The 114,922-nt window shown below is 69.1% G+C and carries 92 protein-coding genes and 3 tRNA genes (1 of these 95 only partly in view); 51 read left to right on the top strand and 44 right to left on the bottom strand.

Going from position 1 to position 114,922, the window contains the following annotated elements:
- Both mdoH and DFR50_RS05290 read right to left on the bottom strand, forming a co-directional pair.
- Positions 1–2,168: the 5' portion of a glucans biosynthesis glucosyltransferase MdoH gene (mdoH, locus tag DFR50_RS05295; protein WP_425376063.1), read on the bottom strand. 34 nt of this gene lie to the left of the window's left edge; 2,168 of the gene's 2,202 nt are visible here — the first part of the coding sequence; it begins with the start codon at positions 2,166–2,168; its stop codon lies beyond the left edge, outside the window.
- A complete protein-coding gene (locus DFR50_RS05290; RefSeq protein WP_113888176.1) occupies positions 2,144–3,670 on the bottom strand; it encodes an OpgD/OpgG family glucan biosynthesis protein in 1,527 nt (508 codons plus the stop codon). Before DFR50_RS05290 ends, mdoH begins: the two co-directional genes overlap by 25 nt.
- A gap of 259 nt (positions 3,671–3,929) precedes the next feature.
- On the opposite strand from DFR50_RS05290, the gene glmU reads away from it, so the two are divergent.
- Complete coding sequence (gene glmU / locus DFR50_RS05285; protein WP_113888149.1) at positions 3,930–5,276, top strand: bifunctional UDP-N-acetylglucosamine diphosphorylase/glucosamine-1-phosphate N-acetyltransferase GlmU; 1,347 nt, start codon at positions 3,930–3,932, stop codon at positions 5,274–5,276.
- Between the two features lie 53 nt (positions 5,277–5,329).
- Positions 5,330–5,620 (top strand): hypothetical protein, encoded by a 291-nt coding sequence (locus DFR50_RS05280; RefSeq protein ID WP_113888148.1) that lies wholly within the window; start codon positions 5,330–5,332, stop codon positions 5,618–5,620.
- Positions 5,621–5,683: 63 nt separating this feature from the next.
- Here DFR50_RS05280 and DFR50_RS05275 read toward each other — a convergent pair whose 3' ends face one another.
- A complete protein-coding gene (locus tag DFR50_RS05275) occupies positions 5,684–6,733 on the bottom strand; it encodes a COX15/CtaA family protein (RefSeq protein ID WP_113888147.1) in 1,050 nt (349 codons plus the stop codon).
- Between the two features lie 98 nt (positions 6,734–6,831).
- Positions 6,832–7,638, bottom strand: a complete 807-nt coding sequence (locus tag DFR50_RS05270; protein WP_113888146.1) for a DUF2189 domain-containing protein — start codon at positions 7,636–7,638, stop codon at positions 6,832–6,834.
- A gap of 214 nt (positions 7,639–7,852) precedes the next feature.
- On the opposite strand from DFR50_RS05270, the gene DFR50_RS05265 reads away from it, so the two are divergent.
- Both DFR50_RS05265 and DFR50_RS05260 read left to right on the top strand, forming a co-directional pair.
- Positions 7,853–8,269: a DUF6481 family protein gene (locus DFR50_RS05265; protein ID WP_113888145.1), complete on the top strand. Its 417-nt coding sequence runs from the start codon at positions 7,853–7,855 to the stop codon at positions 8,267–8,269.
- An 85-nt stretch (positions 8,270–8,354) separates the two neighbouring features.
- Positions 8,355–9,662, top strand: coding sequence for a homoserine dehydrogenase (locus DFR50_RS05260; RefSeq protein ID WP_113888144.1), 1,308 nt, complete (start codon positions 8,355–8,357; stop codon positions 9,660–9,662).
- A gap of 184 nt (positions 9,663–9,846) precedes the next feature.
- Here the strand turns inward: DFR50_RS05260 and DFR50_RS05255 are convergent, their stop codons facing one another.
- Genes DFR50_RS05255 through DFR50_RS05240 form a run of 4 tightly spaced genes read right to left on the bottom strand, consistent with a single transcriptional unit; the run spans position 9,847 to position 13,801 of the window.
- Positions 9,847–10,851, bottom strand: a complete 1,005-nt coding sequence (locus tag DFR50_RS05255; protein WP_113888143.1) for an NADP-dependent oxidoreductase — start codon at positions 10,849–10,851, stop codon at positions 9,847–9,849.
- Positions 10,852–10,888: 37 nt separating this feature from the next.
- Positions 10,889–11,941 carry a fumarylacetoacetate hydrolase family protein gene (locus DFR50_RS05250; RefSeq protein ID WP_113888142.1) on the bottom strand — a complete coding sequence of 351 codons (1,053 nt, stop codon included), beginning with the start codon at positions 11,939–11,941 and terminating at the stop codon, positions 10,889–10,891.
- A 43-nt stretch (positions 11,942–11,984) separates the two neighbouring features.
- The gene (locus DFR50_RS05245; RefSeq protein ID WP_113888141.1) at positions 11,985–12,767 is read right to left on the bottom strand and encodes an SDR family NAD(P)-dependent oxidoreductase; all 783 of its coding nucleotides are present in this window, start codon (positions 12,765–12,767) and stop codon (positions 11,985–11,987) included.
- Positions 12,764–13,801, bottom strand: coding sequence for an SMP-30/gluconolactonase/LRE family protein (locus tag DFR50_RS05240; RefSeq protein WP_113888140.1), 1,038 nt, complete (start codon positions 13,799–13,801; stop codon positions 12,764–12,766). Before DFR50_RS05240 ends, DFR50_RS05245 begins: the two co-directional genes overlap by 4 nt.
- Before the next feature lie 365 nt (positions 13,802–14,166).
- Here DFR50_RS05240 and DFR50_RS05235 point away from each other — a divergent pair, with 365 nt between their 5' ends.
- Positions 14,167–15,399: an alpha/beta hydrolase gene (locus DFR50_RS05235; RefSeq protein ID WP_147262658.1), complete on the top strand. Its 1,233-nt coding sequence runs from the start codon at positions 14,167–14,169 to the stop codon at positions 15,397–15,399.
- On the top strand, positions 15,383–16,240 hold the full coding sequence (locus DFR50_RS05230) for a TetR/AcrR family transcriptional regulator (RefSeq protein ID WP_170153060.1): 858 nt from the start codon (positions 15,383–15,385) through the stop codon (positions 16,238–16,240). Before DFR50_RS05235 ends, DFR50_RS05230 begins: the two co-directional genes overlap by 17 nt.
- A 256-nt stretch (positions 16,241–16,496) precedes the next feature.
- Here the strand turns inward: DFR50_RS05230 and DFR50_RS05225 are convergent, their stop codons facing one another.
- From DFR50_RS05225 to rlmN, 5 genes are all read right to left on the bottom strand, one after another.
- Positions 16,497–17,471, bottom strand: a complete 975-nt coding sequence (locus tag DFR50_RS05225; RefSeq protein ID WP_113888137.1) for a sugar-binding transcriptional regulator — start codon at positions 17,469–17,471, stop codon at positions 16,497–16,499.
- Between the two features lie 71 nt (positions 17,472–17,542).
- Positions 17,543–18,469: a YjbE family putative metal transport protein gene (locus tag DFR50_RS05220; RefSeq protein WP_113888136.1), complete on the bottom strand. Its 927-nt coding sequence runs from the start codon at positions 18,467–18,469 to the stop codon at positions 17,543–17,545.
- A gap of 171 nt (positions 18,470–18,640) precedes the next feature.
- Positions 18,641–19,531: a protease modulator HflC gene (hflC, locus tag DFR50_RS05215; protein WP_210208813.1), complete on the bottom strand. Its 891-nt coding sequence runs from the start codon at positions 19,529–19,531 to the stop codon at positions 18,641–18,643.
- Positions 19,528–20,604, bottom strand: coding sequence for an FtsH protease activity modulator HflK (gene hflK / locus DFR50_RS05210; RefSeq protein WP_245427325.1), 1,077 nt, complete (start codon positions 20,602–20,604; stop codon positions 19,528–19,530). The genes hflC and hflK overlap by 4 nt, the downstream gene beginning before the upstream one ends.
- On the bottom strand, positions 20,591–21,793 hold the full coding sequence (gene rlmN, locus DFR50_RS05205; RefSeq protein WP_113888135.1) for a dual-specificity RNA methyltransferase RlmN: 1,203 nt from the start codon (positions 21,791–21,793) through the stop codon (positions 20,591–20,593). Before rlmN ends, hflK begins: the two co-directional genes overlap by 14 nt.
- Positions 21,794–21,956: 163 nt before the next feature.
- On the opposite strand from rlmN, the gene DFR50_RS05200 reads away from it, so the two are divergent.
- Positions 21,957–22,781 carry a lytic murein transglycosylase gene (locus tag DFR50_RS05200; RefSeq protein ID WP_245427323.1) on the top strand — a complete coding sequence of 275 codons (825 nt, stop codon included), beginning with the start codon at positions 21,957–21,959 and terminating at the stop codon, positions 22,779–22,781.
- A gap of 101 nt (positions 22,782–22,882) precedes the next feature.
- Here DFR50_RS05200 and DFR50_RS05195 read toward each other — a convergent pair whose 3' ends face one another.
- Positions 22,883–24,277 carry a phosphatase PAP2 family protein gene (locus DFR50_RS05195; RefSeq protein ID WP_113888133.1) on the bottom strand — a complete coding sequence of 465 codons (1,395 nt, stop codon included), beginning with the start codon at positions 24,275–24,277 and terminating at the stop codon, positions 22,883–22,885.
- A gap of 306 nt (positions 24,278–24,583) precedes the next feature.
- Between DFR50_RS05195 and DFR50_RS05190 the strand changes: the two genes are divergently transcribed.
- Positions 24,584–25,330, top strand: a complete 747-nt coding sequence (locus DFR50_RS05190) for a hypothetical protein (protein ID WP_210208812.1) — start codon at positions 24,584–24,586, stop codon at positions 25,328–25,330.
- A gap of 37 nt (positions 25,331–25,367) precedes the next feature.
- Here DFR50_RS05190 and DFR50_RS05185 read toward each other — a convergent pair whose 3' ends face one another.
- Positions 25,368–26,372, bottom strand: coding sequence for an AraC family transcriptional regulator (locus DFR50_RS05185; RefSeq protein WP_113888131.1), 1,005 nt, complete (start codon positions 26,370–26,372; stop codon positions 25,368–25,370).
- Positions 26,373–26,663: 291 nt separating this feature from the next.
- Between DFR50_RS05185 and DFR50_RS05180 the strand changes: the two genes are divergently transcribed.
- From DFR50_RS05180 to DFR50_RS05155, 5 genes are all read left to right on the top strand, one after another.
- Entirely contained in the window at positions 26,664–28,328 is a 1,665-nt protein-coding gene (locus tag DFR50_RS05180) for an AMP-binding protein (protein ID WP_245427321.1), read from the top strand.
- A 120-nt stretch (positions 28,329–28,448) separates the two neighbouring features.
- Positions 28,449–29,636 (top strand): acetyl-CoA C-acyltransferase, encoded by a 1,188-nt coding sequence (locus DFR50_RS05175; protein ID WP_113888130.1) that lies wholly within the window; start codon positions 28,449–28,451, stop codon positions 29,634–29,636.
- Positions 29,633–30,772, top strand: coding sequence for an acyl-CoA dehydrogenase family protein (locus DFR50_RS05170; protein ID WP_113888129.1), 1,140 nt, complete (start codon positions 29,633–29,635; stop codon positions 30,770–30,772). Before DFR50_RS05175 ends, DFR50_RS05170 begins: the two co-directional genes overlap by 4 nt.
- Before the next feature lie 469 nt (positions 30,773–31,241).
- Positions 31,242–31,520 carry an addiction module antidote protein gene (locus DFR50_RS05160; protein ID WP_113888128.1) on the top strand — a complete coding sequence of 93 codons (279 nt, stop codon included), beginning with the start codon at positions 31,242–31,244 and terminating at the stop codon, positions 31,518–31,520.
- Positions 31,521–31,726: 206 nt separating this feature from the next.
- Positions 31,727–31,803 (top strand) — tRNA-Pro (locus tag DFR50_RS05155).
- A gap of 103 nt (positions 31,804–31,906) precedes the next feature.
- On the opposite strand, the gene DFR50_RS33285 is transcribed toward DFR50_RS05155, so the two are convergent.
- Positions 31,907–32,038: a hypothetical protein gene (locus DFR50_RS33285; protein ID WP_281015938.1), complete on the bottom strand. Its 132-nt coding sequence runs from the start codon at positions 32,036–32,038 to the stop codon at positions 31,907–31,909.
- A 297-nt stretch (positions 32,039–32,335) separates the two neighbouring features.
- On the opposite strand from DFR50_RS33285, the gene DFR50_RS05150 reads away from it, so the two are divergent.
- A complete protein-coding gene (locus DFR50_RS05150; RefSeq protein ID WP_170153059.1) occupies positions 32,336–40,228 on the top strand; it encodes an AIDA repeat-containing protein in 7,893 nt (2,630 codons plus the stop codon).
- Between the two features lie 60 nt (positions 40,229–40,288).
- On the opposite strand, the gene DFR50_RS05145 is transcribed toward DFR50_RS05150, so the two are convergent.
- From DFR50_RS05145 to DFR50_RS05115, 7 genes are all read right to left on the bottom strand, one after another.
- Positions 40,289–41,479 carry an MFS transporter gene (locus DFR50_RS05145; protein ID WP_113888126.1) on the bottom strand — a complete coding sequence of 397 codons (1,191 nt, stop codon included), beginning with the start codon at positions 41,477–41,479 and terminating at the stop codon, positions 40,289–40,291.
- A 106-nt stretch (positions 41,480–41,585) separates the two neighbouring features.
- Positions 41,586–43,217, bottom strand: a complete 1,632-nt coding sequence (locus DFR50_RS05140; RefSeq protein WP_245427319.1) for an acetolactate synthase large subunit — start codon at positions 43,215–43,217, stop codon at positions 41,586–41,588.
- Between the two features lie 33 nt (positions 43,218–43,250).
- Positions 43,251–44,405 (bottom strand): L-lactate dehydrogenase, encoded by a 1,155-nt coding sequence (locus tag DFR50_RS05135; RefSeq protein WP_113888124.1) that lies wholly within the window; start codon positions 44,403–44,405, stop codon positions 43,251–43,253.
- Between the two features lie 354 nt (positions 44,406–44,759).
- Complete coding sequence (locus DFR50_RS05130) at positions 44,760–46,226, bottom strand: carotenoid oxygenase family protein (protein WP_113888123.1); 1,467 nt, start codon at positions 46,224–46,226, stop codon at positions 44,760–44,762.
- Positions 46,227–50,060 (bottom strand): AAA family ATPase, encoded by a 3,834-nt coding sequence (locus DFR50_RS05125; protein ID WP_113888122.1) that lies wholly within the window; start codon positions 50,058–50,060, stop codon positions 46,227–46,229.
- Positions 50,061–50,066: 6 nt separating this feature from the next.
- Entirely contained in the window at positions 50,067–52,967 is a 2,901-nt protein-coding gene (locus DFR50_RS05120) for a hypothetical protein (protein ID WP_113888121.1), read from the bottom strand.
- A gap of 107 nt (positions 52,968–53,074) precedes the next feature.
- Complete coding sequence (locus DFR50_RS05115; protein WP_113888120.1) at positions 53,075–54,064, bottom strand: alpha/beta fold hydrolase; 990 nt, start codon at positions 54,062–54,064, stop codon at positions 53,075–53,077.
- A 251-nt stretch (positions 54,065–54,315) separates the two neighbouring features.
- Here DFR50_RS05115 and DFR50_RS05110 point away from each other — a divergent pair, with 251 nt between their 5' ends.
- From DFR50_RS05110 to DFR50_RS05100, 3 genes are all read left to right on the top strand, one after another.
- On the top strand, positions 54,316–54,618 hold the full coding sequence (locus DFR50_RS05110; RefSeq protein ID WP_113888119.1) for an ETC complex I subunit: 303 nt from the start codon (positions 54,316–54,318) through the stop codon (positions 54,616–54,618).
- A gap of 22 nt (positions 54,619–54,640) precedes the next feature.
- Positions 54,641–54,717 (top strand) — tRNA-Arg (locus DFR50_RS05105).
- Between the two features lie 335 nt (positions 54,718–55,052).
- Entirely contained in the window at positions 55,053–56,291 is a 1,239-nt protein-coding gene (locus DFR50_RS05100) for a carboxylate--amine ligase (protein WP_147262657.1), read from the top strand.
- Positions 56,292–57,037: 746 nt separating this feature from the next.
- On the opposite strand, the gene DFR50_RS31895 is transcribed toward DFR50_RS05100, so the two are convergent.
- Positions 57,038–57,190 (bottom strand): hypothetical protein, encoded by a 153-nt coding sequence (locus tag DFR50_RS31895; RefSeq protein WP_170153058.1) that lies wholly within the window; start codon positions 57,188–57,190, stop codon positions 57,038–57,040.
- Positions 57,191–58,015: 825 nt separating this feature from the next.
- Between DFR50_RS31895 and DFR50_RS05095 the strand changes: the two genes are divergently transcribed.
- The 3 genes from DFR50_RS05095 to DFR50_RS05085 all read left to right on the top strand — a co-directional run bounded on the left by DFR50_RS05095 (position 58,016) and on the right by DFR50_RS05085 (position 61,260).
- Positions 58,016–59,158, top strand: coding sequence for a septal ring lytic transglycosylase RlpA family protein (locus DFR50_RS05095; protein ID WP_342634530.1), 1,143 nt, complete (start codon positions 58,016–58,018; stop codon positions 59,156–59,158).
- 369 nt (positions 59,159–59,527) lie between these two features.
- A complete protein-coding gene (tmk, locus tag DFR50_RS05090) occupies positions 59,528–60,190 on the top strand; it encodes a dTMP kinase (RefSeq protein WP_113888116.1) in 663 nt (220 codons plus the stop codon).
- Positions 60,187–61,260: a DNA polymerase III subunit delta' gene (locus DFR50_RS05085; protein WP_113888115.1), complete on the top strand. Its 1,074-nt coding sequence runs from the start codon at positions 60,187–60,189 to the stop codon at positions 61,258–61,260. Before tmk ends, DFR50_RS05085 begins: the two co-directional genes overlap by 4 nt.
- A gap of 119 nt (positions 61,261–61,379) precedes the next feature.
- Here DFR50_RS05085 and DFR50_RS05080 read toward each other — a convergent pair whose 3' ends face one another.
- The 3 genes from DFR50_RS05080 to DFR50_RS05070 all read right to left on the bottom strand — a co-directional run bounded on the left by DFR50_RS05080 (position 61,380) and on the right by DFR50_RS05070 (position 63,476).
- The gene (locus DFR50_RS05080; RefSeq protein ID WP_113888114.1) at positions 61,380–62,054 is read right to left on the bottom strand and encodes an HAD family hydrolase; all 675 of its coding nucleotides are present in this window, start codon (positions 62,052–62,054) and stop codon (positions 61,380–61,382) included.
- Positions 62,055–62,139: 85 nt separating this feature from the next.
- Complete coding sequence (locus DFR50_RS05075; RefSeq protein WP_113888113.1) at positions 62,140–62,559, bottom strand: secondary thiamine-phosphate synthase enzyme YjbQ; 420 nt, start codon at positions 62,557–62,559, stop codon at positions 62,140–62,142.
- Between the two features lie 65 nt (positions 62,560–62,624).
- Positions 62,625–63,476: a fumarylacetoacetate hydrolase family protein gene (locus DFR50_RS05070; protein WP_113888112.1), complete on the bottom strand. Its 852-nt coding sequence runs from the start codon at positions 63,474–63,476 to the stop codon at positions 62,625–62,627.
- 357 nt (positions 63,477–63,833) lie between these two features.
- Between DFR50_RS05070 and DFR50_RS05065 the strand changes: the two genes are divergently transcribed.
- From DFR50_RS05065 to DFR50_RS05055, 3 genes are read left to right on the top strand one after another with little or no spacing between them, the layout of a single operon-like run.
- Positions 63,834–64,442: a LabA-like NYN domain-containing protein gene (locus tag DFR50_RS05065; RefSeq protein WP_113888111.1), complete on the top strand. Its 609-nt coding sequence runs from the start codon at positions 63,834–63,836 to the stop codon at positions 64,440–64,442.
- Between the two features lie 19 nt (positions 64,443–64,461).
- Positions 64,462–65,106, top strand: coding sequence for a uracil-DNA glycosylase (locus tag DFR50_RS05060; protein WP_113888110.1), 645 nt, complete (start codon positions 64,462–64,464; stop codon positions 65,104–65,106).
- 34 nt (positions 65,107–65,140) lie between these two features.
- Positions 65,141–66,148, top strand: coding sequence for an aldose epimerase family protein (locus tag DFR50_RS05055; protein WP_113888109.1), 1,008 nt, complete (start codon positions 65,141–65,143; stop codon positions 66,146–66,148).
- 219 nt (positions 66,149–66,367) lie between these two features.
- Here the strand turns inward: DFR50_RS05055 and DFR50_RS05050 are convergent, their stop codons facing one another.
- The gene (locus tag DFR50_RS05050; protein ID WP_113888108.1) at positions 66,368–66,550 is read right to left on the bottom strand and encodes a hypothetical protein; all 183 of its coding nucleotides are present in this window, start codon (positions 66,548–66,550) and stop codon (positions 66,368–66,370) included.
- A 260-nt stretch (positions 66,551–66,810) separates the two neighbouring features.
- Here DFR50_RS05050 and DFR50_RS05045 point away from each other — a divergent pair, with 260 nt between their 5' ends.
- Positions 66,811–67,674, top strand: coding sequence for an NAD-dependent epimerase/dehydratase family protein (locus DFR50_RS05045; protein WP_113888172.1), 864 nt, complete (start codon positions 66,811–66,813; stop codon positions 67,672–67,674).
- A 126-nt stretch (positions 67,675–67,800) separates the two neighbouring features.
- Positions 67,801–68,133 carry a hypothetical protein gene (locus DFR50_RS05040; RefSeq protein WP_113888107.1) on the top strand — a complete coding sequence of 111 codons (333 nt, stop codon included), beginning with the start codon at positions 67,801–67,803 and terminating at the stop codon, positions 68,131–68,133.
- A gap of 16 nt (positions 68,134–68,149) precedes the next feature.
- On the opposite strand, the gene DFR50_RS05035 is transcribed toward DFR50_RS05040, so the two are convergent.
- The gene (locus tag DFR50_RS05035) at positions 68,150–68,878 is read right to left on the bottom strand and encodes a CBS domain-containing protein (RefSeq protein ID WP_170153057.1); all 729 of its coding nucleotides are present in this window, start codon (positions 68,876–68,878) and stop codon (positions 68,150–68,152) included.
- A 113-nt stretch (positions 68,879–68,991) separates the two neighbouring features.
- Here DFR50_RS05035 and DFR50_RS05030 point away from each other — a divergent pair, with 113 nt between their 5' ends.
- A complete protein-coding gene (locus DFR50_RS05030; protein ID WP_113888105.1) occupies positions 68,992–70,014 on the top strand; it encodes an asparaginase in 1,023 nt (340 codons plus the stop codon).
- 158 nt (positions 70,015–70,172) lie between these two features.
- On the top strand, positions 70,173–73,526 hold the full coding sequence (locus DFR50_RS05025) for a beta strand repeat-containing protein (protein WP_113888104.1): 3,354 nt from the start codon (positions 70,173–70,175) through the stop codon (positions 73,524–73,526).
- Positions 73,527–73,610: 84 nt separating this feature from the next.
- Here DFR50_RS05025 and DFR50_RS05020 read toward each other — a convergent pair whose 3' ends face one another.
- A complete protein-coding gene (locus DFR50_RS05020) occupies positions 73,611–74,876 on the bottom strand; it encodes an Hsp70 family protein (protein WP_113888103.1) in 1,266 nt (421 codons plus the stop codon).
- A 567-nt stretch (positions 74,877–75,443) separates the two neighbouring features.
- Here DFR50_RS05020 and DFR50_RS31220 point away from each other — a divergent pair.
- From DFR50_RS31220 to DFR50_RS04965, 11 genes are all read left to right on the top strand, one after another.
- Entirely contained in the window at positions 75,444–75,632 is a 189-nt protein-coding gene (locus DFR50_RS31220) for a hypothetical protein (protein WP_147262655.1), read from the top strand.
- Entirely contained in the window at positions 75,619–75,915 is a 297-nt protein-coding gene (locus DFR50_RS05010; protein WP_113888101.1) for a nucleotidyltransferase family protein, read from the top strand. The genes DFR50_RS31220 and DFR50_RS05010 overlap by 14 nt, the downstream gene beginning before the upstream one ends.
- Entirely contained in the window at positions 75,905–76,174 is a 270-nt protein-coding gene (locus DFR50_RS05005; protein WP_245427317.1) for a HepT-like ribonuclease domain-containing protein, read from the top strand. The genes DFR50_RS05010 and DFR50_RS05005 overlap by 11 nt, the downstream gene beginning before the upstream one ends.
- Before the next feature lie 123 nt (positions 76,175–76,297).
- Complete coding sequence (metG, locus tag DFR50_RS05000; RefSeq protein WP_113888100.1) at positions 76,298–77,878, top strand: methionine--tRNA ligase; 1,581 nt, start codon at positions 76,298–76,300, stop codon at positions 77,876–77,878.
- Positions 77,875–78,663 carry a TatD family hydrolase gene (locus DFR50_RS04995; RefSeq protein WP_113888099.1) on the top strand — a complete coding sequence of 263 codons (789 nt, stop codon included), beginning with the start codon at positions 77,875–77,877 and terminating at the stop codon, positions 78,661–78,663. Before metG ends, DFR50_RS04995 begins: the two co-directional genes overlap by 4 nt.
- Positions 78,660–79,463, top strand: a complete 804-nt coding sequence (locus DFR50_RS04990) for an MBL fold metallo-hydrolase (RefSeq protein ID WP_113888098.1) — start codon at positions 78,660–78,662, stop codon at positions 79,461–79,463. Before DFR50_RS04995 ends, DFR50_RS04990 begins: the two co-directional genes overlap by 4 nt.
- 13 nt (positions 79,464–79,476) lie before the next feature.
- Positions 79,477–80,706: a M20/M25/M40 family metallo-hydrolase gene (locus tag DFR50_RS04985; RefSeq protein ID WP_245427315.1), complete on the top strand. Its 1,230-nt coding sequence runs from the start codon at positions 79,477–79,479 to the stop codon at positions 80,704–80,706.
- Positions 80,707–80,790: 84 nt separating this feature from the next.
- The gene (locus DFR50_RS04980) at positions 80,791–81,027 is read left to right on the top strand and encodes a type II toxin-antitoxin system VapB family antitoxin (RefSeq protein WP_113888096.1); all 237 of its coding nucleotides are present in this window, start codon (positions 80,791–80,793) and stop codon (positions 81,025–81,027) included.
- A complete protein-coding gene (locus DFR50_RS04975; protein ID WP_113888095.1) occupies positions 81,024–81,419 on the top strand; it encodes a type II toxin-antitoxin system VapC family toxin in 396 nt (131 codons plus the stop codon). The genes DFR50_RS04980 and DFR50_RS04975 overlap by 4 nt, the downstream gene beginning before the upstream one ends.
- Before the next feature lie 75 nt (positions 81,420–81,494).
- The gene (locus DFR50_RS33530; RefSeq protein WP_113888094.1) at positions 81,495–81,740 is read left to right on the top strand and encodes a glutathione S-transferase family protein; all 246 of its coding nucleotides are present in this window, start codon (positions 81,495–81,497) and stop codon (positions 81,738–81,740) included.
- On the top strand, positions 81,733–82,326 hold the full coding sequence (locus DFR50_RS04965) for a 2-hydroxychromene-2-carboxylate isomerase (protein WP_113888093.1): 594 nt from the start codon (positions 81,733–81,735) through the stop codon (positions 82,324–82,326). The genes DFR50_RS33530 and DFR50_RS04965 overlap by 8 nt, the downstream gene beginning before the upstream one ends.
- Before the next feature lie 239 nt (positions 82,327–82,565).
- Here DFR50_RS04965 and DFR50_RS04960 read toward each other — a convergent pair whose 3' ends face one another.
- Both DFR50_RS04960 and DFR50_RS04955 read right to left on the bottom strand, forming a co-directional pair.
- Positions 82,566–83,156, bottom strand: a complete 591-nt coding sequence (locus DFR50_RS04960) for an isochorismatase family protein (RefSeq protein WP_113888171.1) — start codon at positions 83,154–83,156, stop codon at positions 82,566–82,568.
- 94 nt (positions 83,157–83,250) lie between these two features.
- Complete coding sequence (locus DFR50_RS04955; RefSeq protein ID WP_113888092.1) at positions 83,251–83,862, bottom strand: NAD(P)-dependent oxidoreductase; 612 nt, start codon at positions 83,860–83,862, stop codon at positions 83,251–83,253.
- A 51-nt stretch (positions 83,863–83,913) separates the two neighbouring features.
- Between DFR50_RS04955 and DFR50_RS04950 the strand changes: the two genes are divergently transcribed.
- Positions 83,914–84,339, top strand: coding sequence for a winged helix-turn-helix transcriptional regulator (locus DFR50_RS04950; protein ID WP_210208811.1), 426 nt, complete (start codon positions 83,914–83,916; stop codon positions 84,337–84,339).
- Positions 84,340–84,445: 106 nt separating this feature from the next.
- Entirely contained in the window at positions 84,446–85,795 is a 1,350-nt protein-coding gene (locus tag DFR50_RS04945) for a TAXI family TRAP transporter solute-binding subunit (protein WP_113888090.1), read from the top strand.
- Positions 85,796–85,823: 28 nt separating this feature from the next.
- On the opposite strand, the gene DFR50_RS04940 is transcribed toward DFR50_RS04945, so the two are convergent.
- Entirely contained in the window at positions 85,824–86,216 is a 393-nt protein-coding gene (locus tag DFR50_RS04940; protein WP_113888089.1) for a DUF202 domain-containing protein, read from the bottom strand.
- Between the two features lie 408 nt (positions 86,217–86,624).
- Between DFR50_RS04940 and DFR50_RS04935 the strand changes: the two genes are divergently transcribed.
- Positions 86,625–87,803 (top strand): hydroxymethylglutaryl-CoA reductase, encoded by a 1,179-nt coding sequence (locus DFR50_RS04935; RefSeq protein ID WP_113888088.1) that lies wholly within the window; start codon positions 86,625–86,627, stop codon positions 87,801–87,803.
- Positions 87,804–88,286: 483 nt separating this feature from the next.
- Here DFR50_RS04935 and DFR50_RS04930 read toward each other — a convergent pair whose 3' ends face one another.
- The 3 genes from DFR50_RS04930 to DFR50_RS04920 form a co-directional block, all read right to left on the bottom strand.
- Positions 88,287–91,127: a hsp70 family protein gene (locus DFR50_RS04930; RefSeq protein ID WP_113888087.1), complete on the bottom strand. Its 2,841-nt coding sequence runs from the start codon at positions 91,125–91,127 to the stop codon at positions 88,287–88,289.
- 372 nt (positions 91,128–91,499) lie between these two features.
- Positions 91,500–93,335 carry an Hsp70 family protein gene (locus DFR50_RS04925; RefSeq protein ID WP_113888086.1) on the bottom strand — a complete coding sequence of 612 codons (1,836 nt, stop codon included), beginning with the start codon at positions 93,333–93,335 and terminating at the stop codon, positions 91,500–91,502.
- Between the two features lie 67 nt (positions 93,336–93,402).
- Positions 93,403–94,056 carry a DUF2760 domain-containing protein gene (locus DFR50_RS04920; RefSeq protein ID WP_210208810.1) on the bottom strand — a complete coding sequence of 218 codons (654 nt, stop codon included), beginning with the start codon at positions 94,054–94,056 and terminating at the stop codon, positions 93,403–93,405.
- Between the two features lie 245 nt (positions 94,057–94,301).
- On the opposite strand from DFR50_RS04920, the gene DFR50_RS04915 reads away from it, so the two are divergent.
- Positions 94,302–94,484, top strand: a complete 183-nt coding sequence (locus DFR50_RS04915; protein WP_113888085.1) for a hypothetical protein — start codon at positions 94,302–94,304, stop codon at positions 94,482–94,484.
- Between the two features lie 212 nt (positions 94,485–94,696).
- Here the strand turns inward: DFR50_RS04915 and DFR50_RS04910 are convergent.
- From DFR50_RS04910 to DFR50_RS04900, 3 genes are all read right to left on the bottom strand, one after another.
- A tRNA-Pro gene (locus DFR50_RS04910) sits at positions 94,697–94,774 on the bottom strand.
- A 45-nt stretch (positions 94,775–94,819) separates the two neighbouring features.
- Complete coding sequence (locus DFR50_RS04905) at positions 94,820–95,341, bottom strand: MerR family transcriptional regulator (RefSeq protein WP_113888084.1); 522 nt, start codon at positions 95,339–95,341, stop codon at positions 94,820–94,822.
- Positions 95,342–95,433: 92 nt separating this feature from the next.
- Complete coding sequence (locus DFR50_RS04900; protein WP_113888169.1) at positions 95,434–95,772, bottom strand: integration host factor subunit alpha; 339 nt, start codon at positions 95,770–95,772, stop codon at positions 95,434–95,436.
- 259 nt (positions 95,773–96,031) lie between these two features.
- Here DFR50_RS04900 and DFR50_RS04895 point away from each other — a divergent pair, with 259 nt between their 5' ends.
- Both DFR50_RS04895 and DFR50_RS04890 read left to right on the top strand, forming a co-directional pair.
- Positions 96,032–96,808, top strand: coding sequence for an SDR family NAD(P)-dependent oxidoreductase (locus DFR50_RS04895; protein ID WP_113888083.1), 777 nt, complete (start codon positions 96,032–96,034; stop codon positions 96,806–96,808).
- 207 nt (positions 96,809–97,015) lie between these two features.
- On the top strand, positions 97,016–98,743 hold the full coding sequence (locus DFR50_RS04890) for a hypothetical protein (protein ID WP_113888082.1): 1,728 nt from the start codon (positions 97,016–97,018) through the stop codon (positions 98,741–98,743).
- Between the two features lie 213 nt (positions 98,744–98,956).
- Here the strand turns inward: DFR50_RS04890 and DFR50_RS04885 are convergent, their stop codons facing one another.
- A complete protein-coding gene (locus tag DFR50_RS04885) occupies positions 98,957–99,553 on the bottom strand; it encodes a PEP-CTERM sorting domain-containing protein (RefSeq protein WP_113888081.1) in 597 nt (198 codons plus the stop codon).
- A 599-nt stretch (positions 99,554–100,152) separates the two neighbouring features.
- Positions 100,153–101,919: an autotransporter domain-containing protein gene (locus tag DFR50_RS31215; protein WP_147262654.1), complete on the bottom strand. Its 1,767-nt coding sequence runs from the start codon at positions 101,917–101,919 to the stop codon at positions 100,153–100,155.
- 402 nt (positions 101,920–102,321) lie between these two features.
- Between DFR50_RS31215 and DFR50_RS04865 the strand changes: the two genes are divergently transcribed.
- Positions 102,322–103,623 (top strand): phospholipid carrier-dependent glycosyltransferase, encoded by a 1,302-nt coding sequence (locus DFR50_RS04865; protein ID WP_113888077.1) that lies wholly within the window; start codon positions 102,322–102,324, stop codon positions 103,621–103,623.
- Between the two features lie 69 nt (positions 103,624–103,692).
- Here the strand turns inward: DFR50_RS04865 and DFR50_RS04860 are convergent, their stop codons facing one another.
- Entirely contained in the window at positions 103,693–104,196 is a 504-nt protein-coding gene (locus DFR50_RS04860; protein ID WP_113888076.1) for a YciE/YciF ferroxidase family protein, read from the bottom strand.
- 311 nt (positions 104,197–104,507) lie between these two features.
- Between DFR50_RS04860 and rpsF the strand changes: the two genes are divergently transcribed.
- The 5 genes from rpsF (at position 104,508) to DFR50_RS04835 (ending at position 108,337) form a co-directional block, all read left to right on the top strand.
- Entirely contained in the window at positions 104,508–104,966 is a 459-nt protein-coding gene (rpsF, locus tag DFR50_RS04855; RefSeq protein ID WP_113888075.1) for a 30S ribosomal protein S6, read from the top strand.
- Positions 104,966–105,202 (top strand): 30S ribosomal protein S18, encoded by a 237-nt coding sequence (rpsR, locus tag DFR50_RS04850; RefSeq protein WP_113888074.1) that lies wholly within the window; start codon positions 104,966–104,968, stop codon positions 105,200–105,202. Before rpsF ends, rpsR begins: the two co-directional genes overlap by 1 nt.
- 109 nt (positions 105,203–105,311) lie before the next feature.
- Positions 105,312–106,286 (top strand): DUF2232 domain-containing protein, encoded by a 975-nt coding sequence (locus tag DFR50_RS04845; protein ID WP_113888073.1) that lies wholly within the window; start codon positions 105,312–105,314, stop codon positions 106,284–106,286.
- A 9-nt stretch (positions 106,287–106,295) separates the two neighbouring features.
- On the top strand, positions 106,296–106,871 hold the full coding sequence (rplI, locus tag DFR50_RS04840; RefSeq protein ID WP_113888072.1) for a 50S ribosomal protein L9: 576 nt from the start codon (positions 106,296–106,298) through the stop codon (positions 106,869–106,871).
- 278 nt (positions 106,872–107,149) lie between these two features.
- Positions 107,150–108,337: a serine hydrolase domain-containing protein gene (locus tag DFR50_RS04835; RefSeq protein WP_113888071.1), complete on the top strand. Its 1,188-nt coding sequence runs from the start codon at positions 107,150–107,152 to the stop codon at positions 108,335–108,337.
- A gap of 67 nt (positions 108,338–108,404) precedes the next feature.
- Here DFR50_RS04835 and aspS read toward each other — a convergent pair whose 3' ends face one another.
- Positions 108,405–110,195, bottom strand: a complete 1,791-nt coding sequence (gene aspS / locus DFR50_RS04830; protein WP_113888070.1) for an aspartate--tRNA ligase — start codon at positions 110,193–110,195, stop codon at positions 108,405–108,407.
- Between the two features lie 172 nt (positions 110,196–110,367).
- On the opposite strand from aspS, the gene DFR50_RS04825 reads away from it, so the two are divergent.
- Positions 110,368–111,198: a L,D-transpeptidase gene (locus DFR50_RS04825; RefSeq protein WP_342634529.1), complete on the top strand. Its 831-nt coding sequence runs from the start codon at positions 110,368–110,370 to the stop codon at positions 111,196–111,198.
- On the opposite strand, the gene DFR50_RS31890 is transcribed toward DFR50_RS04825, so the two are convergent.
- Positions 111,195–114,767 (bottom strand): beta strand repeat-containing protein, encoded by a 3,573-nt coding sequence (locus DFR50_RS31890; RefSeq protein ID WP_210208809.1) that lies wholly within the window; start codon positions 114,765–114,767, stop codon positions 111,195–111,197. The two genes, DFR50_RS04825 and DFR50_RS31890, sit on opposite strands and share 4 nt — an antisense overlap.
- Positions 114,768–114,922: the final 155 nt, after the last annotated feature.

The raw sequence follows: 114,922 nt of genomic DNA, 5'->3' as shown, positions 1-114,922 counted from the left end.
AGCCGGGCGAGCAGGGCGATCAGGCCGCGGTCGGCGAGGACGGCGACCCGCTCCTTCGGCTTCAGCCAGGCGCAGGCGTCCTCGACCGTCTCGGCGTCGTTGAGCTTGAGCGAGGCGATGGCGAGGTCGACGTCGACGTCGCCGAGCCGGTGCCGCGGCTTCTCCGGCAGGAAGGCTTCGTGCACCGCCCGGAACGCCTGATCGGCGTGAATGGACAGGAGCGCGTCGTCGTGATCGCGGCCGACGTGGGCGAGCTCCTCGGCGAGCGCGTTCGCGCGCCGCACGACCGCGGGCGGCGTGGTCTCCTCGGGCGTGCGCAGGAGGCTGACGCGCTTGAGGCCGAGGCCGATCCACAACTGGCCGCTCGCCCAGGACAGCGGGATCGCCAGGACGAGGCCGGCGATGGTGGGAGACATCCACAGCACCAGGGACGGGGAGATCAGCGCCGCCGCGAACAGGGTGACGATGCCGAGCAGGGCGTGCGAGCGATGGCGGCGGGCGATGCTGGAAAACGGAATCGAGCCGTCGTCGCGCCGCTGCGGATTCCACCCGGTGTCGCGGCCGGACAGGATCTGCACCACCGAACCCGACTGGATCAGCATCATGATCGGGGCCATCGCCGCCGAGACCAGGATCTCGACGAACGTCGAGGCGATCAGCGCCAGGGCGCCCCCCGATCCGCGCCGGGTCGGGCCGTCGATCAGCGCGAAAATCAGGCCGAGGAATTTCGGCGCGAGCAGGATTCCGATCGTCAGCGCGAACAGCTGCAGCGCGCGTTCGTAGTCGAACCGCGGCCAGGCGGGAAACAGCGAGAAGTCGGTGGTGAAATATTCCGGACGGATGTAGTGCGACTGTAACACCAGCACGATGCCGACGATCAACTGCGCCATCCAGAGGGGCGAGGCGAGATAGCCCATGATGCCGGTGGCGAAGTGCTGGCGGGTCGGCCAGACGAAGCCGCGGGCGCCGATGACGCGCGAATGCTGGAGGTTGCCCTGGCACCATCGGCGGTCGCGCGCGGCGAGGTCGATCAGCGAGGGCGGGCTCTCCTCGTAGGAGCCGCCGAGCGTCGGCAGCATGTAAACGGAATAGCCGGCGCGCCGGATCAGCGCCGCCTCGACGAAATCGTGGCTGAGGATGTGGCCGCCGAACGGCGGCCGACCAGGCAGGTCCGGCATGCCGCAGTGATCGGCGAAGGCGCGCGTCCGGATGATGGCGTTGTGGCCCCAGTAGTTGCCGTCGCGGCCCATCCAGGCCGTGAGCCCGGCGGCGAACACCGGGCCGGTGATTCGGGCGGCGAACTGCTGCAGGCGAGCGAACAGCGTGTTGCGGTTGACGATCATCGGCAGGCTCTGGATGATCCCGCTGTCCGGATCGGCCTCCATCGCTGCGGCCAGCCGCACAACCGCGTCGCCGGACATGACGCTGTCCGCGTCGAGGACCAGCATGTGGGCGTAGCGGCCGCCCCAGCGGGTCACGAAATCGGCGATGTTGCCGGCCTTGCGGCTCGTGTTCTTGCGCCGCCGCCGGTAGTAGATCCGCTCTCCCGGCATCCGCTCGCGCATCGCCAGGAAGGCGCGCTCCTCGGCGACCCAGACGTCGCCGTCGGTCGTGTCGGACAGGAAGAAATAGTCGAACGCCTCGCCGAGCCCGGTGCTCTCCACGTCCTCGATGATCGCCTGCATGGCGCCGAAGACGCGGGCGGGCGCCTCGTTGTAGATCGGCATGACCACCGCCGTGCGCTCGGTCAGCGCAGAGGGCAGGGGCTCGCGCTTGTGGCGGTTCAGGATCAGCCAGACGAATCCGACCAGGCTCGCCGTGAACGACAGCGCGATCCAGGAAAACGTCAGCACGAACAGGACCACCATCACCCATTCGAGCAAGGTCGTCGTGCTGACGCCGACGACCTTGTACATCTGGTAGGCGCCGTAGGCGGTGATCGCGGCCGCCCCGCCGTAGACTGCGAGCCGGGCTGCGACGGGCGTCGCGGGCGGGTTGATCCAGGCCCGCCGCTCGCTCTTCGAGAACTTGCGAAACGACTGCGCCGGCATGGCGAGCGGCGCGTAGCCGGGCATCGATCCGCCGAGCGAGGCGCCGGGCTGCGGCGCCGTCTCCGCCGGGACGGGTCTGGCCGGACGCAGCGTCACGCTGTCCATCGATAGAGCCATGTTTCGCTCACCGCCTGGTTGTCCAGATTGAGGGTCAACCTCAGTTCAGAAAAGGATTCCGAGCCGGGATCGAGGTCGAACATGACGCGCACCGACCGCCGGTCCTTGAAGGGGAAGCACTGGACGAAGCTGATCTTGCCATTGCTGGCGTGCAGGTCCGCGACCGCCGCCGCGGCGCGCTGCGGATCGGCGAAAACGTCCCCGGCCATTTCCACGGTGAAGCGCGGCTTGCCGCCGATCTTGCCGGCGCGGCTGTGCGTGCACAGCGCGAGCGGCGGCTTCGTCGGCGGCGTCCAGCACCAGAACTGGCGATAGGCGAGCGACAGCGTCCCGCCCGCCGTCACGCCCGCCTTCGGCCGCCACTGCGCCAGGATATTCGCGTTGTTCTCGGTCGTGACCGGGATTTCGAGCAGGCGCATGTCTCCCTCGCTCCAGTCGCCGATCGGTTCAATCCACAAGGACGGCCGCAGTTCCCAGCGGCCGACGTCGTCGAAGAAATCGTCGAAGGTCCGCGACCGCTGCATCAGCCCAAAGCCGCGCGGGTTGGTGTCGGAGAAGGCGGAGATCTGGAGCGTCTCGCGGTTCACGACCGGGCGCCACAGCCACTCGCCGTTTCCCGCCTGCATCTGCAGGCCGGCGATCTCGTAGACCGCCTCGCGCCAGTCGCTCGGGCGGCGGTGGTCGAGGCCGCTGAACAGATAGCCCGCGGCCATCGCGCCGACACCGAGCTTGTCGGTCGCAGCCCGCCCGATCAGCGTCATTTCGGTGTCGATGATCGTGGTTTCGAGCGAGCGGATGGTGAAGCGGTAGGCGCCGGTGACGCTCTGCGAGTCGAGCAGCGCGTGAATGGTCAGCGTATTGGAGGCGGGCGAAGGCTTCTCGACCCAGAACTCGCGGAACAGGGGAAACTCCTCGCCCGGGTCGTCGCCGGTGCGCACCGCGAGCCCGCGCGCGGTGACGCCGAAGTTCTGTCCGCGGGCGCGCGAGCGATAGAAACTCGCGCCCTGGAACAGCGCCACGTCCTGAAAACCCTCGTCGGAGGCGGCGAGGATTCTGAGGCCCGAGAAGCCGAGGTCGCCGGAGCCGGTCGGCGGCTGCAGCTTGCCGAAGTCGTAGTCCGCGGGGTCGTAGATCAGCCGCTGCGCCATCCCGTTTTCGACGATGTTGATCACGATCGGCGTGGTGTAGACGAATCCGCGGTGCAGCGGCTCGAGCGAGAAGCCGACCTTGTCGCTGGCCCAGATCGCCGTGCCGGGCTTGCGGCCAATCGTCGCATATTGCTCGAAAGTCAGGCCGGAGAACTGCGACGGCAGCGGCGCGTCGGGCATCCGGTAGGCGGAGGCGGCGAGCGCGGTCGCCGCCTTCAGGACCGTGTCGGCGGCGAACGGGACGGGCTTGGCGAGCGGCTCCGCCCAGGCTTCGCCGAGCCCGGCCCGCGAGCCGGCCGCGGCCAGGGCTCCGCCCAGCGCCCATCCCAGGATTTCGCGACGTTGCGGCGCCATGCTGTGATTCTGTTCGTTTTGCCGCCCGTCCAACCCGCTGCTGGCAAGAGGACCGATAGGCGTTCCGTTTCGAGACACGATGAAAACCGAGCGCTCCGCGAAGGCTCGCCCGTCCCCGCAGCCGCGCGCATCCGCCAGCCCGATACTTGTATATGCTATTTTGCTGCGCCGCGAGATGCATTTTGTCTCATCGCGACGTTGGAATTTTGCTTGACGCCCGGGCCGGCGCTAAAACAGGCGACCGACCCGGAGTCCCGTCATGAGTTCAGACGCCCGCCGCTGCCTCGTCATCGTTCTCGCCGCCGGCGAGGGCGTCCGGATGCGCTCGAGTCGTCCCAAGGTTTTGCACGCCGTCGCCGGGCGGCCGATGATCGCGCATGCGCTCGCGGCGGCGCAAGAGGCCGGCGCGGCGACGATCGCGGTCGTGGTCGGACCGGACCGCGAGGACGTGGCCGAGGCGGCGCGAAAGGCCGCCCCCGGCGTCGAGGTGTTCGTCCAGCGCGAGCGGCGCGGCACCGCGCACGCCGTGCTCGCGGCGCGCGAGGCGATCGCGCGCGGGTTCGACGACATCGTCGTCACCTACGCCGACATTCCGCTGATTCGGTCCGGGACGCTCGCGGCGTTGCGCTCGGCGCTCGCCGATGGGGCCGACCTCGTCGCGCTCGGGTTCGCCCCGGCCGACCCGGCCGGCTACGGCCGCCTGATCGAGCGCGACGGGCGCCTGGCGGCGATCCGCGAGCACAAGGACGCGACCGAAGCCGAGCGCGGCGCGCGCCTGTGCAACGCCGGCCCGATGGCCTTCCGCGGGTCCGACGCGCTGGCGATGCTCGATGCGGTGACGCCGATGAACGCGCAGCAGGAATACTACCTCACCGATCTCGTCGAGATCGCCGCCGCCCGCGGCCTCGCGGCGCGGGCGCTGGAAGCGGAAGAGGCCGAGGTGATGGGCGTCAACGACCGCGTCCAGCTCGCCGCCGCCGAGGCCACAATGCAGGCGCGGCTGCGCCGGGCGGCGATGCTCGCCGGCGCGACGCTGATCGCGCCGGAGACGGTGTTCCTGTCGTGGGACACGAGTGTCGGCCGCGACGTCACGATCGAGCCGCATGTCGTGATCGCCCCGGGCGTGACGATCGAGGACGGCGCGACGATCCACGCCTTCTCGCATCTCGAGGGCGCGCGGGTCGGGAGCGGCGCGCAAATCGGCCCCTACGCGCGCCTCAGGCCGGGCGCCGACGTTGCAACGAAGGCTCGGGTCGGCAATTTCGTCGAGATCAAGAATGCGGCGATCGAGGCCGGCGCCAAGGTCAATCACCTGACCTACATCGGCGACGCCCGCATCGGGGCCGGCGCCAACATCGGCGCGGGCACGATCACCTGCAATTACGACGGCTTCAGCAAATACAAGACCATCGTCGGCGCGGGCGCCTTCATAGGCTCGAATTCGTCGCTCGTCGCCCCCGTCACGATCGGCGACGGCGCCTATGTCGGTTCCGGCTCGGTGATCACCAAGGACGTCGAACCCGACGCGCTCGTGGTCGCGCGCGGCCGGCAGGAGGCGCGCGCCGGCTGGGCGAAGGCGTTCCGGGAGAAGAAGAAAAAGGGGTGAGGCGGGGCCCCGACGGGCGGAGGCTTCAGGCCAATCGATCGCGAGCGGTTGCGATGAAGACCATTCCGCTCACACCGGCTACCGAAGCGCTCGCGCGCCGCCTCGTCTGGTTCGAGGAACCGGAAGAGGCCCTGTCCGATACGGTCCGCTTCGTCGCCTACGCGCTGGCGCGGGCGACGCACGAGGACATGAAGCTCGTGCGCGCCTTTCTGAACGACGACGATCTGCGCGAGGCGCTCGACCACGCGCCGCCCGGGATCATCGATCCACGCTCGTGGGCATACTGGAACATCCGCCTCGGCCGCGATCCCCCGCCGCCGCCGCCGAAACGTCGATTGGGCTGATCCGACGGAACCGTGTCGTCGCGACCGTCGATCGCGGCGTAGGGCGCGCTCAGCGAGCGCGTCCTACGCCCGGGGATCGGTGGCGCTCCAGTGGGCGCAGGCGAGGCCGAACAGGATGAGCGCCGTCGCCTGATGGGCGAGGGCGAGCGGGATCGGAACCGCCAACAGCAGCGTCGCCACGCCGAGCGCGACCTGCAGCGCGGCGACCGCGGCCAGCGCGACCGTGCGCCGCCGGAGACCGGGAAGCCCGCTGCGGCCCGCCGCGACCGCCTGGGCGAGGGCGAAGGCGAGCACGGCGTAGGCGACCAGCCGGTGGTCGAACTGCGCGGTGGCGGCGTCGTCGAGGGGAGCGCGCGCGCTTGCGAACGCTTCGCCCGGGACGAAGCGTTCCCCCATCAGCGGCCAGGTGTCGTAGATCCGTCCGGCGCGCAAGCCCGCGACCAGCGCGCCGAGCCCGAGCTGGACGAACACGACGAGCGCGAACGCCGCCGCGGCTACGGAAAAGCCGCGCGTCGCGGCTTCGCGCGGTCGCCCGGCCGCGCCCAGGCCGACCGCGGCGTAGATCGCCGTCCCGAACACGCCGGCCGCGATCAGCAGGTGCAGCGCCAACCGCTCCTGCGCCACCTCGACCCGGTCGGCGAGGCCGGACGAGACCATCCACCAACCGACGATCGGCTCGAGCGCGAGCAGCCCGGTCATCAGCGCCACCCGCCGCCCGAGCGCGCCGGCGAACGCGCCCCGCGCCCAGAACCATAGCGCCGGGACGATATAGACGAGGCCGACGATGCGGGCGAGCAGCCGGTGACTCCATTCCCACCAGAAGATGGTCTTGAAGCCGTCGAGCGTCATGTCGGCGTTTTGCGCCGCATATTGCGGGATCTGGCGGTAAGAGTCGAAAGCCGCCCGCCAGTCGGTCGCCGACAGCGGCGGCAGAACGCCGGTCACCGGCTTCCACTGGGTGATCGAGAGGCCGGATTCGGTCAGCCGGGTCGCGCCGCCGACCAGCACCATGACGAAAACCAGGCCCGCGACGGCGAGCAGCCAGAGGCAGACGCCGGCGCGGGAGGCGACGGCGGCGGCCGGTCTCGCGGGCAGGGCGTCGATCGAGGCCATCGGGTCCTTCGGGTTCGCGGGGGCGCGTCCTTGAAAACGAATGGGCGATTCGGGCCGTTTCGGGGCCGGGACCGCCGCTCGCGCGCCTCGCGTCCGCGTTAGACGATCAGCTTGCGATAGAGATGCCAGGTCGTGTGGCCGAGGATCGGAAACAGCACCAGCAGCGCCACATGGAACGTCACGAACGAAACAGCAAGGTCCATTCCGATCACCACCGCCCACGCCAGCATGGTGCGCGGGTTGGTCTTGACCACCCGCACGCTGGTGGCGAGCGCGGTGACGAAATCGACGTTGCGGTCGACGATCAGCGGCGGCGACACGACGGTGAAGGAAAAGACGCAGAACGCGATCAGCGCGCCGACGCCGTTGCCGACGATGAGGAAGATCATCCCGTTCACCGTGGTGAAGACGTTGGTGAAGATGTCCGCCACGGACGACAGGCCCGCGCCGTAGAAGATCAGGTAGACGAACATCGCGATGTCCATCCAGATCATGAAGGTGAACAGGCTGACGAGCCCGAGCCAGGCGAGGTCGCCCCCCTTCCGGCTCCAGACGGCGCCGAACACGACCGACCAGGAGAGCGGTTCGCCCGCCTCGAGCCGGCGCGAAATCTCGTAGGTTCCAGCGGCGCCGAACGGCGCCAGCAGCGCAAATCCCATCACCATCGGATAGGCGAGGTAGAAGTAGCCGGTTTCGAACACGAGCCAGAGCATGAACGACCCGCCGACGGCGTAGAACGCGCCGAAGAACATCCCGTAGCGCGACGAGCGGGTGAAGTCCTTGATGCCCTTCTCGATGCACTCGACCAGGTCGGCGATCGAGATCTGTCGTATCCTGAGCCCACGATCTTCGTCGAGCGTGCCGGCGACGGCCGGCTGCGGCCCTGCGCTGGTTACGATCGCCATGCGTTTTCTCCTGTGTCGTTCCTCGTTCCGCCTCTTTGGACGTTTGTTCGATTGGACCACGTTATGTCCGGTCAGGCAACGTCTTCCTCGACTTTAGTCCAAAGGGCTGATGCGGATCGTGCACGCACACGGGTGCGATGCGCCAAAAATGTTGCCGATTCGCGCTGTCTGTGGCATGAGCCCCGCGCCCCCCTTCATTCGCACCAGGAAAGCGATGTCATTCATCAACGGTAACAGCTTCGCCGATCGCCAGGCGGCCGCCGCCAAGGCGCGCAAGGCTTTGGCTGAAAAGTTTCTCACCACCGCCAAATACGATCCGGCCGACCCGGCCGTGGTCGAGCGCGAAGCGCGGCGCAAGGCGATTCTCGAGGCGCGCGTGATCCGCGACGCCGAGCGCGCCAAACGGCGCATCGAGCAGGCCGCGGCCGAGGCCGCGCGCAAGGCCCGCGAGGAAGCCGCCCGCGAGGAGCAGCTTCGCCTCGAGGCGCTGGCGCGCGAGGCCGAGGAGGCTCGCTCGCGCGAAGAAACGGAGCGTCTCGAATTCGAGAAGAAGCTCGAGCGCGACGCCCGCTACGCGGCGCGCAAGGAGCGCAAGAAGAAGAAGAAGACGGCGGCCGAACGCTGGGGTTGATCGGCGCCGGGTTTCGTTGATCCGGAACGGCTGAGTCGGGCAGAACGAGCCGGGTGATCCTTTCCGGAAAGCGGAGCCGTGCGTGATGACAGAGCCGTTGCGTTTGGGCGTCGCCGGTCTCGGCAATGTCGGGACCGGTTTGGCGCGGCTGTTGCTGCGGCAGGGAAACGCGCTCAGCGTCCGGGCCGGACGCGGAATGCGCCTCGCCGCCTACAGCGCGCGCAAGTCGCGCGACGGGATGGCGGAGGTCGCCGGCGCCCGCTTCCACGACGACGCGGCAGCGCTGGCGTCGGCAGGCGACATCGACGTGTTCGTCGAGCTGATCGGCGGCGCGGGGGGCGTCGCCTTCGAGGCGGTCAAGGCCGCGCTCCGGCGCGGGCTGCCGGTCGTCACCGCCAACAAGGCGATGTTGGCCGAGCACGGGCTGGAGCTCGCGGCGCTGTCGGAGGCGCACGACGCGCCGCTGTTCTACGAGGCCGCGGTCGGCGGCGGCATCCCGGTGATCAAGACGCTGCGCGAGAGTCTGGCCGGCAACGCCATTGAACGCGTGTCCGGCATCCTCAACGGCACCTGCAACTACATTCTGTCGAAGATGGAGCAGGAGCGCCTGCCGTTCGACGCCTGCCTCGCCGAGGCGCAGCGGCGCGGCTACGCCGAAGCCGACCCCACCTTCGACGTCGGCGGGTTCGACACCGCGCACAAGCTCGCGATTCTGGCGTCGCTCGCTTTCGGCTCGAAGATCGATTCGTCAGCGGTCGCGGTCGAAGGAATCGAATCGATCGCGCCCGCCGACATCGCCGCCGCCGACGAACTGGGCTTTCGCATCAAGCTGCTCGGCGTCGCGGAGCGCACGCCCCACGGCGTCGAGCAGCGCGTGGCGCCGACCATGGTGGAGAAGGGCGCGCCGCTCGCCCAGACGATGGGGGTGCTGAACGCGGTGTCGATCGTCGGCGACGCGATCGGCGAATTGACCCTGGTGGGGCCGGGGGCGGGCGGCGACGCCACCGCCTCGGCGGTCGCCGCCGACCTCGTCGACGTCGCCCGCGGCGCCCGCCTGCCGACCTTCGGACGTCCCGTCGCCACGCTGACCGAAGCCGACCGGGTGCCGCTGCAGCGGCACGAGGGCGGCTATTACGTGCGCCTGACCGTCGTCGACCGGCCGGGCGCGATGGCGGCGATCGCGACGCGCTTCGGCGATCGGATGATTTCGCTCGAGGCGATCATGCAGAAGCGCGCGACCCGGGAATGGGCGGAAGCGGGCGTCGTGCCGGTGGTGCTGATGACCCACGGCACCAGCGAGTCCTCGATCCGCGACGCGCTCGCGCGCACGGTCGAGGAAGGCGTGGTGCGCGAGCGGCCGCAGGTCATCCGCATCGAGCGCGAGGCGGTTTAGGGGCGGGCGCGGCGCGCGCCGGTCAGGAAGCCCTGCCGCCGAAGGACTCGCTCTCGCACGCGTGGCGCGAGCCCGACGGCCAGCACGCAGCCCATAGAGAACCGGTCGTCGCGCCTGCGCCGCGGCGACCGCTGTTGGACACCATCGATTTCGCCCTGCGGACAGCGAGAGGAAAGCGTTCGCGTCACACCAACCGAATCAGTCGCTTGCCGAGATTGAGACCGTTGTAGAGATCGGCGATCGCGCCGGGGCAACGCTCGATCCCATCGACGATCTCCTCGCGATACCTCAGCTTGCCTTCGCGCACCCATTGGGCGAGCCGGCCGCTGGCGGCGTTGAACTCGGCCATATGATCCAGGACGACGAAGCCGCCCATCGTCGCACGCCTGGTCATGATGATGCGCTCGACGCGCGGACCCGTGGGAATCGGGTCCCAGGACGCCACCGAAGCGGTGCCGCAGGCGACGATTCGGGCGTAGACCGCCAGCTGACGGTAGACCGCGTCGCTGATCGCGCCTGCGGTGTTGTCGAAATAGACGTTCGCGCCCCCGGGGCAGGCGGCGGCGAGCGCCTGTTCCAGTCCTGGCGTGCGATAGTCGATCGCGACATCGTAGCCGAATTCGTCGCGGCAGATTGCGACCTTCTCCGCGCCGCCGGCGATGCCGACCGTGCGGCAGCCGAGCAGCTTCGCGATCTGACCGACCGCCGAGCCGACCGAGCCGGCCGCCGTGGAGACGACAACCGTGTCGCCCGCCACCGGGCGGCCGACTTTCTCCAGACCGAGCAGAGCGGTGACGCCGTTGAGGCCCAGCACGCCGAGCGCCAGCGACGGGGACAGGTCGGTGTCGTCGACCTTGCGGATCACCGTATCCGGCGCGGCGGCGGCGAACTCCTGCCAACCGAACCAGCCCATCAGCCGGTCGCCCGAGGCGAAACCCGGCGCGCGACTCTCGATCACCTCGCCAACGGCCAGGGCGCGCATCACCGATCCGATCTCGATCGGCTGGGAATAGTTGCTCTTGTCGACCAGCCAGCCGCGCATGGCGGGCTCGACCGAAAGGAAGAGATTACGGACCAGAATCTGGCCTGCGCCGATCGCCGGCATATCGCTGTCGACGATCTCGAAATGTTCGGCCTGCGGGATGCCCGGCGGACGCCCTGCGACGCGGACCTGCTTATTGCCAGCCATGCAAATCCAATTCCTTCACTTTCCGGGGCGCGCTCGCTCACGCATTGACCGGTGGTTTGCCTTGGATGTTGTGCGGCACGACCGAAACCCGCCGGACGCCGTCGGGCGCTGTCGCGACAAAGCGTGTGCGCAGCACGCCGATCTTCTCCATTTCGAGTGCGATCACATCGCCGTCGGCGACGGTATGACCCGTTTCGATCGTGCATCCGCCGCCGACCGTGCCCGATCCAAAGACCTCGCCCGGCTCCAAGGTCTCGGATTGAGAGACGTAGGCGATGAGCTCCTCGAACCGCCAGTTCATCTCCGACGAGGAAGCTTCGACAAAAACTTCGCCGTTGAGTCGCGCGGTCATCTTGAGCGCGTAGGGATCGCCGATCTCATCGGCCGTGACGAGAAAGGGGCCCATCGGCTTGGAATTGTCGAAGTCCTTGCCCTTGCCGGGCCCCATCTGCCCCGGCATGGCGCGCGCTTGCTCGTCGCGCGCCGACAGGTCGTTGAAGATCATGTAGCCGAAGATGTGGCTGCGAGCTTCCGCAACCTGTATGTCCTTGCCGCCCTGGCCGATGACGCAGGCGAACTCGAACTCGAAGTCCATCGTATTGCTGTAGGCCGGCCACCGCACGTCGACGTCGGTCCCGCAGACGTTGGCAGGATTGACCCGATAGTAGAGCGGGTTTTCATACCAAGCGTCGGGCACGCGCAGGATACCCTTTCTCTCCATCATGTCCATATAGGCTACGGGATCTTTTGACAGGTTGGCGCGCAACCGGCGGATTCCGTCATAGGCCTGGACCATGTGCTTCTCGAAAGCGAGGAAGTCGCGGACCTGGACGGGCCGCGGGATCGGAGCGAGCAGCTTCGTCCCCGCCAGTTCGACCCGATGCGCGGCGCCGGCCCACGAAACGATATCGCGAATGTCGGCGAGCGCCGCATCGCCCGCCTCGACGATCGCCTGGACGCTCATGAGGGGCGGCGGCGTGGCGCCATGGCGCGCCGCCGCCCCAGCGATGATGTCGACCAGCGCCGAACCATCGGCGGTGACGACGCCGGGCCTAGCCTCCCCGTTCCGCTGAAAGGTCGCCAGTTTCACGACTTGTCTCCCGAAAATCGATGAATCTGTTGAGGTCGGCCGATCAGTGAGTCGCGACCGGTCCGGCGCCGCCATAGGCGACCCAGCCGCCGTCGACTGGCAGCGTCACCCCGGTGATGTAGCTGGACCAATCCGACAGGAGGAAAGCGCTCGCCCTGGCGACCTCGATGGGAAGTCCCATCCGGCCCATCGGCGTGCGATCGGCGAGGATCTTTTCGTCGATCTTGCCGTCCTCGACGAGGCGATCGGTCATCGGCGTACGGATGAAGCCGGGCGCGATGGCGTTGATCCGAACGCCGCTCAGCGACCATTCGCACGCGAGATTCTTCGTCATCATCGACACGGCCGCCTTGGCCGGCCCGTAGGCGTGCCGGCGCGGGCTTCCGATCAGTCCGCGTATCGATGACAAGGCCACGATGGATCCGCTCTTTTGTTCGAGCATGACCCGCGCGGCGGCGCGGCAGGCGAGGAAGGCGCCGCGGAGGGTCACATCGACGATCCGCTGCCACTCGTCGATGTCGATGTCGAAGGCCCTCGCGACGCGATCGCTGACGCCCGCGCAATGCACCAGCCCGTCGAGGCCGCCGATCGCGGTTCGCGCAACCGTGCCCATATGTTCGCAATCGGCTTCGCAGGTGACGTCGCCGCAGAAATGGGCCACGGCCCGAAGCTCGTCCGCAACGGCGTCGAGCGCCCGCTGGTCGCGATCCATGAGGACCATGACAGCGCCCTCGCTCGCCAGGAGGCGGGCGGTCTCGAGTCCAATGCCGCTGGCTGCGCCGGTCACGATGATGCGTTTGCCGGCCAGTCCCAGATCGCTGGTCATCGAAAACCTCCTGATCTTTCAGTTTTCCAATGAACCGGAGCCGCTCCCGAGATGGGCGAGCGAAAGAACGGGATGGTCGTTCCGCGCAGGCTTCCGATGTAGACGTTGCGCAGGTCCGGGCCGCCGAAGGTCACGCTCGCCATCCAGGGCGCCGCCGTCCCGCCGCAGGCGAGCATCAGCTCCGGTGTCAGGCGCTCCTCCGCGTAAGCCCGGAGAAGTTGCCGCCCTGCTTCGGAGCCGCGATCGTCGTCGAGAAGGATCCGCAGATCTCCCTTCGGCGTGATCGCGAAGATGCGATCGGTGAAGATATGTGTGCCCCAGAGGTTGCCAAAGCTGTCGAACGCGATGCCGTCGATCATCGCGCCATGGTTGTCGGGACCATAGGTCTCGCGCTCGGTCAGCGCGCCATCGGCCGCAACTCGGAAGCGCGTCACCCTCATCCCGCAGGTCTCGACGGCGTAGAGCCACTCCTCCTTTGCGTCGAACCGGATCTCGTTCGTGAAATGGAGCCCGTCCGCGACGATCCGCAGGCCCTTCCCGTCGGCCATCGCGATGTAGCCGTCGCGTACTGACGGGGTCATCGACTTGATCAGATCGGGAATGCGTGTCGACACGGTCAACCACAGCCGATCCCGGCGATCACGGAGTACGAAGTTCACCCGCCCGAGCGGTTTGCCGTCGACGTTGTCGTACAGGACTTCGCTCTCGCCGGTCCGTTTCATGACCTCGAGCCGATCGGTGCCGAAATTCGCGATCAGGATGTCGCCGTTGCGGGCGAAGGCCATGCCATTGGGCAGGGTTTCCTTGACGATCCGCTTGAACTGTTCGGTCGCGCTCGTCGGGACGGCGTCGCCCTGAGCAATCAGGGTCTGCGTGCCGTCGGCTGCGATCCTCACCACGCCGCCGCGCGCGTCGGCCGACCAGAGCGTGCCGTCGGCTTCGGCGAGGATGCATTCGGGACGGTGCAGATCGCGGCCGATCGATTTCAGACTTGCGAGATCGACCTCGAAATCGTCGATGGGGTTAGGCCGCATGGACAGTTCCTCTCCAAATTCGTCGCGCGCAGGCTTTGCGCAGACGCGTCTTGTCGACCTTGTTCGCCGTGAGGGGACGTCGGCGCTCAGGATCATCTTCGGCGCCCGTTCGGCGGTCGCCCCCACATCGCTCGCCGCCACTCGCCCTCGCTCGACCACCATTTGCACACTTCAATTGAACTGTACGTACGTTCAGATTTTTTGTAAAGAGGCCTTATCGTCTCGATTCCGGCGTGGGCCGTTTCATTGCGGCAAGCGGTGCCCAACCGTTCGATCGCAACGTTTCGATCGGGATTGACAGATCCCCATCCAGGCCATAGTTAGGAACGTACGTACGATTCTAATGACAAGATGGGAGGCTTATTGTGATCACGACAAGTCGGGGAGTCGCCCAGGGATGGGTGCTCGACAATCTTCTCGCCCTGGGAGGGATCGATGTCCTGCATCCGCAAATAGCCGGCTTTTTTCAGGAGCATGGCTACGCGCGAAGCGATGTGATCGAAGCTTTCAAGAACGTTCACAGCGCCGCGATGATCCCCAAGGGTTGGGGCGAACTGGGCGAAGCGCTCGAGCGCAAGGCGACGTCTTACCGCAGCCATGGCTATGATGATGCGAGCGCCAATCTCTTCATGCGGGCATCCATGGCGTTCGCCCGCGCGCAGTACAGCTATTTTGGGGACGATCCACGACGTGCGGGCTTTGCGGCGAGAGCACGCCGTTGCGTCGACGCGCTCTCTCAGATCAACCCCACGCCCATTGAGCGCGTCGAGGCGCCGTTTGAAGGCCGAAAGGTCATAACCCATCTGCACCTGGCCGCGGGCGCCGAACCTGCTCCTCTCGTTCTTCTGCTTCCCGGAATGGACATGGTGAAGGAGGAGTGGATTCACGTTGCGCAGCGCCACTTCGTCGCACAAGGCTTCCATGCGGTGGCGATCGAGGGGCCGGGACAGGGTGAGACACTGACCAATGGCCTGAAGGTCACAGTGGACAACTACGAACGAGCGGTGAGCGCGGTCATCGATACCCTCATTGAGCGGCGGGAAATCGACCCCGACCGTATTGTGCTCTGGGGCGTGAGCATGGGGGCCTATTGGGGCTTGCGCACCGCCGCCCACGAGCGGCGCCTCAAAGCGGCGGGCACGACTGTGGGCTTCTATGGCGACGTATCAACACTATTTAAACGCGCCCAGCCGAACTTCAAACGAAATTTCATGTATATGGCCGGTTATGACGACGAGGACCGTTTTGACCGGGAGTTCGTGCCAAAGATGGCGCTCGTCGATGTCGTTGGCGATATCACATGCCCTGTGCTCATGGGCTTTGGAGAGTTTGACGAACTCTCGGGCGTGAGCGACGCCCTGAAGGTTTTTGAGCGTATCAAAGCGCCTAAGGATCTTCTCCATTGGGAGGGCGAATTTCATCCGCTTGGCGGCGTCATGGCGGAGGCGATCGGGGCGGGACGCTCGTGGTTGAAGCAGGCGCTGGATGGCAAACTCGCGAAGGACCGCGATTTCCGCGCGTATATTCGCCGAGACGGCTCCATGGACGTCGGCACCGCTTTGCCCTCCTGGTGGCCGCGCATTGGCGGCGAAGGATAAAGTCGACAGGCATCCCCTGTTGATGGCGGCCTGGCAGACGATCCTTGTCTTCCGTCCAGGCCGCCTGCCTCCTCCTGCGGCTCTCGAGCGCGCAGCCGCATACAGGTTCGACTGGGTCTCGGCGCCTTGCGACCCGACCCGCTTGCGTTCCCGCTCGCGGATGAAGGATATGCGAGAGGACGCATCAACAGGTCGGGTTATGGCGAAAGTATCGGTGAAAAATCCTGGCGGAGCGCGGATCGCCATCCTCGACGCGGCTGAGGAACTGTTCGCCCAGTTTGGCTTCGACGGCGTTCCGGTCCGGGCGGTCGCCAAGCGAGCGAATGTCGCGCTCAGCTTGGTGACCTATCACTTTCCGTCGAAGGAGCAGCTCATCGAGGAGGTGATCACGAGACGAAGCGACTCCCTCAACTCGGCGCGCCGCGAGCATTTGCGCAAGTTTATACTCGAAGACAGCCGGGATCTCACCAAGTTCGCCGAGGCCTTCACCAAACCTTTCCTCTTGCTGATCGGATCGGGTGACGAGCACTGGCGGAACTATGGCGAGATCATTGCCCAGACTGCGCATTCGACAAAATATTCCACCACGCTGACAAAGCATTACGACCAAACTGCGCGGATGTTCGCAGATACGCTGAGAGACATGTATGGGCAGACGGACTCGGAGAAATCCATTCGCGCCATCGTGTTTTGCATCTCTGTCATGCTGAGCATTTTCGCATCGACTCGTCGCGTCGAGGCGATCTCCGAAGGCAAATACGACAGCGCCGACCCGAATGACGCCTATCCGCTGATGCTCAAGTTCATTGCGGGCGGAATAGACAAGGTGATGATGGGGTAACCGTCGGAATCGTCATCGACAGACGTCTCTCGAAAATTGCGAGTGAGATTGGCGACAGGCGCCGGCGATGGTGGAGCGGAGCCGCCCATGTCCCTGAGCGAGGCGGGCTTCGAATGGAAAGCCGGCACGGGCGGCACGACGATCGCGCCGATCCGGGACGCCGCCAGCATCGCTTTCAGACGCCCGGTGTGCAGCGGCGTTCCCGCGCCATCCGGACGTGGCGGCGTCTTTCCGGTCCTCCCGGCGCCGCCGCCCCTCACACCGGGATCTTGGTCAGGCGGCGCGCGGTCACTTCGTCGGTCACCAGCGCGGTCGGGCGCACGAGCTTGATCGCGCCTTCGATGGCGGCGAGCTTGTGCGAGCCGCCGGCGGCCAGCACCCGGATCGGCGCCGCGCGCACCGCCTCCATCGGCACCGACATCACCTGGTGGCTGAGCGGGTGGTCGACGATCCGGCCTTCCAGATCGTAGACGTTGCACAAGAGCTCGCCGACTCCGCCGAGCTCGCTCATCGCCTTGCGGTCGGCTTCGCCGATCAGCTCGAACCGGGCGATCGTCGCCTCCGGCCCGAGCGAGCCGACGCTGACCACGATCGCGTCGAGCGCGTTGGCGAAATCGTAGACGCCGCGCAGACCGCAGCGTTCGATCAGGGCGGTCTTGGTCGCCGGACTGTCGACGATCGCCGGCGAAGGAATGAGGTAGCAGTCGGCGTTGAACGCCCGGGCGAAGGCGGAGGGGAACTCGGCGGGATTGTCGTGGGCGAAGTGCGTCACCCCGCCGACCAGCGACACGACGTTGAGGCCGCGCAGCGAGCGCTCACGCAGGTGCTCGAGCGAGCGGTTCAGCGTGCGCCCCCAGCCCAGGCCGATCTTCATGTCGTTGCGCAGCATCGACGACACGAATTCGCCGAGCACCGCGCCGATCGGCGCGGTCGCGTCAGCGTCGCACGACGAGAGCGGGGCGACCAGCGCCTCCTCGAGGCCGAAGGTCGTGCACAGCGCCGCCTCGAGCCCGCCGAGTTCGGCGTGGCCGCGCGCCAGCGCGATCCGCACTTCGCCGAGCGCCTTGGCCTCCGCCAGCATGCGCACCACCGTGACGCGCCCGACTCCGAGCGCGTCGGCGATCGCGCTCTGGGTCATCTCCTCGACGAAATACATCCAGGCGGCGCGCTGCCTCAGCCGCTCGCTCCGCCTCGGCCCACGCGACTCGAAGGGATGATGGTCTGCTTTCATGATGCCTGTTCGGTCGCCGCCTTGAGCCGAAGAGTCAAGGTCTTTCGCTCGCAAGCGCGAGGCGCGGGGGGTCACGTCAGGCTGTCGAACAAGGAGGCGACGAAGATGATCAGGCCCGCTGCGAGCGCCAGCAGCACGAAGCCTGCGACGACGAGTCGCTCCTCGTTCCAGCCGCCGCCGGCCGCCGGCTCCTCCGCTGCGAAGCCGGGCGAGGCCTCGGCCGACGCCGCGGTCGCCGGCGCCTGGGCGGGCGCAGCGGCGGCCATGGGCGCCGGAACGGGGCGGGGAGGGGAGGGCGCCGACACGGGCGCCGGCGCCGTCCGCGCCGTCCGCTCGGTTCGCACGCCCGCTCCCGCCGCCAGCACGAAGAGCGCGCCGAGCGCCGGCGCGAACGCGCCGAGCGCCGGCGCGTTGGCGTCGATCCAGCCGGAGAGCAGCGGATCGGTCGCCGCCATGCCGCCGGCGATCCAGCCGAGGAACGCCGCGCCGATGGTGAAGATTTCCGGCGCGAGGCGGAGGAGGCCGGTCAGGATCAAGGCGCCCCAGACGAGGATCGGGATGCTGATGAGGACGCCGAGCGCCAGCAGCCAGAGGTTGCCGCCCGCGATCGCCGCCAGCGCCACCACGTTGTCGAGGCTCATCGCGGCGTCGGCGAGCATGATGATCGCGGCGGCCGACAGGAAATCCGAGCCGCCGCCGCGCGCCGGGGCGCCTTGGTCGGGATCGCTCTGCGCGCGCACGTTGAGGGCGATGACGATCAGCATCCAGGCGCCGGCGAGCTTCACCAGCGGCACGCCGAGCAGCGCGTTGGCGAACAGGATCATCGCCAGCCGCAGCCCGATCGCGCCAGCGGCGCCGAGGACGACGGCGCGGCGGGTGTCCTCGGGGCGCAGGCGGCCGCAGGCGAGCGCGATCACGATCGCGTTGTCCGCGCCGAGCAGCAGGTCGACGAAGAAGATCTGCACGAGCAGGACGAGCGAGGACGTCGCGTCGATCATGGCGCTGTCGCCGCCGGCGAGAGTTGCGCGGACCGCCCGGGAGGGCGCCCGTCCCTTGCGCCCGGGATGGCGGGACGCCGCCCCTCCCAGGTCGCGCCGAGTTGGTGAAGCGAGCCGCGGGCCACGGGAGTCAGAGCCCGGCTTCGCGCGGGCCGCGGGTCCGGCCGGGCGTCACGGTTTCGCCCCTTCGACGTCCGCGGCCGCCGGGCCGGACTTCAGCAGCCGCATGAAATCCGCGTCGGGGCTCACGATCAGCGTCGGCGCGGAACCGGCGAGCGCGCCCTTGTAGGTCTGAAGCGAGCGGACCAGAGCGTAGAAGCCCGGGTCCTGCGAAAATGCGTCCGACAGCGCCTTGTTCGCCTCCGCGTCGCCCTCGCCGCGCGCGACCGCGGCGGCGCGCTGGGCCCGCGACAGGACGACGGTGCGGTCGTGGTCGGCCTTCGCCTGGATCGCCTGCGCCCATTCGTAGCCTTGCGCGCGCAGTTCCTTCGCCTCGCGCTGGCGCTCGGATTTCATGCGGTCGTAGATCGCCTGGCTGGTCTCGAACGGCAGGTCGGCGCGGCGGAACCGCACCTCGTCGACCGAAACGCCGAGCGGGGCGGCCTTTTCGGCGACCTCCGTCTTGATGGCGTCGAGAATCCGGCCGCGCTCGTCGGTGAGCAGGGCGGTCAGCGGCGCCTGGCCGAGGGCGCGCCGCGCGGCCGAACTGACCATCAGCGCGAGCTGGACATTGGCCGCCTCGGGCGTGCGCAGCGCCTGATAGAAGCGCAGCGGATCGACGATCCGGTAGCGGGCGTAGGGCTGCACCTCGAGCCGCTTCTGATCGCCCATGATCGCCTGCTCGACCTGCGGCTCGAGCAGCAGCGAGCGCGTCGAGGTGACGTTGACCGTGTCGATGAACGGGACCTTGAACTGGAGGCCCGGCGTCTCGATCACGGCGACCGGCGCGCCGAGGCGGACGACGAGCGCCTGCTCGCCCTCGCCGACCATGTACACGGACGACGCCACGAGGTCGATCGCGATGGCGATCGCGGCCAGCGCTGCGAGCCGGGCGCTCCTCACTTGGCCGCTCCCTGCGCCGCCGCGGGCGGGGCCGGCGGCGGCTTGAACTCGGTGACCGGAAGATACGGCATGACGCTCGAGACGCCCTTGCCGGAGGTGTCGACGACGACTTTCGAGGCCCTCCTCAGGACTTCGTCGACGCTGTCCTGATAGAGGCGCCGCGCCGTGACGTCCCTCGCCTCCCGATAACTCTGCAGCATCGGCAGGAAGGCGTCGGCCTCGCCGTGCGCGAGGTTGACGACCTGGGAGCGGTAGGCTTCGGCGTCCTGGCGGATGTGCTCCGCCTCGCCCCGGGCGCGCGGCAGGATGTCGTTGGCGTAGGCCTCGGCCTCGTTGCGCGCCCGCTCCTGGTCGGCCCGCGCCCGCTGGACGTCGTTGAAGGCGTCGATCACCGCGAGCGGCGGCTCGACCCGCTGCAACTGCACCTGGGTGATCTCCACCCCTGCGTGCTCGCCGTCGAGCAGCGTCTGCAGCAGCGCGCGGGTCTGGTCGGCGATCTGCTGGCGCTTGGTCGACATTGCGTCCTGAATCGGCGTGCGGCTGATGATGTCGCGCAGCGCGCCCTCGGCCGCGGTGCGAACCGCGAGCTCGGGATTGTCGACCCGGAACAGGAACTCGCCGGGCTCGCGGATCTTCCAGAAGACGGTGGAATCGGCCTCGACGATGTTCTCGTCGCCAGTCAGCATCTGGCCGCCGCGGCCGGGCTGCTGACCCGTGGCGCCCGTCGACGGCCCGACGCCGATCTGGATCTGGTTGACCTGGGTCACCTTGGGAAGGAGCACCGTCTCGATCGGCCAGGGCAGGTGGGCGTGCAGGCCCGGCTCCGTCGTCGCGACCCACCGCCCGAACCGCAGCACGACGCCCTTTTCGTCCGGCTGGACGCGGTAGAGCGCGGTCGAAGCCCAGGCGAGGCACAGAACGCCGAGGCCCGCGAGGACGCCGCGCCGGCCGAGTCTGGGCATGCGGAAGACGCCGCCGAGGCCGGCTCTCACCGCGCCCCAGACGTCCGTCCCGCCGGCGGCCTCGCCGTCGCCTGCGGGCGGGGCGCTCGCGCCGGCGTCACTCCTGTCCAACGACCAGACTCTCCTCGAGCATCAGGCGCGCCCGCGCGCGCAATTTCTCGCTGTCGCTCTTGAGCTGCCCGCAGGCGGCGAGAATGTCGCGGCCGCGCGGCGTCCGCACCGGGCTCGCGTAGCCGGCGTTGAACACGATCTCGGAGAACCGCTCGATCGTCTCCCAGTCCGAGCATTCGTAGGGACTGCCCGGCCACGGGTTGAACGGAATGAGATTGATCTTGGCCGGAATCCCCTTGAGCAGACGCACCAGCGCGCGCGCCTCGGCCGGCGTGTCGTTGACGCCCTTCAGCATCACGTATTCGAAGGTGATGCGCCGCGCGTTGGAGGCGCCGGGATAGGTTCGGCAGGCCTCGAGCAGGCGTTCGATCGGATACTTGCGGTTGAGCGGGACCAGCCGGTCGCGCAACGCATTGTTGGTGGCGTGCAGCGACACCGCCAGCATCGTCCCGCATTCGGCGCCGAGCCGCTCCATCTCCGGGACCACCCCCGAGGTGGAGACGGTGATGCGCCGCCGCGACAGCGACAGGCCGTCGCCGTCGGTGAGGATCGCGATCGCGTCGCGCACCGCCTCGTAATTGTACAGCGGCTCGCCCATCCCCATGAACACGATGTTGGAGACGGCGCGGACGCCTTCGCCCGAGGGGACGAGGCCGCCGTCGTCGGGCGGCGTTCCGCCGGGAAAGTCGCCGAGCCGGTCGCGCGCCGCCAGCACCTGCCCGACGATCTCCGCGGCGGTCAGGTTGCGCACCAGCGGCATGGTGCCGGTGTGGCAGAAGGTGCAATTGAGCGTGCAGCCGACCTGGCTCGACACGCACAGCGTGCCCCGGTCCGATTCCGGGATATAGACGCACTCGATCTCGGCGCCCTTGTCGTGCGCGTGGGCGGGCCGCATGCGCAGGAGCCACTTGCGGGTGCCGTCGCTCGACACCTGCTCGGCGACGACTTCGGGGCGCGCGAGGTCGTGACCCTCGGCGAGCGCGGCGAGCAGAGGCCTCGCGATGTTGCGCATCGAGGCGAAGTCGCGCGCGCCGCGGTGGTAGATCCAGTGCCACAACTGCGAGACGCGCATCTTGAGCTCGCGCTCGGGGGCGCCGAGACTGGCGAGCGCGCCGGAGAGCTCGGCGCGGCTCGCCCCGGCGAGACTCAAGGGCGCAGGGTCCTCGGGAACGGAGGGTGGAGACGTCATTGGCGGGTCTCTATCACGGCCGGGTCCGGCCCTCCACCGTTTCGATCGTCCCGCGGCGCGGAACGGGAGAGCGTCCGGCCAAAACGTCACATTTCGGCCATAGCCTTCGACCGGATCTGAGGTTACGTCTGCCTCTCGGGTTTTCGAGTCGTTGGAGCGAGCTATGTCGGGAAGGGCGTTGAGGGCGTTGGCGGTCGTGGTCGCGGTGGCGGGACCAGCCGTGTCGTCGGCAGAGGCCGCGCAGTGCGGCGACAGCGCCGACGGCTTCAAGGCCTGGCTCGACGATTTCAAGCAGGTGGCGATCAACGACGGCGTCTCCCCGGGCGTGGTGGACGAGGCGTTCGCCGGCGCCAAGTTCGACCCCTCGGTGCTGTCGCACGACCGTTCGCAGTCCGGGCTTCAGGGCGGCGACGCGAGCTTCGCCGCGCGCCACATTTCGCCTTCGCGGGTGAAGCAGGGCAAGTCGATGATGCTCGCCTACGCCGAGCCGTTGCAGCGCATCGAGCAGCGCTACGGCGTCCCGGCGCCGGTGCTGGTGGCGATCTGGGGCCTCGAGACCGACTACGGCGCCTCGCTCGGCCGCTTCTCCACCTTCAGCGCGCTCGCCACCCTCGCCTACGACTGCCGGCGCGGGTCGCTCTATCAGGCCGAGCTGATCGACGCGCTGATGATCGTCGAGCGCGGGCTGCTCACGCCGGCGCAGATGCGCGGCGCGTGGGCTGGCGAACTGGGCCAGACCCAGTTCATGCCGTCGGCCTACCTCAAATACGGCGTGTCGGCGAACGGCGGCCGCGGCGGCAACCTGATGGGCAACGGCGCCGACGCGCTCGCCTCGACCGCCAATTTTCTCAGCCAGAAGGGGTGGTCGCGCGGCGCCGGCTGGGACGAGGGGCAGGGGAACTTTTCCGTTCTGCTCCAGTGGAACAACTCGCCGGTCTACGCGAAGACGGTCGCGCAGTTCGCCGACGAACTCGCCAAGAGCCAGTAGGGCGATAGCGGGCCGCGGGCCGGGTCTCGCGGTCCGTAGGGCGCGGCGCGGCGCGCGACCGGTCGGCCGCCCGCGGTTCGGCCCGCGCCCTCCGCGCCCCGTCAGGGCCTCGTCCGCGACAGCGCCGCCGCGCGGCCGGCGGCGGCGTAGAGATTGAGCCGCGAGTAGACGCCGAAGGCCGATCCGTCGTCGAGAAAGCCGCCGCCGGGCCCTTCCGTCTCGGTCAGGATGCGGTTCGCCTCGTCGAGGCTCAGCTTGGGGAAAGCGGCGGTCAGCAGGTTTCCGGCTTCGGGCGCGAGCGCGCCGACGTCCTCGACCGTGTCCGCCGTCTCCGGGTGGACGACCGGCAGCCCATAGGTCTGGGTCCCGGCGGCGAAGGCCTCGTTCATCGCAGCCGCGTTGAAGCGGCCGATGTCCTGACGCGCGCAGATCGCGACCGTGTCGCCGCAGGCGGCCTCGAGCGCCTTGGTCAGATCGGCCCGGGCGGCCGCCATCGCCGCGCGGAAGTCGGCGATCGCCTCGGGGACCTGCGGCTGCGCCATGGCGGAGAATTTCGCGGCGTCCTTCAGCGTCCGGTTCAGGTAGGCGGGATCGTTGGCGAGCAGGTGGGCGAGATCCCAGGTCGCGAGCGTCCTTCCGCCGATCACGTCCATGGCGTAGTGCGCCCCCATCAGGATGCGGTCGTTGCCGTATTCCGCGCCCCGCGCCATCATCTCCCGATAGCGTTCGGGGACCAGCACCGCGAGCACGATCGAGCCCATGTAGCCGTAGGTCGTGTGCCCGCTCGGGAAGGATGGGCTGTCGATCAGGTTCATGATCGGGCCGCGGTTGTAGACGTCGTTGCTGGCCGGAACGTTGAAATAGTCCGGCCCGACGATCGGCGAGGTCACGGGCTCGGTCTGGAACGGGCGCGGGTCCCCGAACGCGTCGCCGCCGGGCGCGCCGGCCGGCCGGCCGTAGGCGCGGCCGAACGGATCGGGCGCGCCGCCGACAGCCTTGAACAGCCCCGCGGCCTCGTCGGAGACCGGCGTCTTGCCGTCGGTGGTGGCGTTGGCGAAGAAGTATTTGCCGGCGTTCGAATCCGGCGCCGTGGTCGAGTTGGCGTAGGCGATCACGCCGGCGACGGTCGCGGAGACATTGGTGAAGCGCTCCCGGTCGAGGTAATGCGCGCGCGCCTGATAGGCCGCTCCCAGCGTCGACCCCAGCCCGTCCGCCAGTTGCGCGAGATTGCCGTCGGTGATGAACGCGTCGCGCAGCGCCTGCTGGCGTTGCTCCGGAAAGGGCAGCAGGGTGGCCTGGCGGATCGCCCCCGTCTGGATCCCGCCGGTGACGGCGAAGTTGGCCGCCAGCGCCGCCTTGCCGGCCACGCTGGCGGAAAGGGCGGAGACGGGCGCGAGGCCCTTCAGGACGGCGAGACTGGACGCGGTCTGCGCGTCGGCCCCGGCCGAGCCCATCATCACGGCGAGAAGGCCGATCCCGTAACCCAGTTTGTTCATGGCGCTGTCCTCCGCGGTCCGCTCGTCTCGCCGAATATCACTTTTGCGCCGCCGGGACCGTCTCCACCGACGGGCGGACGATCGCGGCGGGACCGTCGGCCTCGATCCAGATCCGCGCCTTCGCGTTTTGCAAAACTGTGTTTTCCAATTCGATAACAGGTGTCTTGCATTTTGGGTACGGGGCCTCACATCGACGACCCGACGCGGTCAAACCCTCGGTCTTCTCGTCCGACCCACGCCGGAGCGCATGGCGCCGAGCTTGCAGTGGCCCTGCAAAGCGCGCTCAGAGCGCCTTGCAACGGCCTGGTGAAAATGTTCAATCGTTCGATCCTCAACTCACTCGGCGCGGCTGGCGTGTTCGCTGCGGCTGCCGCCTTCTGCGCCGGCGCCGCTTCGGCGGCGGTCTACACCGCCACCATCGACGGGATCTCGGTGAGCGACTACGGCGCCGTCGATCCGGCGACGGCGCCGGTCGCGCCGCAATCGGCGCCCGATTCCGTCAGCGCAAACGGCGCGGTGTTCGTGTTGACCGGACAATCGAACTGGACGTCCGTTCCCTCCGGCCTGAGCTGGGGCTGGGACCCATACGGCGCGAGCGATACGACGCACCAGTGGATCAACATCGACACCTCGGACACCACCGCCGTCTACAACACCTCCGGGTCGACGCTGAAAATCGTCTGGGGCTCCCCGAACGCGGCTCCTTACTGGGGCGTCGGTTCGCTGGAGGGGGCGAACGACAACGTGGTCACGTTCTTCGACGCCTCCGGGGCCGTGATCGGGCAGGTCGGGGACCTCGATATCTACAACGCTTTCAACAGCGTCACGCCGGTCCTGAACGACAGCAGCCCCGGCAACGTGATCGCGTTCCAGACGCCGCAGCCGTTCGCGAGCGTCGCGTTCTCCACGCGCTCGAGTTCGTTCGAATTCGCCAACGCGGCCGGCTCGGCGGTTCCCGAGGTCTCGACCTGGGCGATGCTGGGTCTCGGCTTCGCCGGTCTCGGAGCCGCCGGCTGGCGTTCGCGGCGCGTCACGCCGCGCGCGCTGGACTGAGGCGGGCGCAGGCGTCGGGCCGGGCCGCTGACCCGGGTCAGCGCAGCAGGTCCGCCCGCGCGTCCTTGCGCCGGAACGTCCCCGGCGTCGCCCCGGTCCACTTGCGGAAGGCGCGATGGAAGGCGCTCGGTTCGGCGAAGCCGAGTTCGGCGGCGATGTCGGCGACGCCGAGGCGGCCTTCGGCGAGCCGCTGCAGGGCGCGCTCCTGCCGAAGCGTCTCGCGGATGGCGCGCCAGCTCTGGCCTTCCTGACTCAGGCGGTGGCGCAGCGTCGAGGCCGGCATGGCGAGGGCGCGCGCGAGATCGGGCAGGTCCGGCCAGTCGCTGGCGGGGAGCGCGCGCAGCCGGCGGCGGACCGCGGCGGCAAGACCCTCGTCGTAGGCGTAGCGCACCAGAATGTTGGCCGGCGCGCCGCGCAGGAACTGGCGCAGCGACGCCTCGTCGCGCTTGGTCGGCAGCGCGAGATAGCGCGCGTCGAAGGACAGCCGGCTGGCCTTGCGGCCGAACCGCACCGGCGCGCCGAAAAGCTTCCGGTAGTCGGCGCAATGGTCCGGCTCCCGCCCGCGGAAGTCGACCAGCCGCAGCGGAATCCGTCGCCCGACCAGCCAGCACAGGACCCCGACCAGGATGATCCAGAAAGTGCGATAGGCGAAGGCCGACCGCGGGCCGCCGGCGTCGACCAGCGTCACCGAGGCGATCCCGTCGGCGACCGTCAGCTCGCCATAGGGGTCGTCGAGCGCCACCCGCAGGAAGCGCAGGGCGCGCCGCAGGGCCTGGCCGAGGGTGCGCGCGTTGAGGACGCAATGACAGAGCAGGGTGAAGCTCCCCGGGCGCAGCGGCCGGCCGCCGAGGCCGAAATATTCGTCGTCCAGCGCTTTGGCGATGGCGAGCCACATCGCGCCGTAGCTCTGCGGCGACACCGGCTCGACCACGGCCTCGGGCAGGCCGGCGGCGGCGAGCAGCGGCGCCGTCGGCAGGCCGCGGCGCCGCACCGAGTCGAGCGCCTCCTCGACAAACGAGACCGCGATCAGCCGCCGTTCCATCAGCGCGCCCTTGTAGGGCGCGCTCGCTGAGCGCGCCGAGGCGGCGTCAGCGACGCCGCCCTGCAGATGCGCCGAGGCGGCGTCGGCGACGCCGCCCTACAGGCGGGCGGGGGCGGGGGCGGCGTCGGCGGCGTCGCGCTCCAAAAAGGTGGCAAAATCGTCCTCCTCGTCGAGCCGCTTCCGTCATAGAATGCCATGTCGGGTTCGGGTAGGGAATTGCACGAGGACTTTCGAGCCCGCGCGACTCCCCGCCAACGAGAGTCCCGAGCTTTGACGAAGGAGGAAATGTCGATGGCCGAGACGATCGCGCCCTATGCTCAGGCGCATGCCGGCTTCCGGTTGGGGGACGAGGAAGCCAAGCTCAGCGGGTCGCTCGCCGGCGGGATCAACGCCTGCGTCGAGTGCTGCGACCGCTGGCCGGCCGACCGCGTCGCGCTCGAGTGGGAAGACCAGCACGGCCACAGGGAAACCCTGACCTTCGGCGACCTGAAGGCGCGCTCCGCCCGCTTCGCCAACGTGCTGACGGCGCAGGGGGTCGGCCCCGGCGACGTCGTGGCCTGCATGCTGCCGCGCGTTCCCGACCTGATGACGGTCGCGCTCGGGACCTGGCGCGCCGGCGCTGTCTACCAGCCGCTGTTCACCGCCTTCGGCCCCAAGGCGATCGAGCATCGCCTGAAAACCTCGAAGGCGAAGCTGGTGGTGACCGACCCGGCCAACCGCCCGAAGCTCGACGAGATTCTCGACGCGCCGAAAGCCATGGTGACGACGCCGCTGTCCGGCGCGGCGCCGGTTGCGCCGGGCGACCTGGATTTCGCGAAGGCGATGGCCGCCGCCTCTGATCAATTCGAGCCGGCGATGCGCAAGGGCGACGACCTGATGCTGCTCATGTCGACGTCGGGGACGACCGGCTTGCCCAAGGGCGTGCCGGTTCCGCTCAAGGCGCTGATCTCGTTCCGCACCTACATGACGGCCGCGATCGACCTGCGCGCGGACGACACCTTCTGGAATATCGCTGATCCTGGCTGGGCGTACGGGCTCTACTACGCCGTGATCGGGCCGCTGCTGATCGGCCACGCCACCACCTTTTACGACGGCGGCTTCACCGCCGAGAGCACCTATCGAATCATCAAGAGCCACGGGATCACCAATCTCGCCGGCGCGCCGACCGCCTTCCGCCTGCTGATCGCGGCGGGGCCGGAGCCCGCTCATGGCGTCAAGGGACAATTGCGCGTGGTCAGCTCCGCCGGCGAGCCGCTCAATCCGGAAGTGATCCGCTGGTTCGCCGAGCACCTCGCGGCGCCGATCCACGACCATTACGGCCAGACCGAGCTCGGCATGTGCGTCAACAACCACCACGGCCTCGACCATCCGGTGCGCCCGGGCTCGGCCGGGCTCGCCATGCCGGGCTACCGGGTCGCGGTGCTGAGCGACGACGGCCGTGAACTCGGGCCGCACGAGCCGGGCACGCTGGCGATCGACATCGCGAAGTCGCCGGCGCTGTGGTTCAGCGGCTATCACCTGACCGAGACCCCGGCGATCGCCGGCGGCTATTACCGCACCGGCGACACTGTGGAACTGGAGGACAATGGCGCCATCAGCTTCGTCGGCCGCAACGACGATGTGATCACCTCTTCCGGCTACCGGATCGGCCCGTTCGACGTCGAGAGCGCGCTGATCGAGCACAAGGCGATCCTGGAGACGGCGGTGATCGGCAAGCCCGACGCCGAGCGCACCGAAATCGTCAAGGCCTATGTGGTGTTGAAGAAGGGTTTTGAAGCGAGCGAGGAACTCGCTGAGGAATTGCGCCTGCACGTCCGCCACCGGCTGTCGGCGCACGCCTATCCGCGCGAGATCGCGTTCGTCGCCGAATTGCCGAAGACGCCGAGCGGCAAGATCCAGCGCTTCCTGCTGCGCAACGCCGAGAAGGCCGCGCACGAGGGCGGGAAAGCGCATTGAAAGACGACCCGCAACCGTCCTTGCGAGCGAAGCGAAGCAATCCAGAACGCGGGCTCGACCCGTGGATTGCTACGTCGCTTCGCTCCTCACAATGACGTGTAAGAACAGGAGCTTGACCTCATGACTTCATCCGATCCCGTCGTCATCGTCGGCGCGGCGCGCACGCCGATGGGCGGCCTCATGGGCGATTTCGCGTCGCTCGCCGCGCCCCAACTCGGCGCGGTCGCCATCGACGCCGCGGTCGGGCGCGCCGGCGTCGCCAAGAGCGACATCGAGGAAGTGGTGATGGGCTGCGTGCTGCCGGCCGGGCAGGGCCAGGCGCCCGCCCGCCAGGCCTCGCGCGGCGCCGGCCTCCCCGACGCCGCCGGCTGCACCACGGTCAACAAGATGTGCGGCTCGGGCATGAAGGCGGCGATGTTCGCCCACGACTCTCTGCTGGCCGGGACCAACACCGTCATGCTCGCCGGCGGCATGGAGAGCATGAGCAACGCCCCCTACCTCCTGCCCAAGGCCCGCGCCGGCTACCGCCTCGGCCACGACCGGGTGATCGACTCGATGTTCCTCGACGGGCTCGAGGACGCCTACGACCGCGGCCGGCTGATGGGAACCTTTGCCGAAGACGCGGCGCAGGAATACCAGTTTTCGCGTGAGGAGCAGGACGCCTACGCGGTGGCTTCGCTGAGCCGGGCGCTGAAGGCTGCCACGGACGGGAGCTTCGGCGCCGAAATCGCGCCGGTGACGGTCAGGGGCCGCAAGGGCGACGCGACCATCGCCGTCGACGAGCAGCCGCTGAAGGCGCAGCCGCAAAAAATCCCGACGCTGAAGCCCGCCTTCCGCGAGGGCGGCACGGTGACGGCGGCCAATTCCTCGTCGATCTCGGACGGCGCCGCGGCGCTGGTCATGATGCGGCGCTCGGAAGCGGAGAAGCGGGGCTTGACCCCGCTCGCGACCATTCTCGGCCACGCCACCTTCGCCGGCCTGCCGGCGCGATTTCCCTCGGCGCCGGTCGGCGCGATCAGGACGCTGCTCGGCAAGGTCGGCTGGCAGGCGGCCGACGTCGACCTGTGGGAGATCAACGAGGCGTTCGCCGTGGTCGCGATGATCGCGATGCGCGAATTGTCGCTGCCGCACGACAAGGTCAACGTCCACGGCGGCGCCTGCGCGCTCGGCCATCCGATCGGCGCCTCGGGCGCGCGGATCATCGTCACCCTGCTCGGCGCGCTGAAGCAGTCCGGACAGAAAAAGGGCGTCGCGTCCTTGTGCATCGGCGGCGGCGAGGCGACCGCGATCGCAGTGGAGGCGGCATGATCCCGACCGAGGAGCAGGCGACGATCCGCGCCATGGCGCGGCGATTCGCCGACGAAAGGCTCGCCCCGAACGCCGCCGCCTGGGACCGCGCACACGCCTTTCCGCGCGAGGCGTTGGCGGAAATGGGCGAACTCGGCTTCATGGGCATGACGGTGCCGGCGGAATGGGACGGCGCCGAGACCGACTACGTCTCCTACGCGCTCGCCGTGATGGAGATCGCCGCCGGCTGCGGCGCAGTCTCGACCATCATGAGCGTCCACAACGGCGTCGGCTGCATGCCGATCGCGACCTTCGGCAACGACGAGCAGCGCGAGCGGTTCCTGAAGCCCATGGCGCGCGGCGAGTGGATCGGCTGCTTCTGCCTGACCGAGCCCTCCGCCGGCTCCGACGCCGCCGCGATCAAGACGCGCGCAAGGCGCGACGGCAATTCGTCCTATATCCTCTCGGGGTCGAAGCAGTTCATCACCTCGGGCAAGAACGGCAAGGTGGCGATCGTGTTCGCCGTCACCGACCCGGACGCCGGCAAGAAGGGCCTCTCCGCCTTCATCGTGCCGACCGACACGCCCGGCTTTGTCGTCGCCAAGGTCGAGGACAAGCTCGGCCAGCATGCCTCCGACACCTGCGCGCTGGTGTTCGAGGACATGCGCGTGCCCGCGAGCCAGCGGCTCGGCGAAGAAGGGCAGGGGCTGAAAATCGCGCTCGCCAACCTCGAGGGCGGGCGCATCGGCATCGCCGCCCAGGCGGTCGGCATGGCCCGCGGCGCCTACCGGGCGGCGCTGGCTTACGCCAAGGAGCGGGTGCAGTTCGGCAAGCCGATCATCGAGCATCAGGCGGTGGCGTTCCGCCTCGCCGACATGGCGACGAAGATCGAGGCGGCCGAGCAACTGACCCTTCACGCCGCGGCGCTGCGCGACGCGAAGCAGCCCTGCCTGAAGGAAGCGTCGATGGCGAAACTGTTCGCGTCCGAAGCCGCCGAAAGGGTGTGCTCGGACGCCATCCAGATTCACGGCGGCTACGGCTACCTCGCCGACTATCCCGTCGAGCGCATCTACCGCGACGTGCGCGTGTGCCAGATCTACGAGGGCACGAGCGACGTCCAGCGGCTGGTGATCGCGCGCGCGCTGGCGAGGGAGTGAGGGGCGGCGCGGCGCGGCGAGGCGAGGGCCTACTGTCCTTCCGTCGCCGGCTCGTGCGCGCCGAGGCGGACCAGGACCGCGACGCGGCTGACCAAAGCGGAAAACGGGGTCGACGTCCTTCGATTGATCGTAGCTTATAGTTGACAATCTTCGCCGCGTAACCTATAAGGCACACATGTTCACCCTTCGCCAGACAGAGACGTTTGGCGACTGGCTTTCCAGCCTTCGGGATCGTGCGGCGCGGACCCGGATCGCCCAGCGGCTGGTTCGCGTCCAGGCTGGCCTCTTTGGCGACGTAAAACCCGTCGGCGAGGGCGTGAGCGAACTGCGCGTCGACCACGGCCCCCGGCTACAGGGTTTATTTCGTCCAGCGCGGCGCGGACGTGATTGTCCTTCTGTGCGGCGGGGACAAGCGCACGCAGGATCGCGACATCAGGATCGCGAAAGAGATGGCCCGGGAGATCGACGCATGAAAGTTTTTCCCTTCGACCCCGCCGAGTTTCTGGACACGCCCGAGGCTCAGCAGGAGTTGCTGGATGACGCCGCCGCGAGCGGCGACGGACGCTATATCGCCGCTGCGCTCGGGACGATCGCCCGGGCGCGTGGCATGACGAAGGTCGCGGCCGGGGCCGGCGTCAGTCGCGAGGCGCTTTATCGCGCGCTCAGCGAGGACGGCGACCCGCGCCTCTCCACTCTGCTCGGCGTGGCGAAGGCGCTTGGCCTGACACTCGCGTTCCGGGCCGTGTGAGAGCGCGGGATAAGTCCGGCTTCGTCGGCTCGTTGCCCGCCACCCACTTGCCGAACTCCGAGGCGCTTGGTAGTTCGGGACAAGGCTTCGGGATTTTCGGTCCCGAACCGCAAGAAAAGCGTCCGTTTGTCTCCCTTACGTTCTCCCCGCCCGCGAACGCCATCGCGCCGGAAAACGTGAAGCGACATAATGGCTTAACCATCGTTCGGGGTATAGCGCAGCCCGGTAGCGCGGAAGTTTTGGGTACTTCAGGTCGCCGGTTCGAATCCGGCTGCCCCGACCAAATTCCTCAAGGATTGCACGGCCGGGAATCCGAAGCCGGCGAGACGCCGGGCCGACGGGTCGCTGCTCCCTCGGTCGGCGCCAACGCCGATCTCATGGTCGGGTCAGCCGGAAAGCTTCGTCTTCCCCATCACCGTCGCCTCGACGAATCGGCCGTGAGCATCGACAACGCCGTCATCTCCCTCACCCGGCATCGCCGTCGATGTCGCAATCGAGACCGACTCCGGGAACGGCATCGGCCGCCTCGTCTCGCCGCAATCGACTCCGAGACCGCGACAGTCAAACACTGTTGACATACCGGTGTAGCAAAAGCGCCGTAATCGTCGAAAGACGTACGGAAGTTGGGCGCACGGTCTTACCCCTAGGCAAAGTAGTTAATAAAGCCTGCCGGCCGAGACTCGAACGAACGTGATGGGGGACTGAAGATGGGCATCTCGACGAACGGCGCAACCGAGTACGTTAATCAGAACAGCGAGGTATCGGGCGTTATATTTCCGCATAGCTCGAAGACAACCAACATCACGACTCTGTACGTGGAGTCAGGCGGAATCGCCTATGGTGATACGTTCTCATTCGGCGGCATATTGAGGGTCAGCGGCGGCTCCGGCTATGAAAACAGCAATGCGGTGGCCTCGTCGAATTACATTTCCAGCAGCGGCGTTGCGATTTTTTATAGCCTGGGCTCGGGAGGATACAATACCGTCTTCTCCGGCGGGCAGCTGAGCGCCACAGGCGGAGGGACGGTTCACGCCACCGTTATCGAAGCCGGCGGGTACGAAGAGATCGACGTCGGCGGTTCTGAATACAATTCAGACGGTTTCCCATACGCAGCCGATTACGGCAGCCTCGTCATCGCCGGCGGCTCAGCCTACGGCGTGACGGTCGAGAACGGCGGCACGGAAGTCGTGCAATACCAAGGCTCGCAAAACGAAACCCTGGTGAGCGGCGGCGGTTTGCTTCAGGTCGATGCCGGCGCCTTCGTGACCAGCACGACGGTTTCCGGTTCTGGCGTTTTTCAGGATTTCGGGTCGGCGACATCGACGACAATCCTGAGCCGCGGCTCCATGTACATCGCCTCCTATGGCGCAGCGAACACGATAACGGTGTCCTCCGGCGCTGTCCTGGAGATCGTATCCGGCGCAAATACGAACGCCATCTTCGTCGCCAACGGCGGGACCGTCTACCTGGACTCGGGCACGTCTCCAGAGACCGGCATCGGTTATGGTCCGGCCTCCAACGGCGTCGGCGTCTCGATCGTCGAGCGCGAGTGGACGCTGTCGAACACCACGGCGTTCATCGGTGCGAGCGGCCATTACGGATGGGGGCTCGGAGTCGCGCAGGGCGGGGACCTGGTCGTTCGGCTTTCGGGGCAGACCAGCTTCACCAGCATCACCCAGGGCGGCGTGGAAAGCGTTTCGTCCGGCGGCTACTCGTATAACGCGAGCGTCTTCGCCGGCGGCCTCCAGCTCGTTTCCAATACAGGCAGCACGAGCGCCGCCAATATTCTTGACGGCGGCGAACAGATCGTCTCCGCCGGCGGCACGGCGATTCACGACTGGGTCTCCGGAACCGGCCAGGATACGGTCGTGGATGGCGGCGTCGCGAGCTTCACCACCCTGCGCGCCGACGCAGGCGCGGGGACGCAGCCGGGCGGCTCGGAATATGTCTATCGCGGCGGACAGACTGTCTCCACGTGGGTCAGTTCCGGAGGCCAGCAATTCGTCGGAAGCCTCGGCTCGGCGATGGCGACCAACGTGTTGGGGGGCGGCGTCGAATGGGTGCAGAAGGGCGGCGTCGCGAGCGCGACGTCGGTCGCCGGCGACTCCGTCAGCGGCGCCGGGCAAGTCATCGTGCAGGCGGGCGGTTCGGCCGCCGCGGTGGTCGTCGAGGGCGGCGGCGTTGCGAACGTCCAGGCCGGCGGCGTCGCCGCCAACGTCACCGTCTCCAATGGCGGCGTGCTCGTCGTTTCCGCCGGCGCGACGGTCACCGGCGTGACCATCTCGAAAGGGGGGGCGGAAGAGCTCGTCAACTACGCAGTCGGCGGTCCGGGCGCCGCTCTGCTGACGCTCAACCTCAGCACGAACGTGTCCGCGATCTCGGCGCAGGTCGGGGCGGGCGGGCAACTGCTGGCCAATTCCCAGGGCGCCGCTGCGGTCGACACGACGGTGTCGTCCGGCGGGCGTCTGCTGATCTCCTCCGGCGCATTTGCGCTCGATACCGAGATCCAGTCCTCGGGCAGCGCCGTTCTCCTGCCCGGCGCCGTCGCTTCCGCCACCCGGATCGATTCCGGCGGGGCCTTGCTCGTGTCGTCCGGCGCCAAGGCCAGCATCGCGCTCGCCTATTCGGGCGGTTCGGCGTCGCTAAACAACGGTGGCCTGCTCGATTACGGCGCCGTTGAACTGGATATAGCCGGTACGACCACCATCTCAGCAGGCGCGATCATTGGCCAGGGCCTCCTCGAGCTCAGTGGGGCCGGGTCGGTGATCACGGACGGCCTGGCGCTGTCGACCCAGGTTGGCGGTCAGACCGGCTTCCACGGCAGCATCTTCGTCGACGCCGCGGTCACGGTCTCCGTAACCGCCGGTTCGCCGGTCTCGAATCTCGACGACAGCGGCAATGTCGTTGTCGACGGAGGCGCCACGTTCAACACCTCGGTCTTCTCCGGCGCTCATGAATTCATCGCGGCTGGCGGCCTCGCATCGGCGACCGTCGTCGGGTCCGGCGGCGTCGAGACCATAGAGGCCGGGGGCGCCGCCAGCGGCGCGATCCTGTCCTCCGGCGGCGTCCAGTCGATCATGCTGGGCGGTTCGGCTCACGGTACGATCGTCAGCAGCGGCGGCTCCGCGGTGGTGCAGGCCGGCGCGACGTTCAGCGGCGGCGCCGTGCTGTCGCACGGCGTGGTCTCTGTTCAGCAGGGCGGCAGCGCCGGCGGCGTCACGGTGAGCAGCGGCGGCGACCTCGTCTACGATGTTTCGGGAACCGATATCGCCACGGTCCTGGCCGAAGTCGCCGGCAACACCTTGGTCAGCGGCGGCGAGATCGACATCAGCGGCCTTTTGATTCCCTCGGGCTCGACCTTCAGCGCGCTGGCTGGCTATCGATTGTTCAACACGGTGGTCGAGGCGGGCGGCGTGCTCGATCTGGCCACGAGCGCGGCGACATGGAACACCGCGATCGAATCGAGCGGCTATGTCTCCGCCGCGCCCGGCGGCTTCAATTTCGACCCGACGCTCGAGCCCGGCGGAACGATCGAAGCCGCCGGTCTGACGGTTTCCTTCGGCGGCAATATGGCCGCGCTCGGAACCGGCCTGATCGATGGCGATGTCCTGGTGGTCGGCCCCGGGCGTCGCGTCGACGCGTCGTTCGTGGCCAATGGCGGCGAGATCGTCCTCGAGAGCGGGGGCATCGGCCGCGGGAACGAAATCGCCGCCGGCGGCGCTCAGGAGGTGCTGCAGGGCGGCGTCGCGATCAACACGCAAGTGTCGTCGGGCGGCGTCGACGATGTGTTTTCCGCGACCGCGCCGGGCGACAACGCCGATGCGCAAGGCGGCGTGGATAGCGGCGCGCAGATCTTCAGCGGAGCCGTGGAGAGCGTCTATCAGTTGGGAAGCGCCAATGGGGCCGTGATCTATCACGGCGGCCAACTGATCATCGGGGCCGGAGGCTCGGGCTACACGGTTTCCGTCGGCTCCGGCGGCAGCGAGACCGTTCTGGCCGGCGGAGCGGACAGCAACGCCAATATCCTCGGAACACAGGTGATTTCCGGCGGCGGCGCCGCGACGGACGCTTATATCACCGGCGGAATCAATCCGAACACCCATGCCAGCTTCGGCGGCCTGCAAGCCATCGCCTCGGGCGGCAGCGCGGCGGGAACGATTGTCGCCAACTCCGGCGCCGTGCTCGTCGGCAGCGGCGGCATTCTCACCGGCGCAACGGTGGAAAGCGGCGGCGTCGAGGCGGTGAAGGCCGGCGGCAGGGCGCTCGCCGACACGATCGCCTCCGGCGGCGTCGCGATCGTTTCGGCGGCCGGCTTCGACTCGGGGGCGACCGTCGAATTCGGCGGCGCTCTGACGGTCGCCGGCACGGCTTCGGGAACGTCGGTCGGCGGCCGGGAAACCATCCTCGGCGGCGGGGTCGCCAACGGGGACACCGTGCTGCTAGGCGGCGTGCAGTACGTCTCGGCCGGCGGCGCGGCGTCCGGGACCGTGATCTCGAGCGGAGGCGAACTGGTCGAGGCGCCGGGCGCCACGATCGTGAGCGCCACGCTGCGCGCGGGCGGCCATATCATCCTGGACCACCTCGTCGTGTCCGGTTCGACCTATGTCGTTAGCGCCGGCTACGGCGTGCTGAACGCGGTGGTGGAGGCGGGCGGGGTGATCGAGGTGATGTCCGGCGGCGTCGCCGCCGGCACGACGGTTTCGGCCGGCGGCCTCCAGCAGGATCAAGGCGGTTTTGTAACCGGCACGACCGTTCTTCAAGGCGGCGAAGAGCTCGTCATGGGGAACGGCAGCGCTTCGGGCACGGTGGTCAGTTCCGGGGGAACCGTGTCGGTCGCGCTCAATGGCGTGGCCGACTCGACCGTCCTTTCGGCCGGCGGCGTGATGGCCGATTCCGGTCTCGCCACCCATACCAAAATTCTGGACGGCGGCACGGCGACGATCCAGGCCGGCGGCCTGGCGAGCGCCACGTCCGCCATCAACGGCGGGACGGAGATCGTCGGTCTCGGGGGTGTCGCGCTCGGCGCCGTGCTCGCAGCGGGCGGCGAGGAGCTGGTTTCAGGCGGCCAGACGTCCAACGCGATCGTTTCCTTCGGCGGCTCCCAGGTGGTCTCGTTGGGAACCGCGAGCGGGACCGTGTTGAGCGGCGGCGGGACGCAGCTGGTCGAGGGCGGCGCCGCTTCGAACACCATCGTCTCGAGCGGCGCCAACCTGGAGATTGGCGGCGGCGCCGTCGAGTCGGCGACGGTCCTCTCCGGCGGCAGGATCGTCGGCAGCGGCGGCGCTTTCAACGATACGATTCTTTCCGCCGGCGCGGTCGCGTCGCTGGGCGGTTCGGCGACCGCCAAGAACATTACGCTCTCCGGCGGCGCGCTGGGCGTTTCGAGCGGGGCCAAGGTTTCCAAGGCGACGGTCGACAGCGGCGGCTATTTGTTTGTGGCGTCCGGCGGCGTCGCGAGCTCCACCACGGTGAACCGGGACGGCATTCAGGACGTATCGGGCGGCGTTGCGAGCAATACGGTCGTCAGCGTCCTCGGCATGGAGGTCACCACCGGCGGCGGCAGGACCGACGGCGCCAAGATCGACGGCGCCGGCTACGAGTTCATCTCGGCCGGAGGCTGGGCCCTGGGCGCCACGGTTTCCGGTTTCGCGACCAGTAGCGGCACTCTGTTTGGTGGACTCGAAGTCTTCAGCGGCGGCAACGCAACCGGCACAACCGTGAAGGCCGATGGCATTTTGGCCGTTCAGTCCGGAGGCTCCGCGATGGCGAACACGGTCGCCAGCAACGGCGCGTTGCAGGTGGCCTCCGGCGGCTACGCCAGCAATTCGTACATCTCGTCCGGCGGTTCGTTTGGCGAGGTCGACGGCGCCACCGTCCTCGATACGCAGTTCCAAACGCCCACTGCCGGTCAAATCACCAAGGAAGTGTTGTCGGGCCTCCTTTTGGTCGTGCAGGTCGCCGTCATCGTGGCGACCGGCGGCGCGGACGTCGCGGCGGAAGCGAAACTGGCCGGCACCGTGACGAAGGACGTCGCCAAGACCACCGAAAAAGAGGTCACCACGGCGCTCGAAGACTCCGAAAGCGCGGCTGCCAAACAGGCTGTGAACGACGCCTCGAAAGCCGGGGGCGCCGAAGCCGAGTCGAACCTCGTCAAGGACCAACTGGCCGGTAATCCCGGCATTGGCAATCAGGCTGCCGCAGATGAAGCGCAGAACTTTGCTTCACAAGTCGTCACGGGCGACGTCAACGGCCAGATCCTTGAAAATCAGACTGTCGAAATGGAGCCGAGCGCCACGCTTTCGAATGCGACTTTGGTAAATACCGATCTAAACGCGCCCACGGATGACATCCTGGAGAACGTCGAGTTGCAGGGCGATTCCCAGGCCAGCCTGAACGGCGGCTCTGCAAGCGATATTCAGGTCGACGATCAATCGACACTGACGACGAATGAGACGAACATCCAGAACGTGAATTTGAATGGCCAGGGCGCCAAGTTGATCGCCACTGACCCGACGGCATATGGCATTGGCGTTAAAGCCGGCGCCGAGCTGTACCTCCAAGGCAACAATATTTCCAGGAATATCGCCTCCGGCGTGAAGATCCTCAAAGCCGGCTCGGCAATCATAAAGGGCGCGATTCAGATCACCAATGGAGAGGTCGCCGGCGGCGTGATGACGATGCTTGGCGGGGCCTATACCGGAATCAACGCCGCCAACGTCAGTAACGTCAGCCTGACGAGCCTGGTGCCGGACTTCATCGGCGGCGTGGTGTCGATTTCCGGCGCGGTTGCAGCCTATAGCGCCTCAATCGAGAAGCTCGAAGTCACAAGCGTCGGCCTGATCGTCGCCCAAGGCGGCACAGCGTCCGACGTTTACCTGCACGATCAGGGCGAGATGGACGTGCTCTCCGGCGAGCAGGCGCAATTCACTTCGGTCGCCTCCGGCGGCTATCAACTGATCGAGTCGGGCGGGACCGCCACGAGCGCTCTGGTCTACGGCGGTAGCGATATCGTATCCTCCGGCGGCGTCGATTTCGCCGCCTCGGTCTTCAACGGCGGCGCGGAAATCGTCAGCGGCGGCGGTCTGGCGAGCGGATTGCTCATCAGCACGGGTGGTGCGGAGACAATCCTCTCCGGCGGCAGGGCAAGCGGCAATGTCGTCGCCGGCGCCGGCGTCGCGACGATCCAGAACGGCGGCGTCGCCACGGGCGACACGCTTTCGGCCGGCGGCTTGCAAGTCGTCAGCGCTGGAGGTCTCGCAAACGCGACGATCGTCGCCAGCGGCGGCGACATGGTTGTCAGCCTCGGCGGCGTGGCGAGCGGCCTGACGATCGAGAGCGGCGGCGGCGTCGTCGACTCGGGCGGTCAGCTCGAAGGCGCCATTGATCTCGAGACGGGCGGCGAACTTGTCCTCGAAAACCCGCTCGGCGGCGTCCTGACCGGCACGATCGGCGGCGGCGGCGAAGTCATCGTCGAAGGCGGCGGAACCTATATCGTGGGTTCCGGCGATGCGTCGCAATTCTCCGGAACGGTCAAGATCGTCAGCGGCGCCGTCGAGATGACCAACGGCGGCGCCCTCGGGACGGCGGCGATCGAGTTTCCGGTCGGCACCGATCCGACGCTGCAGATCGACGGTCGGGCGATGCCGCGCAATCTGATCGAGAATTTCACCTCGCTGGATACAATCGATCTCGTGAGCCTGCCCTATGACGCGCTGACATCGATCCTCGCCAATCCGAACGGCACGGAAACCATCGAGCTGAGCGGCGGCAAATCCTACACGCTGAACCTGTCGGCGCTCGGCCTGCGCGCGAGCGACGATGGCCATGGCGGGACGGATCTGACCGTGGCGCCGGTGATCAGCGGGGCCGCGCTCTCGCAGAGGGTCAGCGACAGGGGAACGATCAAGCCCTTCCAGAACGTCTCGATCGGCGAAGCGGGGGCGACGACGCTGTCGGTCACGGTGCGCCTGTCCTCGCCAGGCGCCGGCAAGCTGTCGAACCTGGGCGGCGGTCAATACAATGCGGCGCAGGGCGTCTACACCGTCAGCGGCTCCGCGCAGCAGGTCTCCAGCGCGCTCGACGACCTGGTGTTCACCCCGACCGTCGGCCAGGCCGCCTTCGAGCACGCCGTCGCCACCCAGTTCCAGATTGTGGCCGCCGACCCCGCCGGTCATTCGACCAGCGCCACCGCCTCCGTCGCCGCGTACGACACGATGTTGACGGTCAGTTCCGGCCAGACCAACCGCGCCACGACCGTCAGCGGCGGCTTCTCGGCGTTCGTCCGTTCGGGCGGCGTGATCAGCGGGGCGACGGTCGTCAGCGGCGGGACGCTCGTGGTGTCGTCCGGCGGCGTCGTGGCGGGCGGACTGACCGTGGCGGGCGGAACGGCGACGGTCTCCGGCGCCGTCGGGTCCGGCCAGACGGTCGGCTTCTCCGGGTCGGGCGGCGTTCTCGGGCTCGACGATCTGGCTGCCTTCCACGCGACGATCGCCGGCTTCGGCGGCGGCGACGAGATCGATCTCGGCAACCTCTCCTACAGCAGCGCGGTGGGCGTCCTCTTCAGCCCGGCGGGCTTTGGGCACGGCGGAACGCTGTTTGTGGCGAGTAACGGGGGGCTTGCCCAGCTCTCCTTGCAGGGTAGTTACGCGACGTCCAATTTCGCGCTCGCCGCCGACGGGGCGCACGGAACCATGATCAAGTTCACGTAACGCACGACGCGTAACGGCGCCGGTCGCGGGAAGAGGCGCTCGGCTCGGTCGCCAGGCGCCTCATCGCGCGCCCCTGCGCCCGCGCGTCGCCAGCACGGCGATCGCCAGCGCGGCGGCGATCACCAGCGTGAAGGCGGCGCGCAGGCTCGCGGCCGACGCGACGGCGCCGAACAGCGGCGGGCTGATCAGGCCGGCGGTGTAGGCCATCGAGGCCGCCGTCGCGACGCCGATCGACGGCGAAGGGGCGGCGCTGGCGCTGGCGCTGAACACCGCCGGGACCATGTTGGCGACGCCGAGGCCGATCAGGCAGAAGCCGACGATCGCCGCGATCGGCGTGGCGAGGCCGACCGCGAGCCCGGCGCCGACGAGGATCGCCAGCGCGCCGGCGACGATCACGGTCGCGCCGCCGAGCCGGCGCACGAATGAATCGCCGAGCGCCCGGCCGAGGAACATCATGAACGCGTAGGCGGAGTAGCCGGCGGCGGCCGCGCCGGCGCTCGCGCCGAGTTCGCTGCGGAGATAGAGCGCGCTCCAGTCGGTGACCGACATTTCCGCAAACACCGCAAGCAGCGCGATGATCGCCAGCGTGATCAGCCTTCCGTGCGGCAGCGCGAAGGTCGTCCCATGGGCGTGCCGGTCGCCGACGCCGATCCTGAGGCTGCCGCCCCAGGCGATCGCAAAGCACAGCGCCCCTTCGACGCCGAGCTGGCCGAGCGGCGTCGCGCCCGCCGAAATCAGGAGGCCGCCGATCGCCCCGCCGATCAGGCCGCCGGCGCTCCAGGCGGCATGGAAGGACGACATGATCGCGCGTCCCCATCCGCGCTCGATCACGCTGGCGTGGGCGTTCATCGGCACGTCGACGAGGATGTTCGCAACGCCGAACAGAAAGGCGCAGACGGCGAGCGCCACGACCGGGGCGGGCAGGGCGCTCATCGCCGGCAGGGCCGCGAGCATGACGGCCGAGAACGGGCCGGAGAAGCGCAGCGTCCGGCCGGTGCCGCCGATCCGCGCCGGCAAGAGGCCCGCAACCGGCATCGCCGCGATCGCGCCGACGCCCGCGGCGAGCAGGATCAGCGACAGTCCGCCGTCCGACAGCGCAAACAGGGTCTTGACCTGAGGAATGGCCACCGCCCAGGCGCCGATCGCGAGGCCGTTGGCGAAGAAGATGGCGGTCACGCCGACCCGGGCGGGGACGAGCGAATCGCCCCCGGCGAGGGTCTGGCCGGCGTCCTGCGTCGTGTCGTCGAGCACGGGCTGTCCTGTCTTCGAGGCCCGCGCGCATGCGGACGATGGATCGTGACGTCTGCGCGCCGGCCGGCGTTATGATGGCGCTGGCGCGACGGCTTGGCGGCGCGTCTCAGGGCGCGATCCTGCGTTTGACGGCCGCGGCCATCGACTGCGGCAAGCTCGGCAACGCGTTCAGCACCCGGCGCAACAGCCGCAGCCGCAGGCCGGACAGGGTGTTGGGCACGACGGCCTCGATCAGGTGCGGGCCGGGCGTGGCGAGGGCGCGCTCGAACGCCGCGGTGAATTCCCGCGCGGTCGTCGCGCGGGTCGAGGGCACGCCCATGCCCTCGCCGATCCGCACGAAATCGAGGTTCGGGCGGCCGAGATCGAGTTGCGCGCGGGCCCTGGCGCCGGCGCCTTCGGCGCCGACCCGCTGCAACTCGACGCCGAGAATGGCGTAGGCGCTGTTGTTGAAGACGACGCTGGTGACGTCGAGCCGCTCGCGCGCCATCGTCCACAGGGCCTGGATCGTGTACATCGCCGACCCGTCGCCGCAGAGCGCGATCACCGGCCGGTCGGGGCAGGCGATCGCCGCGCCGACCGCCACCGGCAGCCCCATGCCGATCGCCCCGCCGGTCAGGGTCAAGAGGTCGTGGCGCGGCGCGCCGCGGGTGAAGGCCGGCAGGGTCGCGCCGGCGGTCTGCGCTTCGTCGACGACGATCGCATTCGCGGGCAGGAGAGCGCCGATCGCCTTGCACGCCTTCTCGGCGGTCAGTTTCCCGCGCGGCCGCGCCGGGCGCGCCGGGGCCTGCGGCTCGGGCTTCGCGTCGCGCGCGCCCAGGCGCTCGACCAGCCTTTCGAGGCTCGCCGCGACGTCCTGATCGAAGCCGGCCAGCGTATGGACCCGGCAGCCTTCGGGCAGGAGTTCGCTCCGCTTGCCCGGATAGGCGAAGAACGACACCGGCGCCTTCGCGTCGACGAGAACGAGATCGGTCAGCCCGTTCAGTTGCACCCCCGCCAGCTCGGCCAAATAGGCGAGTCGCTCGATCGCCGGCAGGCCCGCGCCGCGCTCCATCCGGGCCGGAAACACCTCGGCCAGCAGTCTCGCGCCGCAGCGCGCGGCGATCCGCGCCGCGGCGGTCAGCGCGGCCCCGCGCAGCGCGCGCCCGCCGAGCAGCATCGCCGTCCGGCCCTCGCCCGCGAGGACCCGGGCGACGGCGTCGATCGCGGCGTCGCCGGCCTCGGGCGCCGCGAGGGCCGGCGGCGGGGCCGCAGGCTCGCCGCCCTCGCTCCACGACACGTCGGCCGGCAGGATCAGGGTCGCGACTTCGCCGGGCGGGCCGATCGCCGCCGTCAGCGCCTGCGCCGCGTCCTGGCAGAGGGTCGCGGTGGAGGCCGACGTGCGCACGAAGGTCGAGACGTTGCGCGCCACGGTCTCGATATCGGACTGCAACTGGGCGTCGTACTTGACGTGATACGCAGCGTGGTCGCCGACGATATTGAGCACCGGGCTCCTGGCCTTGCGGGCGTTGTGCAGGTTGGCGAGCGCGTTGCCGAGGCCGCAACCGAGGTGCAGCAGCGTCGCGGCGGGCTTGCCGGCCATCCGCGCATAGCCGTCGGCGGCGCCGGAGGCCACACCCTCGAACAGGGTCAGCACCGCCCGCATCCGCGGTTCGGCGTCGAGGGCTGCGACGAAGTGCATCTCCGAGGTGCCCGGATTGGTGAAGCAGACCTCGACCCCGGCGTCGGCCAGGGTCGTCATGAGTGCGTGCGCGCCGTTCATCGGAAGGGGCTTTCAGGACTTCGGGCGATCGAGGCGGGCGCCGTCGATCTCGGCCGGCGACCTCGCGCCCGTGAGCGTCATAGCCAACAGGAGCTCGCGCCGCCAGCGGCTCAGGAGGTCGCTCACCCCGCGCTCGCCGGCCGCGGCCAGCGCAAAGGCCCATGGCCGGCCGATCAGGGCGCCGCGGGCGCCGAGCGCCAGCGCCCGGAACACGTCGACGCCGCTGCGGATGCCGCCGTCCACCAGCACCTCGGCGCCGCCGCCGACCGCCTGAACGATCGCCGGCAGCTTGGCTACGGTCGACGCCACGCCGTCGAGCTGGCGACCGCCGTGGTTCGACACGACGATTCCCTGAACGCCGGCGCGCACGGCCGCTGTCGCGTCTTCGGCGTCGAGGACGCCCTTGAGCGCGATCGCGCCCTGCCACTGAGCGCGCAGCCAGTCGATTTCGGCCCAGGTGACGCTCGGGTCGAATTGCGTGTCGACCCAGGCCTTGAAGGCGGTGAAATCGGCGGCCCCAGGAACCTGATCGGTCAGGTTGCCGAAGGCGTGCGGCTGGCCGCGGACGGCGACGTCGAGGAGCCACGCGGGGCGCGACAGGAGCTGGCCGGCTCGGATCAGGCGCGCGCGGGCGCTCGCCGACTCGAGGCCGTTGCGGGTGTCGCGGTGGCGCATGCCCGAGACCGGCAGGTCCACGGTGAAGACGAGGGTGCGGCAGCCCGACTCCCAGGCCCGCTGCAGCAGGGCTCGAACCACGCCGCGATCGCGCAACATGTAGAGTTGGAACCAGACCGGCCCGGCGGCCTCGGTCACTTCGGCCAGCGGGCAGATCCCGACGGTCGACAGGGTGAACGGCACGCCCGCGGCGCGCGCCGCCCGCGCCGCCTGCGCTTCGCCCCGCCGCGCCATCAGCCCCGCGAGCCCGACGGGCGCGAGCGCGAGCGGCATGCTGCACGCCTGTCCGAGCAGGGTCGCGCTCGTGTCGATTCCGTCGACGTCGACGAGCACGCGCTGGCGCAGCGCGATCGTCGCCCAGTCGGCGACGTTCGCCCGCACGGTCTGTTCGTCGGTGGCGCCGCCGTCGATGTAATCGAACAGAAAGCGGGGCAGGCGGGCCCGCGCCAGTCGCCGATAATCGTCGGCGGTGGCGGGCAATTGCAGGGGCATGCGGCGTCCCTCTCGCACGGCGCGGACTCGCCCGTGGGGGCGCCGGCGGCGTTCCTCAGAGGTAAAGCGGAGAAGGGGCTTCGTCCATCGGCGTCCTCGCGGATCCCTTCCCCGGCTCCGCCGGGGAAGGTGGCGCGAAGCGCCGGATGGGGTGTGGGCCGCGTCGTCGACGCTTGTCGGCGTACGCGGACCTCGCCGATACGCCGCGAGGACGGCGCCGCCGCAAGTCCCGACGCACCGCCGCCGCGGCGATCCTTCAACGAAGGCGTCCTGCTTTCCACACCCCATCCGGCGCCGCGCGCCACCTTCCCCAGCAAAGCCGAAGCAAAGCCGGGGAAGGACTGCGCTCGCCCGTCACCCCACGTCCGGAACGTAGTGCCCGTGGAAGCCGAGCGGCATGCGAAAGCCGAACCAGGCGCGGGCGACGAGGCGCAGGTCGTCGGGATCGCGGATGTCGAGAAAGGTCTCGTCGCGGTCGGCTTCGTAGCCGAGATGGGCGATCCAGGCGCCGCCGGCGGCGTCGGGGACCACCACCGGCTCGCCGAACACCTGGCCGCGCCGCGCGCGAGACTCGCGAAACCCCGCGCCGTCCCAGCGCGTGATCGTGTCGAAGGCGAGCGGATCGTCGGGCGCGTCGAAGGTGCGCAGCGCGTAGATCGCGTCCATGCGCCGGCCGAGCCCGCGCTGGTCGATGGCCGGGAACTCGATCGGCGCGCCCTCGGTCAGCGCCGTGCGCGCGACCGTCTTCGCCTCGACGTCGATGACGAATTCGGTCATCTGCGACTTCGGATGCGCGAGCGTCGTCGCGCGGCCCCAGCCCTCGAGCGCGCGAAACCCCGCGACGGCCTCGGTCTCGATCGAGATCAGCCGGATTGTGCGCCCGTCTTCGCTTTCGACGGCGTTGCAATGGTGGAAGATCATGTTGGCCGGATGGCTTTCGATCGTGACCGGGGGCTTGGTTCCGTCCTTGCGCGCCACGAGGATGCGAAGCGGCTTATGCGGCTCGGCGACGATGCTCTCGGCGAGGCACCGTCCACGCAGCAGCCCCCACATGCTGATGTAGACCGGAGGAAGCGCCACGACGACATAGGACTGCGTGATCATGAAGTCGTGCACCGGATAAACGCCGCCGAGCGGCGCCCGCGCGAAGATGGCGAAGGCGCTTTCGCCGGCGGCGAGCCGGCCGAGCACGAGCTCGGGAAACAGCGTCATCGTCATGCCGTAGGCGAACACGTCGCCGGTCGCGGGATCGCGCTTGGGATGCGCGGTGAAGGTGGTGCGGGCGGGCCAGCTGCCGGCGAAGTCGCGCGCCCCCAGGCACTCCAGCGTGTCGGGATCGATCAGCACCGGCGGCGCGCCTTCCGACAGCGCGAAATGTCCGTCCGCCATCGGGAAGACGTTGATGTTGGGCGGGTTCTTGAAGCCGAGGGCGCGGCCGGGGCAGCGCGTGCCGAATTCGTGGTAACGCATGCGCCCGGACGCCAGCTCGTGCTTGCGCTCCGGCGTCATGACGAAGCGCGACAGGCCGGACAGCCGGCCCTCGGCGAAGCGCAGGGCCGTCAGATAGGCGTCGCCGTCGAAGAGGTGGCCGAGCGGCACATCGAAGGTCTCCTTCTGCCCCGGGCCATTGCGATAGAGCGTGCCGCAAAGGTCGCGCGGGATCTCTCCCTCGACGGCGCGGGGCGTCCACGGGCCCTCGCGCGTCACGGTGCGGAAGGCGCGGTAGCTCAGGCGTCCGGGTCTGGACTTCGCGGTCCAGGGTCCGTGTGACGCGAGCGCGGCGAAACCGGGGGCGAGCCGGAGGGCGGAGGCGGCGGCCATCTAGTTTCCCTTCGCGCGCACGAGGAGACGGGCGCAGACGTCGACGCCGGCGATCTTCGCATGGCCGGCGATCTCGCGGGGGGGATGCTGGGCGCGCAGGCGATCGAACGTCTCGCCGGAGACGGACCCGTTCGCCATCAGCTGCGCCACCAGCGCCTCGACGAGGTCCCAGTCGCGGCCGAGCTGGCCTTCCGCCTCCGTCAGCGCTTCCGCCAGCAGGCCTGCGATCGTGTCGGAGAGGCGGTCGATCTGGCGTTCGCTCAAGAGGTGCGGGTCGTCGTTGCGGCCGGTGTCGTGCGCCGGGGCGACGCCGAGGAATTCCGGATCGAGGCCCCATTCGAGGATCATGCGGCGGGCGAGCTGGCGCGCGGCGCGCAGGTCGGCGGCCCAGCCGGCGTCGGGGGCGAAGCCCGCCATCGTCATCGCCGTCTGTCCCGCCATCAGCCGCGCGAGCCGCAGCACGGCGCGGCTGCGGTCGACCACCAGAACCGGGCGGTCGTCGTCCTCGTCGTAGAGGGCGAAGCCGAGATTGCCGACGTCGCCGAGAATGGTGAGCCAGGCGAGCTTCTGGCCGGTGAGGGCGGGATCGTTGACGACCGCGTGGCCGGCTTCGTGATAGGCGGTGGCGCGCGCCTGCGTCTCGGCCAGTCGCTTGGGCAGCGCGGCGAATTGCGTGTAGTCCTTCGTCACGACGATCCGCGGCGCGCCGTCGCTGCGCGCAAGAATCTCGACGACGAACTCGACCTTCGGCTTCGGATCGTCCGGCGCGACGAACGGCCGGTCCGGCAGACGCGCCGCGAGCTTCAGGCGCACCGCGTGGGCGCGCAAAACCTCCGGCGCGCAGCCGACCTCGGCGAGCGCGGTCGCGATCACGTGGTTGAAGCGGTGGGTCGCCATGTCGCGCAGGCTGCGCGCGCCCTTGTCGGCGGTGTAGAACAGGTCGCCGAAGGTGCGGGTGAAGGCGTCCTCGACGCGAGTCTCCACGCCGAGCGCGGCGTAGCGGTCGAGAATGCGCGCCACGAGCTTCGCCGCTACGTCGCCGGCGACGGCGTGGGTGAGCGGCCGGAACAGGATGACGTCGGCCATGCGCCCGAGGAAGGCCTGCGGCACGCCGCGCTCGCCGAGCATCCGGCGCACCTTGTCGGGCGCCTTGAGCTTGCGCCAGATCTGCTCGCGGATCGGGTCGGAATCGGTGCCCTTGAAGAAATCCTCGCCGTCGTTGCCGGTGAGCACGATAACGTAGCGGCTCAAATCGTAGGTCTCGCTGGTCGCCGACGACGTCCAGCGGCCCTCCTCGAACGGGTGATAGAGGCGCTTGAACAGGGCGTCGCGCGTGGCGGGCGTGTCCCCCATGTTGGAGATCTCGTCGAACACCAGCACGCCGCCGTCCGGCATGTTGCGCAGCGCGCGCTCGAACGCGCGCACTTCGTCGGAGCCGATCGTGCCCGGCGGCGAACCGATCACCTGGTTCAGCCGGTGCTCGTTGGACACTTCGCCGAACGGGATGATCTCGGCGCGCTCGCGGGCTTCGAACAGAGCGAGCGAGACCGCGCGCGCCAGCTCCGTCTTGCCGACGCCGGTCGGCCCGACCCAGAACAGGCCGAGTGGCCGGCGCGAAGCGACGGGCAGCGAGAGCCAGCTCGTCAACGCCTCGATCGTGCGCTCGACGGCGTCGTCCTGGCCCTTGACCTCGCTGGGAAGAATGTCACGTAGGCGTTTGATTTGACGAGAAAACTCAGGGTCGAGCAGGGGGTCCGCGACCCGCGCCCGCGGCAGGTCGACGGCGAAGGCGGCCGCTCCGTCGCAGAGCGCCCGCACGCGGCCGTCGGCCGCGTTGTCGGCGTCGAGGATCAGCTCGATCGTGCGGCCGCGCAGGGCGCGGATCGCGCCCGCCTGCAACCGCTCCTTGACCGCGTTGAAGAACCGGGCGACGCCGCGCTCGAGCGGCCGCGCGCCGTCGACCATGGAGAAGTGGTGGTCGGCGAGGCGCCCGGCGATGCCCGGATCGAGCGCGATGACGACCTCGAGATCGCGCGCGATCGCGTCGACATGCCGTTGCGCCAAGCGCTGCACGATCTCCGCCGCCTGGCCGCTGCGCAGGGGGCCGGCCACCGTGTAGCGGTCGATGCGGTTGAGGACGGGCGTCGGAATCTGGAACGCGTCGCGGCCGGTGAGCTTCATCTGGAACAGGCGCTTGAGCGTCGTCTCCTCGATCTCGTCGACGTAAGTCGCGAGATGCGCGTCGCTCCAGTGGGCGATCGAATCGGGAAACAGGATCGTGTCGCCACGGTTGCTGGTCAGGATCACGACGTGGCGGCGCGCCTGCCGCCGGCGGCCGTCGCCGCCGACGAAGGCGCCCGTGTCGAAGAACTCCATCAGGCGCTCCCAGACGCCCGGATCGCCGCGCTCGGCCTCGTCGATCAGCACGACGCCGCCGTACTTGCCCTGGCTCGGATCGTCGAACCAGTCGCACAATATGCCCTGCCGCTCGGTCGAGGTGACGAGGCCGCCGACCGCCCCGAACAGCTTGTTCAGGCTCGAATCGTGCGAGCGGTACTCGGTCATGTCGATGCGCAGCAGCGCCCGCGGGTTCTGGAAGCCGTGCTGCGCCAGCAGCTTGGCGATCTGGGACTTGCCGGCGCCCGTCGGCCCGAGCAGCGCGATCACCCCCATGTCCTTCTTCGCGCCGACGATCACGTCCTGAAACAGATGCAGGAGATCGCGGCGCATGCGCTCTTGCCCGACGATCTCGGCGGCGAGCGCGGCGTCGAGCGCCCGCACATAGGCTGCGAGCTCCTCCGGATTGAACGGATTGACCGGATAGCCGGTGCGCGCCTTGAAGAAGGCGTAAGCGTCGTCCTCCTCCACCGCGATCGGGCCCTCGCTCGCGCCGGCGCGCCGGAGGCTGTGGATCGCCAGGTCGATCGCCATCTTGAGCCCGGCGTCGATCTTGCCGCCCTCGGGGTAGAGGGTGGTCCCGAGCCGGACGAGGGGTTTTCGCGCGCGCTCGGAGAAGCGGACGCCGTAATGGGCCTCGACGCGCGCCAGCCAGGATTGCTCGAGGATGCGCAGCGACTCGTCGTCGGAAAACTCGACCACCGGGATCTGCCGGATCCGCCGCACGAAACTGGCGTTGTCCTTGAAAGCGAGGCTGAATTTATCCGCGCTGCACGCGCCCACGATGCTGACGGCGCGCGTGTCGGCGTCGATGTAGGGCGTCAGCGCCTCGACCTGATCGCCGTCCAGGGTGTGAAAATCGTCGATGAACACGACGATACGGATCTTCTCTCGCGCTTCCAGCGCGAGCGCGGCGTCGAAGAAGCGCTCGACCGCCTGCTTGCGGCCGGCGGGATTGTTGGCGCTGGCGAGCGCCAACAGCCGGCTCGGCGTGATCGCGACCCAATGGGCGCGCTCCAGCATGCGCCGGTAGGGTCTCGACTGCGGATACTCGCCGGCGATGGCGCGCTGCACCGCGCGCCGCGCGATCGTCGACTTGGAGCCGGGCGGCGCGATCAGCACCGGCGCCCGCGCCTTGATGCGCACCAGCGTGTCGAGAATCGCGTCGGCTTCCCGGTCGCGGCCGACGATCGCCTGCGCCCGGCCTTTCGCCGCGAGCGCGCGCTCGTCGTCGGACAGCCAGGCGCTGACCACCGAGCGAAACAGACGGGCAGGGGCGTCCGCGGGGCCGGCGTCCCGCGACAGCAGGCCCGCGAGCGTCGCGTCGGGTTCGACCTCCTCGCGCAGCCGCGGTCTCGGCTCGAGCCCGAGGAAAGCGAGCGAGGCGCTGAGCGTCCGCTCCGGTCCGGACGCCGACGGGGAGACGATCTGCTTCATCGGGCCTCACAGATGGTGGACGGCGTAGGCGCCGGGCTGCACGCCGCCGAGGGCGTCGCAATAGACGCCGTCGGGGTTGCGGGATTGCGGGAACTCCATCGGCCTGCCGTCGACCGCGCCCAGTTCCTCCGACAGCGCGCTCAGGATGTCGGCGTGGTTGGCGCGCATCAGCGGCTGCAACGGGTGGGCCTGCGCATATTCGCGCTCGGCCAGGAGGCCGGGGCGCTCCGTCGCGCCCTGGCGCACGCGCCCCAGTCGGACGATCTGGCGCAGGTGGGCGAAGCCCAGCGTCGAGGTCTCGATCTCGCGGTCGGGCAGGGTGAAGCGGAACACCAGGCGGTCGCCGTCGAAGGCGGCGGGCGCCGGCCGGCCGGCGACGAAGGCGTTCAGGACGGCCTTGTAATCGCGCACGCTGGCGAAATGCGTCTCCTTGAGGCGCCAACTCGCGAGCGCCTGGATGTTGGCGTCCACGACATAGGCCGGCAGCACGTTGATGCGGGCGCCGCTCTGATAGTTGAGGCAGCAGCCGGTGTTGACGAGGTCGCCGATGGTCAGCATCAGGCGCGGCGAGCAGTCGAAGGCGGTGGCGACGACGCCCTTCGAGATCGTCTCCCCGTCGAGCAGATCCTTCGGGATTTCGCGTTCGATCGCGCGCAGGCTCGCGAGCGCGCCCTGGGCCGCATCGCTTTCCCAGGCGTCGATGAAGCCGATGCGCAGGAGCGCGCGCAGGACCCGCGCCGCGTTGCGCAGCTCGAAGCCGCCGGGCGCCGCGCCCTGGAGGCGGGCCGCGACATCGGCCAGGCAGGCGCGCGCGCAAGCGGGAATCATATCCGGGGAAACATGCGCGGCGAGGACGCGCTCGGCCACGATCGCCGGATTGGCCTTGATCTCCTCGCTGGCGAGCGCGGCCATTTCGTCGCGAAGCGCAGGCGGCGGGTTCGCGCTCCCGGCCGGCGCGCCCGCGTGCAGATGCGCCAGATCGGCGTCGAGACGGCGCATCAGGTCCTCGAGTCGCGGCTCGTTTCGCGGCTGCTCGGCGCCGCCGATCCGCACTCTTGCGCGCGCCGTCCTCCAGGCCGCGCGCTGCGCCTCGGTCAGGAAGGCGAGCTGGCCCCGTCCGGACTCGTGGTCGAACTTGAACGCCATGAAACTCCGTCGCGCGGCGGCCTTGGCGGCTTGCAGGACGAGCAGCGCCGCCTCAGGGCTCGGGCCTCCCCGTCGCGCAGGGTCGCTCAGCCGGGCCAGCACGGTGACGACCGGCTCGATGTCGCGCCAGTCCCTGGCGAGCGCCTCGAGGTCGCCGGGGTCGAGCCGTTCGGCGCCGCCCTGAGCCTCGAGCGCGGCGTTGACCCGGCTCACCGCCCCGGAGCGCAACTGCCGGCAAGCCGCCTCGATCCGGTCGGCCGGGAGGCGCTCGCTGTCGAATTCGAGCATGACGAAACTGTCGAACAGCTTGCGCCGCGCGCTCCTGCCGGGCATCCGGCCGTCGTGGCGGGCGGCGTGCATGGCGAGTTCGAGGGTGAAGGCGTTGCGGAGCTCGTACAGATAGCCGTCGAGGCCGGCGGGACCCGGCGGCGCGTCGCGGCCGAACGCGATCGAGCGCATCAGATTGACGCCGTGACGAATCTTGAACTGGGCGAGCGCGGCCACCAGCCGCCGGCCCGCCTCGCTCTCGACGACGCCGCGCAACGCCGACGGCGGCGCTTCGAAGGCCGCGGCCACGATCTCGGCGATGTCCGCATTCGCGCCCGGCGCGCGGCCCAGCAGATAGTCGTTGACGAGCGTGACGAACGTGTCGCGGTCGCAAGTGAAGGCTTTCACCTTGTCCAGCACCTGCGGCGGCAGAACCTGCGGATAGCGTCCGGCGAAGTTTTCGAGCACCTGCCGGGTGCTGCGCGCGCCGTTGTCGAGGCTCTGCTCGAACAGCGAGCGCACCCCCCACTTCTGGTAGAGATGGAGCACGCCGTCGGCGCCGAAGCGTCGGGTCATGGCGCGCAGGGTGCCCGCGCGGCCGAGATATTCCCTCGCCTGACAGGCGCCGAGCGTGCTGCGCACGAGCGCGGTCCAGGCGGCGACCGTCGCCACCGACGCCAGACGCGGCAGCGTCAGGCTGATGTCGAACCAGCGGGTCGCCGGGAGACCCGTCCGCCGGATCGTCGGGCGCACGACTTCGAGCCCGCCGCGCTTGGCCGCGGCGAACTGTCCCGGCATCATGAGACGGACGACGCGCGCCTTCTCCTCGGGGTCGAGGACCAGCCGGAATGTCTTCGCCGGGTCGGCCAGGGGCGCGAGCCGCCGCTGGAACAGGAAGGCCAGATAGCGCCAGAAGAACGCGCGCCGCCGGTCCTCGGGCCAATCGGCGATGACGGCGAGGGGCAGCCGGTTGGGAGCGACGCGCCCCGTTCTCAGCAACAAAAGAACGAGCGCAGAATGTCCATCCGGCGTCTGCAGCGAAAGATCCTCCGCCGCCGCGGCGGTCGACGAGGGGCTCGCCGCGCCGGCGAGGAGGCAAAGCTCGTAAAGCCGGACGCGCAGCCGCTCGTCGTCGGTCAGGTCCGTTATCGAAGGCGTCCGCCCGGTCGCGAGGTCCCGCGCGGCGCTGACGAGGAGGCGCGTAGAAGGCCCGCTTGTCTCGATCAGCGGGCGAACGCGGGCCGCGACCGCGAAATAGGCCGGCGCCAGGGCGGGTTCGGCGCGGATAAAACGCAGCAGGGTCGCGAAGTCCGGGGCGAGCGCGGCGATCTGTCCTGCCACCTGCGCCCAGCCGTCCGGGTCGTCCGGCGCGCGGCGCGCGATCGTCAGGGCGATCAGCCGGGATTTCTCCGCCCGGCTGATTTCGACCGCCGAGGGGCGGTCGGATTGGCGCGCGGCCACGCCGCCGATCAAACCGGAGTCGTCGAGCAGCATAGGCTGTCTCTCCTCCAATGCGCCCGCACTCGGGCGTACGAATTGGTCCGATCAACTTCGCGCCGGCGGGTTTGTTCCATTCTCCGGTTCGGTGAAATGGCGCCGCTTCACGGCGTTCGGGTCGTCGCCCGGACGGCGCCGGGAAGCCGCGCGCTCGCGGTCCGGGTTCCGGCCGGCGGGTCGCCGGACAGAAAGCGCCGCAGCGGGTCGAAGGAGGCGACCGGATCCTCCTCGAACGGCACATGGCCGAGGCTCGGCAGGCGCACGAGGGTGGCGTGGGGCAAGGCGCGCTGGAAGGCGGCGGCGTTGGCGATGGGGATGACGCCGTCCTTTTCGCCCCAGAGGAGCAGCGTCGGGACCTCGATGCGCGCCAGCGTCGGGGCGGGGTCGTGCAGGATCGCCTGGCTCATGCGGTCGACGATCGCCTGCCGGACGCCTGGCGCCATGAGGAGGTCGCGGTAGCGGGCCAGGGTGGCGTCGCTCAGGGTCTCCGGGCGCCCGTAGGCGGCGGCGAGGCCGGCCTTGAGGAGACCGGCCGGGGCCACCCAGGGCAGCGCCCGCATCAGGAGCGGCGTCTCGGGCGCGCGGTCGTAGGCGAAGCCGGGGCTGGCGAATCCGTCCGGGGAGACCAGCACCATGCGCGTGACGCGGTCGGGATGAAGGGCTGCGAAGGTCCAGACGATCCGGCCGCCCATGGAATTGCCGATGAGGGTCGCGCGGGCGACGCCGAGCCCGTCCATCAGGTCGGCCAGGATCTTCACCTGGCGCGCGTCGGTATAGTCGCCGCTGGGGTCGGGGCCGGTCAGCCCGAAGCCCGGCAGGTCGAAGCGGATGACCCGGTAGCGCGCCGACAGCGCCCGCGCCCACGGCTCCCAGGTGTCGAGGCTGGCGCAGAACCCGTGCAGCAGGATCACCGCCTCGCCGTCGCGCGGGCCGGTGTCGCGCAGCCGCAGGCGCACGCCGTCGACGGAACGGTACTGGCCGGGATAGGCCGCCTCCAGCTCGGCGCGCGGCTTGTCGGGGGCGTAGGCGAAGGCGCCCAGCGCCGTGACCGCGAGCGCGGCGGCCGCCGCCGCCCGAGACAGGATCGTCGGCATGCGCAGCCGTTCCCGCGAACAATCAGCAGGGTCTGCGACACGACCCGGCGCACGAAAACCCTCCGGCCGCGACTTTGTTCCGGAGCGATCGCGTGATCCGCCGGCGCGGGCGCCCCATTGTCAGAACCGCCGCCACCCCGTAAAACGCTGGCGAGCGACGCTCGGGGGCGACGTGCGAATCCGGCTGACGCCGGAAGCGCCGGCTCGGATCCGGCGCCGACGACTGGTTTTCGCATCAATCTGGGGACGTCATGACGGCGCGCATCTACAAGCCCGCGAAGAGCGCGATGCAGCAGGGCCGGTCCAAGCAGGACTGGACGCTCGCCTATGAACCCGAGCAGCCGCGGTCGATCGAGCCGCTGATGGGCTGGACGAGCTCGGGCGACATGAAGGCGCAGGTGAGGCTGACCTTCGACACCAAAGACGAGGCGATCGCCTACGCCGAACGCAACGGCATCGCCTACCGCGTCGAGGAGCCGAAGCCGCACAAGCGGCGCGTGCTTTCCTATTCCGACAATTTCGCGCCCAACCGCGTCGTGCCCTGGTCGCACTGACGCCGTCACCGCCACGCCGATCGGCTCCGTAGCTCAGCTGGATAGAGCAGCCGCCTTCTAAGCGGCAGGTCGCAGGTTCGAGCCCTGCCGGAGTCGCCAGCGCTCCCCCGGCGTTGCGGGCGACAGCCGACCGATCGGCCGATCCGTCACGGCTTCGCCTTTTGCGCAATGACAGCGTTGCGCGTGTCCGCATCGGGAGATCCGAGTTGACTTGAAACAACTCCGGGACGAAGATTGACGGCGTGATTTGCCTGACGGAATAGCTTAGCCTGCACGTCCTCGTTTCCTGGTTGACGCCGATCGGCGCGGCCAGCCCGACCGGCCATCATTTTTTCGGTTTTTCCGCTTGAGCGTATTGGCTGGCCGCGCCGGATGTTGCTGTGGCCTGGGGACGATCTGGACATCCACGCGGCTGGTCGACCGGGAGTTTGGCCATGCGGATGAATGGCGTCGACGTCTCGTCCCCCGCGCTCATTCTCAAGGCGGGGCGGGGCGTCCTCCATCACGGCGCGCTCGGGATCGCGAGGAGCCTCGGCCGGCTGGGCGCGCCGGTCTACGCGATCGTCGACGACATGTTGGCTCCGCTTGCGCTCTCGCGCTACCTCGCGCGGTCGTTCGTCTGGAAGCGTTGGCCGGACAAGACGGCGTTTCCGTGCGCGATCGCGGCGATCGCCGAGCGGATCGGTTCGCCCGCGTTGCTGCTTCCGCTCGACGACCTGTCCGCCGCCGTCGTCGCCGAGAACGCGGAGGCGCTGCGCCGCTGGTTCCTGCTGCCCGCGATTGCGCCCGGACTGCCGCGCCGGCTGTGCGACAAGGCGACCCTCTACGAGATCTGCGCGCAGGCCGGGATCGACACCCCGCGGATCGCGTTCGCGCACGACGAAGCCGACGTCGACGCCTTCGTCGAACGCTCGGGGTTTCCCGTCATGATCAAGACCGCCGAGCAATGGGCGCCCCTGAACGGCGGCCGCAGCACGATCATCGCTCGCGAACCGGCCGATCTTCGCCGATTCTGGGCCGGCGCGCGCGGGGCGACGCCGGCGCGGATGCTGGTTCAGGAGTTCGTTCCCGGCGAGGACTGGGTGTACCACGGCTACCGCAACGCCGAGACGGGGGTGCAGGTCGGATTCACGGGCCGGAAGCTGATGTCGTCTCCGCCGGGCGCGGGCTCCACCGTGCTCGGCGTGTCCGAGCGCGACGACTCCCTCGCCCGGCTGGGCGAAAGCCTGCTGCGACAGGTGCAATATTCCGGGATCGTCGGCATCGACTGGCGCAAGGACGCGCGCGACGGGCGATTCCGCATCGTCGATTGCAACCCTCGCGTGTGCATGAATTTTCGCATGTTCCACAACGACGCCGGCGTCGACGTCGTCAGGGCCGCCTACCTGGATCTGACCGGGCAGCCGATCCCCGGTTCGCGCATGGCGGAAGGCCACGTGTTCAAGGTCGAGCAGGACTATCTCTTTCTCGGACTCAAGGAATTCCTGAAGTCCGGTTCGACGGCGAAGGCCGAGGCGCGCCCGGTTGCGCGCAGCGGGGAATTGGCCTGGTTCGCCTACGACGACCCGGCCCCCGCGGCGATGATGGGCCTGCGCTTTCCGCTGCAGATCGCGTCGCGGTGGACCCGGCGGATGTCCGGCTTTCCCCTCCATCTGTCGAGCCTGACCCGCTGACCGCGCCTTCCGGCCGCGCCCGGGCCGCCGGCCGCGGCGGCGCGCGCCGGAGAAAGGCGGCGCGGGCCAGGCGGTCGAGGGGCCGCTGTCGCCGCTGTTGCGGCCCCTGGCGCGTCGCCCTCCGGGCGCCGCGATGACGGCGGACGGTCGCCTGCGGCAGTTTGCCTCATCGAGGAGTAACTCTTCTGAAGTACTTCTAAGGATTCATGGTCGCCCGTGTTGTTGTAAATTGGTTTCTGTTACGGATTTCAAGATCCGCGCATTTCGGCGGAGGGCACGGAAAAATGTCCCAGAGACATCATTTCATTCCGATCACCATTGCAGCTCACCGGCTGGGCCTCAGCATCGGCTTCCTCAGGCTCGCCAGACGGACCGGTCTGGGGCCGCCTTTTGTCGACGCCGGCGGCGAGCTTTGCTATCATTGGCCGTCCGTCGTCGCCTGGGCGAGGCGCACCGGGTTTGACAGGAACCTTGATCCGCAATGGGCGCGGAGTGGAGCGGGCGGCGCGCGGCGTTGAGATCGGGAATGAGGGCGGCGCTTCCGGCGACCGCGCCGTCAGTCCTTGGCGCGATCGCGACAGCCGTCCGTGTCCACCGTCCTTTACCAGCGCCGGTTCGCACTGTTCTCCGGTTCGCGCCAGTGCGACAATTCGCGCGGGCGGGGGACGGTTCGCCGCTCTTCCCGTGACGCCCGCTCACCGGGTATTCTCGCCTCAGGTCGCAAGGACCGACGGCTAGCGCGGTCGCTAACGACTTAGACAGCGCCGGGCGAGCTGCAGCCCGCCCGGCGCGGTCGTTTCGTCGTGCATGACGACGCGCTGGCGATCGCCCGATCGACCCGCGCCGGCCGGTCCCGCCGCGAAAAAGTCGCCTTGCCGCGCCTCGCCGATCGTCGCCATCCCGGTCCAGCGTCGAATCCTTTTGCGCCGCGCTCAATTCGCTGCAATGCAGTAATCGCCTTCGCAATGCGACAGTCCTGAAGCATATCAACGTATACGGGGCGTTGGCTGCTCTCCCGGAGACCAACCGTCTACCCCCGCGGGCCGTAATAACCTCGCGCTCGACGAGGAAGGAAAGCGTTCGTCCGTTCACACGCGCCAGGGTAACACGCTCTGAATAAATGAATGTGAGGAGGGTCGACTTTTCTGTTGCAAGCGGTCCAGTTTTGTCCTTGAATAGATGTCAGCGAGCCGCCCCGAGGACAAAACTCGGAAGCGAAGGGTTCTGAACCCCCTCTTACCCTTCGTGATTGCGCGGCCCGGGAGGCGACGGATCCGCACCACCCGAGGGCGCCATTCTCGCGCCGATCGGAGATCCCGCATCCCATACTTGGGCGGCCGGAGGCATGCATCCGGCCGCCCTTGTTTTTTCGACGGGTCCTTCGCATCGACGATTTGCCGACGTCGCCGCCGCCTCTCCGCCACGTTCTCGCCGCGTTTGAGCGGCAGGTGTGCGTTTCCCGGCAGCGAAGGCGAACGGCCGAGCCGGGGTGTCTGTGAGTCGTAGGGCTGCCGCGGCGCGACGCGAACGAGGGAGCGGGAGCGCGCCTCGCTCGGGGGACAGGGATCGCGCCGCCTGCGAAACGGCTTGATTCGTTAGCGAAATCGAAACGAAACGGGATCAAGAGTGCCAGGCAGCGTTATCGATGTCGTAAGGTCGCGCCCAGGGTTGGTTCGCCGCATGATGACGGCGGGCGGCGCGGCGCCGCATACGAGTGAGCGTCAATGAGCGTATCGCGTCATGACATGCGCGCCGTCGCGGCCAGACGCGGGTGGCTCGGGGCGGCCGGCCTGATCCTGACCGTCGCGGTCTCCGGATGCGCCAATCAATCCTTTCAGCAGCAGCGCTACGCCCACGGGCACGAGCACTTCTCCGAGAAGCGATACGGTCACGCCAGCCCGAAGGTCGTCGCCGACGGCGAGCGGGTTCCGAAGGGCGGCGGCCAGTATCTCGTCGGTCGCGCCTATCACGTCGCCGGCCACACCTACGTGCCCACCGAGATGACGTCCTACACCGTCACCGGCATGGCCTCCTGGTACGGGGCGGCCTTTCACGGCCGCCGCACCGCCAACGGCGAGGTTTACGACATGGGCTCGATCACGGCGGCCCATCCGACCATGCCGCTGCCCAGCTACGCCCGGGTGACCAATCTCGCCAACGGCTACTCGGTCATCGTTCGCGTCAACGACCGCGGCCCCTATCATGGCGGACGGGTGATGGACGTGTCGTCGCGCACCGCCGACGTCCTCGACTTCAAGGGCGCGGGCACCGCCAGGATCAAGGTCGACTATGTCGGCCCGGCGCCGCTCGAAGGCACGGACGACAATACGCTGCTCGCCTCCCTGCGCACCGACGGTTCGGCGGCGCACATCGACGGCTTCGCCGAAGCCACGATGGTGGCCGACAATTCGCCGCCGGCCGGATTTTCGCTGTTCGGCGGCCTGTTCGGCGGCGGCGCCGCGCCGCCGCCTCCGCCGCCTCCCACGCCTGCGCGTTTCGCCCCGCCGCCTCCGCCCGAACCCGAACCGGTCCAGGTCGCGGCGGCCGCGCCGGACAGGGCCGGCGCCGACGAGCCGGCGAGGCCGCCCGCCGCGATCCCGGCGCGCGAGCGGCATGGCGCGGTTCCGCTGCCGCCGCCGCGCCCCTTCGACCTCGGCGCGGTCAAGAGTCCGTCGGTGGTCGCGCTGGCCGCGCCGGCGAAATCCTCCTTGCAGGCGTCCGGGGTCCAGCCGCCGCGCCGTCCCGATCTCCAGGCCAGCGCCGAGAAAGCCCTGTATTTCGCCGACCCGTCTTCGGACCGGGTGAAGCGCCTGTCGCTCGGCGCTTTCCGGCTCGTCAAGCCGGCGCGCCCGTCGGCCGACGACTGAGGCGCGAGGATCCCGTTCCTGTCCGCCCGGGCGGCGCCGTTCTCAGCCGGGCGGCGACGGAGGATGCCGAAGGCGCGGCCTTCCGCTATGACGAGAGCCGACCAGCCGGCGCCGGCTTCGTCCGCGTCGGCGCGGTCGCGCTCCCCCGCGGCGAGCCCGCCGCCGCAGGATCGGCGGACGACCGGCCGCTCGCAGACGGGGGTCGGGAAGGGACAAAGGCTCGGGAAGGGACGAGAGTCGGTTGAGGATCTCACGCGACGACCGGCCGGCGGGCGCCGCCGCCGCGGCGACCGGCCCCTCCGCGCCGGGCGGGCGCCTGCGCCGCCTCCCGGACGCCGGGATCGAGCGCTCCGGCCGGACGCAGCGCCCATGAGCGGGCGGGGCCGCTTCATTACCCTCGAAGGGGGCGAGGGGGCGGGCAAGTCCGTGCAGGCGCGCCGCCTCGAGCGCCGCCTTTCGGCCGCCGGCCTCGAGGTCGTGCGCACCCGCGAACCGGGCGGCTCGCCGCACGCCGAGGCCCTGCGCGCCGTCATCCTGTCGGGCTTCGCGAAGGCCTTCGGCCCCGAGGGGGAGGCGCTCCTGTTCGCCGCCGCCCGGATCGACCATCTCGACCAGACGATCCTGCCGGCGCTACGGCGCGGCGCATGGGTGGTCAGCGACCGCTTCGCCGATTCGACCCGCGCCTATCAGGGCGCCGCCGGCGACTTGCCGGCCGAATGGATCGCCCGGCTGGAGGCGGTCGCCGTCGGCCCGAATCGCCCCGACCTGACGCTGATCCTCGACCTGCCGGCGGAGGCTGGGCTGGCGCGCGCCGGCTTTCGGCGCGGGGCAGGGCAGGCCGACCGGTTCGAAGCCGAAGGGACCGGCTTTCACGAGACGCTGCGCCGCGCCTACCTCGAGATCGCGGCGGACGAGCCCGGACGCTGCGTCGTGATCGACGCGCTCGCGTCCGAGGACGCGGTCGAGGCCGCCGTGTGGCGCGCGGTCGAGGCCCGGCTCGATCCGCAGGGCGCGGCGAGGGCGGCTCGATGAGAAAGCCGGAATCCGACGAGGCCCCGGAGAGCGACCGGATCGCCGGCGCCCCGCATCCCCGCCACGCGCAGACGCTGATCGGCCACGGGGCCGCGGAGGCCGCGATGCTCTCGGCCTATCGCGAGGAACGGCTCGCCCACGCCTGGCTGATCGGCGGGCCCGAAGGAATCGGCAAGGCGACGCTGGCGTGGCGGTTCGCCCGCTTCCTGCTGGCCAACCCCGACCCGAACGCGCCGGCCGTGCGGGACGCGCGCGACCTCTGGGTCGACCCGAAGGCCCCCGCCGCGCGCCACCTGGCGTCGCTGGCGCACCCGGACTTTTCCCTCGCGCGGCGGGTGTGGCAGGCCGACAAGAAGAAGTTCTTCAGCGAGATCCGGGTCGACGACGTCCGCGCGGCGCTGCAGGTGTTCCAGATGTCGGCGGCGTTCGGCGGCTGGCGGGTCTGCCTCGTCGACTGCGCCGAGGACCTCAACCGCAGCAGCGCCAACGCGCTGCTCAAGATGATCGAGGAGCCGCCGGAGCGCGCCCTGATCCTGATCGTGTCGCACCGGCCGGGGCAGGTGCTGCCGACGATCCGCTCGCGCTGCCGCAAGCTGAAGCTCGAGCCGCTCGCCGATTCCGAGATCGCCGAGGTGGTCGCCACGCTCGGACCGCCTTACAGCGACGCCGACGGGGACGCGGTCGCGAAGGCCGCCGAACGCGCGAACGGCTCGGTGCGCGAGGCGCTGGCGCGGCTGTCGCCGGAGCACGAGGGCGTCGGCGCGCTGATCGACGCGACCGTCGCGGACCTGCCGCACCCCGATCCGCGCGCGGTGGCGAAGCTCGCCGAGGCGCTGGGGTCGCGCGCTTCGAGCGAAGCCCTCGCGGCCTTTCATCGCACGCTCTACGATTGGCTCGCGGCCTGGGCGGCGGCGACCGTCGCCTCGCCCTTGCGCGCCTTCGAGATCGGGTCGCTGTGGGACCGCGTCCGCCAGGCCGCGCGCGAGACCGAGGCGATGAACCTCGACCGCCGGCTGCACGTGCTCAGCGTGTTCGCCGAGATCGCGGCGGCGGCGCGCAAGCGGGGATGACGGGGCCCGCGAGGCCGTCCGGTGGGCTGGCTTCGCCCTTCGCGTGCGGGGCAAGCGAACGTCGACCCGCGCGCGTCGCACGCCGCTGGCGGCGTCGGCGCGAGCGTCGACAGCCGGAGCTACCGCCGGCCGCCGAGTTCGTCGATGTGGGCGAGCAGGTCGGCCGGGTCTTCGTAGACGCGGAAGGCGGTCGCCTTCTGCAACTCCTCGGCGCCGTAGCCGCCGCACAGGAGCCCGACGCCGAGCGCCCGGCAGCGCGCGGCCGCGAGCATGTCCCAGATGCTGTCGCCCACCACCACCGCCGTCTCGATCGGCGCGCCGAGCCGCTCGGCCGCGGCGATGAACAGGTCCGGGTCGGGCTTGGCGTATTTGACCTGATCGCGGGTGACGACCGGGACCTTGTCCGGATCGACGCCGAGCGCCTTGAGGTTGACCGTCGCCGTCTCGAACCGCCCGCTGGTGGCGATCGCCCAGGAAATGCCGACGCTGGTGAGCCAGGCGAGCAGGTCGCGCGCGCCGGGCAGGGGGCGGATACGGTCGCCCATCCGCTGGTAGGCGCGCGCATGGCCCCTGCGCAGCCGTTCGCCCCGCTCCTCGTCGATTGGGACGCCGGTCTCGCGCACGAGCTGGTTGGTGAACAGGCCGCCGCTCATCCCGATCTTGCGATGGATGCGCCACACGGAAATGTCGATTCCCTCGGCGTCCAGCGCCTCCTTCCAGGCGAGGACGTGCTGATAGACGCTGTCGACCAGCGTCCCGTCGAGATCGAAGAGGAAGACGGGTTCGATGCGCATGAGGCTCGCTTTCGCGTTGCTATTGGCCGCCGGCGGTAGCAGGGCCGTGTGACGGGTGTCGCGGGAGAGCGCGGCCGGGCGGGCCTCACTCGCCGATGATCTTGATCAACGCCCGCTTCCGCCTTCCGCCGTCGAACTCGCCGTAAAAAATCTGCTCCCAGGGGCCGAAGTCGAGCTTGCCTTCGGTGACCGCGACCACGACCTCGCGCCCCATGACCTGACGCTTCATGTGCGCATCGGCGTTGTCCTCGCCGGTGCGGTTGTGGCGGTAGGCCGAGACGGGCTCGTGCGGCGCGAGCCTCTCCAGCCAGGCGTCGTAGTCGGCGTGCAGCCCGCGCTCGTCGTCGTTGATGAAGACGGAGGCGGTGATGTGCATCGCGTTGACGAGGACGAGACCCTCCCGAATCCCGCTTTCCTGAAGCGCCGCCTCGACTTGCGGGGTGATGTTGAGGAACGCCCTTCGCCCCGGCGTCTCGAACCAGAGTTCCTTGCGATGGGACTTCATGGCCGCTCTCCCGTTGGATGCAGGGGAATGGCGAATGGCGCGATCCATTCGCCACGCGCGATTCCCTACTCGCCCCCCTCGGCCACGACCCGCTGCGCCTGCCGACCGAGACCGTCGATCCCGAGCGAGATCGTGTCGCCTGGCTTCAGGAACACCGGCGGCTTCTTGCCCAGGCCCACGCCTGCCGGCGTGCCGGTCGTGACGACGTCGCCGGGCTCGAGGATCATGAACTGCGAGATGTAGGAGACCAGCGTCGTGACGCCGAAGATCATGGACGCCGTGGAGCCGTCCTGCATGCGCTCGCCGTTGACGTCGAGCCACATGCGCAGGTTCTGGACGTCGTCGATCTCGTCCGGCGTGACCAGCCAGGGCCCGAGCGGGCCGAAGGTCGGGCAGCCCTTGCCCTTCATCCACTGGCCGCCGCGCTCGATCTGGAACGCGCGCTCGCTGACGTCGTTGCAGATGCAGAAGCCGGCCACGTGCTTCATCGCGTCGGCTTCGCCGACATAGCTCGCGCGCGTGCCGATCACGATCGCGAGTTCGACCTCCCAGTCGAGCTTGGTCGAGCCGCGGGGCGCGATCACGTCGTCGTTGGGGCCGACGATGCAGGAGGGCGCCTTGTTGAACAGCACCGGCTCCTTCGGCGCCGCGGCGCCGGTCTCGGCGGCGTGGTCGGCGTAATTGAGGCCGACGGCGACGAAGTTGCGAACGCCCACGACGCAAGGGCCGATTCGCGGCGCGCCGCGCGCTGTCGGCAGCGATTCAGGCTTGAGCTTGGCCAGCCGCGCCAGCGCGCGCGGCGACAGCGTGTCGGCGTCGATGTCGGCCACGACCTCGCTCAGATCGCGCAGCTTGCCCGCCTGATCGATCAATCCCGGCTTTTCCTTTCCGGGTCTTCCGAACCGAACCAGTTTCATGACCGCTTCCGCATGATTCTCGTCGCACGCCCCCGAGCGGGGCGGCCTCACGGCCATCCTAAAGACGGCGCCGCGCGCGGGGCGTCAATTGTCCCTCTTTTTTTTTGCCACAGTTCGCGGCATAATATTGACTTGTCGAGAAGCCTCACCCCGACAAGACTGGTTTTTTTGCGTTCTCGACCGATGTCGAGGAAAGCGTTCAAGGCGACCGACGAACGAATCGCCACGTTCGTCGCGCGGCGTTCGCATTCCCGCAAAATTCAGGCTTGATCGCCGATTTCGGCTGTTGTCTTGTCGACACGGGAACGCGTGTACAGACGCGATTTGACTCCACGATATATAGAAAAGAAGCGTAAAATGTCCACTGTGGAACGTATCGCCCTCTTCATCGACGGGGCGAACTTGTATGCCAGCGCCAAGGCTCTCGGCTTCGACATCGACTACAAGCGGCTATTGCGTGAATTCCAGGGCAAGGGCCGGCTGATTCGCGCATTCTACTACACTGCGCTTGTGGACGATCAAGAATATTCATCGATCCGTCCGCTGGTCGACTGGCTCGACTACAACGGCTACGCCGTCGTCACCAAGCCGACGAAGGAGTTCGTCGACTCGACCGGCCGCCGCAAGGTCAAGGGCAACATGGACATCGAACTCGCGGTCAACGCGATGGAGATGGCCCAGCACATCGACCTGATGGTACTGTTCTCCGGCGACGGGGATTTTCGCTCGCTGGTCGAGTCGATGCAGCGCAAGGGCGTCCGGGTCGCGGTGGTCTCGACGATTTCGACCCAGCCTCCGATGGTCGCGGACGAATTGCGCCGCCAGGCCGACGAATTCATCGACCTCGCCACGCTCATGCCCCGCATCGGGCGCGACCCGGGCGAGCGGCCGGTCCGTTCGGACAACCATCGCCGCGCCCAGTTCGCCCCGATCCAGCAGCCGGTCGAAGAGCCGGTGCGGGAATAACAGCGCAACGAGCCGGTCCATGCCGTTCGACGGCGGTCCGGACCGCGACTGCGCCGCCTGTCCGCGGCTGGCCGCGTTCCGCGCCGCCAATCGCGCCGCCTTTCCGGACTGGTGGAATGCGCCGGTGCCGTCGTTCGGCCCGGCGAACGCGCGGCTCATGATCGTCGGCCTCGCTCCGGGCCTGCGCGGCGCGAACCGCACCGGCCGCCCGTTCACCGGCGATTACGCCGGCGACCTGCTGTACGACACGCTGCTGCATTACGGATTTGCGACGGGCGGCTACGAACGCCGGCCGGACGACGGGCTGACGCTGGTCGACTGCGCCATCGTCAACGCGGTGCGCTGCGTTCCGCCGCAGAACAAGCCGACCCCGCAGGAGATCGCGGCCTGTCGCCGCTACCTGTCGCAGGCGATCGATTCGCTCGGGCGACTGAAAGTTGCGGTCGCGCTCGGGCGCGTCGCCCACGACACCGTGCTGCGCGCCGCCGGCGCCCGGCTCGCGCGCTTTCCCTTCGCCCACGGCGCGCGGCACGCGCTGCTGCCCGGCCTCGTTCTCTTCGACAGCTACCATTGCTCGCGCTACAACACCAATACGGGCACGCTGACCGAGACGATGTTCCGCGCCGTTTTCGCCGCGGTTCGCGCCGAACTGGCGCCCGTCTGACCGGCGGCGCGGCGGCGATTCGAGGGAGAGCGACGTGACGAAAAGTGAATTCGGGCGGATCGACGGGACCCCGGTGTACGAGGTCGCGATCGGCTCGGAGGCCGGCGCGAGCGCAAAGATCCTCACCTGGGGCGCGGTGCTGCGCGATCTCGTCGTGCCTGTCGCGGGCGCATCGCAGCGCGTGACGCTCGGCCTCGACACGATCGAGGACTATGTCGCCCATTCGCCCTCGTTCGGCGCCGTCCCCGGCCGCTACGCCAACCGCATCGCCAACGGACGTTTCGCGCTCGACGGCGTCGACTACGCGCTGGAGCGGAAGCCGGGCGACAAGCACACCCTGCACGGCGGGCCGCACGGATTCGGCAAGCGCGTCTGGACGCTCGTCGACGCCGACGCGGCTTCCGTCACGCTGAGCCTCGATTCGCCCGACGGCGACGCCGGCTTTCCCGGCGCGCTTCGCGCGATCTGCGTCTACCGGATGCTGGAGCCCGCGACGCTGCGCGTGGAACTGACCGCGACCGCCGACAGGCCGACCGTGGTCAACCTCACCCAGCACGGCTATTTCAACCTCGACGGCTCGCCCGACATCCTCGATCACGAGGTGACGCTGTTTGCGGACTTCTACACCCCTTCGGACGCCGAGCTCATTCCGACCGGCGAGATCCGCTCCGTCGCCGGCGGCGCCTATGACTTCCGGACCCCGCGGACCGTGCGCAATCCGGACGGGACGACCTACGACACCAATTTCGTCGCCGTGCGCCCGCTCGGACCGGACGGGCTCGCCCCGATCGCCCGCGTCCGCTCGCCGCGCAACGGACTGACGCTGTCGCTCCACAGCAACCAGCCGGGCGTCCAGTTCTACGACGCGGCCAAGCTCGATGTTCCGGTTCCCGGCCTCGGCGGGGCGCGCTACGGCGCCCACGCCGGCCTCTGTCTCGAGCCCCAGGCGTTCCCGGATTCGCCGAACCGCCGGCACTTCACCGACACCGTCCTCAGGCCGGGCGCGGACTATCGCCATGTGAGCGAGTTCCGCTTCGCCTGAGACGGGGAGGGCGCTGGCGTAGCCGGTCGGGCGTCTTCTCTGCACGCGTGGCGGACTGATCAGACCGTTGGCATGTCCGCACTCGCGTTGCGCCGCCGTCCTGGCGGCGCGACCGATCGGGAAGTGGCGAGCCTTCTCAGGGGACAAGACTGAACGCGGCCGACGGGAGCGGCGGATACGGCGCCGGGAGTCCGCGCCGGGACGCCCCGGCGCGAGCCGTCAGCGTTCGCGGTCCTGGCCGCCTGAAGCGAACCGTCCCGCCACCCGCCGCGGCCGGACGCCGTAAGGCCCGCAGTGCACCAGGACCCAGGGGCCGCTTGTCGACGCCTGCGCGCCCGCCGCGCCCGGCGCCGTCGCCGGCGCGATCGCACGGCCTGCGAGCGCCTCGTTATCGTGTTCCATCGTCTCGTCTCTCGCTCTTGCGGACGCTCCCTAGGTATGATTTTTCAGTGGTTTTCTTGGCGCATCGGCGCCGGCGCGGCCGAATCGCAATCGGGCGGGCGCCTGCTTATACTTGAAGAGGCGTCGGAAAGTCGCATGGAAAAAGTTTACAGGGAAGAGATCGGCCAAACGGGCGCGGCGCGCGAGGTTCGTGCGCTCTGGCGATCGAGCGGCGAGGGGGCGAGCGGGCCCAGCGGGACGAGGGGCTGCCGGACATGGGATTGAACGTCTTTTTCTTCGGTGTCGGCTATTGCGCCGAGACGCTGATCCGTCGGACGCCGTCGATTACGCCGAGCGGCACGGTCCGGTCGGACGCGCGCGCCGCCGCGCTGCGCGGCGCCGGCGTCGAGACCTTTGTCTTCGACGGAACGCGCGCCGACCCCGGGCTGGAGGCGGCGATCGGGCGCGCCGACGCGCTCGTCGTCTCGATCCCGCCCGGCCCGAACGATCCGCTCGACGCGTTCGCGCGAACGATCAACGCGTCGCGGCGGCTCCAGCGCATCCTCTACTATTCGACCGTCGGCGTTTACGGCAATTATTGCGACGACCGCGTCAACGAGAAATCCGTGCCGATGACCAACGAGCCGCGCGCCATCGCCCGGCTCAGGGACGAGGCGCGCTGGAAGGCCGCGGGCGCGGCGCGCGGCTCGGCGGTGGATGTCGTGCGCCTGCCCGGCATCTATGGTCCCGGGCGCAACGCGCTCGATCGGCTGCGGGCGGGCGACGCGCGGCGGATCGTCAAGCCCGGCCATGTGACCAACCGCGCCCACGTCGACGACATCGCCGAAGCGACGCGGCTCATCCTGACGAGGCGGCTCACGGGGCAGATCTGGAACGTGGTCGACGACGAGCCCGCCCCGCCGCAGGACGTGATCGCCTTCGCGGCGCAGCTTCTCGGCGTCCCCTGTCCGCCCGACGAGCCGTACGAGACGGCGGAGCTTTCGCCGATGACGGCGAGCTTTTACGCCGAGACCAAGCGCGTGGTGAACCTGAAGGTGAAAAAGTTGCTCCGCTTCGCGCCCGCCTACCCGACCTACCGCGAGGGCTTGCGGGCCTTGTGGGAAGCGGGGGAGGGGCGCGCCTGACCTCGGGCGACGGCGAACCCGAGCCCCCGCCGAGCGGCCGAATTGCCGGCCGGGCGCGGGCGGCGTAAGGTCGCGCCGGAGCCGGGGCGCGGGTGTGCGCCTCGACCGGCGCCCCATGGAGCGGACATGTTCGGGAAACGGCTGACATCGCTGGTATTCGCTACGGGGCTCGGGCTTTCGCTGGCGGGCTGCTACGCTCCGGCCGGGCCCTATTACGGCGGGGCTGTCGTCGCGCCGGTGGCGCCAGTCTATTACGGCGGCGTCGCCGTCGGCGGCCCCGTCTACACCGGCGGCTATTATGGCGGCGGCTATTACGGCGGCTACCGTCGGTACTACGGCGGCGGATATTATCACGGCGGCTACGGCTATCGCGGGGGCGTCTACGCGCGCGGCGGCGCCTATCGCGGCTACCGCGGCGGCTATCACGGCTATCGCGGCGGCGCGGTTTACCGTCGCTGACGGGCGCGGCGCCCGGTCAGGACTTCGGCCGGGCGCCTTCTTCCTCCTCGGCGGGCAGGTAGACGCCCGAGTTCGGCTCGATCCAGCACATCTGGTCGTGCACTTTGGTCACGCCCGGCGTATTTTCGGCGATCACCCTCAGGCCCTCGCGCAGCCGCTCGTCGGTGATCGCGCCGCCGAAGGTGACGACGCCGTCGCGCGCCTCGACCCGGACGCTGCGCCGCGGCGCCCAGCCGAGCCGGTCGAGTTCGGCCTCGATCGCCGCCTTGATCTCCGTGTCCGAACGGCGCTCCTGCGAGGCGGGCAGCGCCTTGACCAGGGCTTTCATCAGGTCGGTGCGCGAGAGGATCCCGATCACCGCCTCGCCGCGCAGCACCGGCAGCCGCTTGACCCCGTGCCGCAGCATCAGGTCGACCGCGGCGCCGAGTTCGGCGTCCTCGCTCACGCAGACGAGCCGGCGCGTCATGATCTCGCCGATCTTGCGGCCGTGGCTGTGGGCGTAGGATTCGGCCAGCCGGCCGCCGCTGAGCAGCGCCTCGATCCAGCGCGGGCGCTTGCGTTCGGCGCCGATCTCGGCCCGGCGCATGAGATCGCCCGAGCTGACCACGCCGACCAGCGCGTTGTTCGCGTCATGGACGAGGACCGCGCTGATGCGCGCCTTCAGCATCGTCTCCGCGGCTTCAGCGATGGTCGCCGTCTCCGGCAGGCCGATCGCGCCGTGGGTCATCACCTCTCGAACGCGCATGACATCTCTCGATTCGCCGTTGTCTATCGGACGGGGAGGGCGGTAGGCAATGGGTCGAATCGGCGCGGCTGGCATGCGCGGGCCGCCGCGCGCAGACGCAAGGAGCGGTTTTCATGTCCAATCCCGTCGCGGTCGAGGTCACGCGGGGCGAGCGCGTCGAATCGGCGCATCGCGGCGCGGGCGCGGTCGTCGACGCCGACGGCGGGGTGGCGTTCGCGTTCGGCGACATCGACCTCCCAGTCTATCCGCGCTCGGCGGTGAAGGCGATCCAGGCGCTGCCGCTCGTCGAGAGCGGGGCGGTCGACCGGCTGGGGCTCGGAGACGCCGACATCGCGATCGCCTGCGCCTCGCACGCCGGCGAGGACGCGCATGTGGCCGCCGCGCGCGCAATGCTGGCGAAGGTCGGGCGCGGCGCGGATGATCTCGAATGCGGCGTCCACTGGCCGCTCGGCGAACGCGCCGCCCGGGCGCTCGCCCGCGCCGGCGCGACGCCGTCGGCGCTGCACAACAACTGCTCGGGCAAGCACGCCGGCTTCGTCTGCCTCGCCTGCGCGGAAGGGGTCGATCCGGCGGGTTACGTCGCGCCCGGCCATCCCGTGCAGCGCGCCGTCACCGAGGCGCTCGGGGCGGTGACGGGCGCGCGGCTCGGCGCCGACACCCGCGCCGTCGACGGCTGCGCGATCCCGGCCCATGCGATCCCGCTTCGCGCGCTGGCGTTCGGCTTCGCCCGGTTCGCGACCGGGCAGGGGCTGCCGCCCGGGCGCGCCCTCGCCGCGCGCCGCATCCGCGCCGCCGTCGCCGCCTGCCCGTCGCTGGTCGCGGGGCGAGGGCGGTTCGACACCGAGGTCATGGCGGCGCTCGGGCCGGCCGTGTTCACCAAGACCGGCGCCGAGGGCGTCTTCTGCGCCGCGCTGCCGGACCTCGGCCTCGGCCTCGCAGTCAAGGCGGACGACGGCGGAAAGCGCGCCGCCGAGGTCATGATCGCGGCGCTCCTGATCCGCTTCGGCGGCTTCGGCGCGCCGCTCGACCGCTTCATCGCGCCCGGCCTCGTCAACTGGAATGGGACGGCGGTCGGCGCCCTCCGCCCCGCAGGTCCGCTGTCGGGCGCGACGGCCATCCCGACCGGGCCTCCGTGACCCGCGGGGCGCAGCGCGTCCCATGGGACGGGAGACGGCCGCGCGCGAACGCGCTGCTCCCGCCGGCCGCAACGCGGCGCCCCGCCTGTTTACACGCGCGCCGGATGGATGTAGCCTCCCCGGGGGATGGGCGGAAGCGACGATAGGGGATACCCGAGATGACGCAGTCCTACTTGCTCTTCACGGGCGGCGACGGCGCCGGCGGCACGAGCCTGTACATCACGGACGGCGTGAATGTGCGGCAGCTGGCCGATTCCTCGACCCAGGGGTCGCTGTTCCAGACCGATCCGATCTTCGGTCAGATTTCAACTCAGGTGGTCGGTTCGACGCTCTACCTGACCTTGGCGGACTCGACCGGCCAGACCTCGGCGATCTGGAGCTACGACGGGTCGAGACTGACCCAGATCACGTCGAGCGCCGACTACGTCAATGGCGCAACCGATCCCAACGCCGCCGGTCCCCAGTCCGCGCTCGCTCTTTTCGGAACCCAGGACCTCGTATTCGGGCAGGCGACCCTCGCGAGCAATGCCGACGGCAATTACGACACCACGACGCTGGCGGTATACAACACGGCGACGAAAACGATCAGCCAGCCCGTCAGCCCGAACGGAGGCTACAATCCGCAGGATTTCGTCAACCTGAACGGGGTTCTCTACTACGAGGCGCTGGACAAGACGACCAACGCCGAGGCCATTTACAGCTACAATGGAACCAGCGTTACAGAAATATACAACGCTCACCCGACCTTCGTCAACACGGCGTACGATCCGTCGATTGTCCAGCCCGCCGCCGGCGCGGTGGACGGGCCGCTGGTCGCATTCAATGGACATCTCTATTTCAGCTCGTCCCAGGAGACTCTTTACGAACTGAACGCCTTGTCGTCACTGAGCAACAATGCAACGAACGTTTCCGGCTCCTCGGCGTATCCCTATAACGGCTTCGGCGACACCGATTTAATCGTTTTCAACAACAGTCTTTATTTCTGCAACGGCAATAACGGCGTCTATAAGCTCGGCGCCGACAACGCTCTCACCAATCTCATTGGCTCCATTGGCGCTCAGAGTTTTACGCCGGTGATCAATGGCGGCACGATGGATTTCGTGTCTTACGCGCTGGTCAACTATCAACTGGTTCCGGAACTCTACCAGACGACCGGAGGCGCGCCGACCATCGCCGTCGCGAATTACAGCGCCAGCGATTTTGTAGCCTACAATGGGGTGATCTACGACAATTTGAGCAGCACGGGGCTCGCCGATGTCAATGGCGCAACGCCGGGCGTGCTCGCCGTGCCCGGCGGTCAAGGCGGGGCGCCTCTGGTCGTGATTCCCTTCAACGCCACGGGTTTTGCGGGGCCGGCCACGGTTTCCTCGGTCGGCGTCCCGGCCACCGGCGACTACGGCGTCGGCAGCGTGCTCACGTTCACGGTCGGGTTCAACGAACCGGTCGACGTCACAGGAACGCCCCGGATCGCGATCGATCTCGCGACCGGAGGCGTGGCTTACGCCAATTACATCTCGGGCGGCGGAACGAGCGCGCTGACGTTCCAGTACACCGTCGCCGCCGGCCAGCAGGCCCTGGCCGGCATCACAACGGGGTCGGCCATCGACGTCAACGGCGGCGCGATCACCGACGCCGCCAGCGACAGCGCAAACCTGGACATCTCCGCCGTCGAGCCGTCGACATCGGGCATCGTCATCAACACCTTCGCGCCGACAGAATCCGTGGCGCAGGTCCTGGCGACCATGTCCGCGCTGAACGCGCTTCCGACCGGATTCGCCGTCGCCGACACGGCGGCCCATATCGAGGCGAATCTGGCCGCGCTCTCCGCGGACGCGGCGCACGTGACGACGGTGACGGCGACCGGCGGCCCGGTCACGGCGTCGATCGCCCAGTTTACCGCCGATGAGCCGCTGCTCGACAAGGTGGTCGGCGGCTTCGTCGTCGCGGACACCGCGGCCAATATCGCCGCCTATCTGACCGCGAGCGTCCCCGGCGGCCCCTCGGCGCTGGCGCTGGACGCGGGCGATGTCGCGTCCATCTCCGCGACCGGCGGGACGGTGACGGTCGGCAACGGCGTGTTCGCCGCCGACCAGCCGGCGCTCGACAAGATCGTGGGCGGCTTCGCGCTCTCCGGCAAGGCGAGCGTGCTCAACGGCAATCTCGCCGGGCTCGCGGCCGATCAGGCCCATATCGACTCGGTCACGGCCAACGGCGGCGCGATCACGGCGACGATCGCGCAGTTCCAGTCCGACCAGCCGCTGCTCGACAAGGTCGTGGGCGGCTTCGTCGTCTCCGACACCGCGGCCAATATCGCCGCCTATCTGACGGCGAGCGTCCCCGGCGGCCCCTCGGCGCTGGCGCTCGACGCGGGCCATGTCGCGTCCATCTCCGCGACCGGCGGGACGGTGACGGTCGGCAACGGCGTGTTCGCCGCCGACCAGCCGGCGCTCGACGAGATCGTGGGCGGCTTCGCGCTCTCCGGCAAGGCGAGCGTGCTGAACGGCAATCTCGACGGGCTCGAAGCCGATCAGGCGCATATCGACTCGGTCACGGCCAACGGCGGCGCGATCACCGCGACGATCGCGCAGTTTGCGGCTGACCAGCCGCTGCTCGACAAGGTGGTCGGCGGCTTCGTCGTCTCGGACACGGCCGCCAATATTTCCGCTTATCTGACTGCGAGCGTCCCCGGCGGCCCGTCGGCGCTGGCGCTCGACGGCCATGTCGCGTCGATCACGGCCAGCGGCGGCGCGGTGACGGTCGGCAACGGCGTGTTCGCCGCCGACCAGCCGGCGCTCGACAAGGTCGCCGGCGGTTTCGCCATCTCCGGCAAGGCGAGCGTGCTGAATGGAAACCTCGCCGGGCTCGAAGCCGATCAGGCGCATATCGACTCGGTCGCGGCCAACGGCGGCGCGATCACGGCGACGATCGCGCAGTTTGCGGCCGACCAGCCGCTGCTCGACAAGGTGGTCGGCGGCTTCGTCGTCTCGGACACGGCCGCCAATATCGCGGCCTACCTGACCGCGAGCGTTCCGGGCGGCCCCTCGGCGCTGGCGCTGGACGCGAGCCATATCGCGTCGATTGCGGCAAGCGGCGGCACGGTCACGGTCGGCAACGGCGTATTGGTCGCCGACCAGCCGGCGCTCGACGAGATCGCCGGCGGCTTCGCCATCTCCGGCAAGGCGAGCGTGCTCTCGGGCAATCTCGACGGGCTTCAGAACGACGTCGGCCACATCCTGTCGATCACCGGCGCGAGCGGCGTGATCACCGGCACGATGGCCAATTTCACCCGCGACGAGGCCGCGATGAACAAGATCGCCGGCGGCTTCAACCTCGCCGACACCGCGGCCAACATCGCCGCCGGCCTCGACCTGCTGCGCGGCGACGTCGGTCACATCGATGCGATCACGCTGACCGACGCGACGAAGCCGACGATCACCCTGACGGCGGCGCAGGCCTCGGCCGACGCGGCCGTCCTCGCCAAGATCACCAGCCCGTACACGCTCGTGACCTGAACGCGAAAAAGCCGCTTCGTCCTCGACGGCCGGGCGCGCTCTGGTCCGGAGGCGAACGCGAACCGCCGAAGGGCCGCCGGTCGTCTATCCGAGGCTGTCGGCGGCGATCGCCGCAAGGCCGCTCGCGACCGAATTGAAGGCGTCGCCGTAGCGCAGCCGCTCGCGGCCGAAGCGCTGTTCGAACAGCGTCCGCACCGCGGGCACGTAGGACGTGCCGCCCGTCATGAAGACGGAGTCGACCGCCCCGACCGCCACGCCGGCGCGTTCGAGGGCGAGGTCGATCGCGTCGCCGATGCGCGCGACGTCGGCGGCGATCCAGCGCTCGAAGTCCGCACGGGTGACCTCGGCGGCGATGTCGAGATCACCCGCCTTGAAGTGAAACGTCGTCCGCTCGGCCGTGGAGAGGCGCACTTTGGCCCTGGAGACGGCGAGATAGAGCTCGTAGCCGAGATCCATTTCGATCAGATGGACGAGGTCCTCGATCTCCGCCGGCCGCTCGGCCTGTTTCGCCAGCCGGCGCAGTTCGGTCAGCGTGCGCGGGTCCTTGAGCAGCGACAGCCTGTGCCATTGCGCGAAGGCGGCGTGGTAGCGCGCCGGCAACGGCAGGAGCTTGCCGAACGAGCGGTAATGCGCCCCTTTGCCGAGCCGGGGCGACACCAGATTGTCGACGATGCGGAAATCGAAGGTGTCGCCGGCCACGCCGACGCCGGCGTGCGCCAGCGCCTCGGCGCGCGCGCGGGCGCCCCCCGGCTCGAAGCGCATGACCGAGAAGTCGCTGGTGCCGCCGCCGAAATCGGCCACCAGCACGGTTTCCGGCCGCTGGATCGTGCGCGCGTACCAGTAGGCGGCGCCGAGCGGCTCGTAGGCGAAATCGACTTGCGTCACGCCGGCGCGTCCCCAGGCGGCGGTCAGCCGCTCCAGCGCCAGACCTTCGTTCGGCCGATCGCCGGCGAACACCACCGGTCGGCCGCAGACGACCGGCAGGTCGCCGAGGCCTTCGGGAAAGACGTCCGAGAGAAAGACGCCGATCAGCTCCTCGAGCACAAACCGCTGGCCGAGCAGATAGGTGTCTTGCAACGTCGCGCTCGACAGGTGGGTCTTCAACGATTGCAGAAACCTGTGGTCGGCGTCGATGTCCATGGCGCGCAGGAGCGCGTCGGGCCCGGAGATGTGCGCGAGCGTCGCATTCGGCGGCCGCCCCTCGCGGTAGAACAGCAGCGCCGAGCGATAGGCTTCCACCGCCCCGGCCTGCGTCTCGAACCGGCGGACCTCGATCCGGCCGGACCGGTCGGCGATCGCGACGACGGAATTGGTGGTGCCGAAATCCACGCCCACGGCGACCGGAACCATTCGAAAACAAACCTCGTCACGAATCTTCGGGAAGGGAGCCTTATGGTCGCGCGCCGCCGCTTGGGGAAGGAAATCCGCGCCGGCGGGTCACGATTTTGCAAGTTCGAGGATCGATTCAAGGCATGGACACACGAACCCAACCCCGTGATCGCGAGGCCGTCGCGATCCGGCGCCGGCCTTGGCCCGGCGCCGGATCAAGCGCCCGCCCGGCTCTTCGACCGGGGGCGCCCGACGCGACCGTCAACGTAACTCCCAAGCCGGCAGCGAACAGCGCAGTCATCGCGAGCGACCCCCGGGTCGAAGAGCCCGGGGGGAAGCGATCCAGGGCCGCTGGGCCGCTGTTGCGCCCTTTCATCGTCCCGTCGCCCTTCGCTGCGAGCAGAAGACGGAGCGATTTTTTCGCAGGGGCCAAGCGGCGGCATGGGTTGCTTCGTCCCCCCGGGCTCTTCGACCCGGGGGTTGCTCCTCGCAATGACGGGGTTGGGAGTTGCCCGTCAACGGCGCGACTTCTTCGGAAGCCTGATTTCGCCGACGAAACCCGACAGCCTTCGTGGTATCGAGGCGCCCATGACCAGGCAGGAGATCCTCGACCGACTGCCAGAGAACGAACGGGCGTTGCGCGAGCGGGGCGTGGATATCGACATCATGGCGGAGGTTGCGCCGAGCGAGATGCCGCCTATGCTCTCTGACGGGGCGCAACTGGCGTTCATGGACATTCGCGATAACATCCGGGGCCGGCAGCGTGAACCGCGATGAGATCATCAAGACGTTGCAGGCGCGCGAGGGCGACTTGCGGGCGCGCGGCGTTACGCATGCAGCCCTGTTCGGCTCCGTTGCGCGCGGCGAGCAGCGACCCGACAGCGACATCGACATTCTGGTCGATCTCGACCCCGACATTGTCGCCACCATGTTCGACTACGCGGGCGTGAAGGATTACGTCGCCAGCCTCTTTCACACTTCCGTCGACGTGATCGACAGGGACGCCTTGAAGCCGCGCCTTCGACGCCGCGTGGCGACCGACGCGATCTATGCTTTCTGACGCCGAACGCGACGCGCTGGAGGACATCCGCGACAACATCGCTCGCGCGATGCGGTTTGTTGACGGCTTCGACCTCGACGCCTTTCTTTGCGACGACAAGACATTTTACGCGGTGACGCGCTGCCTTGAAATCATTTCCGAGGCGTCGCGTCGTCTGTCGCCCGCCTTCAAGGAGCGGTTTCGGGAAATCCCTTGGAAGCAGGTCGCCGGTTCCGGCAATATCTATCGACACAGCTACGAGGACGTTCAGGAACGGTGAGTTTGGACGACCATTCACGAAGCGCTGCCGCCGCTTCGCGCCATTGTGGATCGGGAGCTGAACCCGTAACGGCTCCGCGCCCACGTTCCCATCCCCGCCAAAATGCTCTAGGACCATGCGGCCATGAGCCGCTTCTTCATCACCACCGCCATCCCCTACGCCAACGGCGCGCCGCACATCGGCCACGCCTACGAGCGCATCGCCACCGACGCGATCCAGCGGTTCATGCGGCTCGACGGCCGCGACACGTTGTTCGTCACCGGCATGGACGAGTACGGCCTGAAAGTTCAGCAGACCGCGGCGCGCGAAGGCGTGACGCCGCAGGAATTCGTCGACCGCGTCGCGGCCGAATTCGAGGCGATGGGCGAGCTTTTGAACGCGCGCGCCGACGACATCGTGCGCACCACGCAACCCCGCCACGCCCGCTCGGTCCAGGCGATCTGGGAGCGCATGGCGGCCAATGGCGACATCTACCTGTCGAAATATTCCGGCTGGTATTCGGTGCGCGACGAGGCCTATTTCGACGAGAGCGAACTCACCGACGGCCCCGAAGGCAAGAAGCTGGCGCCGAGCGGCGCGCCGGTCGATTGGGTCGAGGAGGAGAGCTGGTTCTTCCGCCTCTCCGCCTACGCCGACAGGCTTCTCGCCCATTACGCCGCCAACCCGGACTTCGTCACGCCGGAAAAGTACCTGAACGAGATCGTCGCCTTCGTGAAGCGGGGGCTTTCGGACCTGTCGATCAGCCGCACCGCCTTCTCCTGGGGCGTGCCGGTGCCGGGCGACCCGAAACACGTGATGTATGTCTGGGTCGACGCGCTGACCAACTACATCACCGCGACCGGCTTTCCGGACGCCGAGGCGCCGCGGGCGAAATACTGGCCGGCCGACGTCCACGTGATCGGCAAGGACATCACCCGCTTCCACGCCATCTACTGGCCGGCTTTCCTCATGTCGGCGGGTCTGCCCGCGCCGAAGCAGGTCGTGGTGCACGGCTTCCTGTTCAACCGCGGCGAGAAGATGTCGAAGTCGGTCGGCAACGTGGTGAGCCCGGCGAGCCTGGTGGCGGCCTACGGCCTCGATCCGGTGCGCTACTTCTTCCTGCGCGAAGTGCCGTTCGGCCAGGACGGCAGCTATTCGCACGAGGCGATCGTGGCGCGGATGAACGCCGACCTCGCCAACGACATCGGCAACCTCGGCCAGCGCTCGCTCAGCATGATCGCCAAGAACGGCGAGGGCAGGGTCCCCGACCCGAGCGGCGCCGCGCCCGCGCCCGAGGACCTGGCGATGCTCGCCCGCGCCGACGCGCTGATCGGCGAGGCGCGCCGTCACATGGCGAATTTCCAGATCCACCTCTATGTCGCCGCGGTGTTCGAGGTCGTCGCCGAGGCGAACCGCTATTTCGCCAACGCCGAACCGTGGAAGCTCGCCAAGTCCGACCGGGCGCGGATGGCGCTCGTGCTCTACGTCACCATCGAGACGCTGCGGATCGCGGCGACGCTGTTGCAGCCGGTCATGCCCGGCAGCATGGCCAAGCTGCTCGACCTGCTCGCCGTTCCACCGGAGGCGCGGACGTTCGCGGCGCTCGAGACGGGCGAGGCGGCTGGTCGGCTCGACGCGCCGAACCGGCTCGAGCCGGGCAGGGCGCTTCCCGCCCCCTCGGCGGTGTTCCCGCGCTACGTCGAGCCCGAGGCGACCGCGCCGTGAGGCTCATCGACAGCCATTGCCATCTCGACTTTCCCGACTTCGCCGACGAGCTCGACGCGGTCGTCGCCCGGGCGCGCGAGGCGGGGGTCGAGACCATGATCACCATCGGCACGCGGATCGACAGGGCGCAGCGGCTCGCCGAGATCGCCGAAGCCTACGACGACGTGTTCTTCACCGTCGGCGCGCATCCGCACGAGGCGGCGAAGGAAGCCTCGAGCGACTTCGCCGCCATGCGCCGGCTCGCCGCCCATCCGAAATGCGTCGGCATCGGCGAGGCGGGGCTCGACTATCACTACAACTACGCGCCGCCGGAGGTCGCCGAGCGGGTCTTCCGCGGCCAGATCGCGCTCGCGCGCGAACTCGACCTGCCGCTGGTCGTCCACACCCGCGAGGCGGAGGCCGACACAGCCGCGATCCTGAAGGACGAGATGGCGCGGGGCGCGTTCCGGGGCCTGCTGCACTGCTTCACCTCGTCGCGCGCGCTGGCGGAAGCCGCGCTCGACCTCGGCCTGATGATCTCGTTTTCCGGCGTCGTCACCTTCAAGAACGCGGAGGAACTGCGGAGGATCGCCCGCGACGTTCCGCTCGACCGCCTGCTGGTCGAGACCGACGCGCCTTATCTCGCGCCCGTCCCGCACCGGGGCCGGCGCAACGAGCCGGCCTTCGTCGCCGCGACCGCCCGTGTCGTCGCCGAGGCGCGCGGCATGGCGCCGGAGGCGCTGGCCGAGGCGGCGCGGCTGAACACGCTCCGCCTCTTCTCCCGCATCGAGGGCGCCTGCGCTTGAGCCTGACCGCGACCATCCTCGGCTGCGCTTCGTCCGCCGGCGTGCCGCGCGTCGGCCAGGGCTGGGGGAAATGCGATCCGGCTAACCCGAAGAACCGCCGCCGCCGCTGCGCGATGCTGGTCGAGCGCGTGGCCGAGGGCGGCGCGACCACGGTCCTGATCGACGCTGGGCCGGATCTGCGCGACCAGTTGCTCGGGGTCGACGTGCGCCATCTCGACGCCGTCCTGCTTACCCATCCGCACGCCGACCACATCCACGGCATCGACGATCTCAGGCCGCTGTTTCTCGAGGCGGGCGGGCGGATCGACGTCTACATGGACGAGCCGACCGCGCTGCGGGTCCGGACCGCTTTTTCCTATATTTTCGAGACGCCCGAGGGGAGTTCCTATCCTCCCATGGCGACCGACATCCGGCTGCGCGCCGGGAGTGCGTGCAAGGTCGAGGGCCGCGGCGGCGCGATCGAGGCGACGCCGTTCGACCTCGACCACGGCGAGATCAACGCGCTCGGGTTCCGCATCGGCAACCTCGCCTATTCGCCTGACGTGAAACGCATTCCCGCGGCGAGCCGGCCCTTGCTCGAGGGGCTCGACGTGTGGATTATCGACGCGCTGCGCTACCGCACCCACCCGTCGCACTTCACCCTCGACGAGGCGCTGGCCGAAATCGAGGCGATGCGGCCGAAGCGGGCGATCCTGACCAACCTGCATACCGACCTCGACTACGAAACCCTGCGCAAGCGCCTGCCGGAGCACGTCGTTCCGGCCTACGACGGGATGCGGGTCGAAGGCTTCGAAGCTTGAGGGGGATATGTTCATGACGGCCGAAACCGCCATCCGCGAATTTTTGCGCTTGAACCGGGACGCCGAGACCCGGTTCCTGGCCGAGATCGTCAAGGTTCCGTCGGACAACCCGCCGGGCGACTGCGATCGGTCGGCCGAGGCGGTGGCGAGCCTCATCGAAGGCCTCGGCTTCGCGGTCGAGCGGCACAAGGTTCCCGACGCGCCGGTCAAGGCCAACGGCATGATCTCGGCCACCAACCTGATCGTGCGCAAGACCTTCGGGCAGGGTGGGCCGACGATCGCGCTCAACGCCCACGGCGACGTGGTGCCGCCGGGAACCGGCTGGACCCGCGACCCCTACGGGGCCGAAATCGTCGACGGCTGGATGGTCGGGCGCGGGGCGGCGGTGTCGAAGTCCGACATCGCTACCTACGCCTTCGCGATTGCGGCGCTGGAGAAAAGCGGCGCGCCGCTGAACGGGACGGTCGAACTGCACGTCACCTATGACGAGGAGGCGGGCGGCGAGATCGGCCCGCGCTATATTCTGGAGCAGGGCCTGTCGAAGCCCGACCTCGCGATCGGCGCCGGCTTCTCCTACGCCGTCGTCACCGCGCACAACGGCTGCCTGCACCTCGAAGTCGAGGTGCTGGGCCGCTCGGCGCACGCCGCCCGGCCCTTTACCGGCGTGGACGCGCTGGAGGCGGCGAACGCGATCCTGACCGCTTTGTACGGCTGGCGCGGGGGCCTGGCGGCGCGGGTCTCGAAAGTTCCCGGCATCGGTTCGCCGCAGATGACGGTCGGGCTGATCGCGGGCGGGATCAACACCAACGTGGTGCCGGACCGGATCACGTTCCGGCTCGACCGCCGCATGGTCCCGGAAGAAAACCCGGCCGAGGTCGAGGCGGAGCTGCGCGCCGTCATCGCCCGCGCCGCCGAGCTCCACCCGCAGGCGAAGGTCGCGGTCAACCGCATTTTGCTTGCCGAGCCGCTGACGCCGACGTCGGCCGGCGAACAGCTGACCGAGATCCTCTGCCGCCACGCCACCGCGATCATGGGAGAAACCGTCGCGGCCTCGGGCGTGCCGCTTTACACCGACGCCCGCCACTACGCGAAGGCCGGCGTCCCGATCGTGCTCTACGGCGCCGGCCCGCACACGATCGAGGAAGCCAACGCCCACCGCGCCGACGAGCGGCTGCCGCTGTCGGATCTCTTCAAGGCGACGGAGGTGGTGGCGCTGACGCTGGCGGAGCTCTTGGGAGGGTAGGGGGCGCAAGGACGATCAACCTTGCAACATTCAAGAGGCGGTGTATATTAGGCGGAAATTCATGTACACTGCCGCTGGTACACCATGCCTCTCCACATCAAGGACAAGGCCGCAAACGATGCCGTGCGGCGACTGGCGCATGTGCGAAGCCTGACGCTGACGGAAGCGGTGCGCGTCGCCTGTGAGGAGGCGCTTGCGCGGGACGACCGCGCGCTCACCGTCGTTGATCGGCTCAAGGACATCCATCGGCAGGTTCGGACGTTTGCTCGGACGGGACAGAAGGCGGACAAGGCGTTCTTTGATGGCGAGTGGGGCGAGTGACGCCGACTCTCATGGTCGAGACCTCTGCTCTCGTCGCCATTGTGCTCGAGGAGCCGGGCTGGGAGCCTCTGGCGGAGCTGGTCGTCTCCGCAAAGGCATTTACGACATGCATCAACGTCTTCGAAGCGTCTTTGGCATTGGTTCGCGAACTGACGGCCTCGCCGAAGGCCGCCCATGAAATCGTGCTCGGCATGGCGTCCCGCCTGAACATCGCGATCACCGACTACCCCGCTGGCGCCGTGGCTTTCGCAGCTTCAGCGCGCCAGGAGTTCGGCAGGGGACGTCATGGGCTGAACATGGGCGACTGCCTGTCTTACGGCGCCGCGCGCCTGTCAGGTGCGCGCCTGCTTTACGTCGGTGAAGATTTTGCGCGAACGGACGTCAACGACTGACTCTGAACCCGACGCACACCGTCGCCAGACCCGCAGCCTCACAAGGGCAGGTCGCCGCCGCTCTGCTCCCGGACCATGGACTGCGCGTGCCAGAACCTGGATTGGATTGAACGGACTTTGGACGATCATCGCTTCATGGCTGGCGAATGTTTCACATTGGCTGATTGCGCTTTCTTGCCGCGCTTTGGCCTTGCTGAAACCTACGCGATCGGCTTTGACCGAGACAGGAAAGCTTTGGCCGGCTGGTTTGACCGGGTTCGCGACCGCCCCTCTTACGCTCTTGCGCTTCCAAAACTCGAAAAAGGCTCAATCGATGGTTGATATTCCAGTCAAGGTGTATTTCAACTTCCGCAGCCCATATTGTTATCTGGCGTCGAAAAGAATGTTCGACGTTCTCCTCGCTCCGGATATCCAAGTGTTGTGGCGCCCGTTGGGCGGATGGAACGGCCGGTCTTCTCCGGAGCGGGCGTCCTACAAACTGCCGATCACGCGACAGGATGTTGCTCGCTGGTGCCGACGGATGAATATCGGCTTTGTGCCGCCGCCGAGCACAACAGACCCGACCAACGCGGCCCTTGGTTCGCTGGAAGCTGAACGCCTCGGCGTTCTGCAGCCATATATCGTGGAGGTGATGCGCGAAGAATGGGAGTTCGGCCATGACATCGGGCAGTTGGAATTTCTGGTTCGCGCTGCGCAACGCGCCGGCTTGTCGCCGGATGATTTGAACGCGGCAATACAGAACCCCGAAAATCTGACAAAACTGGAAGAAAACGCCAAAGCAGCCGAGAGCGACGGGGCCTTTGGCGTTCCCACTTTTGTCGTCGGCGCCGAAGTATTCTGGGGTAACGATCGCCTCGATTTTCTGACGGAACATCTTGACGCACTGAGGGAAAATGTCAGGCGTTGATTCGGCGAGACGGGGTCGAATCCGCATCGCCGCGGCGGCCAGGCCGCCGGTCATTTCATCAAGTGGCGCACCATCGAGGATCGGGCGGCGAGCGTCCTCCAGGACGTCCGGCGCATCGCGGGCATCCGCTCGCGCCGGGAAACTGCCGGTCTACGACGTCCGCACCGGCCGCCTCGACGAGGGGAAGGCGGCGACGGAAGCGGGCAGGGCGCTCGCCTGACGCCGAGCGCCGCGGCCGCTCAGCCCGCGATCTCGGCCGCCGTCCGAATCGCGGCGTGCGTGTCTGCGAGGCCCGCGAGCTCCGCCGCGTGCAAGTCGGCGGCGGGCACGACGCGGCCGGCCAGCGGCAGGTCGCGGGTCGCACAGGCGTCGGCGGCGACGGTCATCGCGTAGCCGCGCTCGATTCCCGCCCGCACCGTCGACGACAGGCAATTGTGGGTCATGAAGCCGGCGAACACGACCGGCGATCCGGCGGCGCCGATCAGGCTTTCGAGCGCCGTCCCGGCGAACGCGCTGGCGAAGGTCTTTTCGACGACCGCCTCGCCCTCGGCGGGCGCCAGCGCGGCGATGAAGGCGCCGCGCGCCTGGGTCCGATCGAACAGGCCGCCCGGCGCCCCCTTGTGGGCGACGTGGATGATCCGCGCGCCGGCCCGGCGCGCCGCCTGGAGCAGCGCCGCCGCGCGTTCGATCGCCGCCTCGACGCCGGTGAGCTTCAGCGGCCCGTCGACATACTCGTTCGGGTAATCGATCAGCACCAGCGTCGCGTCGCCGAGCGGCGTCGGCGGGATCGTCCGTCCGGCGAGCTCGAGAATCGTCTTCGGTTCCGTCATGGCGTCGGCCCCCTCGTGGACGCCCACCATGCCCCATGCCGGCGGCTTCGTTCAACCGGCAAGGGCAGGGGGCCGCCCTGCCCTTGCGGCCCGGTCAATATCCGACGGTGAACCGCTCGCGGACGTGGGCCGGCTTTTCCAGCTCGTCGACCGCGGCGATCGCGTAATCCTCGAACGAGATGCTGCTGCCCTGGTCGTTGGCCAGGAGCTGGTCCTTGCCGACGCGGAATTTTCCGGTGCGCTCGCCGGGCACGAACATCGCCGCCGGCGACAGGAAGGTCCAGTCGAGATCGCCCGCGGTCGCGCGCAGGAGCTCGAGAAATTCGCCCCCCTTGGTCGCCTCGGCCCTGTACAACTCCGGAAATTGCGGCGTGTCGATCAGTCTCACGCCCGGCGCGACCTCGAGGCTGCCGGCGCCGCCGACGACGAAATAGCGCTTGACCCCCGACTCCCGCACGGCCGCGAGAATCCCGGCCGGATCGCTGTCGGTGTAGTGGACCGAGCTGATCACCGCGTCGTGGCCGCGAATCAGGGCGACGAGCCCGGCCTGGTCGTAGACGTCGCCGGCGACGGCGGTCACGCCGGGAAGGGCTGCGATCTTGTCCGGATGGCGGGCGATCGCGGTGATGGCGTGCCCACGGGCGGAGAGTTCGGCGAGAATGCGCGATCCGGCTTGGCCGGAAGCGCCGATGAGCGCGACTTTCATGGCTGGCTCCTATGCGGTATGGTTTCGATACCAGGTATCGGAGCGATCGTGATGGACGAGGCCGCGCTTGTAAAGACAGCACTTTTCGGAGACCAGGTTTCCGGCGGGGAACCGCCGCCGCCGCGCCCCGATCCGTACGCTCGGAATTGCCCAACCCGCCTGCTGCTCGACCGGATCGGCGACCGATGGACCGTCCTGGTGCTCGGGCTCGTCTGCGAACGCCCGCGACGTTTCAATAGCTTGCGCCGGGACATTGAAGGCCTGACGCAGAAGATGCTGTCCCAGACGCTGAAGGCGATGGAGCGCGACGGGCTGATCGCCCGCACCGTCCTGCCCACCGCGCCGGTTTCGGTCGAATACGCGGTCACGCCGCTCGGGCGGACGCTTTGCGACACGCTCGAGGGCCTCCAGAGGTGGGCGCGCGACCATATCGGCGACGTCCAGCGCGCGCAGCGGCGCTACGACGAGACCCGGTGACCGGGAAGGGCGCGGCGCCGGGCGTCCCGCCCGCCAGCCGGAGGCGGGTTGACGGCGGCGTTGCGATCTTCAACAGTCGCTTCCAGCCAATCCGGCGAGGAGCGCCATGAAGATCCCTCTTTCCCGCGTGCTGCTGCTCGCGGCGGCGCTGGTGGCGGCCGTGACGATCGGCGCCGCCGCCTTTCGCATGTGGTCGACGCCGCTGCACCTGCGCGTGGCCGTGGGGCCTGCGGGCGGGGCGGACGCCAAGCTGATGACGGCGTTCAACCGTACGCTCGACCTCACCCACGCCGGCGTTCGCCTGGACGTGGTTCCGACGGCCGACCTGCACGACAACAACCGGCTCTTGGGGAAGGGGGACGTCGATCTCGCGGTCGTGCGGCTCGACGACGTGTTGCCCCCGAGCGCCGGCGTCGTCGCCCTGCTGCGCACCAGCGTCCTGATCGCCGTTGCGCCGGCCCGCCTGAACCTCGACAGCCTGACCGACGTGAAGCGCCGTCGCATCGGCCTCGTCGCCCGCTCTCCGCTCGACCTGCCCGGTCTCCTGAAGGTTCTCGACGCCGTGGGAATCCGGCCGATGGACGTTCGCATCGATCTCATTTCCGCCGACGACGTCCTCGGCCTGACCCGGGAAGGCCACATCGACGTCGTCGTGATCGCCGGCGCGCCCTCGGATCCCGACGTCCAGGCGGTGGTGAATTCCGTCGCCGGCACGCGCAAGAACCCGCCGTCGATCCTCAGCGTCGACGTCGGCGACGTCGACAGCGCGACGCCCGCCGGGAGCACCGAGACCATCGGCAGCGACGCCTTTCCTCGTCTCGGCATTCCCGACGACGACGTCGACACCATCGGCGTCAAGACGGCGCTCGTCGCCAACGCCGGCCCCACGGGACCGTTTCGCCAGCGCGTGTACGACAACGCCATCAAGGAGATCACCCGCAGCCTGATCGAGCGACACGGCGAGCTGGCGCGCGAGGTTCCGGTGGCGAGCCTGATCTCGGCGCCCGACAAGGACGACGACTCGCGCTATCCCATCCATGCGGGAACGCAGGACTATCTGGACGACACCGACACCAGCTGGGGGACGCTGTTCAGCGATCAGATCTGGAACATCGGCCTTCTGGGCGGGATGGCGACCTCGGTGTTCGCTGCCGCCGCCGCCTTCCTGACCAAGGGCGCGCCGGACCCGTTGCTCGACCTGCTCGGGCGCCTGAGGGACCTCACCGAGCGCGCCGAAGCCTCGACCGACCCCGCCGATGCGGTCCCGCTGTCCGCGGAGCTGCGCGCGCTGACTTTCGAAATGACCGGGCTCGGCTACCAACGCAGCACGGCTTACGAGAAATTCGCGCCGCTGCAACTCGCCCGGGAGAGCGCCCGCGACGCCATCGCGGCGCTGCGGCTGGGCCACTTCGCGCACGGCGCGCCGTCGTCGGGCGGGGAACGGCTGCAGGTTTGAGCCCGCGTCGACGGGACGGCGTCGCGCTCTATCCGGCGAGCGCGAGCAGCACGGTCAGACCCGCCACGATCGCCATCAACGCCGCCGACAGCAAGACTTCGGTTCGCACGCCGGAGATCGGGTGCGCGGCCGGGTCCGCGAGCAATCGTTCCGTGCGGACGAACCGGATGGTCGCGACGATCAGCAGGACGACGCCGACGACGAGGAGCGCCAGACCTTCGTAATGCGTCGAGGGGCCGGCGAGTCTTTCGAGCTGCGAGCGCCGGACAGGATCGAGCGACGGGGCGGCGTCCAGCAAAGACACGAGAAAGAGGTTGAATTTCTCGACCACGAACCCGAACGCGACGACCGCGACCCCGGTGCGCACCCAGGCGAGGAAGGTTCGTTCGTTCGCGGCGTGATCGGCGTATCCCGGGATCATCAGGGCCTCCGTTCCTTGCCCAAGGCCCCGGCGACAGGGGTTGGCGATCGATCCAGACCGGATCGAGGACGATCGATGGATACACGCCCGCCGCACGGGGGCAAGCGCAGCCGTAGCACCGACCTGGCTTCGGCCACGAAAGCGACCGCGGGGTCCGGCAGGCCAACCCGGACGGAGGCCGCCCGAGCCCGGTCCGGGCGCATCTTTATGTTCCATAATATCTATTATGCGAATGGCAGACGCATCCGCATCCCGCTCCCTCCCCGGCCAGGCGTCCGCCGAATCGGCCTAGCCGTTTGATGTCGTTGGCCTTTCTCCTGCGGGTTCGGCGGCCCGTCGCAACGCGCGCGGTCCGGCGCTACAACAGGTCGTGGCGCGCCGGCCGATGCGCGCCGGAGGAACCAGGCCATGACCGATCCGGACGCGCACATCCCGCGTGGCGACGACGATTACACACCCGAGGCGGCCGCCCGGCGCCGCGCCTTCGTCGAGGCGCGCACCGGCGCGCGCCTCGATCACGTCGGGCGCTACGCCTTCGACCCGGCGGGGCTGCCGGGCAACATCGAGAATTTCATCGGCGCGGCGCAGGTTCCGATCGGGCTCGCCGGACCGCTGCGAGTCGAGGGCGAACATGCCCGGGGCGAATTCTACATTCCCATGGCGACCACCGAGGGAACGCTGGTGGCGAGCTACAACCGGGGCATGCGGCTTCTGGCCGAATGCGGCGGCGCGCGCGCGACCGTGGTCGCCCGGTCGATGCAGCGCAGCCCGGTGTTCATCTTCGACGACGCCCGCGAGGCGCGCGCCTTCGGCGAATGGGTCGAGGCCCATTTCGAGCCGATCAAGGCCGCCGCCGAGGCCACCACGCGCGCGGGAAAGCTCGTCTCGATCCAGCAGTTCGCGGTCGGGCCGACCCGCCACCTGCGGTTCAACTTCACCACCGGCGACGCGGCCGGCCAGAACATGTCCGGCAAGGCCGCCTTCGCCGCCTGCGAATGGATCCGGACGAACCGGCCGGGCGGGGCGCGCTACATCCTGTCGGGCAACACCGACACCGACAAGAAGCACTCGCAGATGAACGTCATCGCCACCCGCGGCCGGCGGGTCGTGGCCGAGGCGGTCATCGGCCGGGAGCCGCTGAAGCGCCTGATGCGGGTCGAGCCGGAGGACCTCTTCTACGCCCGGCAAGTCAGCCAGGCCGGCGCATTCCTGGCCGGATCGGCCAACAACGGCGCCCACGCGGCCAACGGCCTCGCGGCCCTGTTCATCGCCACCGGACAGGACGCCGCCAACGTCGCCGAATCGCACGCCGCCATCGTCTACGCCCAGCTCCTCGACAGCGGCGACTACTACTGGTCGATCACCCTGCCCGCCCTGATCGTCGCCACCGTCGGCGGCGGGACCGGACTTTCGACCCAGAGCGAGTGCCTCGCGATCATGGGCTGCCAGGGCGCCGGCAAGGCGGACAAGCTCGCAGAAATCTGCGCCGCCATGGCGCTCGCCGGCGACATCTCGCTCTCGTGCGCCGTGCTGGCCGGCGACTGGGTTTCGAGCCACGAGCGCTACGGGCGCAACCGCCCGCGCTGACCCCAGCGAATTTGTCAGCGGCGCGCGGAACCAAGGTTCTCGCCCGGCGTTACGGGGATCTCGCGTCGCGGCCTCGGCCGGATTCCGGGTCGGGAGCGCCGCGGACGGTTGTGGCTCATGGTTTTCTCTTAACCGGCTCGCGGCGGATCCTCACGTTCACAGCATTGTTACGGGGAGAGATCTGTCTTGCTGTCGACCGCCTCAATGTAAGATACGTAATTACAAGATTATCTTCTTTCATAGTCACTTTGTCGCATTGCCTAACTGCGTCGTATGTGAGAAGACAGCTTTGTCGGCGGGGAACCAACGACGAGCACACAAGTTTACTCCTGTCTATACCCGCCATTCCAATTGATGCCAATCGAGACCGAGTCGAGTGTTTCCTCCCCGCTCCTCTCTGTGTCCGGTTCGCGTCGGAGCGCCCGCCAGACATGTCGCTGGAGAGGCGCTCCGACGCGGGTTTTTTCTTGACGGAACGCCAGGTCAGCCGAGGTCGCCGCCGAGCACCAGGCCGGGCGGAAGCGGCTCGCCGTACAGCGCCGCGCGGTCGGCGCGTCCGGGCGTGAACGCCCGGATCGTGGCGGCGCGCAACGGCGTGACGCCCGCGCCTTCGAGCTTGCGAGCGATCCGGTCGCGCATTCCCCTCGGGACGTCCAGGTTTCGATCGTCCACGACTCGCGCGGCCCTCAGGAACAACGTGCAGCACTCGGTCAGGTCGCCGGCCGACCAGTCGAACGGCTGCAGCGCGGCGAAGGCGCGTTCGACGAGCTCGGGCGCGACCACGCTCTCCGGTCCCGCGTAGAGCGGCGTCCGGTTGAGCAGCAGGCCCAGCGCGGACAGGTGCGGCGCGCAATGCTGCCGGCCCTCGATCAGCCGGATCGCCTGCGCAAGGAAAAGCTCGATCAGCTCCGTCTTAGTCTCGCGCGGCAGGCGTTCGAGCGAGCCCGCGAGGCGGACCAGTTCCGGCGACGCCTTGCCGGCGGCGAGCGTCGCGAGGTCGGCCGCCAGCAACAGGTCCTGCCGCTCCGCCGTCAGGCCGCCGGCGACGCGCCGCCACAGGATCGCCTCCTGCACCTTGCTGCGCTTGCCGGGAAAGGCGAGCCCCGTCTCCCGCAGGCGCCACAGCGCGTCCATGCGCTCAGCGTCGCCGGGATAGCCGAACCCCGGGCGCAGCAGGAATCCGGCGAGACCGAGCCAGGCCTCCTCATGCTCGACGGAATGCTTGCGGCCGGCGGTCGCATCGTCGAGGGCCGGCCACAGGCCGCGCAGCAGCGCCGCGTTCCATTCGTGCCGCGGCGCGCCGACCACGCGCTCCATCGTCTTCAGCGCCGCATTGGCGCTCGGGCCGGCGGACTTGTCGACGGGCCTGAAGCCGGACATTTTCGCCCCCGGCCTGCCGCCCGCCTTGCCCCCCGGCTTCGGCCCGGCCTTCGGCGGCGGCGGGGCGAACAGGGCGGCGATCTGCTCCCGCACGGCCTGCTGCGCCTCGGGCGTAGCGTTCGGCGCGACCGCCTCGGCGGCCCTCGCGCCGCGCCCGCCGGTCTCGTGGGCGCGCAGGTTGAATTCCAGCGGCCACGAACCGGGGGCGCGCGGGTCCGTACCCACGCAGGCGATCTGCAGGAGGCCGAGCGCGTTGATCTTCGCCGCCAGCCGGACCGGGACGGTCCGCTCCGGCCCGGCGTCGGCGCCCTGCCCCGTTTCGACGCGCGTCTGAAGCTCCGGCAGCGCCTGGAAGGCGTCCGGGTCCCAGGGGACGACGTCGCCCGGCCGGCTGTCGCCGTGGCGGGTCGAGGACCAGGCCTGAAAACTGACCGGCCGGCCGGTCCGGAGCTCGAGGCCGGGCAGGTCGATGGCGAAGCCCTGCTCGGCCGCTGCGCCGAGGGGCAGAACGCAGATCAGCGCCGGCCGCTCGCCCGCAGCCGCCGTCTCGGCGGCGAGAAACACCGCTCGCGCCGCCCCCGCCGCGATCCGGCCGGAGCGCGCGTGCAGGAGCTTGCCGAACCGGGCGGCGCCGCGCGCGACCGCGAGGTCGGGCTCGGCGTTGAACAGTTCGACCGGGCGGACGCCCTCCTGCCAGGCCGCGATCTGGTCGAGGAGCCGCTGGCGCAAGACGCCGGCGTGCAGCGCGCCGCCGTTGAACAGCACGGCGTCGACGCGCGGGCGATCCGCCAGAAAATCGGCGAGGTGGCGGGTGATCGCGCTGTCGGCGGCGTAGGGGAGCCCCCAGTCGCGTAAGCCCGATTGCGTCCGCCAGGGCTTTGCGCGCGCGTCGCATTCCGGGAAGAAGCCGTCCAACGCCATGCGCTCGACCTCGTCGCGCTGGACCGTCGTCGCCTGCGCGCCGCCGATCAGGCCGGAGCCCCTGCCCGGCAGCGCCACCACGTAATGCTCCGGCGCCGAACCGTCGCCGGCGAGCGCCAGCTCCTTGATGTCGCGGCACGAGGCGACGAGATGATCCCATTGCGGGCCGGACAGGCCGCCGCGTCCCGCCGCCAGCCGCGGCTCGACCAGCGCCGCGAGCGCCAGATCCATGTTGTCGCCGCCGAGCAGGATGTGGTCGCTGACGGCGACCCGCTTGATCTCGGGCGTGGCGCCCGCCGCGCCCGCGCGGGTCTCGAACAGGCTGAAGTCCGAGGTGCCGCCGCCGATGTCGACGATCAGGATGTGGCGCGGTTCGGCGGCGCTCGCGTCCCCCCAGGGCGCCCCGCCGGCGTCGTGGGCTTCGAGCCAGCAGTAGAAGGCCGCCTGCGGCTCCTCGAGCAGCCGCAGGGCCGGCGGAAAGCCGGCCTCCTGCGCCGCGTCCAGCGTCAGGCGCTGCGCGGCGGCGTCGAACGAGGCGGGCACGGTGATGGCGATGTCCTGCGCGTCGAACGGAAAGCCCTGGCGCGCGAAGCGGCTGTTCCAGGCGGCGCGCAGATGCGCCAGCACGAGCGCGGAGGCGCCGACCGGCGAGATTTTTTGCGAGGGGCTCAGGTCTTCCGATCCCCAGGGCAGGATCGGCGCGGTCCGGTCGGCCGAATGGTGGCAGAGCCACGACTTCGCCGATCGCGCCACCCGTCCAGGCGTTTCCCCAGCGCGGCGGCGGGCGAGGCGGCCGACGATCCATTCGTCGGTGTCGAAGTCCGCGCCCGGGGTGGCCGCATCGCCCGCGTCCTCGGGCAGATAGAGAAACGACGGCAGCGTCGTCGCCTCGCCGAGCGAAACCGGGGTTTCCAGCTGCGGGACGAGCAGCGCCTCGGGACGCGCGTCGCCGTCGAGCGCGACGAAGGCGAGCGCCGAATTCGTCGTGCCGAGATCGATGCCGATGGAAAACCGGGCCGCCATGGCTTTTCGTCAACCGGGTTCGTTCGAGCGCGAGCGCCAGCGCCGCATGGAGCGTGGCCGCGCAGTCAGCTGCCCGAGGGATGCACACATCTCTTTGCCGGCCAAACTCCGAGCGGCGAGCGACGTCCCGGCCCCCACCCGGGTCGCGCTTGCGCGCGCCCGGGCGCAGGCTCTTGTGGGGGCGGGACAGGGTGGGGGGTCACGCCGAGCTTGGGAAGTTCCCTTGCGCGCCCAACGGATAGGCATGGCCCGACCCCCCTCCTCGTTCCTCCCCCACAAGGGGGGAGGAGGCGCACCGCGCCCGCCGGTGTAATAATGCCTGGCCGGCGACCGCGCCTATAGCGACGCCGTGTCTCGAGCGCGAGGCTCAGTCTACTGCGTGCGCACCTGAAACTCGATCTTCCACTTGCGGTCCGAGTTCGCGTGCTTCATCCAGAGTTCGAGCGTTCCGAGTTCGGTGACGATCGCCTCGATCCGCACCGGGACCACCTGCCCCGCCGGAACGTCGGCGAGCGCCGGAAGCTCGACTTCCAGCAACGCCGTCTCCTCCAGCTCGCGCTCGGCGTCGGGCAGGATTTCGCCCGGCGCGTCGCCGCTGCGCACCGCCGACGAGAAGAAGCGGAACTCGGCGGTTTCCCCCGTCACCAGGCCGAAGGTGCGGCCCTCGATCAGCTGCTCGGTCCCCTCCTGCATGCCCTGCGGCACCACGCACAGCGCCTTGACCGGCGGCCGGAAGCCGGGAATGGCCGGCATCGACGTCTCCAGCCCGACATAGTACGAGCGCGCGGCGCCCGCCTTGATGCGCATGCCCTGCCCCGTGGCGCGGCGCCGGCCGTAGACGGCCGCCCCTTGCGCCACCGCGAGATCGGGCTCGAAGCCTTCGAGCGCCCGGACCGGGGCGCCGCCGTTCCACGACGCCAGCAGCTCCAGCACCCGGGCGCGGATCGGCTCGGCCTTGAACACGCCGCCGTTGAACAGCACCGCGGTCGGCAGCAGCGCCGTCCCGGAGGCGCGCGGTCCGACCAGCGCCGCGAGCTTGTCGCTCGCGCGCACGTTCTGCAGGCTGCGGCCGAGGAAGCGCGCCAGATGCTTGCTGATCACCGGATCGGACGCGTAGGGCAGCCCGAATTCCTGAAGCCCGGCGCGCCGCCCCTCCTGCGGCAGGTCGTCGAGCGTCGTCATGGCGAAGAACCCGTCGATCACGATCTGCGACAGCAGCGCGCGCGGAAGCGCGGTCGAGATCGTCTTGGCGAACAGGCTCGCGCCGCGCGAGGGAATCGCGATCGGCGCCTCGCTGAGCGCCGCATCCTCGAACAGGGCGATCTTCGCCCGCGCCGCGGCGTGGACCAGCGCGAGGAACTGCCAGCCGTCGAGCGCCTTGCCTTCCGCCTCGAGGCCCGCCCGCAGGGCGTAGGCGAGCGCCAGATCCATGTTGTCGCCGCCGAGCAGGATGTGCTCACCGACGCTGATGCGTTCGAGTTCGAGGGCGCCGTCGACGTCGGTGACGGCGATCAGGCTGAAATCGGCGGTGCCGCCGCCGACGTCGCAGACCAGGATCACGTCGCCCGGCGCGACCGCGTCGCGCCATTGCCGCCCGGCCCGCGCGGCCCAGGCGTAGAACGCCGCCTGCGGCTCCTCGAGCAGCGTAACCTGACCGAGCCCGGCGGCCTCGGCCGCTTCCGCCGTCAGATTGCGCGCGACGTCGTCGAACGAAGCAGGCACCGTCACGACGATCTGGCCGTCGCCGATGTCCCAGTCCCGCCCGCTCGCCCGCGCCGCGTGGAGGAAGGCGCCCTTGAGGTGTTCGAGATAGAGGCGCGAGCACTCGAACGGCGACAGCTTGTCTTCCGCGCTCTCGGACTTCCACGGCAGCGTGCGCTGCCTCGGATCGATGTGCGGGTTGGACAGCCACGACTTGGCCGACGTCACCAGGCGATCGGGGACGAGCGCGCCGTGATCGCGGGCGAACTGGCCGACGATCCGCAACGCTTCGCCCTGCCCCCACGGCAGCGCGAACGCGTCCGGCCGGAATTCCTCGGGATGCGGCAAGTAGAGCGCCGAGGCCATGGTCGGCTTTTCGCCGAGTTCGGCCGGGGCCAGGACCTGCAACACCGGCACGATCTCCGGTCGGTCGGCGTCGAGTTCGGTCAGCGCCATGGCGCTGTTGCTGGTGCCGAGGTCGATCCCGAGACTGAAGCGAGCGGTCATCGATGGAGTCCTCGCAGGGGTTGGGCCGCAACGGCCGGCGCGCCGCGGCGGCGCGCCGGCGAACCCTTCATTTCACTTCCACCTCCGCCGGCGCGATCGCGGGCAGCGGGTCGTCGGGGCCGCGCAGCAGCAGCGGCAGCTTCACCGTGTCGGTCTTCCAGCCGCGGTGGACGAGCACGCCGGAGAACGGCGCCGACCCCGCGATCTTGCCGACCAGCCGGTATTCGTCGGCCGAATAGCCGGGCGGCACCTGAACCTTCGATCCCTCCGCCTCGGAGCGGACGGGCCGGATCGAGAAATGCTCCGTGAGCACATCCTTGCATCCGGCGTGAACGACCCGGGACGCCGCCCCGACCTGGGCGTCGCCGTAGGCGTTGATGTCGTCCATCAGGAAATCGACCAGCCGGCCCTTCTCCTGCAACATCGCGAGGAAGTGCACGATCTCGGCCTCGACGCTCGCCCGCGGCGGTTCCGGCGCGGTCGGCGCGGGTTCGGCGGCGGGCGCGGCCGGGGTCCGGCGCGGGAACAGCGCGACCACCGACATGAGGAAGACCAGCGCGGCCAGCCCCAGCGTGGCCTGCGGCAAATATTGCCGCACCGGCGCGAGGTCGGCGAGCCCCCATTGCGCCAGTTGCTGGCGGACCGGCTCGAGGTCGATCGCCGGGGCGGCGGCCGCCGTCGCCAGCAGGAGCAGCGCGGCGATCATCAGGACGACTCTCATAGCGATTGCCCCCTCCGGCGGCGACTGCGCGAGGCGCGCGGGCGGATACCTAAACTGTTTTGGCCGATGCGGCCAGTCGGGCGATTCGCCGTCCAGGCCGGCGGCGCGCCGCGGCGTCGTTTGGTCGCAGATCACGCGAGGCTGGCGGGGACTCCCGTCCGCGGCGCAGAGGAACTTTCCTTCGCGCCGGCGCGTTTTCTTTCCACGACCGCCCGCTGGCGGATCGAACCTGAAGGAGAATGAGAATGCTGCTTTGGCTCTGGATCATCGTCGCCCCGGGTGTCATTCTTCTCGCCGACAGCCCCGGGGCAAGGCAGTACCTGGGCGCGCTCATCCGCTTCAATCGGGGGCCCGAGCCGGCGAACAGCACGCCGCGACCGGCGCCGGCCGGCGCCGCGGCTATTCCGCCGAAGGACGATAACGGCTGACGCGCCGTGAAAAGCCGCTCGCGGTCCTCTGCGCGCGGCCAACCTTGCCAGTATGTTTCAGCGGGCCCGGCGCCGACGCTCTCTCATTCCCCGGGGATCGCAATCGACGGAATCGATACGACGGGGTCGAGGATGGGTCGAACCATCGAAACTGTCGCGAGAACATTCTCTTGAAGCCAGCCGCCCAAGCCGCTGATCCTTCAGGAGAGAAATGGTCGGGGCGAGAGGACTCGAACCTCCGACCCCCTGTCCCCCAGACAGGTGCGCTAACCGGGCTGCGCTACGCCCCGACGGCTGCTCTTATAGGCAGGCTCGCCGCCGCTGGCAATCCGTTCTTAGCCGGTCTGGTCCCCGGCTTGTCCCGATCGCGCGAGTCGCAGGGCGCGGGCCGCCTCGACGATCTCGGCCAGCGCCCCCCGGAGCGCCGCGATCTCGCCGGGATCGAAGGCCCGCGTCGCGACTGGCGGCGCCACGGATTCCGGCGGGGCCGCCGGGTCCGGCCGCGGACCCGCCGCGAGCCCCGGATCCGGCTCGCGCGCGGCCTGCGCCCGCGCGGCCGGTTCGGACGGCTGGGACAGGAGGCGCGGCTCCGTGGTTGCGCTGGTCAAAGCCTGCACGCCCTGCTCCTTGAACAGTTTCTGGACGCCCTTGATCGTATAGCCCTCGTCGTACAGCAGGCGCTTGATCAGGCGGAGCCGCTCGACGTCGTCGGGCCGGTAATAGCGCCGGCCCCCGGCGCGCTTCAGCGGGCGGATCTGCGGAAATCGCGTCTCCCAGAACCGCAGCACGTGCTGCGGCAGGTCGATGGTGTCGGCGACTTCGCTGATCGTTCGAAAGGCCTCTGGGCTCTTCTCCATCTCGTCGCTCGCGGACAGCGGTTGGAGCAGGCCGAATCGTCCTTGCCCGTCCGGCTACTATCGTCCGCCCAGCGACCGAACGCCAGACGCGCCTAATCGCGAGCGTCGTCGTCGGCCTTGCCGTTGATCTTGGCCTTCAGGACGTTCGACGGCTTGAACACCATCACCCGGCGCGGGAGGATCGGCACCTCCACGCCGGTCTTGGGATTACGCCCGATGCGCTCGCCCTTCGAGCGGACGACGAACGAGCCGAACCCGCTGAGCTTCACCGTCTCTCCCCGCACTGCCGCATCGCAGATCTCGTCCAGCACCGACTGAACCAGTTCGGCCGACTCGGTGCGCGACAGCCCGACGCGCTGGTAGACGATTTCGGACAGGTCGGCGCGGGTCACGGTCTTTCCCGGCTCGCGGCCGGTTCTTGGGTTTGACATCTCGAGCCTCAAAACCATGGCGCCGATGCGGCGGCCAGCCCCCGTTACGCGGCTCGGGCCCTCGAGGCCCGGCGCCATTCTCACACTTGTCCTTGGACTTTCCTTTCGACACCGGCAAGTCCATAAACCGCGCGGCCGGCAACCGGTACGGCAAGGCGCCCGCCTCGTCGATCCCCCCGCCCCAGCCCGATGCGGGCGCGCCCTCATCCTAGGCGCGCCTGCCCGTCGCAGACCTTACCAAAGGCCATAAGGAGTGTCGATGAACGCGCCGTCGCAGCAAGAGAAATCCCGCATCGTGCTGGTGACCGGCGCGTCGCGCGGCATCGGCCGGGCGGCTGCGCTCGCGTTCGCGCGCGCAGGCGCCCATGTCGTCGCGCTCGCCCGCACCCAGGGCGCGCTCGAGGACCTGGACGACGAGATCCGCGCGCTCCGTCCCGACGACGACAGCCCGGCGACGCTGGTTCCGCTCGACCTGCGCGATCATGCCGCGCTCGACCGCCTCGGCGAGGCGCTCTACCGCCGCTGGGGCCGGCTCGACGCGCTGGTCGGCAACGCCGGCGTGCTCGGGACCCTTTCGCCTCTGCACCATGTCGATCCGAAGGAGTGGGACGACGTTCTCGCCGTCAACGTCACCGCCAACTGGCGCCTGATCCGGTCGCTCGATCCGCTGCTGCGCGCCTCGGCCGCGGGACGGGCGGCGTTCATCACCTCGGGCGTCGCGTCGCGCGCCGACCTGCGCGCCTATTGGGGCCCCTACGCCATGTCCAAGGCGGCGCTCGATGCAATCGCGCGAACCTACGCCGCCGAGACCCTCAACACCTCGAACGTCCGCGTCATGCTCGTCAATCCCGGGCCGCTGCGCACGCTGATGCGCGCCAAGGCGATGCCGGGCGAGGATCCCCAGACCCTGCGCCCGCCCCACGACCTCGCGCCGAAGATCGTCGAGATCTGCTCGCCCGATTGGACGGAAACGGGCAAATTGTACGACTTCCCGACGGATTCGCTGCTGTCGTTCCGCGCCCCCGCGCCCCTGTAGCCGCGGATCGCGGCGGACGCGGTCAGCGACCGCGTCCTGCCCGCTGGATGGAAAGCGGCCCCGTTTCGCCGCGCCGGCCGCCGAATTGGGCCGGATCGCCGCGTATTGACCCCCGGCAAGGCCCCGACGCGACCGGAATTGCAATTTCCTGGGAACAGCCCGCGGCAGCCGACGTTGGAAGCGCGACATCCATCGAGGAGCGCGCGCATGGCGAGACCGGGCGACAAGTCTTCAGGCGAATCGGAAAGAGCAACGTCCGCAGCAGGGAAAACGGAGTCGTCCGGGGCGACCGAGACGACCTCGGCCAGCCCCGCCGAGCCCTCTGGCGAAAGCAAGGGCGTCGAGGGCGCCAGGGACGGCAAGGACGCGAACAACGGCAAGGAAGCAACTGACGGCGCGAAGACCGCGTCGCCGGGAGAGGCGTCGTTTGCCGCTTATGCCGAGCGGATGACGACCCAGCACAAGGCGCTGCGGGCGATCCTCGACAAGCGCAGCGGTGCGTCCGCGGAACCGCTGGCGATCGCGAAGGAATTCGCCGCGGCCTGGCTTCCGCACACGCTCGTCGAGCGGGAGGTGCTTTTCAGCGCCGGCGGCCACGGCGAGGCGGCGGAGGCGATCACGGAGATCGAGATCCGCAAGGACCTTTTGAATCTGCTGCTCGCCAATCTGCTCGACCGGGGTCCGCGGGGCGGCGAGAAGGCCGCGCTCGAGGCGCTGGCCGAACAGTACTCGGCCCTGGCGCAGGCCGGGCGGCGAGCGGAAGCCGGCGTCCGCGAGGCGGTCGAAGCGGCGCTCGCCTCTGGCCGCCTGCCCTTGCAGCAGATCGAACGACGCTACGAACGGGCGAAACAGCAGTTCGCGCGGCTCGACGACACGTCCATCGGAGAGGCAATCCAATTGCTGGCGCCACGGCGCCTCTCCGTTCACGAGGAGCGCCAGCAGAGCGAACGGGAGCGTACTATGCCGAGATATTCTTCACAGGGCGGCGGCCGCGACCGCGACGAGCAAGGTCGGTTCCTGCCCGAGGACGATCGGGACCAGGGGCGCGGCGGAGGCTATCGCAGCAGCGGCACGCCGCAGCGAGATGAAGGCGGCCGCTTCGTCAGCGACGACGACCGTCGCTCGTACGGCCGGCGCGAGGACGACAACGGCCGCGGCCGCTCCATGTCGTCGCAGCGGGACTCCGACGAGGAGCGGTACGGCTCGCGCGAGCGCGGTCAGGGCGGCGACCATCGTGGCGGCATGCCGCAGCGGGATGAAAGCGGCCGCTTCGTCAGCGACGACGACCGCCGCTCGCACGGCCGGTACGAGGATGACAACGGCGGGAGCCGCCGCATGTCCTCGCAGCGGGACTCCGACGAGGACGAGCGCTACGGTTCGCGCGAGCGCGGCCAGAGCGGCCAGGACCGCAGCCGCGGCGGCTGGTTCGGCGATCGCGAAGGCCATTCCGAAGCGTCGCGCCGCGGTTGGGAAAACTCAGACCACGGTCGCAGCGGCTGGTTCGGCGACCGCGAGGCCCATTCCGAAGCGTCGCGCCGCGGTTGGGAAAACTCAGACCACGGCCGCAGCGGCTGGTACGGCGATCGCGAGGGCCATTCCGAAGCCTCGCGCCGCGGTTGGGAAAACTCAGACCACGGTCGCAGCGGCTGGCGCGGCGATTCCGAGGGCCATTCCGAGGCCGCGCGCCGCGGCTGGGAGGAAGGGCATCGCTCGCAGCGCCGTGACGACGACGACGGCCGCTATCGCGAGCGCGCCGCCCGCTACGAGTCGGACGAGCGCCGCGCTTCCGGCCGCGGCGAGGAGAGCCACAGCCGCGGCGGCGGCCGGCACGACGAGGATAGCGATCGCGGCTCGTCCCGTGGACACGGCGGCTGGTCCGGCGACCCCGAAGGTCATTCGGAGGCGTCGCGCCGCGGCTGGGAGCGGCGGCGGTAACAGGACCGCGCCCGCGTAATGGCGCGCCCTTCCCCGGCGGAGGCTGGGGAAGGGTAAGCCTTTTCAATTGTTTACGACGAATTCTTGTCGCCGGGCCAGAGCCCCGGCAGCGCTGCGGACGCGATCACCGACCGGGCTGACTGCGGCGACAACCACGGCGACGCCCGCATGGGACGCCTGCGACCGGTCCCGACCTGCTGCTGACGGAGACCGTTACGCGGCGACGGCGGTCCGCTTCCGCGAGACGGAACCGGCGATCCCGAGGCCGACAAGGCCGGCGAGCATCATTGCCCAGGTCGAGGGCTCCGGAACAGCAATGTCGGTAACGGCGAAGGTTCCCGACCAGGACAGCGAGCCCGCGTTCGCGCTCACGGTGCGGGTGAGCGAAAACGCAAAACTCGCCAGGCGCATGTCGGTCACGCCGCCCTGGGAGCCGGGCGTCCAGACGCCGTCGGCCGTGTAATAGACGATGTCGGGATCCGCCGCTCCTGCGGAGATCGACGTGCTCTGGAACGTGCCGAAAACGGCGTTGCCGAATGTCAGGCTGGTTCCCGACGTCGTTGAGAAGGAAACGGCGCCGAAATCCTGCATAGGCATTCCCGTCAGAACGCCGTCGTTCGATTGGTTCGTAATCAGCTCTCCGATCGTGAACGACGTGGCGGTATTGATGTCGCCGTCCGGCAAGCCGTCGGCCAGGGTCGTCCCGATATCGGCGAAGCCCTGGGAGCCGATCACGCTTGCCTCGGCGCCGGCGCACCCGCCGGCCAGCAGCCCGACCGCGAGGGCCACAGACTTCAGATTCGGTGACATTGGCGTACCCTTCAACGCAAAACTCCAGGAAACGCACGTTCCCTGCGCGTTCTTGTTGACGCTGTACTATCGTGCCTCACATCGCATGTCAACATTTGTCCAGAAAATTTGACAGGGCGCATGCTCGGGGGCAGGCAGAATTGTGTCGGGTCCGTCCGCAATGCCTGCCGGGGCCGGTCGTTGTCGTGACAACCAACGTCGACGCCAGTCGACTGTCAGGAAAAGCAGGCGTCTTCTGGTTGCGCTGGCGAAGGCGAGCAAGAGGTTTGCATCAGCGTTCTTCGCTCCATCCGGCAAGCATCGCCTCGTGGCCGCGAACACGGAGCGTCCGGGCGTTGCGCGCAGGACGTCGAGAGTCTCGCGCCCGATGACGGTAGGACTTGTGGCGAACGACTCTTGCGGGTCCGCGCCCCGTCTTGATGAAGGCCTTTATCGATCGACCCGTGTCGATATTTTATACTAACGATCGAATATCGCTTTATTTGAACTGCGCGATCCGGGCCGAGACCGGGAAACGCGGACCTCCGAAGGGCGGCGGTCGCGCATGCGCTCCCGGCGATCGTGTTCCGTCGGTCGCGGCGCCGGCCCTGCCCCGCCGGTCAGAACTCGACTTTGGCGCTCAGACGCCCGCCGATCGCCGACGAGGAGGCGCCGTCTATCGATCGATACAGGAAGACGGAGGCGGCGAGATTCACCGTTGGGCTGACGTTGGCGTCCGCGCCGAGATCGAGTTCGCCCCAGGTCCCCTGGAGCGCGCCGTCGATGGTGACCGGATTGTAGGCGCCGAAGTCCAGGAAAGTCGCCGCGGGAGCGTTCAGGACGAAGTCGTGCCAGACGCTCGCGCGCGCCCACAGCGTCACCGCGTACGCGGCCAGCTCCCCGCCTCTCCATGGCAGATAGGACGCCTTGATCCCGAGCCGACCCCGCAGGTCGTTCGTCCGTTCGAAACTCGTCGTTCCAAACAGGTCTGTCCCCGACCCGAGCTGCACGCCCTGATAGATCAACTGGGCCTGGGGTTCGATCAGCCAGGAGGGCCCCCAGCGCAGCGGCTGCCCGCCGGTGACGGAAGCCGCGAACCCGGCGCCGCCGACGCTGAGGCCGGTGAAGGCCGAGCCCTGCACCTGTCCATACCAGGTCCCTTGCAGGACGGCGTCGACATACCAGCCCTGGGCGCCGACATGGGTCCAGTAGGCGCCGAGCGAATAGGCGTCGATCGAGACGTCGCCGGCCTTCGACCCCGTGTAAACCGAGTTCACGCTGGCGTTGGCGATGGAATAGCCGACGTAGCCGCCGGCGCTGTCGACCGATCCGTCACGCGCGACATTCGACCAGGGCGTCATTCCGGCCTCGAACCCGCCGAGCGCATAGCTGAAGTTGGGACCCTGGCCGTTGAGGAACGGATTGCTCGAGGAATACCCGACCGGGCCCTGCTTCTGATCGCCGGCGAGGCCGATCGCCCGAGCCCAGAACAAGCGCTTGCGCACGGCTTCCATCTGCCGCTCCATCGCTTCCCGTCTGGCGGCGTCGAACTCCGCCGGGGAGACGCAATTCACGGGCGGCTTCCTGGTCGGCAACGCGACGGTCGCGTCGGATTTCTTGGTCGGCAGGCAGAGCGTGGGCGAGGGCTCGGCGGACGGCGGCTCCTGGGCGCCGAGCATGCGCTGATCGAAGTTGTCGATCATGGCGAAGCCGACGATGTTGGCAAGCTCCGGCATGGCCACATACACCGGAACCTCGGGGCGAAAACTCGGGAGCGGCGGGGACGTCGGGGCGGGAGTCGGAGTCGGCGTGGGGGTCGGCGTCGGCGTGGGGGTCGGCGTCGGGGTCGGCGTGGGGGTCGGGGTGGGCGTCGGGGTCGGGGTGGGCGTCGGGGTCGGAATCGCCGGTGGAATCGAGAACGTTCCCGAATCGGCGATCGACCCCGTGCTGGGCGGATTCTGGTTGAACGAGACCGTGAAGCTCGCGTCGTAAGAGCCGGCGGGGATGCCGCCGTAGGAGCCGGGAGACCACAATCCAAGAACGTAAAACCCGACGTGACCGGGGGTCTCGTCCGCCGCTCGATAGATATCCAGACTGGAAAATGTCCCGAAGACGCTGTTGCCGAATGTCATGCTGGTTCCCGAGGTCGTCGAGAACGTGACGGAGCCGAGGTTCTGGTGGGGCATGCCGGTGAGAAAGCCTGTTCCCGACGTCGTCGAGTACAGTTCACCGATCGTGAATGTCGTGGCGGTGTTGATGTTGCCGTTCGGCGAGCCGTCGGCCAGCGGCTTGCCGATGTCGGCAAAGCCCATCGTGCCTTTCACTTCCGCGTGCGCGCCCACTACGGCCGCCCAGAGCACGGCGATCGCTATTGCCAGTCTTTTCACGCTCTTCCCCTAAAACCAAGCACGCGCCGAACGCCGCCTTCCCTCAGCGGCCAACTCGATGCGCGGGGCCTTCCCCGTCGGCGCGAAGGTCGACCCGGCAGCTGCGGTTTTCGGCCGAAGGGGTCGCGGAGCGCCGCCGCCGCGCCCCGAGGAATCGCCTTCGCTCGTTGTCCGCTCGCCTCGAGCGCTTCCCCGCTCCGATTCGCACGTCAACGGCCGACTTAAGCTCATGGCTCACCTGTAGAGGGGAACGAACGCTGACGCAAGCGACTGCGCGACGGTGTGACGACAGGGTTCTTCGAGCCGGATCCGGGCCTTCCCGGCGAATCGGGGGCGCGGTGGCCGACCCGTCGGTCTGCGTGTAGAACCCGGTTCCCTCGGCGAAAGCGGTCGCAGCCCGATATGAAATTGACGCAATGGAAACGGCTCGCGGCGGCGGCCGCCGCGGTGTTCCTTCTCTCGCTGGCGGCGTTCCTCCCGGATATCGGCGACCCGGCGACCCTGACGTTCGACGAGACATGGTACGTCCCGACGGCGCGCGATTGGCTGGCTGGCGCGGCGATGGGGCATCAGGAGCATCCCCCGCTCGGCAAGCTCCTGATCGCCTTGGGCATGTGGCTCGCCGGCGACAATCCGACGGGATGGCGCGCAATGAGCGCGGCCTTCGGCGCCGCGACCGTCACGGCCGTCTTCTTCTGGGGATTCGGGCTCACCGGAAAGATCGGGCGCGCGCTCTGGGCGGCGGCCCTGACGTTTTTCGCCGGCGCCGTCTTCGTTCAGGCGCGCATCGCCACGCTCGACATCTTTCTCATGGCGTTCTGCGCGCTGGCGCTCGCGTTCTTCACCTTCAGCATCAAGGCGACGAGCCGCAGCCGGTCGATCGCCTTCGCGCTCGCGATGGGCGTGAGCCTCGGCCTCGCCGGCGCCTGCAAGTGGTCGGGCTTCTTTCTGCTGTTCGGGCTCGCCTCCGTCTACCTCCTCATCGGCCTCTTGCGGACATGGGGGGTCCGATTCTCAGACCCGAAGCCGTCGGACTTCTTTTCCGAGGCGGCCTGGCCCGGAATGTCGCCGTCGGTCGCGGTCGCAGCCTTCATCGCGGTTCCGCTGGCTGCGTATTTCGTCGCCTATCTGCCGCAGATCGTGCGCGCCGGCGATCTTTATGAATTTGTCGCGTCCCACGAACGCATGCGCGACATCATGAGCGGTTCGTCTCCGTCGCACCCTTACGCGAGCCGCTGGTTCACCTGGCTCTGGATGGGCCGGCCGGTCTGGTACAGCTTTGCGCTGCGCGGGCCGAACTGGGGTCCGGACGCGCCGGCGTCGGCGATCGTCGCCCTCGTCAATCCGGTCGTCCTGGTCCTCGGCGAGGCCGCCGTCGTGCTGGCGTTGACGCGCTGGCTGCGATTTCGCGACCGCGACGGCCTGATCGTGACGGTGGCGTTCTTCTCCCAGTTCCTGCCGTGGGCGCTCGATCCCAAGGGGCTCGAGTTCTTCTACTATTACTTTCCCGCGACCCTCGCCTTCGGCCCGGCGCTGGCGCTCGGGATCTTCCAGGGAGAGGACCGGCGACGCCGCGTGGTCGCGGCGGCGGTTCTCATCGGGGCGGCGGCGGCGTTCGCCTTCTTTCTGCCGGTGTACGCCGGCGGCATCGGCGTCACGCCGGCGTCCCTGGCCGCGCGACTCTGGTTCAAGAGCTGGATCTAGTTTTTTGACTTTGCTTGGAAAAAAGGGCGGCCTCGGTCCGGCCGCCCCTTCCGTTCGCCGTTTTCACCCTCAGGCGGCGGCGCGGTTGACGCCCTGCTCGGCGATCGCGGTCAGCTTCTTGTCGGCCGCCACCTCTTCCGTCAGGGTCTCCGCCAGCAGACTCGCGCAGTCGTCCTTTCCGAGCTCCTTCGCCCAGGCGATCAGCGTCCCGTAGCGGGCGATCTCGTAATGCTCCACCGACTGGCCGGCCGCGAGCAGGGCGGCGTCGAGCACGGCCTTGTCGGCCACCTCGCCGGCGACCTCGTCGGCCTCCTCGATGATGCCGTCGATCGCCGGGCAGTCCACGGCCTTCGGCTCGGTTCCGTTCAGCCGGAAGACCTCTTCCAGCCGGAGGATCTGATTCTTCGTCTCCTGAAGATGCGATTCGAACGCCTCGCGCAACTCGGGCGTCGTCGACTTCTGGATCATCTCCGGAAGCGCCGCGACGATTCTTTTCTCTGCGTAGTAGATATCCTGCAGCTGATGGGCGAACAGGTCGTCGATGGTCTCGATGTCTTTGGTGAACAGGCCCATGGGTTCAGTCTCCTGCGGGTCGGGCGGTCGAGCGCCCACGCGCGCCCAACGCGCCCTTCGATGGCTTGTTCCCGCGCATGCGCGCCTCGTCCCCGGTCGAATCCGCCTTGCGTCGCGGACGGCCCGCGTGTATGGGACGCGCCTTGTTTCGTCCCGCCGGGGGCTGAACGGAAGGTCGCGCGTTCCCTCGCGCGGCAGGGCTTTGAAGGCCCGGCTTCCCGTGTTCCCGCCTTCGAATGATCCGGTTCGAGCCTTTCCCGGGCTCGGAGGGCTCCGCGCGGGACGCGACTGAGACGCAAGAAAGGCACGATATGGCTCTTTACGAGCACATTTTCCTGGCGCGCCAGGACGTCACGCCGCAGCAGGTCGAAGCGCTGACGGAACAGATCAAGACGAAAATCGCCTCGCTCGGCGGCGCGATCACCAAGGTGGAGCCCTGGGGGCTGAAGTCGCTCGCCTATCGGATCAAGAAGAACCGCAAGGCGCATTTCGTCCTTCTGAACATCTCGGCGCCTTCGGCGGCGATCGTCGAAGTCGAGCGCACGCTCAGCATCAACGAGGACGTCATCCGCTATCTGACCATCCGGGTCGACGAGCTCGAGGCCGGTCCGTCCGCCATGCTGCGCAAGCGCGAGGAATCCGACCGCGACGACCGCGGCCCGCGGGGGCCGCGCGGCGACCGGCCCGACCGCGGCGACCGGGACCGTGGCGATCGCGGCGACCGCCCGCCGCGCCGTCCGCGTGACGACATGAACGCTGGAGCACTCTGATGGCCACCGCGCCCCGCCGCCCCTTCTTCCGCCGCCGCAAGTCGTGCCCGTTCTCCGGCGCCAACGCGCCGAAGATCGACTACAAGGACACGCGCCTGCTCTCGCGCTACATCTCCGAGCGCGGCAAGATCGTGCCCTCGCGCATCACCGCGGTCAGCGCCCCCAAGCAGCGCGAACTCGCGCAGGCGATCAAGCGCGCCCGGTTCCTCGGGCTCCTGCCCTACGTGATCCGCTGACCGCGCCTTGAGCTAGCGACCAGCCGCCGCGTCCGGTTCTCGGAAATCGGGCGCGGCGGCAGTTGGGGCCGGCCCTCCGGCTCCTAACCGCAACCGCGGGACAGCGACCATGATCCAGAAATACGCCGTCGCCCTCGGCGCCGGATGCGCCGCCGCCTTCCTGTTCGCGGTCAGCTCGATCGCCGGGGCGGACGCGCTGCCGATGGCGCTCGCCTATCTCGCGCCTCTGCCGATCATGATCGCGACGATGGGCTGGGGCCTGGACGCGGGCGCGATCGCGGCGGCGGCCTCGGTGGCCGGGCTGACGGTGATCGCCGAGCCCCTGTCGGGCATGCTCTACGCCGCCTCGGTCGCCCTGCCCGCCTGGCTCGTCGCCGCTTTCGCCGCGACCCGGCTCGCGCGCTGGGTTCCCTCGCGGTTTTCCGGCCTTCCGCCGTTTCCCTCGGTCGGCGCCGTCGTGACGCTGGCGGCGATCGTGGGCATGATCAGCGCCGCCGCGACGCTCACCGCGGTCATCGTCATGTACCATGGCTACGCCGAGGGCGCCCGCGCGGTGGCGGAGGGCCTCGCCGCGATGGCGGCGGAGGCGTTCGCCGACGGCGCGGAAGCGAAGGCGTTCGCGGACCAACTGGTGCGCGCGGGCCCTGCCGCGATCGCCGGCTCGACCCTGCTGATGCTGTCGGTCAACCTCTATGCGGCCGCCCGTTCGGTGCAGCTCTCGCACCGCCTGGAAAGGCCGTGGCCCGACCTGCCGACGTCGCTGGGACTGCCCGCCCCGCTCGGTCTCGTCGCGATCGCCTGCGCCGCGGCGGCGTGGTTCCTGCCGGCGCCCGCCTCGCAATACGCCCTCGTCGTCGCCGGCGGGCTCGGCACGGCCTTCGTCTTCCAGGGTCTCGCCGTCGCCCACGCGCTCTCGCGCGGCCTGAGGCTCCGGACGCTGATGCTGATCGCGCTCTACGCCTGCTGTCTCTTGCGGGCGAAATACACGCTGCCCCTGCTCGCCCTTCTCGGCGTCGTCGACGCCTTCACGCGGCTGCGCGCGCGCGCCGCCCTTCCCACCCTGAAACCAAACCGGCGGAAATAGGAGATCGTCATGGACGTCATTTTGTTGGAACGTATCGGCAGGCTCGGCCACATGGGCGAGATCGTCAAGGTCAAGGACGGCTACGCCCGCAATTTCCTCTTGCCGCGCGGCAAGGCGCTGCGTGCGACCGACGCGAACAAGAAGAAGTTCGAGGCCCAGCGCGCCGATCTCGAGGTGCGCAACCATGAGCTCAAGCGCAGCGCCGCCGAGTCCGCCACCCGGGTCGACGGCGTGACGGTCGTGATCATCCGCCAGGCCGGCGAGACCGGGCAGCTCTACGGCTCGGTGTCGGCGCGCGACATCGCCGACGCGCTGACCGCCGCCGGGCATTCCGTCCAGCGCAGTCACGTCGCGATCCAGCAGCCGATCAAGACGCTCGGCCTGCATCCCGTGCCGATCCAGCTTCACCCGGAGGTCGAGGCCAAGGTCACCGTCAACGTCGCCCGCTCGCCCGAACAGGCCGAGCGCCAGCAGAAGGGCGAAGATCTGTCGGTCCGCGAGCTGACCTCGATGGACGACCTCGGCCTCGAGGTCGGCAAGGCGCTGGCGGAAGCCGGCCCCGGCGAGAGCATGGGGCGCGAGTGAGGGTCCGGGGGCGGCGTCTCGCCGCCCCCTCCACAGGGCGTCTCGGGCGGCGCGGAACGGCCGGGCCTGACAGAGGCGCGGTCTCGGACGCTGGGTCGGGCGCTCGCCGTCCTCGACGACGGGAGACCTTGCGCGGCGCGCCTCCCGGCGGGGCCGGCGCGCGGAAGACCGCGGGTTCTCGGTTGCCCGGAACCGCGAACCGGCACAAGCTCGCCGCCCACAAGGTTACGCTATCTGTTTGATCAATAGTCGCCGAGAACGACGGAAAGGCGGGAGGGATGCGCAAACGCACGATCGCATTGGCGGCGCTGGCGGCCGTGGCGCTCGCCGCCGGCGTCGGCTACGCCACGCTCGACAAGGAGACGCGCGGCCTGATCGCGGTCCTGCCGACCAACGCCGACGTGTTGAGCTGGCGGCTGGACCAGCGCGACGCCGCGTTTCGCGCGCTCGACCGGTTGCCGTTCCTGGCGAGGGCGCACGCCATCGCGCCCTCGGCGAAGCCGACGCCGCTGCCTGCCGGCAAGCCGCTGACCATCCCGGACGTCGACGCCTACATGGCCAGCCAACGCTCGGCCGGGCTCGTGATCGTGCAGGACGGCAAGGTCCGGTTCGAGCGCTATGGCCTCGGCTTCGACGCGGCCGGCCGCTGGACCAGCTTCTCGGTCGCCAAGTCGTTCACCTCGACTCTGGTCGGCGCGGCGCTCGCGGACGGCGCCATCAAGAGCCTCGACGACAAGGTCAGCCAGTACATCCCCGATCTGCGCGGCTCGGCCTACGACGACGTCTCCGTGCGCCAGCTCCTGACGATGAGCTCGGGGGTGAAGTGGAACGAGGACTACGAGGATCCCAAGTCCGACGTCGCGCAGTTCAACGACGCCAAGCCCGATCCCGGGGTCGACGCCACCGTCAGCTACATGCGCAAGTTGCCGCGCGCGCATCCGCCGGGCGCGGTGTGGCGTTACAACACCGGCGAGACCAACCTCGTCGGCGTGCTGGTGTCCTCGGCGACCGGCAAGACGCTGAGCGACTATCTGCAGGAGAAGATCTGGGGGCCGGGCGGGATGGAGGCGGAGGCGACCTGGCTGCTCAGCAGCACTGGCCACGAGATCGGCGGCTGCTGCCTTCAGGCCGCGACCCGCGACTTCGCCCGGATGGGGCTCGTCGTGCTCGCCAACGGCCAGGTCGGCCGCAAGCCGATCACGCCTCCCGACTGGTTCGAACAGGCGACCCACAAGCAGAAGGACATCGGCGAGCCGGGGAAAGGCTACGGGTTCCAGTGGTGGACCTACGACGACGGCTCGGTCGCCGCGAAGGGGATCTTCGGCCAGGGGATCTTCATCGATCCGAAACGCAAGCTGGTGATCGCCAGCAACGCCGACTGGACGCGCGCCGATCTGGGCCCCGAGCCCGCCGCGCGCGAGGCGTTCTACAAGCAGGTCCAGGCGCTGATCGACGCAGGGAACTGAGCGCGGTCGCGCCCGACGGCCGGATTCGGCCGCCGGGGCGTCGCCGGCCGGCGCGCCATGGGCGCCCTCACTTCTCCGGCAGGTTGAGCCGGATGTTCAGTTCGCGCAACTGCTTCGGCGTGACGGGCGCCGGCGCGCCCATCATCAGATCCTCGGCGCGCTGGTTCATCGGGAACAGCACGACCTCGCGCAGGTTCTCCTCGCCCGCCAGCAGCATCACGATGCGGTCGACGCCGGGCGCGATGCCGCCGTGGGGCGGCGCGCCGCACTGGAAGGCCCGATACATCCCGCCGAATTTTTCGACGAGCACATCCTCCGGGTAGCCCGCAATCTCAAAGGCCTTCTTCATGATGTCGGGGTGGTGGTTGCGGATCGCCCCCGACGACAGCTCCACGCCGTTGCAGACGATGTCGTACTGGTAGGCCTTGATGGTCAGCGGGTCCTGCGTCTCGAGCGCCTCGAGGCCGCCCTGCGGCATCGAGAACGGGTTGTGCGAGAAGTCGATCTTCTTCTCCTCCTCGTTCCACTCGTACATCGGGAAGTCGACGATCCAGCAGAACTCGAACACGTCCTTCTTGCAAATTCCGAGATCGTTGCCGACGCGGATACGCGCTGCGCCGGCGAGTTTGGCGGCCTTGTCCGGCTTGTCGCAGGCGAAGAACACCGCGTCGCCGGCCGAGAGTTTCGCCTTCGCGACCAGCGCCTTCTGCGCCTCCGCCGGCAGGAACTTGGCGATCGGCCCCTTTCCGGTCAGAGCGTCCCCTTCGCCCTCGAAGATGATGTAGCCGAGGCCCGGCGCGCCCTCGCCCTTGGCCCAGTCGTTGAGCTTGTCGAAGAACGAGCGCGGCTGCTTCGCGGCGCCGGGCGCAGGGATCGCGCGCACCACGCCGCCGGCCTTGATGACTTCCTTGAAGGCGCGGAAGGCGACGTCGTCGCGTTCGAAAACCTCCGTGACGTCAGCGATCTTGATCGGGTTTCGGAGGTCCGGCTTGTCGACGCCGTATTCCAGCATCGCCTGCGCGTAAGGGATCATCGGGAAGGCCTGAGTCACCGGCTTACCCGCGCCGAACTCCTCGAACACGCCGCGCAACACCGGCTCGACCGCCGCGAACACGTCCTCCTGGGTGACGAAGCTCATCTCGATGTCGAGCTGGTAGAACTCGCCGGGCGAGCGGTCGGCGCGCGCGTCCTCGTCGCGGAAGCAGGGCGCGATCTGGAAATAGCGATCGAAGCCGGCCACCATCACCAGTTGCTTGAACTGCTGCGGCGCCTGCGGCAGCGCGTAGAATTTTCCCGGATGGATGCGCGAGGGCACGAGATAGTCGCGCGCCCCTTCCGGGCTCGACGCGGTCAGGATCGGCGTCTGGAACTCGAAGAACCCCTGCCCCTTCATCCGCGCTCGCAGCGAGTCGATCACGTTTCCGCGCAGCATGATGTTTGCGTGCAGCTTTTCGCGTCGGAGGTCGAGGAAGCGGTAGCGCAGGCGGGTGTCCTCGGGATACGGCTGGTCGCCGAACACCGGCAGCGGCAGGTCGCCCGCGGGGCCGAGCACCTCGATGTCGCGGACGTAGATCTCGATCAGGCCGGTCGCCATGTCCCGGTTCTCGGTGCCCGCGGGACGCTTGCGCACCGTCCCGTCGATCCGGACCACGAATTCCGAGCGCAGCTTTTCCGCCTGTTTGAAGGCGGGCGAATCCGGATCGACCACGCATTGGGTGATTCCGTAATGGTCGCGCAGATCGATGAACAGCACGCCGCCGTGGTCGCGGATGCGGTGGCACCAGCCCGACAGGCGAACGGCCTCCCCGCTCTCGGCGATGGCGAGGGCGCCGCAGGTGTGCGTGCGATAGCGATGCATGACAATCCGCCTCGAGCGATTTCGATTGAACGCGAGGCGCCGTGCCTAGCCGAAAACCGGCTCACGGGAAAGCGGGAAGAGGAAGGCCGCGCCTTCAAACCGCCGCAAGGCTGGTGACTTGCAAGCAACCGAGCCGGCGGGCGAGTCGCGGGGAGAATCGGATGTCGGGCGAATGACCATGCTGTTTGACCGCCGCGCCGCGGTGGCGGCCCTGGCCGCGGCTTTGGGCGGCTGCGCCGCGCCGCGCGCCTATGCGCCCGCGGGCGGTCTCGCCGCCGCCGGCCCGATTCCCGGCTACGGCCCGATCGAGGACGACGGCCACGAGATTCCCGGCCTCGACGCCGCGACCGTCAGCCCGGACGCGCTGCGCCGGCGGGTTCCGTTCGCCGGCCCCTACCGGCCCGGGACGATCGTGGTCGACGTCGCCGACCGGCGACTCTACCTGGTCGAGCCGGGGGGCATGGCGATGCGCTACACGGTCGGCGTCGGCCGCGAGGAGGCGCTCAACTTCCGCGGCTCGGCCGTCATCGGGCGCAAGGCGGAATGGCCGCGCTGGACGCCGACCCGGACCATGATGGAGACCATGCCGCGCTACCGGGCCTATGCGGGCGGCATGGCCGGCGGCATCGGCAACCCGCTCGGCGCCCGCGCGCTCTATCTCTACCGCGACGGCCGCGACACCTATTTCCGGCTCCACGGGACCAACGAGCCGGACACGATCGGCACTGCCGTATCAAGCGGTTGCATCCGCCTCTTCAACCACGACATCATCGACCTCTACGCCCGCACGCCGGTCGGGACGCCGGTCGTGGTGCTGCAGGAGGGGCTTTCGGATGGGCCATCGGCGGAGGCCGGCCCGGCGCCGGCCGGGCCCGACGTGATGGTCGACCCGGGCCCGTACGGCGCGCCCTACCCCGACGCGGGTCCGGTCTACGACGCCGGCCCGCCGGTGGCGCAGGGGCCGTGGGACGCGCCGCCGGGGTCGTGGCGGGCGGGCTACTAGGTCGAGGCGTGCGATGCGTTCGGCGCGAGCAGCGTGATCTGGCTTCCGCCGTTGGTTGCGGGGGCGATGTGGAAGGTGTCTGCGGCGTAGGACTGGCCGGTCAGCAGCAGCGTCTCTTCCAGCGTCGCGCCGGCGTAGAGTTGCAGCGTCCCCGTCGTCGCCCCGGTCGACGTGTAGGCGGCCCTGGTGAGCGCGAGGTGGTCGACGAGGATCGCGTCGCTCGGGTCAAAGCCGGAGATCGCCGTCGAAACCGCGAAGACCGGGGCGATTTCGAGGATGGACTTCGGGCCGAGCGCGATCGTTCCGGAACCGCTGGTCGTCCCTTCCAGACGCAGCGTGCCGCCGGTCTCCGCGATCGTCCCGCTGACGACGATCGAATCGGCGATCAGGGACAGCACGCCTCCCGCCTCCGTTATCGTCGGCTCGTAGGATCGGGACGAATTCTCTTGCAGCGAAATCCCATGCAGCGAGGCTCGCGACGTCGTGATCGTCCCGGTGTCGAGGATCGCCTGCGCCGACAGGTCGAGCGCGCCTCCCGTCCCTGTGATCGTTCCGGCATTGACGATCGAACTCGCCGTCAGGGACAGCCCGAGCGTGCCTCCGGTCTGCGTGATCGTTCCGGCATTGTTGATCGAGGCCGCCGACAGGCTGACCAGCCCTCCCGTCCCCGTGATCGTTCCGTTATTGACAATCGAACTCGCAGTCAGGGACAGCCCGGCGGCGCTCGCGATCGAAGCTCCGGCGTCCACCGTGATCGAGGCCTGGGCTGCGCCGCCTTCCGTCCCGACCTCCAGGCTCCCAGCGCCTTCGACGACCACAGATCGGCACGACAGGCTGGCGACCTGCGCCGAACCACTTATGTCGATTTCCCCATCGTCGATCAAACCGCCCTTCGCAGTGAATCTGGAGCCGGCAAGGAGATCAAACGTGCCGCCATAGGCCGTAACCGACCCGGCGACCGAAAGGCTGCCGCCGCTCATAAGCAAACCGCCAGAGGATGCGGACGACGACCGCGCGTTCGTCGCCGTCGCCGCCATGGCGGGCGCGCCCAATTGCAGGGCGCCGCCGACGCTCACCGTGGTCCCGTCGCTGCTGACTCTCAGATCTCCGTTGACGACGGACAGAGTGCCCGAAGCCGTGAAGGCGCCCCCGCCGTACACGTCCAAGTCGCCGCTCACCGCCGCGGACGATCCGGTCGTCGAGCCCCCGGTCGGAACGCCGGCCTGCGCGGCCTGGCCGATGGTCACCGCGCCCGAGGCCGTGACGCTGGCCCCGGCCCCGACCGTCATCTGGCCGTCGAGCAGGTCGAGCGCGCCCAGATTTAGAGAACCGGAGTCGAGCGTCAGAACGCCGGAGGTGAACTTGGCCGCGCCGTTCGGGACCAGGGTCTCCGACCCGACCGTCAGCGCGCCGAACCGGTAAGTCCCCACGAGGCTGACCTGATTGGTGAGCCCGACGCTCGCCGCCGCGCCGCCGCCCACGATCGACTTGACGGCTGCGCCCGTCGCCCCAACGATCGTCACCGCGTTGTTGGCGCGCGGAACCGTCGTCGCCGGGTTCTGGCCCGTCGTCGTGTCCTTCCAGTTCGTCGCCAGGCCCCATGAGCCGCCCGTCGAACCGATCCACGTGAACGCGTCGCCATTGCGAGTGACCTCGCTTCCGCCGTTGGCAGTCGGGGAGATGAAGAACGTGTCGCTGGCGTAGGACTGGCCCGTCAGCAGCAGCGTCTCTTCCAGCGTCGCGCCGGCATAGAGTTGCAGCGTCCCCGTCGTCGCCCCCGTCGACGCATAGACCGCCCTGGTCAACGCGAGGTGGTCGACGACGATCGTGTCGCTCGCGTCAAAGCCGGAGATCGATGGCGAAACCGCGTAGGGCTGGTTGGAACTGGACGTCCCGATTTCGAGGATGGACTTCGCGCCGAGCTTGATCGTCCCGGAACCGCTGGTCGCCCCTTGCAAAGACAGCGTGCCGCCGGTTTCGGCGATCGTTCCGTTGACCACGATCGACGTCGCCGTCAGCGACAGCCCGGCGCTCGCCGCGATCGACGCGCCGGCGTCCACCGTGATCGAGCCCTTGGCCGCGCCGCCTTTCGTCCCGACCTCGAAACTCCCGACGGGATTGACGAACAGGAATATCGACTGGCCCGACAGACTGGCGACCTGCGCCGTACCGCCGATGTCGATGTGCCCTTCGTCGGTCAACCCGCCCCTCACGGTGAAAGAGCCGGTCGAGACATGGATATAGCCGTGCGCGGTGACGGACCCGGCGACCGAAAGGCGGGCGCCGTTCGTCAGGGTCACGGTCCCCGAGGACGCGGACGACGAGCGCGTGCCGGTCGACGTCGCCGCCGCCCCCAGTTGCATATTGCCGCCGACGCTCACCGCGCTCCCCGCGCCGTCGACGGTCAGCGACCCGTCGACCACCGACAGATCGCCCGAAGCCGAGAAGACGCTTCCGCTGCTCGCCGTCAGGGCGCCGCTCACCGCCGCGGACGATCCGGTCGCCAAACCCCCGGTCGGAACGCCGGCCTGCGCGGCCTGGCCGATGGTCACCGCGCCCGAGGCCGTGACCCTGTCCCCGGCCCCGACCGTCATCTGGCCGTCGAGCAGGTCGAGCACGCCCAGAGTCAGAGCCGAACCGGAGCCGAGCGCCAGATTGCCGGAGACGAACGCAGCCGAGCCATTCGGAACCAGATTCTCCGCTCCGACCGTCAGCGCTCCGAACGTGTAGGTCCCCCCAAGGTTGACCCGTTGGGTGAGCCCGACGCTCGCCGCCGCGCCGCCGCCCACGATCGCCTCGAAGGCTGTGCCCGTCGCCCCCACGATCTTCACCGCGTTTTTCAAGACCGGAACCGTCGTCGCCGGGTTCTGGCCCGTCGTCGTGTCCTGCCAGTTCGTCGCCAGGCCCCACGAGCCGCCCGTCGAACCGATCCACGTGAACGCGTCGCTGCTGAGCGTGATCTCGCTTCCGCCGTATATTGTGGGGGAGATGAGGAAGGTGTAGCCGGCGTAGGACTGGCCAGTCAGCAGCAGCGTCTCTTCCAGCGTCGCGCCGGCATAGAGGTTCAGCGTCCCCGTCGTCGCCCCCTTCGACGTGTAGGCCGCGCGGGTTAACGCGAGGTGGTCGAAGACGATCCCGTCGCTCGGCTCAAAGCCGGAGATCGACGGCGAAACCGCGTAGGGCGTGTTGGAACTGGACGTCCCGATTTCGAGGATGGACTTCGCGCCGAGCCGGATCGTCCCGGAACCGCTGGTCGTCCCTTGCAGAGACAGCGTGCCGCCAGTCTCGGCGATCGTCCCGTCGACGACGATCGAATGCGCGGTCAGGGACAGCGCGCCTCCCGTCTCCGTGATCGTCCCGGCATTGACGATCGACGTCGCCGTCAGCGACAGCCCGGCGCTCGCCGCGATCGACGCGCCGGCATCCACCGTGATCGAGCCCTTAGCCGCGCCGCCCTTTGTCCCGACCTCGAAACTCCCGACGGAATTGACGAACAGGAATATCGACTGGCCCGACAGACTGGCGACCTGCGCCGTACCGCCGATGTCGATGTGCCCTTCGTCGGTCAACCCGCCCGTCACGGTGAAAGAGCCGGTCGAGACATGGATATATCCGTGCGCGGTGACGGACCCGGCGACCGAAAGGCGGGCGCCGTTCGTCAGGGTCACGGTCCCCGAGGACGCGGACGACGAGCGCGTGCCGGTCGACGTCGCCGCCGCGCCCA

Source organism: Roseiarcus fermentans (genome assembly GCF_003315135.1).
GTDB lineage: Bacteria > Pseudomonadota > Alphaproteobacteria > Rhizobiales > Beijerinckiaceae > Roseiarcus > Roseiarcus fermentans.
Note: the sequence above shows the minus strand (reverse complement) of the source record. Positions and strands in the feature narration are given on the sequence as shown.

What these genes read in the sequence shown, in the direction of transcription:
- DFR50_RS05290 (WP_113888176.1), bottom strand. Translation starts at nt 3,670, where the DNA reads ATGGCGCCGCAACGTCGCGAAATCCTGGGATGGGCGCTGGGCGGAGCC.
- glmU (WP_113888149.1), top strand. Translation starts at nt 3,930, where the DNA reads ATGAGTTCAGACGCCCGCCGCTGCCTCGTCATCGTTCTCGCCGCCGGC.
- DFR50_RS05280 (WP_113888148.1), top strand. Translation starts at nt 5,330, where the DNA reads ATGAAGACCATTCCGCTCACACCGGCTACCGAAGCGCTCGCGCGCCGC.
- DFR50_RS05275 (WP_113888147.1), bottom strand. Translation starts at nt 6,733, where the DNA reads ATGGCCTCGATCGACGCCCTGCCCGCGAGACCGGCCGCCGCCGTCGCC.
- DFR50_RS05270 (WP_113888146.1), bottom strand. Translation starts at nt 7,638, where the DNA reads ATGGCGATCGTAACCAGCGCAGGGCCGCAGCCGGCCGTCGCCGGCACG.
- DFR50_RS05265 (WP_113888145.1), top strand. Translation starts at nt 7,853, where the DNA reads ATGTCATTCATCAACGGTAACAGCTTCGCCGATCGCCAGGCGGCCGCC.
- DFR50_RS05260 (WP_113888144.1), top strand. Translation starts at nt 8,355, where the DNA reads ATGACAGAGCCGTTGCGTTTGGGCGTCGCCGGTCTCGGCAATGTCGGG.
- DFR50_RS05255 (WP_113888143.1), bottom strand. Translation starts at nt 10,851, where the DNA reads ATGGCTGGCAATAAGCAGGTCCGCGTCGCAGGGCGTCCGCCGGGCATC.
- DFR50_RS05245 (WP_113888141.1), bottom strand. Translation starts at nt 12,767, where the DNA reads ATGACCAGCGATCTGGGACTGGCCGGCAAACGCATCATCGTGACCGGC.
- DFR50_RS05240 (WP_113888140.1), bottom strand. Translation starts at nt 13,801, where the DNA reads ATGCGGCCTAACCCCATCGACGATTTCGAGGTCGATCTCGCAAGTCTG.
- DFR50_RS05225 (WP_113888137.1), bottom strand. Translation starts at nt 17,471, where the DNA reads ATGAAAGCAGACCATCATCCCTTCGAGTCGCGTGGGCCGAGGCGGAGC.
- DFR50_RS05220 (WP_113888136.1), bottom strand. Translation starts at nt 18,469, where the DNA reads ATGATCGACGCGACGTCCTCGCTCGTCCTGCTCGTGCAGATCTTCTTC.
- rlmN (WP_113888135.1), bottom strand. Translation starts at nt 21,793, where the DNA reads ATGACGTCTCCACCCTCCGTTCCCGAGGACCCTGCGCCCTTGAGTCTC.
- DFR50_RS05200 (WP_245427323.1), top strand. Translation starts at nt 21,957, where the DNA reads ATGTCGGGAAGGGCGTTGAGGGCGTTGGCGGTCGTGGTCGCGGTGGCG.
- DFR50_RS05195 (WP_113888133.1), bottom strand. Translation starts at nt 24,277, where the DNA reads ATGAACAAACTGGGTTACGGGATCGGCCTTCTCGCCGTGATGATGGGC.
- DFR50_RS05185 (WP_113888131.1), bottom strand. Translation starts at nt 26,372, where the DNA reads ATGGAACGGCGGCTGATCGCGGTCTCGTTTGTCGAGGAGGCGCTCGAC.
- DFR50_RS05180 (WP_245427321.1), top strand. Translation starts at nt 26,664, where the DNA reads ATGGCCGAGACGATCGCGCCCTATGCTCAGGCGCATGCCGGCTTCCGG.
- DFR50_RS05175 (WP_113888130.1), top strand. Translation starts at nt 28,449, where the DNA reads ATGACTTCATCCGATCCCGTCGTCATCGTCGGCGCGGCGCGCACGCCG.
- DFR50_RS05170 (WP_113888129.1), top strand. Translation starts at nt 29,633, where the DNA reads ATGATCCCGACCGAGGAGCAGGCGACGATCCGCGCCATGGCGCGGCGA.
- DFR50_RS05160 (WP_113888128.1), top strand. Translation starts at nt 31,242, where the DNA reads ATGAAAGTTTTTCCCTTCGACCCCGCCGAGTTTCTGGACACGCCCGAG.
- DFR50_RS33285 (WP_281015938.1), bottom strand. Translation starts at nt 32,038, where the DNA reads ATGCCGTTCCCGGAGTCGGTCTCGATTGCGACATCGACGGCGATGCCG.
- DFR50_RS05140 (WP_245427319.1), bottom strand. Translation starts at nt 43,217, where the DNA reads ATGACGACCCTGGCCGACGCCGGGGTCGAGGTCTGCTTCACCAATCCG.
- DFR50_RS05135 (WP_113888124.1), bottom strand. Translation starts at nt 44,405, where the DNA reads ATGCCCCTGCAATTGCCCGCCACCGCCGACGATTATCGGCGACTGGCG.
- DFR50_RS05130 (WP_113888123.1), bottom strand. Translation starts at nt 46,226, where the DNA reads ATGGCCGCCGCCTCCGCCCTCCGGCTCGCCCCCGGTTTCGCCGCGCTC.
- DFR50_RS05125 (WP_113888122.1), bottom strand. Translation starts at nt 50,060, where the DNA reads ATGAAGCAGATCGTCTCCCCGTCGGCGTCCGGACCGGAGCGGACGCTC.
- DFR50_RS05120 (WP_113888121.1), bottom strand. Translation starts at nt 52,967, where the DNA reads ATGCTGCTCGACGACTCCGGTTTGATCGGCGGCGTGGCCGCGCGCCAA.
- DFR50_RS05115 (WP_113888120.1), bottom strand. Translation starts at nt 54,064, where the DNA reads ATGCCGACGATCCTGTCTCGGGCGGCGGCGGCCGCCGCGCTCGCGGTC.
- DFR50_RS05110 (WP_113888119.1), top strand. Translation starts at nt 54,316, where the DNA reads ATGACGGCGCGCATCTACAAGCCCGCGAAGAGCGCGATGCAGCAGGGC.
- DFR50_RS05100 (WP_147262657.1), top strand. Translation starts at nt 55,053, where the DNA reads ATGCGGATGAATGGCGTCGACGTCTCGTCCCCCGCGCTCATTCTCAAG.
- DFR50_RS31895 (WP_170153058.1), bottom strand. Translation starts at nt 57,190, where the DNA reads ATGGCGACGATCGGCGAGGCGCGGCAAGGCGACTTTTTCGCGGCGGGA.
- DFR50_RS05095 (WP_342634530.1), top strand. Translation starts at nt 58,016, where the DNA reads ATGAGCGTATCGCGTCATGACATGCGCGCCGTCGCGGCCAGACGCGGG.
- tmk (WP_113888116.1), top strand. Translation starts at nt 59,528, where the DNA reads ATGAGCGGGCGGGGCCGCTTCATTACCCTCGAAGGGGGCGAGGGGGCG.
- DFR50_RS05085 (WP_113888115.1), top strand. Translation starts at nt 60,187, where the DNA reads ATGAGAAAGCCGGAATCCGACGAGGCCCCGGAGAGCGACCGGATCGCC.
- DFR50_RS05080 (WP_113888114.1), bottom strand. Translation starts at nt 62,054, where the DNA reads ATGCGCATCGAACCCGTCTTCCTCTTCGATCTCGACGGGACGCTGGTC.
- DFR50_RS05075 (WP_113888113.1), bottom strand. Translation starts at nt 62,559, where the DNA reads ATGAAGTCCCATCGCAAGGAACTCTGGTTCGAGACGCCGGGGCGAAGG.
- DFR50_RS05070 (WP_113888112.1), bottom strand. Translation starts at nt 63,476, where the DNA reads ATGAAACTGGTTCGGTTCGGAAGACCCGGAAAGGAAAAGCCGGGATTG.
- DFR50_RS05065 (WP_113888111.1), top strand. Translation starts at nt 63,834, where the DNA reads ATGTCCACTGTGGAACGTATCGCCCTCTTCATCGACGGGGCGAACTTG.
- DFR50_RS05060 (WP_113888110.1), top strand. Translation starts at nt 64,462, where the DNA reads ATGCCGTTCGACGGCGGTCCGGACCGCGACTGCGCCGCCTGTCCGCGG.
- DFR50_RS05050 (WP_113888108.1), bottom strand. Translation starts at nt 66,550, where the DNA reads ATGGAACACGATAACGAGGCGCTCGCAGGCCGTGCGATCGCGCCGGCG.
- DFR50_RS05040 (WP_113888107.1), top strand. Translation starts at nt 67,801, where the DNA reads ATGTTCGGGAAACGGCTGACATCGCTGGTATTCGCTACGGGGCTCGGG.
- DFR50_RS05035 (WP_170153057.1), bottom strand. Translation starts at nt 68,878, where the DNA reads ATGCGCGTTCGAGAGGTGATGACCCACGGCGCGATCGGCCTGCCGGAG.
- DFR50_RS05030 (WP_113888105.1), top strand. Translation starts at nt 68,992, where the DNA reads ATGTCCAATCCCGTCGCGGTCGAGGTCACGCGGGGCGAGCGCGTCGAA.
- DFR50_RS05025 (WP_113888104.1), top strand. Translation starts at nt 70,173, where the DNA reads ATGACGCAGTCCTACTTGCTCTTCACGGGCGGCGACGGCGCCGGCGGC.
- DFR50_RS05020 (WP_113888103.1), bottom strand. Translation starts at nt 74,876, where the DNA reads ATGGTTCCGGTCGCCGTGGGCGTGGATTTCGGCACCACCAATTCCGTC.
- DFR50_RS31220 (WP_147262655.1), top strand. Translation starts at nt 75,444, where the DNA reads ATGACCAGGCAGGAGATCCTCGACCGACTGCCAGAGAACGAACGGGCG.
- DFR50_RS05005 (WP_245427317.1), top strand. Translation starts at nt 75,905, where the DNA reads ATGCTTTCTGACGCCGAACGCGACGCGCTGGAGGACATCCGCGACAAC.
- metG (WP_113888100.1), top strand. Translation starts at nt 76,298, where the DNA reads ATGAGCCGCTTCTTCATCACCACCGCCATCCCCTACGCCAACGGCGCG.
- DFR50_RS04985 (WP_245427315.1), top strand. Translation starts at nt 79,477, where the DNA reads ATGACGGCCGAAACCGCCATCCGCGAATTTTTGCGCTTGAACCGGGAC.
- DFR50_RS04980 (WP_113888096.1), top strand. Translation starts at nt 80,791, where the DNA reads ATGCCTCTCCACATCAAGGACAAGGCCGCAAACGATGCCGTGCGGCGA.
- DFR50_RS33530 (WP_113888094.1), top strand. Translation starts at nt 81,495, where the DNA reads ATGGACTGCGCGTGCCAGAACCTGGATTGGATTGAACGGACTTTGGAC.
- DFR50_RS04965 (WP_113888093.1), top strand. Translation starts at nt 81,733, where the DNA reads ATGGTTGATATTCCAGTCAAGGTGTATTTCAACTTCCGCAGCCCATAT.
- DFR50_RS04960 (WP_113888171.1), bottom strand. Translation starts at nt 83,156, where the DNA reads ATGACGGAACCGAAGACGATTCTCGAGCTCGCCGGACGGACGATCCCG.
- DFR50_RS04955 (WP_113888092.1), bottom strand. Translation starts at nt 83,862, where the DNA reads ATGAAAGTCGCGCTCATCGGCGCTTCCGGCCAAGCCGGATCGCGCATT.
- DFR50_RS04950 (WP_210208811.1), top strand. Translation starts at nt 83,914, where the DNA reads ATGGACGAGGCCGCGCTTGTAAAGACAGCACTTTTCGGAGACCAGGTT.
- DFR50_RS04945 (WP_113888090.1), top strand. Translation starts at nt 84,446, where the DNA reads ATGAAGATCCCTCTTTCCCGCGTGCTGCTGCTCGCGGCGGCGCTGGTG.
- DFR50_RS04940 (WP_113888089.1), bottom strand. Translation starts at nt 86,216, where the DNA reads ATGATCCCGGGATACGCCGATCACGCCGCGAACGAACGAACCTTCCTC.
- DFR50_RS04935 (WP_113888088.1), top strand. Translation starts at nt 86,625, where the DNA reads ATGACCGATCCGGACGCGCACATCCCGCGTGGCGACGACGATTACACA.
- DFR50_RS04930 (WP_113888087.1), bottom strand. Translation starts at nt 91,127, where the DNA reads ATGGCGGCCCGGTTTTCCATCGGCATCGATCTCGGCACGACGAATTCG.
- DFR50_RS04925 (WP_113888086.1), bottom strand. Translation starts at nt 93,335, where the DNA reads ATGACCGCTCGCTTCAGTCTCGGGATCGACCTCGGCACCAGCAACAGC.
- DFR50_RS04920 (WP_210208810.1), bottom strand. Translation starts at nt 94,056, where the DNA reads ATGAGAGTCGTCCTGATGATCGCCGCGCTGCTCCTGCTGGCGACGGCG.
- DFR50_RS04915 (WP_113888085.1), top strand. Translation starts at nt 94,302, where the DNA reads ATGCTGCTTTGGCTCTGGATCATCGTCGCCCCGGGTGTCATTCTTCTC.
- DFR50_RS04905 (WP_113888084.1), bottom strand. Translation starts at nt 95,341, where the DNA reads ATGGAGAAGAGCCCAGAGGCCTTTCGAACGATCAGCGAAGTCGCCGAC.
- DFR50_RS04900 (WP_113888169.1), bottom strand. Translation starts at nt 95,772, where the DNA reads ATGTCAAACCCAAGAACCGGCCGCGAGCCGGGAAAGACCGTGACCCGC.
- DFR50_RS04895 (WP_113888083.1), top strand. Translation starts at nt 96,032, where the DNA reads ATGAACGCGCCGTCGCAGCAAGAGAAATCCCGCATCGTGCTGGTGACC.
- DFR50_RS04890 (WP_113888082.1), top strand. Translation starts at nt 97,016, where the DNA reads ATGGCGAGACCGGGCGACAAGTCTTCAGGCGAATCGGAAAGAGCAACG.
- DFR50_RS04885 (WP_113888081.1), bottom strand. Translation starts at nt 99,553, where the DNA reads ATGTCACCGAATCTGAAGTCTGTGGCCCTCGCGGTCGGGCTGCTGGCC.
- DFR50_RS04865 (WP_113888077.1), top strand. Translation starts at nt 102,322, where the DNA reads ATGAAATTGACGCAATGGAAACGGCTCGCGGCGGCGGCCGCCGCGGTG.
- DFR50_RS04860 (WP_113888076.1), bottom strand. Translation starts at nt 104,196, where the DNA reads ATGGGCCTGTTCACCAAAGACATCGAGACCATCGACGACCTGTTCGCC.
- rpsF (WP_113888075.1), top strand. Translation starts at nt 104,508, where the DNA reads ATGGCTCTTTACGAGCACATTTTCCTGGCGCGCCAGGACGTCACGCCG.
- rpsR (WP_113888074.1), top strand. Translation starts at nt 104,966, where the DNA reads ATGGCCACCGCGCCCCGCCGCCCCTTCTTCCGCCGCCGCAAGTCGTGC.
- DFR50_RS04845 (WP_113888073.1), top strand. Translation starts at nt 105,312, where the DNA reads ATGATCCAGAAATACGCCGTCGCCCTCGGCGCCGGATGCGCCGCCGCC.
- rplI (WP_113888072.1), top strand. Translation starts at nt 106,296, where the DNA reads ATGGACGTCATTTTGTTGGAACGTATCGGCAGGCTCGGCCACATGGGC.
- DFR50_RS04835 (WP_113888071.1), top strand. Translation starts at nt 107,150, where the DNA reads ATGCGCAAACGCACGATCGCATTGGCGGCGCTGGCGGCCGTGGCGCTC.
- aspS (WP_113888070.1), bottom strand. Translation starts at nt 110,195, where the DNA reads ATGCATCGCTATCGCACGCACACCTGCGGCGCCCTCGCCATCGCCGAG.
- DFR50_RS04825 (WP_342634529.1), top strand. Translation starts at nt 110,368, where the DNA reads ATGACCATGCTGTTTGACCGCCGCGCCGCGGTGGCGGCCCTGGCCGCG.